Consider the following 115,343-nt stretch of genomic DNA (forward strand, 5'->3'; position numbering starts at 1 on the left):
TGGGAGAGGAGCCGGTGGCCAGGCCCAGCACGCACTCCGGCTTCAGGATCACCTGGGCCGCGATGATCCGCGCCGCCTTCTCGCTCATCTCTTCATAGTTTTCCGCTGCATAGATCCGAATCATGGCATATTTCTCCTTCTTCTGTTCTGTGGGCGGCTCACGGTCCGCCCAGAATATAGCGCTCGATGGCCAGGGCGGCGCCGTCCTCCCGGTTGGAGGCGGTCACCGCGTCCGCCGCGTCTTTGACCGCCTGGGCGGCGCTGCCCATGGCCACGCCCAGGCCGGCGGCTTTCAGCATGGTGATGTCGTTGCCGCTGTCGCCGATGGCCATGGTGCAGGCCGGATCAACGCCCAAAATCCGGCAGGCGGCCAGCATGCCGTTGGCCTTGGTGGCCTGGCTGTGGGTGATCTCCAGGCTGTGGGGGCCGGACCAGGCAAAGGAGACCGGAGCGGCCTCCAGCGCCCGCTCCACCTCCGCCCCCAGCTCCGTGGGGACGTAGGGCAGATTCACCTTGTCCAGGTCCAGCCCGGGCCGGTCCAGCACCTCCTCCAGGGTGGGCACAGTCCGCCCCCTGGCCGGCAGAATATTGTTCAGATGGAAATAGAGGCTGTCCTCATGGGCCCGCTGCATGTCCCAGCTCTCCTGGGTGAGATAGAGCAGGCCGCTGGCGGACAGCTCCACCGGCAGGCCCAGGCTCCGGGCCAGCGCCAGCACCTGCCGGGCGGCGTCCGGCTCCATGTAGCGGGCCTCCAGCAGCTCCCCGGTGGGGAGGCGGCGGACCTCGCTGCCGTTGCACAGGACACACAGGTCCTCCCACTCCGCGCCGGTGCGCACTGCCGGGGGCAGCATGGCGTACTGCCGCCCTGTGGCGGGCACGATGGCCACGCCCTTCCGGGCCGCCGCCGACAGCGCGGCGTACAGCCGGGGGGTAAAGGTCTTATGGTCGTCCAGAAGGGCGGTCCCGTCCAGATCCATGGCAAGCAGGGAAATCTCCATCTCGAGGGCACCTCTCTATAAATAATAGTATGCGGGCCGCTCCCGTCTGCCGGGACGGCCTCCCGGCACAGCATACCACCTCTCCCGTTCCGCCGCAACCGGCAGCAGGCGCAAAGCAGGCCGCGGGCCCCGGAGGGGGCCCGCGGCCTGCTGCTGTCTGGGGAAATGCTCCGTCCCGGGTCAGAATGGACGCGTGTCAAAGAGGGGTAGGGTCAGAGCGCGCACAGCCTTAGGCCGCGGCCACTTCCTGCTCCTTGATGCCGAACCAGGTGAAGATGAAGCCCATGATGTAGCTGATCACCAGGCCGATAAGGAAGTAGATGATGGACAGGATGGCGCCGTTGGGGCCGGCGGTCATGACGAAGATGCCCAGCAGGCCGGAGGGGCCCCAGGTGGTGGCGGCCACCTGCATCAGCATGACGAAGGCTCCGCCGAAGCCGGCGCCCAGGCCGGCGGTGAAGAAGGGCTTGCCCATGGGGAGGGTGACGCCGTAGATGAGGGGCTCACCCACGCCCAGGATACCGGCGGGCAGAGCGCCGCCGATGACCTGGCGCAGACGGTGGTTGCCGGTGCGCTTGGCCTTGATGGACAGGGCGATGGCGGCGCCCACCTGGCCGGCGCCGGCCATGGCCAGGGCGGGGTACAGGGTGACGTAGCCGAAGGCCTCAAGCTGGACGGTATACAGGGCCACCAGGCCGTGGTGCATACCCATGGCCACCATGGGCAGGAACAGGGCGGCGCCCAGATAGCCGGCCACCATGCGGACCACGGGGTTGGTGCTCATAGCCACCAGCTCAACCAGCTTGCACAGGCCGGTGGAGATCAGGCCGGTGACAGGCATGACGATGAAGATGTAGGGGATCAGGGTGATGATGAGGGTCAGGATGGGGGTGAAGCAGATGTCCACGGCGTCGGGCATCTTGCTGCGGATGGCCTTCTCGATCTTGCACATGAACCACACGCCGATGACAACGGCCAGCACGCCGCCGCGGCCGGCGCGGAGGATGGCGTCAAGGGGCTGGGCCTCGTTGTACAGGCCCACGATCTTGGAGATGGCGTCAATGTTGCCCAGGGTGGTGATCATACCCACCATGCCGCCCAGGATGGGGGTGCCGCCGAACTTCTCGGCAGCCCGGTAGCCGGCCCAGGCGGTGATGTAGGTCATGAAGGCGGTGTTGATAAGGCTGAGCAGGTTGTAGATGATGTTCCAGACCGCGTTCTCGGTATAGTTGGGGATGGCCTGGGCCAGCAGGGTGGCCAGACCGGAGCAGATACCGGCGGCGATGACGCCGGGGATCAGGGGCACGAAGATCTCGCCGAAGGTCTTGAGCATGGCCTTGACCTTGCTCTCCTTCTGAGCGCCCTTGATGGCGGCCTTGTTGGCCTTCCAGTCGCTGCTGGCGGACACGCCGGTGTCGGCGCCCTCAGCGGAGACGGGGATGCCCATGTCCTTGTAGATGTCGGCCACCTTGCGGCACTTGCCGGGGCCAACAACGACCTCCACATAGCCGGGGTTGTCGTGGACCAGACCCAGAACGCCCTCCACGTTCTTCAGCGCGGCGTCCTGAATGGCGCCGTCATCCTTGACATGGATGCGGACGCGGGTCATGCAGTTGGTGGCGCTGTTCACGTTGCCGCGACCGCCGACCAGCTCCAGGATCTTGCTGGAAAGTTCCTGATTTGTCATGTTACACCTCTCCTTTTTCTATTGGGGTACACACAATCGTTCCGCAGGGCGGAACGCAAAAACAGCCCCCAGGCTGTTCTCGCCATAAGTATCCGACCGGCTTGCGGCCTTACTGGATGGCCTCGCGGACATGGCCTCTGGCCTTGTCCAGACGGGCCTTGGCCTCTTCTGCGTCGCAGTTGGCCAGGATCATGGTGATGGCGGTCTTTACGCTGCCGCCTGCCGCCGCGATGGTGGCCTTGGCGGTGTCACGGTCCACACCGGTGGCCTCCATGACAATCTTCTCGGCCCGGACGTGGAGCTTCTCGTTGGTCTGCATCACGTCCACCATCAGGTTCTGATAGGCCTTGCCCACACCCACCATGGTGGCGGTGGAGATCATGTTGAGGATCAGCTTCTGAGCGGTGCCGGCCTTGAGGCGGGTGGAACCGGTGAGGACCTCGGGGCCAACCACCACCTCGATGGCCAGGTCGGCCGCCTGGCCCACGGCGGAGCCGGCGTTGCAGGAGATGGCCACGGTGCGGCAGCCCAGCTCACGGGCATAGTCCAGGCCGCCCAGCACGTAGGGGGTGCGGCCGCTGGCGGCGATACCCACCACCAGGTCGTCCTTGGTCAGATTGTTGTCCTTCAGGTCGTCGCGGCCCAGCTCCCGGCTGTCCTCGGCGCCCTCAACCGCCTTGATGAAGGCCTTCTCGCCGCCGGCGATGAGACCCACCACCAGGTCAGGAGACACGCCGAAGGTGGGGGGGCACTCGGCGGCATCCAGCACGCCCAGGCGGCCGCTGGTGCCGGCGCCCATATAAAACAGCCGTCCGCCCTTCTCCAGGGAGTCAATGGCCCACTCCACTGCCTTGGCAATGTTGGGCAGCAGCGGCTCGATGGCCTGGGGAACTCTGGCGTCCTCCCGGTTCATGGCCGTCACAACCTCCAGAGGGGTCATGGTGTCCAGATTCATGGTGGCCTGATTACGGGTCTCCGTGGTCATTGCGTCCAGATTCAAATTCAATGCCCATTCTCCTTCCGCGCCTGAGTGGAGCCGATGGTGCGTTCCGCTCCATCCTCCCCAGCCCGTCCGAAAGCCGGGAGGAAAAATCATAATCGCTGCAAGCAACAGCCTTCGCTGTACATTCATCCTAATAAATCCTGCATTTCATGTCAATTATTTGAGCAGTTTATGGCACATTGTTTCGTCAAGTGGCTCCTTTTTCTCCCATTCCAGCATTTTGATGAAACTTTCCAAGCTGGGAAGATTTGAATTGTCTGATATGCACATATGTTTCAAAGAAAGTTTTACTTTTTCCCTTGACAGGCGAAACTTTAGTTGCTATACTGTGCTCGCAAGCAAAAGTTGAATACACAGCCGCCTGAGTTTTGTGCGTTCTGACGTCCGATCTGGAAAGTCCTCTGTGCCGGGGCATTGTCCCTGGAACGAGTGCTCTCCGGAAGGACGTCTTTTATTTTTTTACGCAGCACAGTCATTGCAGAAGCTTGAAAGGAGCGAGCATTTTACCATGTCTGAGAAAAAAGGATTTGCCTCCTGGCTCTTTGGAAAGAAGAAGGGTGCCGAAGAGGCCCCCGCCGAGGAGCCCGGTGTGGAGCGCCTAGGCAGCCCCCTGGCCGGAAAGCTCATCGGGATTGAGCAGGTGTCCGACCAGGTCTTTGCCGATAAGATTCTGGGCGACGGCGTGGCCGTGATCCCCGCTGACGGCAAGGTGTACGCCCCTGCCGACGGCACGGTGGAGAACCTGCTGGAGAGCCATCACGCCGTGTGTCTCCTCACCCCCGGCGGCGCCGAGCTGCTGATCCACGTGGGCAAGGACACCGTGGCCCTGGGCGGCAAGCATTTTGCCGCCCACGTGAAGGAGGGCGACAAGGTCAAGCGGGGTCAGCTGCTGCTGTCCTTTGAGCGGGACGCCCTGCTGGCCCAGGGCTTCGACCTGGCCACCCCCGTGGTGGTGAGCAACGGCGACGAGTTCGTCATGGAGAAGGCGGAGGGCGGCGAGGTCCGTCCCGGCGACACCATCATCACCCTGACCAAGCGGGCCTGACCCACATCTATATAATATAAAAAGAGGTATTCTGATATGATTCAGTTCCAGTACACCATTACCGATCCCAATGGTCTCCACGCCCGTCCCGCCGGCCTGCTGGTGAAGGAGGCCCAGAAGTTCTCCAGCACCGTGAAGCTGACCCGCGGCGAGAAGAGCGCCGACCTGAAGCGGCTCTTCGCCATCATGGGCATGGGCGTCAAGTGCGGCGAGACCGTGGAGGTGGCCGTGGACGGCGCCGATGAGGCTGAGGCCGCCCAGACCCTGGAGAAGTTCTTCCAGGAGAACTTTTAAAGGAGGCGCTTGTCATGACGGTACTGCACGGTGAAGGTGTGTCCCGGGGCGTGGCCTCGGGCAATCTGCGCTTCCTCCGTCGGGACGCCCAGGCACAGCCCCGCCGGGAAGTGGCCGACCCGGAGGCAGAGGTGGCCCGGTTTGACAAGGCGCGGGGCGAGGCCGTGGTCCAGCTGGCCAAGCTCTACGTGGACACCAAGGCCAAACTGGGCGAGGAGAAGTCCCTGCTCTTCCAGATCCACCAGATGATGCTGGAGGACCTGGACTACCGGGACTCTGTCACCGGGATGATCCGGAGCGAGCACGTCAACGCGGAGTATGCGGTGGACCAGACCGCCGCCCAGTTCTCCCAGATGTTCGCCCAGATGGACGACGACTACATGAAGGAGCGGGCGGCAGACGTGCTGGACGTGTCCCGGCGGGTGATCCGCCTGCTCACCGGCCAGGAGGACGAGGCCCTGGGCGGGGACACCCCCTGCATCATCGCCGCCGACGACCTGGTGCCCAGCGAGACCGCCCGGCTGGACCGGAGCAAGGTGCTGGGCTTTATCACCGCCCGGGGGTCCTCCAACTCCCACACCGCCATCTTTGCCCGCACCATGGGCATCCCGGCGGTGGTGGGTCTGGGGGACAGCCTGCTGGAGGAATTTGACGGCAAGCAGGTGTTTGTGGACGGCGGCTCCGGCCAGGTGTACGTGGACCCGGACGCCCAGACCACCGCGGAGCTGGAGAACCGCCGGGACCAGGAGGCGGCCCACCGCCGCTATCTGGACACCTTCCGGGGCCGTGAGGCCGTGACCCCCGACGGACACAGGATTCTGGTGTGCGCCAACATCGGCGCGCCCAAGGATCTGGAGGCCGTCCTGGGCGCCGACGCCGACGGCATCGGTCTGTTCCGCAGCGAGTTCCTCTACCTCGGTCGGGACAACTATCCCCCCGAGGAGGACCAGTACCAGGCCTACCGCCAGGTGCTGGAGGCCATGGACGGCCGCATGGTGGTCATCCGTACCCTGGACATCGGCGCCGACAAGCAGGCCGACTACTTCCAGCTGCCCAAGGAGGAGAACCCGGCCATGGGCCTGCGGGCCATCCGCATCTGTCTGACCCGTCCCGAGGTGTTCCGCACCCAGCTGCGGGCCCTGTACCGGGCCTCCGCCCACGGAAAGCTGGGCATCATGTTCCCCATGATCACCTCGGTCAGCGAGGTGAAGCGGATCAAGGAGATGTGCGCCCAGGTGCGCGCCGAGCTGAAGGCCGAGGGCGTGCCCTTTGACGAGCACGCGGAGCTGGGTATCATGATCGAGACCCCCGCCGCCGCGGTCATCAGCGACCTGCTGGCCCGGGAGGTGGACTTCTTCAGCATCGGCACCAACGACCTGACCCAGTACACCCTGGCCGTGGACCGGCAGAACGCCCAGGTGGAGCCCTTCTGCGACCGCCACCACGAAGCCCTGCTGCGTCTCATCCGCACCACTGTGGAGAACGCCCACAAGGCGGGCATCTGGGCCGGTATCTGCGGCGAGCTGGCCGCCGACACCACCCTGACCGACTTCTTTATGGAGGTGGGCGTGGACGAGCTGTCCATGACGCCCGGCGCCATTCTGGAGACCAAGGCCAAAATTCTGGACAGATAACCGTCACCCGCAAGAACCATCACAGGGAGGCAAACCTTATGAAAAGCGCGCTGCTCAGACTCCGGGAGGCCAGAGATTCCCTCAGCGCCACCGAACGTTCCGTCGCCGATTATCTGCTCTCGCACCCTGAAGAGGCCATGGAGCTGAGCATTCACGAGATGGCGGAGCGGACTTTTTCCTCTCCGTCCACCATGATCCGCATGTGCCACCGCATCGGCTTTGAAGGCTACAAGGAGTTTCGCCGTGCGGTGACCTACGAGATGGCCGTGCGCAAGCAGAGTGAGGAGGAGGAGCGGAAGGAGATCGCCCGCTCCGACAGTGTTGAGGATATCATCGAGAAGGTCACCTATAAGAACATCATCTCTCTGGAGGACACCAAGAACCTGCTGGACGCGGACACCCTGCGCCAGTGCGTGGAGCTGATCCGCAAGTGCCGCACCGTGCTGCTGTTCGGCATGGGCGCGTCCCTCTGCGCCGCCCGGGACGCCTATCTCAAGTTCCTGCGGCTCAACAAGCCCTGCATCGTCAACGACGACTGGCACTCCCAGTTCCTCCAGGCCAGGAACTCCTCCAAAGACGACCTGGGCATCGTCATCTCCTACTCCGGAGAGACGGTGGAGATGGTGGAGTGCATGAAGGCCATGCGGGACAACCACACCCCCATCATCGCCATCACCCGCTGCGTCAGCTCGCCGGTGGCTGAGCTGGCCGACTACAAGCTCTACACCACCGCCAACGAGTCCACCTTCCGCAGCGGCGCCATGTCCTCCCGTATCTCCCAGCTCAACCTCATCGACATCCTGTACACCGCCTTCGCCAACAGCGAATACGAGTACAGCCTGGAGCAGCTCTCCCGGACCCATATCCGCAAGCCCAGCTCCATGCGCAAGCCTCTGCTGGATTCTCAGGGTGACCCGGATATTAACCGAAATTAATGAAACCCATCTGGTCATTTTTCATTTTTTCGGTTAAAATGACGTAAAACTGTCAACTTTAGAAATTTTGTACCATGATTCCTCCGATTCCTTGTTCACTTTTGTTCAGTGTGCTATGCTCTTATCAAATAAGCATACTGAACAAGTGTGCATGGATGAGGAGGAATTTTTTTATGAGAAGCGCGCTCAAAAAGGCAACCGGACTGATCCTTGCCGCGGCGCTGACCTTCTCGCTGGCTGCGCCCGCCGCAGCGGCAGGAGGCTCCGCCAGAGCCGGGATCTCTCCCAGCACCGTGACCGAGACCGCTCTGCCCCAGCAGGGCTGGCAGGCTCAGGTCACCTTCCCCGACTGGGCCGGGTATGTGGACGACACCCTGGCCATGAACAGCCTGTATAGCTTTGACGGCTACGCCGATCAGGGCGAGCTGTACGTCACCCTGGCCGCCGGCGTCACCAGCCTGCGTCTGTTCGTCAACAACGCCGAGGTGGACACCTCCGCCATGAAGGGCGGCTCCACCTACAAGGTGGACATCTCCGACCTGACCGTGGACGGCACCAACACCGTCCAGGTCTCCGCCATCACCCCCTCCACCCTGGCAGGGGCCGTCACCGTCAGCATCCCCTACCCCACCGTCATCCCTGGCCTGCCCTCCGACGTGGGCATGAGCGACGACATTCTGGGCGTCATCGACGAGTTCATCGACTCCGAGGTGAAGTACGGCTTCTCCGGCGCCCAGCTGGCCGTGGTGAAGGACGGCAAGATGGTCTACTCCAACGCCTGGGGCGCCGTCAACGGCTACAACCCCGACGGCACCCGGATCGAGGAGGGCGACGAGAACTATGTCCCCGTCACCACCGACACTCTGTACGACCTGGCGTCCAACACCAAGATGTACTCCGTCAACTACGCCCTGCAGTACATGCTCACCCAGGGCTCCGACGTGTACGACATCTCTCTGGACGACCCCATCACCAAGTTCTTCCCCGAGTTTGTTGATAGTACCATTGAAATTAACTATCAGTACGACTACACAGGCGATGGCAAGGCGGACTACTTTGGCGCCTCCGACTTGGAGACCGCCAAGGCCTGGAAGAAGGAACTGACCGTCCGCGATATTCTGATGCATCAGGCCGGCTTTGCCCCCGATCCTCAGTTCCACAACGACAAGTTCAATCAGGTTACCCAGCTGCCCGACCCCGAGACCGAGAACGTGCTCTACGCCATCGGCAAGGACAAGGTGGCCGAGGCCATCTGCAAAAGTCCGCTGATTTATGAGCCTGGTACTAACACAGTGTATTCCGATGTAGACTACATGCTCCTGGGTCTCATCATCGAGCAGGTCACCGGCATGGGCCTGGATCAGTTCCTGAAGGAGACCTTCTGGGACCCCATGGGCCTGACCCACATCACCTACAATCCCCTTCAGAACGGCTTTGACAAGAACGACTGCGCCGCCACCGAGCTCAACGGCAACACCCGCGACGGCGTTATCAGCTTCAAGAACGTCCGCACCGACACCGTCCAGGGCGAGGTCCACGACGAGAAGGCCTATTACGCCATGGGCGGCATCTCCGGCCACGCGGGCCTGTTCTCCAACGCCGAGGACCTGGCCAAGCTGGCCTCCGTCATGCTGACCGGCGGCTACGGCGGCAACCAGTTCTTCAGCAAGAACATCATGGACGAGTTCACCAAGCCCAAGAGCCTGAACTACCCCACCTGGGGCCTGGGCTGGTGGCGTCAGGCTGAGCTGGGCCGCAGCAGCTATTTCAGCATCCAGTCCTCCAACTCCACCATCGGCCACCAGGGCTGGACCGGCACCCTCACCGTCATTGACCCCGAGAACGACCTGGTGGTGGTGCTGCTGACCAACAAGAAGAACTCCCCCGTCATTGACCCCAATGTAGCTGCCAACGACTTCTACTCCGACAACATGGTCCTGGGCGCTCTGGGCTCCGTGGTGGGTCTGGTCTATGACTCCATGCGCTCCAGCGTGGACGCTGTGGACGCCGTGGCCCTCCAGATGACCAACGACCGCATCCGCCTGATGACGAGCCACAAGGACGCCTATGACGAGGCTCCCCACATGAATGACTCCTACGCTCTGGTGGACCTGGTGGTGACCATCGCCGAGCAGCGCAGGAGCGACGTCACCAAGGCCAACGCCCAGCTGGCCCTGAAGAACATCAACGACTTTGTGAAGCTCTACGTGGCCAAGGAGGAGAACCTGGCCAACGCCGCCGCCTGGTCCGCCCAGCTCCAGCAGCGCATCGACGCCATCGTCACCGACGGCTCCGCCCCCGCCGCTCCCGGCCTGACCGCCGAGTACCGCACCACCGTGGACAATGTGTCCTCCCTGGAGAACTGCCCCTTCAACGGCGGCGACCAGAACTATGTCTACTTCCCCCGCCCCTACTCCTCCGCCGGCTCCACCTCCACCGTGTACTACAACACCGGCACCTGGTTCGACGGCTATGAGGGCCAGGGCACCCTGTGGCTCTGGCTGGGCAAGGAGCTGACCGTGGACGGCGGCATCCGCATCTTCGTCAACGGCGTTGAGGTGGACAACTCCAACCTGGTGGGCCAGACCGGCATCTTCTCCATCGATATCTCCGGCGTGGCCCGCAACGGCCGCAACAGCATCCAGGTCACCATCCCCAACATCAACGAGACGGCCAGAACCAGCACCCGGGTGGCCATCGCCAACCCCACCGTGGTGGACAAGACCGACGACGCCAGCGCTCTGGCCTCCGTGGGCCTGGACGCCAAGGCCCTGGACCTGATCGACTCTGTGGTCCAGAACGACATCGACAACGGCTTCACCTCCGCCCAGCTGGCCATCATCAAGGACGGTCAGATGGTCTACTCCAACGCCTGGGGCACTGTGAACGCCTACAACCCCGACGGCACTCCCAAGACCGACAGCCCCGCCGTCACCACCGACACCCTGTACGACCTGGCGTCCAACACCAAGATGTACGCCACCAACTACGCCATCCAGTACCTGGTGTACAAGGATCTGCTGGACATCAACGCCCCCATCACCGACTTCTTCCCCAACTTTGTCAACGACACCATTGAGATCCACTACCAGACCTCCAACGGCACCGGCGCCCCCGACCTGGAGACCGCCAAGGCCTGGAAGGCCGAGCTGACTGTGGCGGATATCCTCCAGCACCAGGCCGGCTTCGCCCCCGACCCCCAGTTCTACAACGACAAGTTCGACCAGGTCACCCAGCAGCCCGACCCCGACACGGAGAACGTGCTCTACGCCACCAGCAAGGAGGCCGCAGCCGAGGCTATCTGCAAGTCCCCCCTGGTCTATGAGCCCGGCACCAAGACCGTGTACTCCGACGTGGACTACATGCTCCTGGGCCTCATCGTGGAGCAGGTCACCGGCAAGGACCTGAACACCTTCCTGAAGGAGATCTTCTGGCAGCCCCTGGGTCTGACCCACATTACCTTCAACCCTCTGGACAACGGCTTTGAGAAAAACGACTGCGCCGCCACCGAGCTCAACGGCAACAGCCGTGACGGCGCTATGGAGTTCACCGGCGACCGGGTGGGCACCATCCAGGGCGAGGTCCACGACGGAAAGGCCTGGTACACCATGGGCGGTATCTCCGGCCACGCCGGTCTGTTTGCCAACGCCGAGGATCTGGCCACCCTGGCCCAGATGATGCTCAATCCCAGCGGCTACGGCACCAACCGTCTCTTCAGCACCAATGTCAACGAGTACTTCACCTCCCGCAAGGACTCCTCCGCCACCTGGGGCCAGGGCTGGTGGCGTCAGGCCGACTGCGGCCGCCCCTGGTACTTCGGCGTCCAGGCCTCCCGGAACACCATCGGCCACCAGGGCTGGACCGGCACCCTCACCGCCATTGACCCCGAGCAGGACCTGGTGGTGGTCTACCTGACCAACAAGATCAACTCCCCCATCACCGACAAGGAGACCGATGTGAGCCAGTTCGACGGCAACTGGTACACCTCCTCCACCCTGGGCTTTGTGACCAACATCCTCTACCAGGGCATCACCGCCAACAGCGCCGCTGACGACATCCAGCCCGCGCTGGACGCCCTGCTTGGCGACATGGCCGTGGACAAGATGCGCCTGGTGGCCGCCGAGGACACCGACGATCCCACCCACCCCGTGGTGAAGTCCGGCTACTCCATGATCGACCTGGTGTTTGACGCGGCCGAGGCCCGCAGCACCTCCGACAACATTGCCGCCGCCCGCACCGCCCTCTCCCTGCTGGACACCGACCGGGACAAGGACATGATCTCCAGCCTGGCGATCCGCCTCAACAACCTGGAGTACCCCTCCATCACGCCTACCCCCGGCGGCGACAGCGACAAGCCCTCCACCGGCGGCGGCACCGAGCCCACCCAGCCCCAGTGGGACAACCCCTACTCCGACGTGTCCGACGGCTACTGGGCCTATGACGCCATCCGCTTTGTCACCGAGGAGAACCTGTTCCAGGGTGTCACCGGCGGCGGCTTCGCCCCCGAGCTGACCATGAGCCGCGCCATGCTGGCCACCGTGCTCTACCGGGCCGCCGGCTCCCCCGCCGTCTCCACCTCCGCCGGCTTCACCGATGTGCCCGCCGGCCTGTGGTACAGCGACGCCGTGAACTGGGCCGCCTCCAAGGGCATCGTCAAGGGCGTGGGCGGCAACCGCTTCGCCCCCGACGACAATGTCTCCCGTGAGCAGATCGCCGCCATCCTCTATCAGTACGCCCTTGCCTCCGGCAAGACCGCCCAGGCGGACGCCTCCGCTCTGGCCGGCTACGGCGACAGCACCGCTGTCAGCTCCTGGGCCGCCGACGGTATGGCCTGGGCCGTAGGCGCCGGCGTGATCACCGGCAAGCCCGGCAGTCTGCTGGCTCCCGCCGACAGCGCCACCCGCGCCGAGGTGGCCACCATGCTCATGCGTTTCCTCAGCAAGTAACCCTCTCTTCCTTTTCCCCCCTCTGCTTGCCGCCTGGGGAGGTCTGCATGGACCTCCCCAGGCGGCCTTTTTTCTCCCGGCCTGCAACAGAGGAGCCGCGGGACCGGCCTTTTGGGTCGGTTCCGCGGCTCCTCGTTGTTCAGCAGTATTTGTCCCGCCTGGCCCTGATCTGCCCGGCCAGAGGGACGATGGCGTGGTACTCCGCCTGATTCTTCTCAATGCACGCCCGGGCCGCGTCCACCGCCTCAGGCTCCAGCAGCAGGGACATGCCGCAGGACAGCTCCCCCTGGATAGACCGGGGGGCGGGGGCGATGCGGTTGGGGATGTTCTCCCCGTCCAGCAGGTCGTGGAGGCGGAGGCCCTGCTCATAGTTGGCAAAGAGAATGTAGTACCGGACGTGCCCCTCAGCCATTGAGCAGCTCGATAAAGGCGCCGATGCGGGTGCGCAGCTGCTCGGCGTCGGTGTCGGCGTAGTCGGTCTCCAGGCTGAGCACCGGCACACCCGCCTCGTTCAGAGCCCGGGTCACGGAGTACTTCTCCGTGTCGTACAGACAGCAGAACTTCAGGTTGCAGTCGATGACGCCGTCCACCTTGTACTCCTTCACCAGGCGCAGGATGTCGTCGATGCGGCCGGTGTTGGGGGTGAAGCAGGCGCAGTTGGTCTTCATGTACCGCTGGGACAGGGCCATGAACTGCTCGTCCAGGGTGGTCTTGGTCTCGTCCACCAGGTTCTCGAAGTACCGGGTGCCGGTGCACATCTCCTCGCACACCACCGCGCCGCCGCTGGTCTCCACGATGTTGTGCAGCTTCCAGTTGGGCACGGCCATGGGGGTGCCGGTGATGAGGATGCGCTTGGTCCCCGCGGGCACCACGCTCACCCCGTCCCTGATGCGCTGCTCCAGCTCGTCGGCCAGCCGGTTGCACATCTGGGCACAGCGGACCGGGTCGTCGAAGAAGGAAATCTGGGTCATCAGCAGGGCGTCACGGCCGGAGATGGGCAGGCACTCCGACTTGCGGCACTCGTACACCCGGGCCAGGGCCTTCCGCTTCTCGTTGATGATGTGGATGGCCTCACCCAGCTTCTCGGGGGTGATGGTGTTGCCGGTGAACTCCTCCACCATCTTGGCAAAGTCGGCGATCTCGTCCTTCCACTTGAGGATGTCCTTCTCCCGCTTCATCTGGGGCACGTCCATGATGTACATGGGCACGTCCTCCCCCAGGATCTCATAGGCCTTCTTCTTGCCGTCACAGGTGGTCTCGCCCACATACATGTCGGCGATGCGGAAGAAGGGGCAGGTCCTGCCCAGCCGGGCACCCACAGAGGCCTTCACCAGGGGGCAGGTGCTCTTGGGCAGCACCTTCTCGCCGTCGGGCACCCAGAACTGGGAGCCGCCGCACAGGCCGGTGAAGATGCCGTCGGCGGCGATGATCACCTCGTCGGGCACATAGACGCAGAAGGTGCCGAACACCTTGCGGCCCTGCTTCTGGGCCTCGATCAGCTCGGCAGGCCGGATGCCGTGGACCTCGGAGATGACCAGATCCCAGAAGTCCATGGCCTTGGGCCGGTTCTCCTGGGACAGGAACACGTCTCCCACCGCCGTGGGCAGCACCTGGCACAGCAGGTCGTGATTCTCCAGGTCCATCCCCAGGTCTTTCCACATCTGAACATAGTCGGACATTTGCAATTCCCTCCATTATTTGTTTGGGGCCGCAGCTGCGCCCGCCATTTTTCAGGGCCGTTTTGTTCAGTATACCGAATTTGACCCCCGGTGTGAAATTGCATTTTGATATAATCCACAGTCTGTTATCAAATTCTTCTATCAAATGGAAAGAGGAGGACCGTTCCGGTCCTCCTCTTTCTATATTATTACACATTATTATACTACCGTGCCAGCTTCTCCACCTGCCGGACGGTGAGCACGCCGTCCCGGACGGAAAAGCGGAGGTTGAGCCCGGCGAACTCCATGCCGTACACCCGCTCGGGGTCCTGCTGGTAGGCGGGCCGGGGGTCGTGGGCCAGCACGCCGGTGAGGGCGGCCAGCTTGTCCGGCGGCACCAGAGCCTGGAGCTGGGACGGAAAATCCACCTCCAGCACCTTGCCCCCGTCGCTGCCCGCAAAGCCGCCGGAGGCCTCCGGGTGGCTGTCGGCGTAGGGCAGGTAGGGCTTGATGTCGAAGATGGGGGTGCCGTCCATCAGGTCTGCCCCCGCCACCCGCAGGATGTGGCCGTACTCCGGGTGATGCTCCACCCCCAGCAGCTTCACCGACGACAAGCCGATGGGGTTGGGCCGGAAGGGGGACCGGGTGGCGAATACCCCCATGCGGGTGTTGCCCCCCAGCCGAGGCGGCCGCACCGTGGGGGACCAGCTCTCCCGCACCGCCTTGTGAAACCCCCAGATGAGCCACAGGTGGCTGAAGTCCTCAATGCCCCGCAGGGCGTCCTCCCGGCGGTACTCCGGCTCGAATACCACCGCCGACTCCAGCTCCTCCACCAGCCCGCTCTGGCGGGGAATGCCGAATTTGCCGGAAAAGTCGCTGTGGATGCGGGCGATGACCTTCAGTGCCGGCAGCTGCTGATTTTCCATGGGCGCCTCCTCTCCGGCCCCCTGGCCGGCGGAATTTTTCTTCGATTATAGCATATCCCCGCCCGTCCCGGAACCCCTCCTCCCCGGCCATTTTTGGTCATTTGGGCGTTTTGTACAAATTTTAACGATGTTTTTTCTCTGCCCATTTTTCACTTTTCCCTTGTGTCCGGCGCACAAATCGATTATGATTCTCTTGTGCTAAAAAATATTTTTTCCTAAAAATTTTTTGTGAGGCGATGTGTAATGGCACAGAACACGGAAAACCGCGCCGACCTGGTGTTCTCCTACCAGGGCATCCCCCCGGCCGGCCAGCTGATCCCTCTGGGACTCCAGCACGTTGTGGCTGCCGTGGTGGGTGTAATCACCCCCGCCATGATCGTATCCGGCACCTGCGGACTCTCCGCCGAGGAGAAGACCCTGCTGATCCAGGTCTCTCTGGTGGTCACCGCACTGGCCACTCTGCTGCAGCTCTTCCCCATCTTCGGCCGGATCGGCTCCCGCCTGCCGGTCATTATGGGCATCAGCTTCGCCTACGTCCCCACCCTCCAGGCCATTGGCGCTGACTTCGGCCTGCCCGCCATCCTGGGCGCGGAGCTGGTGGGCGGCTTCGTGGCCATCCTCTTCGGCATCTTTGTCCGGCCCATCCGCAAGCTCTTCCCGCCCCTGGTCACCGGCACGGTCATCTTCACCATCGGCCTCTCCCTCTACCCCACCGCCGTGCGGTACATGGCCGGCGGCAGCGCCGACAGCGAGTGGTTCGGCGGCGTGCGCAGCTGGGTGGTGGCCCTCGTCACCTTCGCGGTGGTCATCTTCCTGCAGAACTACACCAAGGGCATCTGGAAGCTGGGCGCCCTCCTGTTCGGCATGATCGTGGGCTACATCGTGGCCTTCTGCTTCGGTATCGTGGACCTGTCCTCTGTGGCCTCCGCCTCCTGGTTCGCCCTGCCCAAGTTCATGCCCTTTGAGATCTCCTTCGAGCCCGCCGCTATCGCCTCCCTGGCCATCGTGTACGTGGTCAACTCGGTGCAGACCATCGGCGACCTGTCCTCCACCACCATGGGCGGCATGGACCGGATGCCCACCGACAAGGAGCTCTCCGGCGGCATCATCGGCCAGGGCGTCATGAGTGTGCTGGGCTCCTTCTTCGGCGGCCTGCCCGTGGCCTCCTACAGCCAGAACGTGGGTATCGTCACCGTCAACAAGGTCATCAACCGGGCGGTGTTCGCCCTGGCCGCCCTCATCATGCTGGTGGCCGGCTTCATCCCCAAGTTCGCCTCTGTTCTCTCCACCATTCCCCAGTGCGTGGTGGGCGGCGCCACCATCTCCGTGTTCGCCACCATCACCATGACCGGCATCCGCATGATCACCGACGGCGGCTTCACCCCCCGCAAGAGCACCGTGGTGGGCCTGTCTGTGGCCCTGGGCGTGGGCATCACCCAGGTGTCCGGCTGCCTGTCCGGCAACGGCTTCCCCGACTGGGTCCACACCGTGTTCGGCTCCTCCTCCGTGGTGGTGGCCACTCTGATGGCCATCCTGCTCAACCTGATCCTCCCCAAGGAGAAGGCTCCCGCCGGAACCGCCGCGAAGTAACTCCATACGACAAGACCGCCCCGGAGCGCTGCTCCGGGGCGGTTGTTTTCTTATTCTCCAAAATCCCAGTCCGCCGGGTCGCTAGAGTAGTCCTCCGCGATGTCGGCAAAGTTTGCAAACTCCTCCTCCGGGTCATAGACCACTGGGGTGCCGTGCACCACCCACTGCCGCCCGTACTCGTCGGTGACCAGGGCGGCCAAACAGTAGGTGTACCCGGGCTCCAGGGTGATGGTCTCCGGGCCCTCAAAGAACCGGGCGTTCTCCCAGTCCCCACGATAGCTGTCCGGCTGCGCACAGGGGGTGTACCGGACCACCAGCTTCTGGTTCCGGAACAGGCCCACCTGGAGGTCCGCCACCCGGGCGCATTGACCGCCCTTGGCCTCCTCGTCCACTGTGAGGAAGGTGTACCGGCCGCGGCGGAGCACGCCGCCTTCCCCGGTGCTGCCCCAAAGGTCGGAGTTGTCACAGCTCACATAGGGGTAGGTGTCGGACAGGAGATAGGTGAACACGTCCAGCATCTGGGTCTCCCGCCGCTCTCCAGTCACAAAGACCACCGAGAGGGTGATGGAGTCGGTGAGGGGCACGGTCACCTGGGCGGAGAAGGACTGTCCCTCCCCCAGAACCCCGGAGAACTCCAGGGGACCGTCCCCGCAGTCGGCCTGAAAGACCGCCTCCATGCCCTCCACATAGGTCTTGGGCACTGCCTCCAGGGCAAAGGTGGCGGTGCCCTCCCCCGGGTCGGAGGAGAGGAATTCCGCGCTGTAGCTGGCGGTCAGGCTGTTCTGGGCCTTGAGGATCTCCTCCACCCGGCTGGTGATGGAGCCAATCTGGCTGTCCACATTGGAGGACACGTTGGCGATGGAGTTTTGCAGATTGCCGTAGTCCTGGCTCACCCGGTCCAGCTGGCTGAACAGGTTGAGAAAAAGCGCTGCCGCCACCACTGCCGCTCCGCAGCCCACCAACACCGGCCAGCGCCGTCGTTTGACAGGGGTCTGAGGCGTCTGGGCCGTCTGGGCGGCCAGGTACCGGTCCGCGATCTCCTGGACCATTTTGATCTGGGCCTCCGTCAGCTCCGTGGGCTGGGCGTCCGTCTGTCCGGCGGGGTGCTCCTCCTCTCCCAGCAGCCAGCCCACCGGCACGGAGAAGATCCGGCTCAGCGCCACCAGCTTCTCCACCTCGGGCAGGCTGGCGTCCGACTCCCACTTATAGATGGCCTGCCGGGACACCCCCAGCTTATCTCCCAGCCCCTCCTGGGAGAGGCCCAGCTCCTTTCGTTTCTGCGCGATGCGCTGTCCCACTGTCATGGCGAGCGCCTCCTTTCCGCCTCCACCTTAGCACAGGGACAGGCCCAAAAACCACCAACTGAGGGGTGGATTTTTGTCAACCAGCGGTTTACATCCCCTGATTTCAGGGCTGTCCCCGGCCCGGCGGGTCAGGATCTGGCCTCGTCGATGTAGCTGTACAGGGTGTACTTGGAGATGCCGAAGAACTTGCACACCTTGTCTCCCGACTTGGTGATGAGGAAGGCGCCGGTGTCGTTGAGGAACTGGACCGCCTTCACCTTGTCCTCCTTGGTCATCATGGCCACCGGCTTGCCCACCAGGGCCACGCTCTGGTCGATGAGCTCGTCCAGCAGGTCGGCCACGTTGCGGGAGATCCGCTCCGGCTCCTGTTGGGGGGCGTCGGTGTTGGTGAACTTGTGGAGCTGGTCCTCCATGGCCAGCATGAAGGTAATGTCGTAGTTGACGCCGAAGATACCGATGGCCTTGCCGTCGTCGTCCCGCAGGTAGATGGTGCTGGACTTGAGGATCTTCCCGTCCTTGGTGCGGGTCAGGTAGCTCAGGTGGTCCTCCAGGTCCTCCCGGCCGCTGTGGAGGGCCTCCAGCACCACGTGGGAGGGACCGTCCCCCACCTTCCGCCCGGTCACCTGGCCGTTCTCAATGGCCACGATGGAGCTGTCCGGGTCGTTGGAGTCCAGGTCGTGGACCACCACCTCGCAGTTGGGCCCGAATTGCCTGGCCAGGCCCTTGGCCAGCTGGAACATAAACTGGAGCACTGACGCCTCCATAGGACCACCTCTTTCCGAAATGTCCGTCCCCGGCGGCCTGTCCCGCTGTTTTCCACAATTCAGCCCCGGAAACACAGTTTAATAAATATCATTTTAACATATTCCGCCGCAATTTCAAGAAAAATTGTTTGACCTAAAAATTTTTTAGCTACTCTGAAAATTCACCTTGAAATACAAGCAATGTTATGGTAGAATAGACCCGTCAGAAGGTTATTTCTGTATATAGTACACAAAATTCTATGAAAAAGGCTGCAACGGAGTGCTGCGCGCACGGGCTGAATGGACACGAAATTTCCGCCCCGCCGCGCCGGGGCAGAGAAGGGACGCGTCCATTCCGGCGGAATGGGCGCTTTTTGCTGCACAAAAGCAAGTCCAAGCGCTGCCTCCGGAAGTTTTACGTCTTATGCTCAAAGGAGGAATTACCATGCTTCTGGTGGGAAACGGCAAACTGATCACCCGGGACAGCGCCCTGCCCTATCTGGCTGACGGCGCTGTGGTGCTGGACGGCGACACGGTCAAGGAGGTGGACGCCTGCGCCGATCTGAAGGCCAAATACCCGGACGCGGAATTTGTGGACGCCAGGGGCGGGGTCATCATGCCCGGCCTCATCAACGCCCACACCCACATCTACTCCGGCCTGGCCCGGGGCCTGTCCATCGCGGGCAACAACCCCACCAACTTCCTGGAGGTGCTGGAGGGCACCTGGTGGAACATCGACCGCCACCTGACCCTGGACGGCACCCGCGCCTCCGCCTACGCCACCGTGCTGGACTGCATCCGGGACGGCGTGACCACCATTTTTGACCACCACGCCTCCTTCTGCGAGATCCCCGGCTCCCTGTTCGCCATCAAGGACGTGTGCCAGGAGCTGGGCATGCGGGCCTGCCTGTGCTATGAGGTCTCCGACCGGGACGGCCAGGAGAAGTGCGACCAGGCCATCCGGGAGAACGCCGACTTCGCCAAGTGGGCCAAGGAGGCCGACGACGACATGATCAAGGCCATGTTCGGCGGCCACGCCCTGTTCACCCTGTCGGACAAGACCTTTGAGAAGATGGTGGAGGCCAACGACGGCATGACCGGCTTCCACATCCACGTGGCCGAGGGCATGAACGACGTGTACGACTCCCTGCGCAACTACGGCTGCCGCCCGGTGAACCGCCTTCTGAACCACGGCATCCTGGGCGACCGCACCATCCTGGGCCACTGCATCCACATCAACCCCGCCGAGATGGACATCATCAAGGAGACGGGCACCATGGTGGTCAACAACCCCGAGTCCAACATGGGCAACGCGGTGGGCTGCTCCCCGGTGCTCCAGATGATGGCCAAGGGCATCACCGTGGGCATGGGCACCGACGCCTACACCCACGACATGCTGGAGAGCCTGAAGGTGTTCCTCATCATCCAGCGGCACAACGCCTGCCTGCCCAACGTGGCCTGGTGCGAGGATATGGACATGCTCTTCAAGAACAACGCGGCCATCGGCGCCAAGTACTTCAAGAAGCCCCTGGGCGTCCTCAAGCCGGGCGCCGCCGCCGACGTCATCGTCATGGACTACAAGCCCTTCACCCCCTTCTCCGACGAGAACATCGACGGCCACATGCTCTTCGGCATGATGGGCAAGAACTGCCGCACCACCATCATCAACGGCAAGGTGCTCTACAAGGACCGGGAGTTCGTGGGGATCGATGAAGACAAGATCAACGCCTGGACCATGGAGCAGTCCAAGAAGCTGTGGGGCGAGCTGAACCACCGCACCTACTGAATTCCAGCCAAATCCGACAACAAACTGTAATATAAGCCTTTGTGAATCACTGGAGGTTTTCACTATGAGCGACATTATGCGCCCCATTCCCTTTGCCCAGCTGATGACCTGGGTGCTGGAGGAGTACCAGAAGCAGGGCAGCGTGTTCGGCGTGTCCAAGCTGGTGCGCCATGAGAACGGCCAGGCCCTGCCCATCTTTTACGAGAAGATCGAGTCCCCCTACGGCCCCGCCGCCGGCCCCCACACCCAGCTGGCCCAGAATATCATCGCCGCCTACGCCGCCGGCTGCCGGTTCTTTGAGCTGAAGACCGTCCAGGTCATGGATGGCGAGGAGCTGAGCAAGTGCGTGCCCAAGCCCTGCATCACCGCCGGGGACGAGTGCTACAACTGCGAGTGGTCCACCGAGCTGACCGTGCCCCAGGCCTACGCCGAGTACGTCAAGGCCTGGTTCGCCTGCAAGCTGATGGCCAGGGAGCTGGGTCTGGGCGACCCGGACGGCTTCGTGTTCAACATGTCCGTGGGCTACGACCTGGAGGGCATCAAGAGCCCCAAGGTGGACGCCTACATCGAGGGCATGAAGGACGCCTCCGGCTCCGCCGTGTGGGCCGAGTGCATGGACTGGGCCCTGGCCAATCTGGGCAAGTTCCAGAAGGTGGACGAGGCCTATGTGAAGGCCATCTCCCCGGTGGTGTCCCGCTCCATCACCGAGTCCACCCTCCACGGCTGCCCCCCCGACGAGATCGAGCGCATCGCCACCTACCTCATCACCGAGAAGGGGCTCAACACCTACATCAAGTGCAACCCCACCCTGCTGGGCTACGAGTACGCCCGCAAGCGGCTGGACAGCCTGGGCTTCGACTACATCGTCTTTGACGACCACCACTTTGTGGAGGACCTCCAGTGGGCCGACGCGGTGCCCATGCTGCGCCGCCTCATCGCCCTGTGCCAGGAGCGTGGCCTGGAGTTCGGCGTGAAGCTGACCAACACCTTCCCCGTGGACGTGGCCGCCGGCGAGCTGCCCAGCCAGGAGATGTACATGTCGGGCCGGTCCCTGTTCCCCCTGACCATTGCCCTGGCCGCCCGCATCTCCAACGAGTTTGACGGCAAGCTGCGCATCTCCTACTCCGGCGGCGCCGACTACACCAACATCAAGGACCTGTTCGACGCGGGCATCTGGCCCATCACCATGGCCACCACCATCCTCAAGCCCGGCGGCTATCAGCGCCTGAGCCAGATCGGCCAGCTGCTGATGGACTGCGGCAGCGCCCCCTTCACCGGCGTGGACGTGGCCAAGGTCAACGCCCTGAGCGACAACGTGCCCGTCAACCCCCACTACCGCAAGCCCATCAAGCCCCTGCCCAACCGGAAGAACGGCAGGCAGGTGCCCCTGGTGGACTGCTTCGACGCGGGCTGCCGCACCGGCTGCCCCATCCACCAGGACATCCCCGCCTACCTGATGCGGGCCGGTGAGGGCAAGTACGCCGAGGCCCTGGAGATTATCCTCCGCCGCAACGCCCTGCCCTTCATCACCGGCACCATCTGCCCCCACCACTGCGGGGACAAGTGCATGCGCAACTACTACGAGAGCGCCGTGGACATCCGGGGCGTGAAGCTCAAGTGCGCCACCGAGGCCATGGCCCAGGTGCTGCCCACCCTGAAGCCCGCCGCCCCCCAGAGCGGCAAGAAGGTGGCCGTTGTGGGCGGCGGCCCCGCCGGCATCGCCGCCGCCTTCTTCCTGGCCCGGGAGGGCGTGGCCGTCACCGTCTTCGAGCGCAAGGAGTCCCTGGGCGGCATTGTCCGCCACGTGATCCCCGCCTTCCGCATCGGGGACGACGCCATTGACGCCGACATCGCCCTGGCCAAGGCCATGGGCGCCCAGTTCCAGACCGGCGTGGAAATTTCCTCCGCCCAGAGCCTGTTCGACCAGGGCTTCACCCACGTCATCTTCGCCACCGGCGCCTGGAAGCCGGGCGACGCCCGCCTCCAGTACGGCCAGGCCATGAACGTTATCGCCTTCCTGGAGCAGGCCAAAAAGGCCCCCGACACCCTGAAGCTGGGCGCCAACGTGGTGGTGGTGGGCGGCGGCAACACCGCCATGGACGCCGCCCGTGCCGCCAAGCGCATCCCCGGCGTGGAGAACGTGCGCCTGGTGTACCGCCGCGACCAGCGGAACATGCCCGCCGACGAGGAAGAGCTCCACATGGCCATGGACGACGGCGTGGAGTTCCTGGAGCTGCTGGCCCCTGTGGGCGTGAAGGACGGCGTGCTCACCTGCTCCGTTATGGAGCTGGGGGACCGGGACGCCTCCGGCCGCCGCAGCCCGGTGGACACCGGCCGCACCGTTGAGGTGCCCGCCGATACCGTCATCACCGCCGTGGGCGAGCATGTGGACGACGCCCTGTTTGCCGCCAACGGCGTGGCTCTGGACAAGAAGGGCCGCCCCGTGGTCAATGAGACCATGGCCACCGGCGTGGCCAACGTGTACGCCGTGGGCGACGCCCGCCGGGGCCCCGCCACTGTGGTGGAGGCCATTGCCGACGCCACCGCCGCCGCCCAGGCCATCGCCGGCATGAACCCCGACCTGGATGTGGACAAGAACGTCCACCCCAACTACAACAAGCCCCTGTCCAAGCACGGGGACCTGCGCACTGAGACCACCTGCCCCGACACCCGCTGCCTGGGCTGCTCCACCGTGTGCGAGACCTGTACCGAGGTGTGCCCCAACCGGGCCAACATCGCCATCGCGGTGCCCGGCAAGCGGATGCGGCAGATCATCCACGTGGACGGCATGTGCAACGAGTGCGGCAACTGCGCCATCTTCTGCCCCTACGACAGCCGGCCCTATAAGGACAAGTTCACCCTGTTCTGGAGCCGGGAGGACTTTGACAACAGCACCAACGACGGCTGGCTGCCTCACGGCGACGGCTCCGGCGTGTGCACCGTCCGTCTGGGCGGCGCGGTGAAGGAGTACAACGTCACCGACCCCGCCTGCGGCCTGTATGAGGACCTGCGGCAGCTGATCCTGGCCGTGCGCAAGGACTACGGCTATCTTGTGAAGTAAGAACAAACGCGCAACCCAATTCAGGGGCTCTGGGCGTCTGCGGCCCAGAGCCCCTCTTCCAGGCGTCCTTTCCAATCCCGGGCAAAAATGACAAAAATGAGGCGAGACATCATGTCAAAAACCGAGACCTGCAAGCGTTACCTCATGTTCCTGGCGGGCGTGCTGGTGTGCGCCACCGGAATTTCCTTCATCACCCGGGCCGGACTGGGCACCTCCCCCATCTCCTCCACTCCCTTTGTCCTCAGCCTGATCACGCCCCCTGTCACCGTGGCGGGACACACGGTGACCATCACCATGGGGGTGTACACCTTTGCGTTCAATATGCTCTTTCTGGTGGGCGAGGCGCTGCTGGTGCGGCGCTTCACCTGGAAGCAGGCCCTCCAGATCCCCGCCACCATCTTCTTCAGCCTGTGCATGGATGAGGCTCTCTCCCTCATTCCATCCCAGTACGGCGGCCCCTATCCCATGAGCGTGCTCTACCTGGCCATCGGCTGCGCGGTCATGTCTCTGGGCATCACCCTGGAGGTGCTTGCCGACGTGATCATGCTCCCCGGCGAGGCCTTCGTCCGGGCCCTGAGCCGGAAGAGCAAGGGCCAGTTCGGCAACGTGAAGGTCATCTTTGACAGCACCCTCACGGTCATTGCCGCCATCATCGCCCTCTTTGCCTTCCACAAGCTCAACGGCGTCCGGGAGGGCACCGTCATCTCCGCCCTGCTGGTGGGCCAGCTGGTGAAGCTCTTCACCAAAAAGCTGTCCTTCCTGAAGAAGCTGTTTGGGGAAAAACAGAGCGCATAACGATGCAAAACGGCCGGGGCCGCTGCAAATGCAGCGCCCCCGGCGCTTTATTGGGTTCAGCCGGTAAAGCCTCCGGTGCACACCCAGTTGTCCCCCTGCTTCTCCATGCCCCGGAACATCCCCCATCTATACCAGCCGGTATAAGGGCCATCCTCAATTTCCACGAGACCGCTGCCCGCCTGATAGGGGGTATGATCCAAATCAGCCACCCGGATGGCCAGAAACTGGATAAAAACAAAGCTGTCCTCTACTCCCGGCTCACAGGCGTTGATGTCCGGTGGGCTGCCCAGTTCCGCACTATACACCTGGGCATCCAGCACCGCGTACTGGCTGTCCGGCTCCAGCTTCCGCAGGTTCTCCGCCAGCTGCTCGCTCCACACCCAGGCCACCAGGGCGAAGTCCTGATGGGCCGGGTCATCATCCACCGGCGGAATGTCGTACTTCTCTCTGGCCTCCTCCAGCATCTCAGGTGTGACAATAGTCGCGGCTACTGCCTCCTTATACTCGACACTGTCGTAGCACTGCCTGGCCTCTGTTCCCGCGTCGTACTCCTGGCCGTCGGACTGGCCGTAATACCAGGTATCCGTGCCGCCGGTGTGCAGGCGGACCAGGCCGCTGCCCACATAGAACCGGAACCAGTCTCCGTCACTGCTCAGTTCTCCGGTGCCGCTGATATAGATGGACGTATCACACTCCGGCTCCTCCGCCGGGGCATTCACATAGCTCCAATCCGCCCATGCCAACACACGAGCCGCATTAGATGGATCGGCCGTCACGGTCTTGCGCGTATTTTCGCCGCCGCTGCGGCGCTCCAGCGTCAGGACAATGGTGCTGCCATCTGGAAACAGCTTCTCCATCGCCTGCTCAATGTCTGTGGAAGCGGCGGGCCGGGCACCGGTCTCCCGGGTTCCGCCCCGGTCGGCCAGGTAGTCCTCGCCCATCCGGTAGGTGAAGCCGACGGACTGGGGCTCGCTGCCGTCCCCCTCCGGGGCGGCGTCCGCCAAAAAGGTCCGCTCCACAAAATCGCTCAGGGCCCAGTTGGGGTCCAGGTCCGCCCAGGGGCTGCCGGTGCTGCCTGTCTCGTCGGCCTGGGCCTGACACTGGGCGTAGAACTCCTCAGCGGGCAGGTCGGTGTCGGGCAGGACAAAATGCCGCTCTCCCTTTTCGTCGTACCACCGCTCCACGCACCAGATACCCCCCTCGCCCTGGGTCACGGGCTGGCAGAGGACAATGGTATAGGTGCGGGCGGTGCTCTCATCAAATTCCGAGCCGTCGGCAGGGGCGTCTGGGTAATAGGTCACGTCCCGGTGGATGCCGGTATAGCTGAAATCATCCACCAGCACGGCGGAGTTGTCCGGCTCTGTTCCCTCCGTGGGGGACGGGCCGGGGCTTTGAATCTCTCCGGTAGGGGAGGGCTCGGGGGTCTCCTGGGGCTGGGCCCCGGTGAAGGTGCACCCCACCGCCACCGCCACAACGACCAGGGCTGCCGCCAGCACCCCCGCCGCCCGCCTGGGCTTCCTTGCAATGAGGGCGATCCGCTCCCGCAGCCCTCTGGCTCCCGAGGACATGGTGGTGGCCGTCCGCAGCAGCTCGGTGGGGTTGGAGCCGGTGGTCACCAGGGACAGCAGGGTGCGGCCGTAGGCCGTCCGCTCCCCCTCACCCAGCAGCCTGATGGCCCCCTCGTCGCAGGACAGCTCACAGTCCCGCCGGGACAGGGCCGCCGCCAGCCACACCAGGGGATTAAACCAGTAGAGGGCCAGGCAGAGACACCGCACCAGGGCCCAGAACTGGTCGCCCTGTCGGCGGTGGGTCAGCTCGTGGGCCAGAATGTGCTTCAGTCCGGGGCCCTCGGTGGGGCAGTCGGGGGTCAGATAGATACCGGGTCGCACCAGTCCGGACAGACAGGGGGACGGCGCGCCGGCGGACACATACACCGGCAGGGGACAGTCCGCACCGGCCAGAGGCCGGGCAGAGCGCACCAGCCTGCGCCGGAACACCAGATTGCTCAACAGAAACCAGCCGCCCACCACGACCGCGCCCGCCAGCCACACCCAGCGGAGGACTGTTCCCAGTTCAACACCCGGCTCCGTGGGCTGAATCTGGGCCGTCTCCCCGGTCTGGGGCCGGGACGGCGTGGTTACCTTGCCGGTCTGGGGCGTGGCGTTCCCTCCGGTGACGTTCTGGATTTGCCCTGTCCCGGCGGGGAACTGCTGCTCTGTGCGGCTGATTTGGATAGTCTCCGTCACCGGCTCCACCGCGTTCATCACGCTCACCGGGCTGCTGACAAAGCTCACCGGCACCAGCAGCCGGACTGCCACCAGCAGCCACAGGGCGTACTGTACCCGCTGGCTGATTTTCCCCCGCAGCGCCAGCCGCAGCAGGGCGATGACCACGATGAGCACAGACGAGGTCACCAGGATTTCCGTCATGTCTGCTCCTCCTCTCCCTGGTCCAACAGGGCCTGAAGCTCCTTCAGCTCCTCCCTGGAGATACGGCGGTTTTGCAGCAGGGTGCTCACCATGAGGCCCACGCTGCCATGGTATACCCTTGAGAGCAGGGACTCGGTCTCCGCCACGGCGGCCTCCTCCCGGGCAACGGCCGGGCAGAACACCTTGGCCCGTCCCTCCTGCTCCGCCCGGATGAGCCCCTTATCCTCCATCCGGCGCACCACCGTGGACACGGTGCTCTTGGCCCATCCGGCGCTCTCACCCAGGGCCCGCACCAGCTCCATCAGGGTGGCCGGCGCTTTCCAGAGCTCCTCCATCACCCGCCACTCTCCGGCGGACAGATTGACCCGCTCCATACGATTTCCCCCTTTTGGTCTACTCTTGTAACCCTAATGTACCATATCGGTCTACACATGTCAACCACACAGGCAGCAAAAACCGCGCTCCGGCAGAAATTCTGCCGGAGCGCGGCCATGCTCAGCTCTTCTGCTTGCGCAGCAGGCGGATGTCCTCTCCGAAGAAGGGGAGCACCCGGTATTCCCCCTCCAGCCGTGAGGCGATCTGGGGGGCGTACCGCCGCCGCACGTCCTCCATGGACAGGTTGGAGGATATGACGGTCCGCCGGTCGGCGGTGAGGCGGCTGTTGATGAGGGTGTACAGTGCGGACTGGACAAAGGGTGTGGTCATCTCGCTGCCCAGGTCGTCCAGGATCAGCAGATCGCAGGACAGGTAGCGCCGGGTCTCGTCCCGGGCCTCCCGGGTGTCCTCGGCGTCCCGGGAGAACTTTCTGTCCTCAAACCGGGAGAAGATATTCACCGCCGTATCGTACACCACGGAGAACCCGTTCTCCGACACGGTGCGGGCGATGCAGGCGGACAGGAAGGTCTTGCCCAGCCCCGGCGCGCCGGAGAGGAACAGGTTGTTGAAGTAGAAGCGGCCAAACTTCTGGGCGTAGTTGAGGCAGATCTCGTAGACCATCTCCATGTTCTCCCGGGGGGAGATGCCGCTGCCCCGCCAGGGGGAGGGGGAGTACACGTCCAGGGAGAAGGTGTCGAAGGACTGCTCCCCCAGGTCCAGCAGTTTGGACAGCTCCTTGATCTGCTCCTGGGCGCACAGGTTTTTCAGGCACTGGCACATGACCGCCCCACGCCAGCCGGTGTCGTTGCACTTGGGGCAGGCGGGCTTGTCGTCCAGGGCGTCGGCGGGGTAGCCGTGGGCCACCAGCAGCTCGGCCCGCTCGGCCTGGAGGTCCAGGTTCTTGTCCCGCACCGCCCCGATGGCGGGCACCGGGTCGCTGCCCTGCCGGAGGGAGGCGGCGATGATGTCCACGATGGTGCGGCGCAGCTGCCGGTCGATCTCGGCCACCCGGGGGATGGCGGCGTAGATCTCCCGCCTGCGGGCGTTCTGCTGTTCCTCCCGGCGGCGGCGCCGGTCCTCCAGCCGCTCAGTGGCTCGGCGGAGCACGTTCTGTTCATAGGCCATGGCTCAGTTCCCTCCCTGTTCCGACTTCTGGCGGGCCAGAAAGTCCTTCATCCACTGGATGTCATCGGTCATATGGCCCGCGTCCCGGTCGGAACCCGGCCCGGAGGGCGCAGGGGCGTTGGGCCCGGGGGTGCGCATGGGGGCGGCGTCCCCGGTCTCGATCTCCGCGGGGGTGTGGAGCCCCTTCTGGTGCCAGGACCGGAGGATGGAGTTCATATAGGGCCAGCTCATGGTCTGCTTTTTCAGCACCGTCCGCTCGTAGGCCATGCGGATGGCCTCGTCCCCAAAGCCCATGTCGGTCCAGGCGGCGATATACTTCCGCTCCCCGTCCACCGCCGGGCGGCCGGTGATGCCCAGCAGGGAGAGCACCTGGCCCTCCCGGGTGCGCAGCTCTGCCTGGCGCTTGATGTAGGCGTCGGCGGCCTGGTCGGTGTCCACCCCCAGACGGCGCCACACAAAGGCCTCCTTGCGGATCTGGCTCATGCGGGGCTTGCGGCCGGGGCCGTATTTCCGCTCCATCTCCTCCACACACCAGCTCACCAGCAGGCAGATCACCTCCGCCGGCAGGGCCAGGAAGTCGTAGAGGGTGTAGAGGGTCTTCAGGTCGGCGGTGGACAGGATCTTGCCCAGCCGCCGCTGGACCTCCCCCACCAGAGCGGGGAAGGAGGAATTTTGGTCCTCCAGCTCCCGGGCGATGTCCTCGGCGGTGTACTCCGGCGGCTCCTCCTGCTGGGGCTGGGGCGCGGCCTGGGGCATGGCGGGGGCCAGGCCCTTGCCGGAGAGCACGTCCCAGGCGGTAGTCAGCCGCCCGCCGTCCCAGCGGAGGGCATTGCCCGCCTCCTCCAGAGAGGCGGCGCCGTTTTTCCGCAGCAGCCAGAGGTAGAGCAGGGCCGCATCTCCGCTGCCCGACGCGATGAGCCGGTCCGCCGCCTCGGCGGGCATGGCCACCACCCCGCCGGGAAGAAACAGATTCGCCGCCATGCAATCACCTCCAGAGAAAGCTTGTCCAATCAGGTATCCTTTATTGTACATGAAAAGGGCGGGAAGGTAAACAGGGAATCTGCGTCGCCCTCTTTTGCGTTCCGCCCAGAACAGACAGAGGCCGGACCACACGGCCCGGCCTCTGAAGCGTACGGTATCAGTGGGGCAGCTCCCCGTCTCCGCCGGAGCGGGGCTTGCCCTCGGGGGGAATCTGGCTGTTCCCGGCGGAGCTGTCCTCCGTCTCCCCGGGCATGGGGATCACGTCGGGGGTCTTGACCTCCTTGGCGGCCCGGCGGGCCTCCTCCCGCTCCAGCATGGCGGCATAATTGTCCGCCTGGGACGGGTCCCGGCCCTCCAGGATGGCGATCATCTCCGCGCCGGTGATGGTCTCCTTCTCCAGCAGGTAGGCCACCACCTTGTCCATGTCCTCCCGGTTATCCTTGATGACCTGGACGGCCTGGCGGTAGCACTCCTCCAGGATGTCGTGGACGGCGGCGTCCACGTCGGCGGCGGTGTTCTGGGCGCAGTCCATGCCGTATCCGCCGTCCAGATACTGGCTGCGGCGGGAGGCCAGGCCCATCATGCCGAAGCGGTCGCTCATGCCGTACAGGGTGACCATGCTGCGGGCCACGCTGGTGGCGTCCTGGATGTCCTGGGACGCGCCGTTGGTCATGGTGTTCAGCACCACCTGCTCGGCGGCACGGCCGCCCATGGACACGGTGATCTTGGCCAGCAGCTCATCCCGGGTGCGCAGCTCGGTCTTGTCCTCCTCGGGCATGAGGAGGGTGTAGCCCAGGGCGCCCTGGGTGTGGGGCACGATGGTGATCTTCTGCACCGGCTCGGAGTTCTTCTGCTTGTAGGCCACCATGGCGTGGCCCACCTCGTGGTAGGCCACCAGCTTCTTCTCGAACTCGGTGAGCACGCTGCCCTTTTTCTCGGTGCCGGCGATGACCAGCTCAAAGGCGGTGAGCAGGTCCTGCTGGTTGACGGCCTTGCGGCCCATACGCACGGCCCGGAGGGCGGCCTCGTTGACCAGGTTGGCAAGGTCCGCGCCCACGGTGCCCGCGGTGGCGATGGCGATCTTTTTCAGGTCCACGTCGTCGCTCAGGCGGATGTTGCGGGTGTGGACCTGGAGGGTGGCCAGACGGCCGGCCAGGTTGGGCCGGTCCACGATGATCCGGCGGTCAAACCGGCCGGGGCGGAGCAGAGCCTGGTCCAGCACCTCGGGCCGGTTGGTGGCGGCCAGCAGGATGACGCCCTTGGTGGGGTCAAAGCCGTCCATCTCGGCCAGCAGCTGGTTGAGGGTCTGCTCCCGCTCGTCGTTGCCGCCGGAGAAGCGGTCGTTGCGGCTCTTGCCGATGGTGTCGATCTCGTCGATGAACACGATGCAGGGGGCCATCTTGCTGGCCTCCTTGAACAGGTCGCGGACACGGCTGGCGCCCACGCCCACGTACATCTCCACAAAGTCGGAGCCGGAGATGGAGAAGAAGGGCACGTTGGCCTCGCCTGCCACGGCCTTGGCCAGCAGGGTCTTGCCGGTGCCCGGAGGGCCCACCAGCAATGCGCCCTTGGGCAGCTTGGCGCCGATCTCGGTGTACTTCTGGGGGTTGTGGAGGAAGTCGATGATCTCCACCAGGCTCTCCTTGGCCTCGTCCTGACCGGCCACATCCTTGAAGGTGACGCCGGTCTTTTTCTCCACGTACACCTTGGCGTTGGCCTTGCCCACGCCGCCCAGGCCGCCGCCGCCCATCTTGCTGGACATGAAGCGGAACAGGAACACCATGGCCACCACCATGATGATGAAGGGCAGGACCATCTGCACCAGGGCGCTGAGGATGACGGTGCTGCTGCTGACCACGGCGGTGCCGTACTCCACGCCGTGCTCATCCAGCAGGTCGATGATGGAGAAGTCGTTGAAGGGGGGCGCGGTGACCGCCGAGGTGTAGGCGCCCGTCTGCTGGGTCAGCAGGGCCAGGCCGCCCACCTGCTGGGTCAGCTGATTGCCGGTGCTCTGGCTGTCGCTGGTCTGGGGGGGCGTCCAGTCCTCCGCCGGGGCCTCCCCGGTGGTCAGGTCGATGATGGTCACGTCCCCGTCCTTGGTCTTCTGGACCGCGCCCAGGCCGTTCTTCAGGTCAATGACCAGCTGGTTGCTCTGGACGTCCACGCTCTCCACGTAGTCCTGCCGCACCCACTCCCGGAAGGTGGAGTAGGGGATCTCCACGTGGTCCGACCCCTCGAAGAGGGAGAAGGCGGACTGGAGCAGCAGCGTCAGAATCAGCGCCCAGAGGATGATGGAGATGAGCCCCACAAGATTTTTCTTGTTGTTGGGGCCGCCGCCGTTTTGGTTGTTGCGTTTCTGGTTATCGGGCTTCAACACTTTGCCCTCCTTGTTCTCAGAATCCCGAACCGGCAAAGGCCGGAAAATCAGGATATTTCTTAGTGGAAACTGTCTGTCATTTTACCACAGACAACTATGAATTACAAGGAAGCCCCCGGCGGAAAGCTGTAAACTTTCTATGAAGGGTAGGGTTCGCGGCGGGAATTTTCCCCCTGACGGACGGCGTTTTTTTCATCCGGCGGGGATTTTTGTCTTTTTCTCTACAGTGGAATGTGCTATACTGTTTCTATCTATGGACTGAACAGAAAGGCTGGACATGCCATGCGAGAGCAGAAGGACCGCAGAAGAGAGCCGGAGGCCGAGGCCGACGGCATGATCGAGGGCCGCAACGCGGTCATGGAGGCCCTCCGGGCGGGTACGCCCATCGACAAGATTTTCCTGGCCAGGGGTGAGACCGATGCCACCCTGGGCCATATCGCCTCCACGGCCCGGGACAAGGGCATCGTGGTGGTGGAGGCCGACCGGCGGAAGCTGGACGGCATGAGCCGTACCCACGCCCACCAGGGGGTGGTGGCCATAGCCGCCGTGCGGGAGTACGCCACCGTGGACGACATCCTCAACGCCGCCCGGGAGAAGGGGGAGCCCCCTCTCATCGTGGTGTGCGACGAGTTGAGCGACCCCCACAACCTGGGCGCGGTCATCCGCACCGCCGAGTGCGCCGGAGCCCACGGGGTCATCATCCCCAAGCGGCGCTCCGCCGGGCTCACCGCCGTGGTGGCCAAGACCTCGGCGGGCGCGGTGTCCTACGTGCCGGTGGCCCGGGTGCCCAACCTGACCGCCCTGCTCAAGGAGCTCAAGGACGAGGGCCTGTGGATCTTCGGCACCGCCGCCGACGGGGACACCAACCTCTACGACGCCGACCTGAAGGGCCCCGCCGCCATTGTCATCGGCAGCGAGGGGGACGGCATGGGCCGTCTGGTGTCCCAGCAGTGCGACTTCAAGGTCAGCATCCCCATGAAGGGCAGGCTCAACTCCCTCAACGCCAGCGCCGCGGCGGCCATTCTGCTGTACGAGGCGGTGCGCCAGCGGGGGCTGTAACCCCGCCCTGCCCCAACCACACCCCAGAAAAAGGACGAAGGCCCTATGCCGAAGGATCGGGACGACGAACTGAATAGACATGGCGGTCCCACGCCGGAATTCACCCTGGAGGAGATTTTGGCCGAGTACCGGGACCGCCGTGAGAGCGGCCTGGACGACGACACCATCCCCCTGCCCGTCATTCCCCAGCAGGACCTGCCCCCGGAGCACCGGGCAGGCCGGCGGAAGGAGGCGGGCAACAACGTGGTGCGCTTTCCCGGCCGGCGGCTCCGCCCCGCGCCCCAGCCGGAGGAGGACGGGGACGACGAGCCTGTGACCCCCTTCCCCGGCAAGAACCAGGCGCACGGCCGGACCGGCCAGCCGGAAGAACCGGAAGAGCCGGAGGAGGAGGCGCCGGAAGAGGACGACTCCGCCCCAGCGCCCGGCGACGGCGATGGGGACGGGGACAGCGCAGAGGAGAAGTCCTTTTTCTCCGCCAAGCTGGACGCCCTGCGCCGGAAGGCCGACGAGTACGCCGACCACATGTTCGAGGAGGAGGGCATCGAGAACGACGAGGAGGTCCGCCGGGCGGAGCAGTATCTCCCCGGCGTGGACCGGGAGGAGGAGCGCCCTCCCTTCCGCATCCGCCCGCCCCGGCGGGTCATCCCTCCCGCCCCCGACATCCCCCCGGCGGAGCTGTTCAAGCGGTACGGCCGGGGCCTCAAGTTCCTGCGGATGCGCACCACCATGGTGCTGCTGCTGTCCCTGCCCCTGCTCTACCTGACCCTGGCCCCCTTCTTCGGCCTGCCCCTGCCCGGCATGCTCTCCAGCTCCTATGAGCTCCAGGTGTACACCCTGGCGGGCATGCTGGGGGTGGCCATGCTGCTGGGCATCGACGTGCTGCTGCGGGGGCTGTTCCACCTGCTGCGGCTCCAGATGGGCATGGACACCCTGGTGTCCTTCTCCTGCATTGCCACCCTGGCCGACGCCCTCACCATGATCTCCCTGGGCGGCCGGGAGGGCCAGCTGCCCTACTGCGCCGTGTCCGCCCTGGCCCTGGGCCTGACCATGTGGGGCACGGTGCTCAAGCTCCAGGGCCAGCGCAGCGCCTGCCGCACCGCCGCCTCGGCCCACGAGCCCTATCTGGTCACCCTGGACCCGGGCAAGTGGAACGGCCGGGAGGCCTATACCAAGTGGTCGGGGGAGCCTGCGGGCTTCGGCAGCCAGATCCAGGGGGCCGACGGCGCCCAGCGGATCTTCCGTATCACTTCCCCCCTGCTCTTTATCGCCGCGTTTCTCTTCTCCATCCTGTCCTCCCTGGGCCGGCAGCGGCCTGAGCTCATCCTCTGGTGCCTGTCCGCCACCCTGACGGCGGCCGCCTCCTTTTCGGCGGCGCTGTGCTTCGGCATGCCCTGGAACAGCCTGTGCCGCCGCCTGTCCGGCGTGGGCGCGGCCATCGCGGGCTGGGACGGCGTGGCCGGCGGCAACGGCGCGGGCATCCTCCTCACCGACGCCGACCTCTTCCCCCCGGGAGCCGTGGCCCTCAACGGCATCAAGATCTTCGGCAATTTCTCCGTGGAGAAGGTGGTGGCCGTCACCGCCACCCTGATCCGGGACTCGGGCAGCGGCCTGGACAAGATCTTTCACGACCTGCTCCGCTCCCAGGGGGCCATCTACCGCCGCTGTTCCGCCTTCGAGCGGTGCGAGGGCGGCCTGGCCGCCGACATTCGGGGGGAGCAGATCCTGGTGGGCTCCGCGGCCTTCATGCACCTGATGGAGGTGGCCCTGCCCCAGGGCCTCAACGTGAAGAACGCGGTGTTCTGCGCCATTGACGGGGAGCTGGCCGGGCTGTTCGCCCTGAACTACAACCTCCACGGCGCGGTGCGGCCCGCCCTCACCGCCCTGATCCGCAACAAGATCGGCCCGGTGCTGTGCACCCGGGACTTCAACTTGATTCCCGCCATGCTCCGCCAGCGGTTCAAGCTGCCGGTGGAGAAGATGGAGTTCCCCGAGATGGCCCGGCGGACCGAGCTGTCCGACCCGGACCAGGAGCACAGCGACACCCTGTGCGCCGTCCTCTGCCGGGAGGGGCTGGGCCCCTTCTCCGAGGCGGTGGTGGGGGGCCGCAGGCTGCGGCAGGCGGTGCGGGGCAGCGCGGCCCTGGCCTCCGTGGGCTCGGCCATCGGCGTACTGCTGGCCTTCTATCTCACCTTCGGGGAGTCCTACGCCTCCCTCTCCCCCGCCAACCTGCTGATCTTCATGGTCATGTGGCTGGTGCCCACCCTGCTCATCTCGGGCTGGGTGAACCGGTATTGATAGGCAAAAAAGTCCCCTGCAATCCGCTCAGTGCGGCTTGCAGGGGACTTTGCTGTCAGGACAGGCCCAGGCAGGCCCGGATATCCGACCGGATGGACACCATCTCGGGGTAGTCGAAGAAGAAATTCAGCTTCTGCTCCCACACCGCGTCCCCCGGCCGTGGCTCGTCCTGGAGGACAAAATAGGTGAAGCTCTCGGCGATGTCCTCCGAGGGATTGGTGGCGGCGTAGCTGGTGACAAAGTCGTCCTCATGGCGGAGGAAAAAATTGTAGCTCTCCGGGTCGGACAGGCGGTCGTCCAGGTACCCGGTCCAGAACTGCTGGTAGAAGTCGTCCAGATAGGACCCCTCCCGGCACACCATGCCCGCCTCGTTGTAGGTGGAGGCGGTCTGCCGGGTGGTGTACTTCACCTGCTGGGCGTTGAGCGTCAGGTAGTGGCTGTACTCGTGGATCACCGTCTCGGTGAAGGTCTGGCCGTCTCCCCCGTCCACCGGGTCCACGGCGATCTCCCACTTGGTGCCCTCGTCGTCCGCCTGCTGGACATAGGCCAGGGTCTCGTCCGGCCCGTCGGTGAACACGATGAAGCGGGTGAAGTCCTCCCAGGCGTCCCGGGGCAGGATGGTCTTCATCTCCTCCCACAGGGCCTGATAGTCCGCCTCGGTGTACCCGCTCTGGCCGGCGGCGGCAGCGGCTGCGCCGTCCTCGGCCCGGAGGCCTCCGTCCGGCGTGATGGCAAAGGCGGCCAGGGTCCTGGACTCCAGGTCCTCCGGCGGGGCCCAGGAGCCCGCCTCCCCGATGTAGCGGCCGGTGTACTCCTCATAGAGGCCGTTGAGTTTGTCCACAAGCCGCTGCTCCTGGGTGGATTTCTCCCACTCGTCCTTGGCCAGCCGCTCCTGGCGCAGGGGCCAGAGCTGCTCCATCAGGTCCATGCAGGCGTTATACTCCTCCTCCGTCACCTTTCCGGACAGCAGGCCCAGCTGGGCCTCCAGCATCTCCCGGGCGGCGGCGGTCTCCTCTTCTGTCAGTTCCCGGGCCCGTCCGCCCAAGCCGGCAAAGCCGCCGGCGGCGACGGTCTCCTTTCCGCAGCCGGTCAGGAGCAGCAGGGTGAGTACCAGGGCCATCAGGCCGAAACGTCTGAATTTATGCACAAAAAATACCTCCGTGGTGGAAAAGTCAGGCTGTCTGTCCGCCCCTCTGGGCGTTCCACAGCCGGGCGTACTCCCCGCCGGCCGCCAGGAGCTCCTGGTGGGTCCCCTCCTCCTTGATGCCCGCGCCGTCGATGACGATGATGCGGGAGGCGGAGCGGATGGTGGACAGCCGGTGGGCGATGATCAGGGTGGTGCGTCCCTCCGCCAGGGCGTCAAAGGCGGACTGGATGTGGTCCTCGGTGACCGAGTCCAGGGCGGAGGTGGCCTCGTCCAGGATGAGAATGGGCGGGTTTTTCAGGAAGATGCGGGCGATGGACACCCGCTGTTTCTGGCCGCCGGACAGCATGACGCCCCGCTCGCCCACCTGAGTCTGGAAGCCGTCGGGCATGTCCATGATGTCGTCGTAGATCTCCGCTAGCTTGGCCGCCGCCACGATCTCGGCGTTGGTGGCGTCGGGGCGGCCGTAGCGGATGTTGTCGTAGATGGTGCCCGCGAAGAGGAACACGTCCTGCTGGACGATGCCGATGTGCTCCCGCAGGGAGTGCTGCTTCAGGGTGCGCACGTCGTGGCCGTCCACCAGGATGCGGCCCTCGGTCACGTCGTAGAACCGGGGGATGAGCTGGCACAGGGTGGACTTGCCGCCGCCGGAGGGGCCCACCACCGCCACCGTCTCGCCGGGACGGACGTGGAGGTTCACATGGGAGAGCACATCCTCGGCGGAGGACTCATACCGGAAGGTCACGTCGTCCACCAGAATGTCCCCCTTCACGTCGGTCAGGTCGGCGGCGTCGGGGGCGTCCTGGATCTCGGGCTCCACGTCCATCAGCTCCACGAACCGCTTGAAGCCCGCCATGCCCTGCATGAACTGCTCCACAAAGGCGGACAGCTTGCGGATGGGGGTGATGAAGGTGGTGACGTAGAGGGAGAAGGCGGTCAGGTCGGCCAGGTCCATCTTTCCCTGCATGATGAGCATGCCGCCGAAGGCGATCACCAGCACGCTCATCATGCCCATGGCCAGCTCCAGGCCGGACTGGTAGGTGGCCATGGCCTTGTAGTAGCCCCGCTTGGCGTTGCGGAACTGGTCGTTGGCGGCGGCGAACTTGGCGCTCTCGGCGTCCTCGTTGGCAAAGGCCTTGGCGGTGCGCATGCCGGAGATGGAGGACTCCACCTCCCCGTTGATGCCCGCCAGCTTGGCCTTCACCTCGGTGGAGCAGCGCATCATCCGCTTGCGCTGGAAGATGGTGAACAGGGCGAACAGGGGCACCACCGCGAACACAATCAGGGCCAGCTCCCACCGGATGGTGAGCATGATGATGAAGGCGCCCGCCAGGGTGACCACGGAGATGAACAGGTCCTCGGGGCCGTGGTGGGCCAGCTCGGTGATCTCAAAGAGGTCGCCGGTGACCCGGCTCATGAGCTGGCCGGTGCGGTTCTTGTCGTAGAAGGAGAAGGACAGGTCCTGCATGTGGCCGAACAGGTCCCGGCGGATGTCCGCCTCCATCCGCACGCCCAGCAGGTGGCCCCAGTAGGTGACGATGTAGTAGAACACGCCCTTGAGCACATAGGCCGCCGCCAGCACGGCCATGACGGTGAAGAAGGTGGCGAACAGCTTCTGGGGCAGCAGGTCCTTCATGGCCAGCCGGGAGAAGTAGGGGAAGGCCAGGTCCACGATACAGATGAGCAGGGCACACACCATGTCCAGGGCAAAGAGCTTCCAGTGCGGCCGGTAGTAAGAGGCAAAGATACGGAGATATCCCCGCCTGCCTTTACGCTTGGAGGTCAACGCAATTCTTCCTTTCTTTTCTTTCATTACAGGGGTAGTATAGCCACTCCCCGCGCCCCTTGTCAACGACATTGGGGGATAAACAGCGGTCAAAGGGGAGAAATCCGGCGGAAAAGCCCCCCTATCCTTCTGATTTTTGAAAGCCTGTCCGGTATTTGGCAGGGTGCGGCCCCCGGGCCGTCCGGCATTCCCCGGGCGGCGCGCCCGGCGGGCCCAACCGCCAGCCGCAAAATTGCATATAAATCCTCACCTGTCTATTGCGTGCTTTGTATAAAACATCTACAATGTAGTTGGGACAGATCTCAGGATCTGAAATTACACAACGGACAGAAGGAGCGATGAACATGAAACAGAGACGAAGCGGCATCCGTACCCTGCTGGCCGGGCTGCTGGCCGCGGCCCTGCTGGTCTCCCTGGTCCCCGCGGCCCTGGCCGCCGGCACCGGCGAGACCCACATCACTATCATCGGTACCTCGGACACCCACGGCAACATCTGGGGCTACTCCTATGAGGATATGAAGGAGAGCACCGGGGACGGTCTGGCCCGGGTGTCCACCTACGTCAGCCAGGTGCGGGCGGAGAACCCCAACACCATTCTGGTGGACGTGGGCGACACCATCCAGGGCACCATCATGACCGACGACCTCTACTCCAAGGACACCGCCAACCACCCTGTCCCGGCGGCCCTGAACTACATGAAGTACGACGCCTGGACCCTGGGCAACCATGAGTTCAACTTCGGTGTGGACAAGCTCAAGTCCATCATCGCCCAGGCGGACATGCCCGTGCTGGCCGCCAACATCAAGAACGCCGACGGCTCCTACCTCACCGGCGCGGGCTACACCATTGTGGACCGGGGCGGCGTGAAGGTGGCCATCATCGGCGTGGACACCCCCAACATCCCCCGCTGGGACGGCACCAAGCAGGGCGTGGACTCCCTGACCTTTGAGCCTCTGGCCGACGCCGTGGCCGCGTGCATCAAGGAGATCGGCAGCAAGGCCGACGTGATCATGGTCTGCGCCCACGCCGGTCTGGAGGCCGAGTACTCCACCGACGGCGCCGACGCCGCCAAGACCATTTTGGAAAAGTGCCCCGAGGTGGACGTGCTCCAGATGGGCCACACCCACACCAGCTACATCAACAACGACACCATCCCCGTGGGCGAGACCAAGAACAACGCCGGCGAGGTGGTCCGCTACGACCTGACCCTCAACGCCGACAAGGAGATCACCTCCGCCACCGTGGAGACCGTGTCCATGAAGGACGTGGCTCCCGACCAGGGCCTGCGCAGCGTGCCCGCCATCAAGACCGCCCAGGAGAAGACCGTGTCCTTCATCCAGGACAACGTGCTGGGCCACGCCGCCGCCGACTTCCAGCCCGTCAACGAGATCAAGGGCATCCCCGCCGGGCGCATCATGGACACCGCCGTCATCGACCTGATCGGCACCGTCCAGCTGGAGAACTCGGGCGCCGACGTGACCGCCGTGGCCCTGTTCAAGGACACCAGCGACCTGAAGAAGGGCGACCTGAACTACGGCAACATGTTCGACATCTACAAGTACCCCAACGTGCTCTACACCGTGAAGGTGACCGGCGCGGAGATGAAGGCCTACATGGAGTGGGCCGCCGAGTGCTGGAACCAGTGGCAACCCGGGGACATCAACATCTCCTTCAACCCCGACAAGGCCGGCTATCTCCACGACCACTTCTGCGGCCTGAACTACGAGGTCAACCTGTCCAAGCCCGCCGGGCAGCGGATCGAGAACGTGACCTTCAAGGGAGCGCCCCTCACCGACGACATGACCCTGACCCTGTGCGTCAACGACTACCGGTACACCGGCCTGAAGAACGAGGGCATCATCTCCGGCGAGAAGGAGTGGGAGTCCTCCTCCTCCGTGCGGGACATGCTGGTGGCCTATCTGGCCCAGCACGATCCCCTGGAGCCCGTGGTGGACAACAACTGGAAGATCACCGGCGTGGACCTGCAGCTGGACAACCCGGAGCGGGCCGCCTACATTGAGAAGATCAACTCCGGCGCGCTGGCCACCCCCTACAACAAGAGCATCAATCTGAACGAGGCCAACAACGTGGTGGTCAACGGCAAGCTGTACTCCGCCGCCGAGCTTCAGGGCTTCTACCGCCTGCGCGATATCGCCACCGCCTTTGCGGGCACCACCGCCGGCTTCAACGTGGAGTGGGTAAAGGGCCAGGTGGTCATCACCACCGGCGCCGCTTACACCACCGCCGCCCTGCCCGCCGTCACCGTCCCCGCCTTTGAGGCCTCCGGCACCATCACCGTCCTGGTGGACGGCAAGCCGGTGGATGTGGCCGCCGAGCTGTACCAGGGCAACTACTACGTCTCCCTGGGCGCCATCAACACCCTGCTGGGCATCCAGGCCACTCAAGCCGACGGCGTGATCACCCTCACCGCCGACAAGGCCGCCGACGCCGGAAACGGCAACGCCGGCTGACATCCGATCGTCTGCCCCATCCGGGCGGGCGGGGAAATCCCCGCCCGCCCGTTTTCTTTTCCGGTCCGCCCTTTGGGGCAGGTCTGGGCCTTGCGTCCGCCGTCGGAGCGGATTATAATAATATAATATCTGCCAAACGCGGAATCATATCATGATTTGGATGTGAGGTCCTTGGAATGTGGGATATTCTCAACAACCTGCTGGTGGTGGCGGGACAGGTGGTCACCCTCTTTCTGCTGATGGGGGTGGGCTTCGTGATGGCCAAGCTGGGCCGTCTCTCCCCCTCCACCCTGGGGCAGCTGTCCAACCTGCTGCTCTATGTGGCCATCCCCTGCGTCATCATCAGCTCCATGCAGATCGACCCTGACCCCGGCCTTCTCCGGAACATCGGCATCATGTTCCTCATCACCGTGGCCTACTACGTGGTGTTCTGCTCTCTGGTGCCCCTGCTCTTCCGCTCCAGCCCGGAGGACACCCGGGTAGTGCTCCGGTTCAGCACCGTATACGCCAACAACGGCTTTATGGGTATGCCCCTGCTCCAGGCGGTGCTGGGGGAGGGCGCGGTCATCTTCGCCGTGGTGGCCACCGTCACCTTCAACCTCTTCCAGTGGACCCACGGGGTGATCCTGGTGGGCGGGCAGAAGAAGATCTCGGTCCGCCAGGCCCTCATCAACCCGGGCACCATCGGCCTGGCCGTAGGGTTGGTGCTGTTCCTCAGCGGCCTGCGGTTGCCCTCCATGGTGGGCAACGCGGTGGACTTCCTGGGCGACCTGAACACCCCCCTGGCCATGGTGGTCATCGGCGGCCAGATGGCCTCCACCGACCTGGGCCGCACCTTCCGCCGGCCCGACCTGTACGCCTCCTCCATCCTCAAGCTGATCGTTATCCCCCTGATCACCGCCCTGGTGCTCCTGCCCTTCCACCTGCCCGCCCTGGTGTACTGCTCCATGGTCATCCTGGCCGGCACCCCCACCGCAGGCACCAGCGGCATCCTGGCCCAGCAGTACAACCGGGACGTGGGCTCCGCCGCCCAGATGGTCACACTGTCCACCCTGCTGTCGGTCGTCACCCTGCCGGTGGTGGCGGTCATGGCCAACCTGCTCTCCTGAAGACGAAAGGGGCGCTGCCGGACATCCGGCAGCGCCTCTTCTTATTATTACACGAATACCACCTGCACCAGCACCATATAGAGAATGGTGCCGCCGAAGATGGAGAGCAGGTTGTTGTGCTTCCACAGGTGGAGCAGGATCACCGCCGCCACGGCGATGACCTGGGGCAGCCATCCGGCGGGAGTGAACAGGCTGGCGCTGCGCAGGCCCCGCAGGCAGTAGACGATGAGCATGGCGATGATGGCGGGGGGCAGCACCCGGCCCAGGTAGAGCACCAGCTTGGGGGGATTGCCGCCCCGGTCAAAGAGCAGGAAGGGCAGCGCCCGGGTCAGGAAGGTGACCACGGCCATCACCGCGATGGCCAGTACGGCATGTATCACCGGCGTCATACGCCCGCCTCCTCTCCGGCGGCGTTCTGCCCCTTGTCCAGCCTGGGCCGGAGGAGGAGCAGTGCCACCACGATGGCCCCCAGAGCGGGGAGCAGCATCTGCTCCTCCCCCACCAGGATGAGGAAGAGCAGGGTGCAGCCCGCGCCCAGGAAGGCGGGCAGGTGCTCCCTGGCCGCCTTCCACTGGTCCACCGCGATGACCACAAAGAGGGCGGTCATGGCGAAGTCAATGCCGGTGATGTCAATGGACAGCAGGCCGCCGGCCACGCCGCCGATGACCGACCCGGCGATCCAGTACAGGTGGTCCAGAATGGCCACGGCGAAGTAGAAGTCCTTGGGCCGCACGCCCACAGGCACGGACGCCCCCGCCAGCAGGGCATAGGTTTCATCTGTGAGGGAAAAAATCATATAGAACTTCCGCCAGCCCATGCCCCGGAACTTCTCCAGCATGGACAGCCCGTATACCAGGTGCCGGAAGTTGATGAGCAGGGTCATCACCGCCACAGTGCCCAGCCCGGCGGCAGTGGCCAGCAGCTCCACCCCCAGGTACTGGCCCGACCCGGCGTAGATGGTCAGGCTCATGAAAAACGCCCAGATAAAATTGTAGCCCGCCCGCTCCAGCATCAGCCCGAAGGCGATGCCGATGGAGAGATAGCCCATCAGCACCGGCAGGGTAACGGGAAAGGCGGCGGAGAGCGCCTTGCGGTTCATGGGAACTCCTCCTCTGTTTACTTGCACACAATAGATTGCTAAAGCAATAGTTTAGTACTTTTTCAGGAAAAAGGCAAGCAGAGGTTTACAATTTTTCCGTCCTGGGCAAAGTCTGATTGCATTTCCCATAGGATACGGTATAATAGGACCATTCACTCTCCGGGCGGAGGCTCCGGCCTGAACAGGGGATCTCAGCCCCTGCCGGCAGTCGGAACGCCGCTCCATCCGCCCGGTATTTTTCTCACAGATGCAGATCCTTGCCATCATGCGGCGGCCCCCACGGACCGCCGCAGCTTTTACTATCTTTTCGCTCCCCCTCCCCACAGCCCGGAGGGTCCGCCCAGTCTTATCTGTTCGGAGGAATTATGAAGAAACTGCTCTTTATCTACAACCCCCACGCCGGAAAGGGCCAGATCCGCGCCAAGCTGGCCGACGTGCTGGACATCTTCACCAAGGCCGGATGGCTGGTGACCGTCCGCCCCACCCAGGGCAAGGCGGACGCCACCTACACCGCCGCATGGCTGGGGGGCGAGTTTGACCGGCTGGTCTGCTGCGGCGGCGACGGCACCCTCCACGAGGTGGTGACCGGCCTGATGGAGGTCAGCCACCGGCCTGAGCTGGGGTACATCCCTGCCGGCACCACCAACGACTACTCCCGCAACCTGAAGCTGCCCAAGGGCTACGAGGCCATGGCGGCAGCGGCGGCGGAGGGCGTGCCCCGCCCGGTGGACATCGGCCGGTTCAACGACCGGTATTTCGTCTATGTGGCCGCCTTCGGCGCCTTCACCGATGTGGCCTACGACACCCCCCAGCAGGTGAAGAACATGTTCGGCCACCTGGCCTACGTGCTGGAGGGCATTTCCCGGCTGGGCAATCTGAAGGGCTACCAGGCCCGGGTGGAGTACGACGGCGGCGTGCTGGAGGAGGAGTTCATCTTCGGCATGGTGAGCAACACCGTCTCCGTGGGGGGCATGCTGGGCCTGCCCGCCGACTCGGTGGCCCTGGACGACGGGCTGCTGGAGGTGGTGCTGGTGCGCACCCCCCGGAACCCCATGGAGCTCCAGGGGGCCATCACCGCCCTGATGAAGCAGACCACCGACGAGGCCGCCGGGGTGATGGGCTTCCACGCCTCCCGGCTGAAGATCACCTGCGCCGAGGAGACCCCCTGGACTCTGGACGGGGAGTACGGCGGCGCCCCCCAGGTGGCCGAGATCCAGGCCTGCCGCCACGCGGTGACCATTGTCTACGGCGCCTGAGGTTCCCCTCTCTCCGCAGGATCTCCGTCCCGTTTCGCCCTCCCGGGCGAGGCGGGGCGGTTTTGTCTTTTGACGCGCCCTATTTGTGAAAAAACCGTCAGATCAGGTCCTCTTTTCCTGTTTCCCACACTTCCTTCTCACTTTTATGTTAAAAATGCTGCAAATCAAAAAGTTTTTTCTCCGTTTTAAATTTATTTTATACAAAAATTTCTTGACATTCCCCTAAGAGGATGGTTTATAGTTTGAGTTGGACGGAGGGCTGCTCCGCTGGCCCGGCTGGAAAAATTCAGCCCGGTTCCCGGCCAGGTTGTGTGTCATGGCGGGTGGCGGAGGACGGCGGAACGCGCCTCGGTTCAGTCTATTTTATAATCAGAAAGGGATGTGTTTGTGTGAAAAAGGAAGACACCGCAGCGAAAACCCCCGAGACCACCGCGGCTGACAGCAGCGATGAGTACAGCAACGCGCGCGTTCCCAAATCGGCCCGGAGGTCGGCCCTGAGCCTGCTGACCGTCTCCCTGGGCTATGTGTTCGTGGTCACCAGCATGCAGGCCGGCGGCAGCATGGGCGTGGGCCTGACGTTTACCGACACCGTCACCGCCACGCTGCTGAGCAGCGTAATTCTTGCGGTGCTGGCCTGCGCCATGGGCGTTATCTCGGCCAAGACCGGCATGAGCACCGGCCTGCTGAGCAAGTATTCCTTCGGCAAGGCGGGCACCTACGTCCCTGTGGCCATTGTGGTGGTCACCACCATCGGCTGGTTCTCCATTGACGCCTACCTCATCGGCCAGACCACCAATACCCTCTTCCCCATAGTCCCCATCATTCCCGTGGCCATCCTGGGCGGCATCGGCATGACCTTTACCGCCATGCGGGGTATGAAGTGGATGACCTGGCTGAGCAACATTGCCGTGCCCCTCATCATTATCTTCGGCATCATCTCTATGGTCATTGCAGTCAACGACGCCGGCGGCATTGTCGGCATGAACAGCATTGTCCCTGCCAAGCCCATTGATTACAGCTACGCCGTGGGCCTGGGCGTGGGCTCCTACGCGGTGGGCGCCGTCATGTTCACTCCCGACATCATGCGCTTCTCCAAGAGCATCCGCTCCGCCATTATCGTCATGATTATTACCCTGATGCTGGGTAACACCTTTATGCTCCTCTCCGGCGCCATCGGCTCCGTGGTCACCGGCACCCCCGACGTGGCCATCATGCTGTCCATGCAGGGCCTGCTGGCCCCCGCCTTCCTGGTGCTGGTGCTCAACATCTGGTCCACTGCCCAGGGCTGCGTCTACTCCGGCTCCATGACCCTCAACAGCGTGGTGCCCAAGGCCAAGCGCACCTGGCTGGTCATCGGCTTCGGCGTCATCGGCATTATCTTCGCCATCATCGGCTTCTACAACTACTTCGGCTCCTATATCGATTTTCTGTCCGCCACCGTGCCCCCGCTGGGCGGCATCTTCTTTGCCGACTTCCTGGTGACCTATAAGCAGGACTACCCCGACCCCGACAAGGCGGAACTGCCCACTGTCAATATCGCCGGCTTTATCGCCTGGATTCTGGGCTTTATCGTCACCCGCATCCCCTTCGGCATGCCCGTGGTCAACGGTATCATCGTGGCCTTTGTGGTCAAGGCGGTGCTGGGCGCCATCATGGGCAGCGGGGTGAAGACTCGCGCTTAATTTCACCTCAACCACACGCGAAAGGAAGGATTTTAAATTTATGAAAGGCTTTGCAGAACATTTTGTGGACGACGGCTCCAACTACGAACTGACCGACCCCGCCCTGCTCATTGTGGACATGGTCAACGACTTCTGCAAGGAGGGCGGCGCCATGGTGCTGCCCGAGGGCATGGAGACCGTGGAGCCCACCCAGCGGCTCATCGCCGCCTTCCGGGCCAAGAAGCTGCCCATCATCTTCATCAACGACTGGCACCGGGCCGGCAAGTACGACAAGGAGTTTGACAAGCGGGCCCCCCACTGCATCGAGGGCACCTGGGGCGGCAAGGTCATCGACGAGCTGGCCCCCCAGCCCGAGGACTACCAGATCCCCAAGCGCCGCTTCAGCGGCTTCTACCAGACCGACCTGGATCTGGTGCTCCGGGAGCTGGGCCGCAAGACCGTGGTGGTCACCGGCGTGGTCACCAACATCTGCGTCCGCTCCACCTGCCACGACGCCTTCTTCCGGGGCTATCAGGTGGTGGTGCCCAGAGACTGCGTCCGGGCCACCGGACCCCGGGAGCAGGAGTCCTCCCTGTGGGACATTGAGACCCACTTCGGCGCCGTCACCGACAGCAACACCATTCTTGACCGGCTGTGACCCGCCCTGCCGCCGCCAGGCGGCCATTCCGGACGGCAGAGGAGGGGGACGCGAATGCTGACCGTCAAGGCAGCGGCCGACGAGACCGGCCTCACCGTCAAGGGAATTCGTTTCTATGAGAAAATCGGTCTGATCCGGCCGGCGGAGCGTTCGCCGGCCGGATACCGGCTTTATTCGGAGGAGGACGTGGCCCGCCTCCACCAGATCCACTTCTACCGGGAGCAGAAGTTCTCTCTGGAGGACATCGACGCCATGCTCAACGACCCGGATGTGGACCTGCGCAGCTATCTCAAGCGCCAGCTCTTTGACGTGGAGGACCAGATCCGGGAGCTGGAGCGGGTGCGGGACACCCTGGACCGGGTGCTGCGGGAGAACGACTGCCGGGGCGCCATCGGCGACAAGGTGCGGGACGCGGAGCACCGCAGCCGGTACGCCATCGTGAGCACGGACATGCAGAACGAATTTCTGGACGGCGGGTCCATGTCCTGCCGCCGCATCTGCAACATCATAGAGCCCCTGAAGGCCATGCTGGAGCGGGCCAGGGCCATGGGCATCCCGGTCATCTACGTCCGGGACTCCCACCACTGCAACGACCCCGAGCTGGAGATCTGGCCCGACCACTGCCTGGAGGGCACCTGGGGCGCCCAGATCATCGACCAGCTGGCCCCTGCCCAGGGGGATTATGTGCTGAAAAAGAACTACTTCAACGCCTTTATCGGCACCAAACTCCAGGCCACTCTGAAAAAGCTGGGCACCGAGGCCATCATCTTCACCGGCTGGCGGACCCACGTCTGCGTGGCCCAGACCGCCATCGAGGCCTTCCAGCGGGGCTACCGCATCCTGGTGGCGGAGGACTGCGTGGACTCCACCACCCAGGTGGAGCACGAGTTCGGCCTGAACCTGCTCCAGGTCAACTACTGCGCCGAGGTGCTGCCCTGGCAGACCATTCTGGATCTGATCGCCCAAAATACAGCGCCCGGAGAGATGTCCGGCCAACAGGAGAGGAGTGAGGCGACGTGAGCGGGACCATGATGGCCGTGGTGTACCACGGCAAGGGGGACCTCCGCTTTGAGGAGCGGCCCGTCCCCACCCTGCTGGACCCCCGGGACGCCATCGTCAGGGTGGGCATGTCCAGCATCTGTACCAGCGACTTCCACATCCGCAACGGCGCCGTCCCCCGGGCCAGGGAGGGCGTGATCCTGGGCCACGAGTTTGCCGGCGAGGTGGTGGCCGTGGGCGACGCAGTCAAAAAAATCAGGCCCGGCCAGCGGGTGGCCGCCAACGTGGAGACCTTCTGCGGTGAATGCTGGTTCTGCAAGCGGGGCTTTGTGAACAACTGCGTGGAGGGCGGCTGGGAGCTGGGCTGCCGCATCGACGGCTGCCAGACCGAGTACGTCCGGGTGCCCTTTGCCGACAACGGCCTGACCGTCATCCCCGACAGCCTGGCCTATGAGGACGTGATCATGCTCTCCTGCATCCTGCCCAGCGGCTATTTCGGCGCTGAGCTGGCCGAGATCAGGCCGGGCGACACGGTGGTGGTGCTGGGCGCCGGACCGGTGGGCTGCACCGCCATGATGAGCGCCCGGCTCTTCGGCCCCGCCTGTATCGTGGCGGTGGACCCCATTGGGGAGCGGCTGGACTTTGCCCGGAAAAACGGCTGGTGCGACGTGGCGGTCAATCCCAGCACAGAGGACCTGGCGGCCGTGGTAAAGGGCCTCACTGGCGGGCGGGGCGCCGACGCGGTCATCGAGGCGGCGGGCGGGAAGGATACCTTCCAGACCGCCTGGCAGGTGGCCCGGCCCAACGGCGTGGTGGCCCTGGTGGCCATGTACGAGGAGGCCCAGAGCCTGCCCCTCCACCTGATGTACGGCAAGAACCTGACCTTCAAGACCGGCGGTGTGGACGCCTGCCACAACGATGTGCTGATGAAGCTCATTGAGGGGGGAAAGCTCAACTGCCGCCCCCTCATCACCCATACCATGCCACTCAACGACATCATGCACGGGTATGACATCTTTGAGCACCACCTGGACGGCTGCGTCAAGGTGGCCATTACCCCATACCGGCGCTGACACGCAGAACGCCGCAGGGCCGGGACAGCCGCGGCAGAGGGGCATTTCGTCCCCTTCCGCCGCCGGCCCAGCTCCGGTCTGCCGGACTACCGGGCAGCGCTTGCGGCACTTTCTGAATATCAGACGCAAAAAGCCCGGAGGATCTCAGCGGTCCTCCGGGCTTTCTCCAATCCCCCCTTTCCGGATCTACTCCGTCTCCTCCAGCTCCAGCAGCACCTGCCCTGCCGCCCGGGCAAACAGCCGGGCGCCCCGGATGGCCTCCTGGAGGGTGTTGCCGTGGGCCCCCACCTCCACCAGCAGGGAGCCGTTGGTCAGCGCCTGGTTGTACACCGAGCTGCTGCGCATGGTGATGGGCCGGGCCAGGGTGGGGTAGAGGGTGTTCATACTCTTCTGAATTTTCATCGCCAGCGTCAGATTCTCCATCCAGCGGGGGTAGTCGCCCCCCTCCGGGCTGCCCATGACCAGCATGACCTGGGCGGTGTCCTGGCCGTCCACGGTGGTGAGGGGCTTGTAGACCGTGCCGTCCTCCCCGATGAGGGCGTCCCGGTGGACGTCCAGCACGATCTTGATGGACGGATACTGCTCCAGGTACGCCTCCACCCCCGCCCCGGAGCGGGAATAGGCCCCGCTATACTGGGGGTAGTCGTAGGGGGTCTCGTCGTGGACCACGGACAGCCCCATCTCCTCAAAGACCTCCTTCATCTCCTCCCCGATGCGCACCATGTTCTGGGTGTTGTCCAGGGTGCGGCTGTTGTCGGTCTGGACGTAGACGTCCGTGCCGTCGGGGGTGTACGCCTCAGTGGCGTGGGTGTGCATGATGAGGATCTGGGGCTCCGACGGGTCCCCCAGGGTGATGTTCACCGGCGCGGCCGCCAGGGCGGCGGCGTCGATGTCCAGGCCGGTGGGATTGTAGATGTACACCCCGTCGGCCTGGGTATACCCGCTGCCCGAGGAGGGCACCAGGGTGCGGGGGACGATGTCGTCCGGCGCGGTGGTGACCGCGGGCAGATTGGCCGGGTCCTCCGGGTCCTCGGCCTCCGGGGTGGGGGATGGCTCTGCCGGGTCCTCCTGCTCCGTCTGCTCCGCCCCCTCATAGGCGTCCCCAGCCAGCTGCCGGGCCACCGCCTCCCCGTTGCTCCGCAGCAGAACCGACTGACCCACCACCAGCCGGCCCCACTGGTCCAGGGTGTCAAAAGGGCCCCCGGCTCCCTCCACCTCTCCCAGCTCCGCCCGCAGCAGGGCGGACACCAGGCTGCCGTCCTCTCCCATGGCCTTGAAGGCCTCGGCCGCCGCTCCCGCCCCCGCCGCCGTCAGCAGCGCCCATACCGCCGCCGTCACCATCAGCAGCGCCGCGCTCCGCCGGAGCACCCGGCCCCACTGAATCCCGCTGTGCCTGTCCCTTTTCATCCGTATCCCATCCCTTCCTGGGGGAATTTTATGCGGCAGGCGGGCGGGGTATGACGGTTACTTAGTTTGATTTTCAAAACACGCTTGACTTTCATACATTCCGCTCTATATAATGGCTATTGAGCAGTAATAGCGGCCTGATTCTACACATTTTTAAAAAGGAGGCGACTGCCGTGGACCAGCACCGTGAGGAGCTCAACCGCTTTCTGGTTGAGGTGTTTCACGATATTCTCAAAACCGAGGAGCTGGCCCTCTCCAGTTCAAAGAAGGAGCTGTCCCTCCGGGAGCTCCATCTGATCGAAGAGGTCTGCCGCGCGGAGGACCAGGGGTTGGACAACCGGGCCACCGCCATTGCCGCGGCCCAGCGGGTGACCGCGGGCACACTGACCACGGCGGTGTCTCTGCTGGAGCGGAAGGGCTATCTGATCCGCTGCCGGGATGAGCACGACAAGCGGGTAGTGCGCATTCTCCCCACCGAGAAGGCCCGCCAGGCCAACCGCGCCCATGAGCGCTTCCACGAGGAGATGGTGGAAAATCTCCTCAGCTTCCTCACCCAGGAGGAGGCCCAGGTCTTTGTCCGGGCGCTGGGGCGGGTGTCCCTGTTTTTCCGGGAGAAGATGTTCTCCGCCTGCGCCGAGGCCGAGGCAGAGGCGTAAGGCCGTTTTTCTCAGATGTACATTGCAATGCTGCCAAAATGCAGCAGGAGGTATTTGAAATGATCCGTATTATCACCGACAGCACCAGCGATCTCTCCCCCCAGCGCCGGGAGGCCATAGGGGTGGATGTGATCCCTCTCTCGGTCCAGTTTGGCCAGGAGATCTTCCGGGACGGCGTGGACATCACCAACGCGGAGTTCTACGACCGGCTGTCCAAGGCGGAGGCCCTGCCCACCACCTCCCAGATCAACCCGGAGGTCTTTGCCGACCTATTCCGGAAGTACCTGGACCAGGGGGACGAGATCGTGGGCATTTTCATCTCCGGGGCCATGTCGGGCACCTGCCAGAGCGCCCTCATCGCCCGGGACATGGTGGACGGTGAGGACCGCATCCACATCGTGGACTCCCGCACCGTCACCTTTGCCCTGGGCCTGCTGGTGGAGGTGGCCGCCACCCTGCGGGATCAGGGGCTGTCCGCCGGGGAGATCGCCGCCCGGCTGGAAGCTCTGACGGGCCGGGTCCGCCTGCTGGCCGTGGTGAACACCCTGAAGTATCTGAAGATGGGCGGACGCATCTCCACGGCCACCGCTGTGGTGGGCGGCCTGCTGGGCATCTCGCCCATCATCACCATTGAGAACGGCCTGGTGGAGGGCATCGGCAAGGCCCGGGGCCGGAAGGCCGCCTTCCAGTGGATCGCCAAGCGGATGGAGAAGGAGACCCCCGACCTGTCCCTGCCTGTGGGCTTCGGCCACTCCAACGCCCCAGAGGCCATGGCCGAGTGCCAGGCCTTCTTCGCCGACGCCATCGCCGGCGCCACCGTCTTTACCAGCGACATCGGAAGCGTCGTGGGCACCCACGCCGGCCCCGGCGCCACCGGCATCGTCTATTTCCGCGCAGAGTAACAGCAAAGGGTCCCAGGCTTGCATCCTGGGACCCTTTGCATATAAAAGGCGGCGCACCGCTTCCGCAGTACGCCGCACTTTGATTTTTTTATTGCGAGAAGGCGCTTATACCTTCTGGGCCGCCAGTTTCGCTCTGCTCGCCAGCTCCAGGCGGCGAATCACATACACAGAGTCGGTGACGACCTTGACCGGCTTGGAGAAGTCCAGCACAAACAGACCGATAAAGGACCCCGCGTCAATGCGCACAGAGCCGTCCTCGGACTCAAAAAACACCGGCTCTTCCACTGCCTGGGCCAGCTTCTGCACCTCGGCAATCTCGTTGAAGGAATCGAACTTTGCTTCAAAAACCATTTAAGGTCACCTCCTTTAGGCATCCTCAGTATACCATTGGAGGCTTGTCTGAATCAATGGTCGCTTTCCACAATCTTCAGTGCAGGTTAAGCGCTGCGTTACGTCTTATTATCCGGTATTTTTTCAGTTAAGAAACATCTTGTTCTCTATTTCAGGCTTTGTCTTTCATTAATCTGGAAGTAAGCCTCAGGATTGCAGCATTTTAGCTCGTCCTTAAATCAGAAAGACGCGCACTTGGCCTCCTCGTCCAGATAGTCCAGCTGGGAGAGCAGCTCCTGGGATTCGGTCACGATGCAGACGGGGCGGGAGTAGTCCAGCGCAAAGAGGCCGATGAGGGACTTGGCGTCAGCCAGCACGTCTCCATCTGTTTCCCGGAGCATGACCTCCTCGGGGACGGAACAGGCCATGCGGCGCAGGCAGCGGAGCTCCTCTGCACTGCGGAACTTTCGGACAACTGTCATATACGCTCCCTCCTTTGCCCCATCATAGCACACTTTTCTCTCCCTGTGAAGCAGAGTTATTTTCTTCACATTCTTTTCTTTTTTGCCTCTGTATCGCGTGAAAAAGTTCACAATTCTTTTGCCCGCGCCAACGCCGCCTGTCGGAATCCGGCGGTAAAAAAATACGCTCCGGTACACAAATTCATTGTTTCCTACTAGGAAATGTGGTACAATAAAATGTAAGTGTCGGGAAAGCCGGCACATAATCTTTAGCATTGGAGCGCACATATTCTATGATAGACTTCCAAATACCCCAACTGGCCGACAAGGGCTGGATGGACCAGCTGCTCAGCCGTTCCGACTACCGGGGCTGCGAATATAATTTTACCAATCTCTACACCTGGAAGGATGCCTACCACCACCAGGTGGCCCGGCTGGATGACTTCCTCCTGGTGCATCTGTGCGGCGGCCTGGGGTGCAGCTACCTCTACCCCGCCGGCAGCGGAGACCGGGCCGCAGTGATCGACGCCCTGCGGGCCGACGCAGAGGAGCGTGGCCAGCCTCTGCGGCTGGTGTGCCTCACCAAGGAGCAGACCGAGGAACTGGAGACCCTGTTCCCCGGCCGGTTCCAGTTCGAGGCCGACCGGGACGGCTGGGATTACCTCTATGACATCGACCGCCTGGCCGACCTGAGCGGCAAAAAGCTCCACGGAAAGCGCAACCACATCAACCGCTTCCTGGAGAACAACCCCTCCTGGGTCTACGAGCCCATCACCCCGGACAGTCTGGCCGAGTGTCTGGAGATGGATAAGGAGTGGTACCGGCGGAGCATGATCCGGGAGGGCGCCGCCGAGGAGCGGGACCTGGGCGACGAGGGCCGGGCCCTCCGGCTGGCCATGGAACACTACCACGCGCTGGGTCTGGAGGGCGGACTCATCCGGGTGTACGGCGAGGTGGTGGCCTTCACCATGGGCGACATGCTCTCCTCCGACACCTATGACGTCCACTTCGAGAAGGCCTACGGAGAGCTTCAGGGCGCCTATACCATGATCAACCGGGAGTTCTCCCGCTGGGTGCGGGAGCACCACCCCAACGTCCGCTACCTGAACCGGGAGGACGACATGGGCGTGGAGGGTCTGCGGAAGGCCAAAGAGTCCTACTACCCCGACCTGATGGTGGAGAAGTACAGCGCGGTCTGGCAGGCATAACGGCACAAAGCACCCCCTGAAACGGGCGTGCATTCAATCAGAAAGATGGGTGATACTATGGTAGAGATCCGTCCCTCCAGAGCGGAGGAGCTGAAGGAGCAGAAGGCCCTGTGGAAGGTGGCCTTTGGCGATGACGAGGCGTATATCGACCTCTTTTACAAGACCTGCGCCAAGCCGGAAGACATCATGATCCTGACCGAGGACGGGGTCCTGTGCAGCATGCTGGCCCTGATGCCCCTGGAGCTGTCCCTGCCCAACGGGGAGACGCTGACCTCGGCCTATGTGTACGCCCTGGCCACCGACCCCAACGCCCGCAAGCAGGGGTATGGCCGTGCTCTGCTCCAGTACGTGGAGCTGTACCTGCGGGAGCGGAATGTGGACTGCATCACCGTGGTGCCCGCCGAGGCCAGCCTGTTCAAGTTCTTTGAGACCGTGGGCTTCGGCGAGTGCTTCTCCACCCGGAAGCTGGAGCTGCTGGAGAGCATGGTGCCCCCCTCTCCGGCGGGGAGCAGTCTGGAGGAGATGGACGCCGCCGCCTACGGGGCCCTGCGGGAGCGGCTGCTCTCCGGGGTCTTCCACGCCCGCTACGGCGAGAAGCTGCTGGCCTTCCAGGAGGGCGCCTCCCGGCTCAGCGGCGCCGGGCTCTACCGGGTGGTCATCGACGGCCGGGAGGGCTGCGCCGCCGCCGAGTACACCAGCGACAGCAGCCTTGCCATCAAGGAACTGCTCATCCCGCCCACCCTGATGGAGGGAGGCGTATCCTTAATAAAGGAGAAACTCCAGGCCGACCGGTACTTTATCCGCACCCCCGCCCTGTGGGACGGGTTGCCTGGAAGCTACATCCAGCCCTTTGCCATGGTCAAGTGGCTGCGGGAGGACCTGCGTCAGACCTGGGGCGAGGAGCGCTCGGGCTACTTCGGCCTGGGCTTTGACTGAGCCTTACAGGCGCGGCGCCGCAGATGCGGCGCCGCGCTTTTTTGTACTTGACCGCCTGCAAAGCCCCCCTTCTCTCTGTCAAAGCCCCATTTGGACGCATCTGGCGCCCAATTTTGGCTCTGGCCGGCGGTCTGAATGGTCAATATGTCTTATATTGAATATTCATTCAGTCTCATTTGAATGCAACCCACAAAAATTCAAAAAATACTTGCTTTATCCCTGCATGGGGTGTATAATCCAGTCAATCAAAAATCCCGAAGGATTTTAAGGAGAGAATGAATATGAAAACCTGGAAGAAGATTCTTGCGTTTGCCCTTGCCGCCGGCATGAGCCTTTCCCTGCTCTCCGGCTGCGGCACCACCACCACCGGCGGCGACACCGGTTCCCCCGCCCCCTCCGGCAGTACCGCTCCCTCCGAGAGCGCCCAGCCCTCCGGCGAGCAGACCGCTTCCTTCACCACCGTGGAGGAGGGCAAGCTCCACATGTCCACCAACGCCACCTTCCCCCCCTACGAGATGACCACCGATGACGGCAGCTTTGAGGGCATCGACGTGGAGGTGGCCCAGGCCATCGCCGAGAAGCTGGGCCTGGAGCTGGTTGTGGACGACATGGGCTTTGACGCCGCCCTCACCGCCGTACAGACCGGCCAGAGCGACATTGCCATGGCGGGCATCACCGTCACCGACGAGCGCGAGGAGGTCATGGACTTCTCCGAGAGCTATGCCACCGGCGTGCAGGTGGTCATCGTCAAGGAGGACTCCCCCATCCAGACCATCGATGATCTGGCCAACGCCGACATGATCGGCTGCCAAGCCGCCACCACCGGTTATATCTACGCCTCCGACACCCCCGAGAACGGCGGCTACGGCGAGGACCACGTCACCGCCTATGACAGCGGCGCCCTGGCCGTCATGGCCCTGGTCAACGACCAGATCGACGCGGTCATCATCGACAACGAGCCCGCCAAGGCTTTTGTGGAGCAGTACGAGGGCCTGAAGATCCTGGAGACTCCCTGGGTGGAGGAAGAGTACGCCATCGGCGTGGCCAAGGGCAACACCGCCCTGCTGGACGCCATCAACTCCGCCATGGACGAGCTGAAGGCTGATGGCACCTTCCAGGCCATCGTGGACAAGTACATCACCGCCGAGTAAAGAAATTCCGAAAAAGGGCGGCCTCTCCAGGCCGCCCTTTTTTCCCGTAGTAAGAACAAGGAGGGATTTTGTGTTTCAAGATCTGACCAATTGGGTCATTGAGCTGGGTCCCCGGCTCCACGCGGCTTTTGTGGAGGGCGACCGCTGGCAGCTCTACCTTCAGGGCCTGCTCACCACGCTGGAGCTGACCGTGGTGGCCCTGATCGTGGGCGTGGTGCTGGGCGTGGTGGTGGCCGTGATCCGCACTGCCCACGACCAGCAGCGCCCCGGACGGAGGAAGAACGTCTTCCTGGGCTTCCTCAACGTGATCTGCAAGATCTACACCACCGTCATCCGCGGCACCCCCATGCTGGTCCAGATCCTCATCTGGGGCTTTGTCATCTTTGCATCCAGCCGCAACAAGTTCATGGTGGGCGTGGTGGCCCTGGGCATCAACTCGGGCGCCTACGTGGCGGAGATCGTCCGCGGCGGCCTGATGGGCGTGGACGTGGGCCAGAGCGAGGCGGGCCGGTCCCTGGGCCTGGGCTACCTGGACACCATGCGTTTTATCGTCATCCCCCAGGCCTTCAAGAACATCCTGCCCGCTCTGGGCAACGAGTTCATCACCCTGTTCAAGGATACCTCCCTGGTCAACACCATCGGCCTGGCCGAGCTGACCTACCGGGCGTCCCGTATCGCAGGCCGGACCCTCGACTATATGCCCCCCTACATCGGCATCGCCATCATGTATCTGGTGGTGGTCATCATTCTCACCTGGCTCCAGGGCAAGCTGGAAAGGAGGCTGCGTCAAAGTGATCGACGTTAAAAATCTGTCCAAGTCCTTTGGCGACCACCTGGTCCTGGACAACATCACCGAGCACATCGAGCAGGGGGAGAAAGTGGTTATCATCGGGCCTTCCGGCTCGGGCAAGTCCACCTTCCTCCGCTGCCTGAACCTGCTGGAGACCCCCACCAGCGGCACCATCACCTTTGAGGGCACGGAGATCACCTCCCCCAAGACCAACATCGACCTGATGCGCCGTCAGATGGGCATGGTGTTCCAGCACTTCAACCTGTTCCCCAACATGACCATTCGGAAGAACATCACCCTGGCCCCGGTGCGCACCAAGCTGATGGGCCAGGCCGAGGCCGACGACATCGCCACTACGTTTCTCAAGCGGGTGGGCCTGTCGGAAAAGGCGGACGCCTATCCCGCCCAGCTCTCCGGCGGCCAGAAGCAGCGTATCGCCATTGTGCGGGCCCTGGCCATGAAGCCCAAGGTGATGCTCTTCGACGAGCCCACCTCCGCCCTGGACCCCGAGATGGTGGGCGAGGTGCTGGACGTGATGAAGGAGCTGGCCGACGAGGGCATGACCATGGTGGTGGTCACCCACGAGATGGGCTTTGCCCGTGAGGTGGGCAGCCGGGTGCTGTTCATGGACGGCGGCCACATCCTGGAGCAGAACGAGCCCCACGCCTTTTTCGCCCATCCCAAAGAGCAGCGCACCATCGACTTCCTGTCCAAGGTGCTGTAAAAGAGCAAAAAATCGTCCCGCAGGAGAGACAACCTCTTCTGCGGGACTTTTTTATGCTTATTTGTGGTTCAGGTTGCACTCGGCGCCGGCGGGGCAGGCGGGCCACAGGCCGGCCGCCTTCCGCATGGGCTCCAGGGCCAGGCGGTTGAACAGGGCCACGCACCGGCCGATGGCCACCATGGCCACCAGGGTGCCCACGCCGATGCCCACCACGTGGCCGGCAGCCAGCAGGCACAGAGACACCGACACAATGACACAGGCCACATCCACTGTGTTCTTGCCCAGGCCCAGGCCCTTGCCCATGGCCACACCGGCCGCGCGGGCCATGCCGTCGGGCGGGCTGGTCACCAGGTCCATGGCCACGATCATGGCCGCTCCCACGCCGGTGCACACCACGGAGCCGGCCAGCAGGACGATCTTCTGCCACAGGGCGGGGGTGTCCAGCCCCAGCGGCACCGCCAGGCGGTCAAAGGCGCCGGTGAAGAAGTTGAGCATAAAGCTGAACACCAGGGAGAAGGGGATCTCCAGCAGGTCCAGCTTGCGGGTGCGCCTGCCCTGAAGGATGAACTGCACGGTCATAAAGACCATGTACACCCCCATGGTGGCCACGCCGAAGTCGATGTTCCAGATCTCCGAGATGGCGTAGGCAGGGGAGATGATGGGGGACACGCCCAGCTGGGCCCGGGTACTCAGGGTATTGCCTACGGCCAGGATCAGAACGCCCAGCAGGTAGATCCCCATCCGCCGGGCCATAGCGCCGGTGAGGACGGCGCTTCTCCGCCTTACACCGGCGTCAGCACTGACCAGGACCTCCGCCTCCAGCTGGGGCGCGCTGCAAACTTCAGCGGATTCCGCCATCACGTAACTTCCCATGTTCAACGCCTCTCCTTCGTTAAAAATGATGGGGCAGATCCCGCACGGCGGGTGAATGTTGATACCGTTTTATTCTTATCTGTCCTCGCTTTAAGTATAACTGTCTCTCCGGAGAAGTCAATAGTTTTGAAATAAGTTTATTTTTTAACCGTATATTGCGAAAAATAAGACAATATAGGTCAAAAAAGTAACATACACGATAGATATTTCACAAACGAAAAAGCCCGGCCGGAGCACCGGCCGGAATGCAAAAAAAGGGCGGCCTGACGGCCGCCCCTTTGGCGCTGTATCTGGAATCTTATTCGGCGGAGATCATGTAGTAGTACACGGGCTGACCGCCGGCCAGGAGGGTGATTTCCGCCTTGGGGCAGGCCTCCTGGAAAATGGCCAGCGCCTTCTGGGCGTCGGCCTCCTGGACGTCCTCGCCGTAGAACACGGTGATGAACTCGGCGTCCTGCTGGGGCTGGGCCTCAGCCAGGCGGCGGAGCAGGGCATAGATGTCCTGATCGGTGCCGAAGAGCTGGTGCTCGGCCAGGGCCAGATAGTCGCCCTGCTTGATGGCAAAGCCGTCAAAGTCGGAGTCCCGGGCGGCATAGGTGATCTCAGAGGTGCTCACCCGCTTGAGGGCCTCGGACATGGCCTCGGTGTTCTCCTCCACGGAGCTGTCCGGGTCAAAGGCCAGCATGGCGGAGATGCCCTGGGGCACGGTCTTGCTGGGCAGGACCACCACCTGCTTGCCCTCCACCAGGCGGATGCACTGCTCCGCGGCCATGATGATGTTCTTGTTGTTGGGCAGGACAAAGACCACCTCGGCGGGGGTCTTGTCGATCTCACGCATGATGTCCTCGGTGGAGGGGTTCATGGTCTGGCCGCCGCTGATGATGCCGTCGGCGCCCAGGTCACGGAACACCGCCGACACGCCCTCGCCGGCGCACACGGCCACAAAGCCGTAGGGCTTCTCCGGCGCGGCCACCTTGTGCTCCTCCTGGGCAGGGGCAGCCTGGGCGGCCTCCTCCAGGATCTCGCTGTGCTGGTTGCGCATGTTCTCGATCTTCACGGTCTGGAGGGCGCCGTAGGTCAGGGCCTCCTCCAGCACCTTGCCGGGGTGGTTGGTGTGGACGTGGACCTTGATGATGTCGTCGTCCTCCACCAGCACCAGGGAGTCGCCCAGGGCGTTGAGGAAGCCCCGGAGGGCCTCCGGGTCCTTCTTCTTGTTGTCCCGGGCGCAGATGAACTCGGTGCAGTAGCCGAACTTGATCTCCTCGGTGGAGAAGCTCTCAAAGTCGGCCCGGTCCTTGGGGGCGGCGGGGGCGTTCTCATCGCCGCTCTCGGGCATGGGCTCGCCACGCAGCTCGTCCAGCATGCCCTGGAGGATCACCAGGAAGCCCTTGCCGCCGGCGTCCACCACGCCGGCCTTCTTGAGCACCGGGTTCTGGTTGATGGTGTTGTCCAGGGCGATGTGGCCCTCCTCGATGGCGGCCTGGAGGACGCCCTCCACGCTGTTGTTCTCCCGGGCGGTGGCGGCGGCCTGAGCGGCGGCCAGGCGGGAGACGGTGAGGATGGTGCCCTCGGCGGGCTTCATGACCGCCTTGTAGGCGGCGGCCACACCCCAGTCCAGGGCCACGGCCAGGTCCCGGCCGTCGATGGTCTCCTTGTCCTTCACGGCCTTGGAGAATCCCCGGAACAGCAGGGACAGAATCACGCCGGAGTTGCCCCGGGCGCCCCGCAGCAGGGCGGAGGCGTTCATGGCGGCGGCCTCGCCCACGGTGGTGGCGGCCTTCTTCTTCATCTCCGCCGCGGCGGTGGAGATGGTCAGGGACATATTGGTGCCGGTGTCGCCATCAGGCACAGGGAAAACGTTGAGCTCGTTGATCTCCTGTTTGCGTGAATTGATGGAGGCCGCGGCGTGAATCACCATCCGCTGAAACGACGCCCCGTCAATGGTATCTCTCATGTCGATGTTCCTTTCTGTCATACATGTCCGGCGGAGCGGGTGCTCAGCCGATCACCATGGAATCAATGTAGACGTCCACGTTGCGGACCTCCACGCCGGTGGTGCGGCTGACCACGTACTTGACCTCGCTCATGATGGAGCGGGACACAGCCGTCAGGTTGACGCCGTTGTCCACGATGATATGGAGCTCGATGGAGACAGTGGAGTCGTCGTGATAGCGGACCTTGACGCCCTTGGCCATAGATTCTCTGCGCAGCAGATGGACCAGCCCGTCGGTGGTGGAGCGCACGGCCATGCCCTTGACGCCGTAGCAATTGGTGGCGGCGGCGCCGGTGATGTTGCTGAACACATCGCTGCTGATGCGTATCTCGCCCTTCTCGGTCTGCAGCTTCATGGGGATCCTTCCTTTCTATGGGGAATGACTGCCGTGAGGCAGCTGGTTTCTTCTCATTCGTTCCTATATTTTATTCTATTTCTGTCCAAAATACAAGGGAAAAAGTTTGTACAGGTCATTGTAATTTGGCCAAAAAACGTGTACACTATTACCATCATTTCATAACAGGAGGCGACAGACATGAGAAAGGTCGTCCAATTCGTGCTGAAACTGGTGGCTGTGTGCATGGTAGTGGCCGCCGCTGCCTGCTGCGTCATCGCCTATTGGGACAAGATTTCCGCGTTTTTGGGCTGTGCCCGGGACAAAATCGCCGAAAAGAGGGCCTGCTGCTGCCACTCTGAGTACGACGACTACGCCGACTGGGACGAGGAGTAACATGTAAAAACCGGGGACCGGAGCGGGCTGCTCCGGTCCCCGGTTTTGTGTTATGGGCCGCCCGCTCCGCTGGGCAGGGCGGCTGACTCCTCCGGCGGGTCGGTCTGGAACTCCGTCATGCAGCCCCAGTACCGCTTGGGCATGTGGGTCATGCGGCAGCGGGGGTTGTACCGGCCCTCAATGGCCACCGTGTCGTAAAACCGCCGCCACAGGGCCCGCCAGTCCCGCTCGCTCCTGTCCGGACCGGCCACCCGGAAGTCCGCCAGGGGGACGATGGCCCACTGCCCCGGCCGGTAGAACAGGGCCTCCCGGTGGGTGCGGTCATAGATGACGAAGGCCGCCGACGGATACCGGGCGCAGAAGTGGGGCCGCAGCAGGGGCAGCACCCGGTTCTTGGGCTCGATCTCCGCCGTCAGCACCCCGCTCTGGTCGGAAAAGCGGACAAAGCCCTTGAAAAGATGGGCCTCCCCGGTCAGATAGCGCACCGCCCGGTCCAGGGTAAAGACCCGCTGGTCGGTCAGGTCGTGGAGCACCGACGGCCCCCGCTCAAACCCCAGAGCCAGGAAGTCGTACAGGCTCTGTTCCCGGTCGGGCAGGGCGGTGAGAAAGCCGTATGTCACCAGCCGGGCCCCCTGGGGGGACAGGCGGCGGGGCAGGGAGAGCCGCACCCGCCGGGCGTGGTCCGGGTGGGTGTCCACCGGCCGCTCGGGGTAGAGGGAGAGCTGGGCCTGGCCGGGGGCGGAGAAGGCCGCCGCCCACTCGTGGTGGACGTAGCTCTCGTAGACGCAGGTGAGGAAGCCGTCAAAGGTGCCGTCGTAGGTGTAGGCCACCTGGGGCCAGCCCGTCATGTCGTAGTTTCCCATTATCCCGTCTCCTCAAACAGGCTCAGCTGCTCGGGGGCCTCCCGGGAGAGCATAGGCCGCTCCAGGGCCACCAGGTGGCGGAGGATGCCGTCCTCCTTCATCCGCAGGCCCTCCGCCGTTTTCCCCGAGCAGGTGAGAAAGTACTGGGCCCGCTTGAGCACCACCCCCAGCTTCTTGAGCCCCTGGAAGGTGAGGGCCCCCCACCGCCGGGCGGAGAGGATCCGCCGGGCCGAGGTGACGCCGATGCCGGGCACCCGCAGCAGGGCCTCGTAGTCGGCGGTGTTCACCTCCACGGGGAAAAAGGCCGGGTGGGCCAGGGCCCAGGAGCACTTGGGGTCCACCAGGGGGTTGAAGTTGGGGTGGGCCTCGTCCAGCAGCTCGCCGGCCTCAAAGTGGTAAAACCGCAGCAGCCAGTCCGCCTGGTAGAGCCGGTGCTCCCGCAGCAGGGGCGGCTTGAAGCCCTGGGGCGCGGGGAGGAGCTTGCTGTCCGACACCGGCATATAGGCGGAGAAGAACACCCGCTTGAGCCGGTATTTCTTGTACAGCCCCTCGGTGAGTCTCAGAATTTGAAAATCTGTCTCCGGCGTGGCCCCCACGATCATCTGGGTGGACTGTCCCGCCGGGGCGAATCTGGGCGCATTCCGGTACACTGCCAGCTCCCCCTTGGAGACGGTGATGCCGTCCCGGATCTGGGCCATGGGGGTGAGGATGGAGGCCTTGGCCTTGTCGGGAGCCAGCAGGCCCAGGGACTGCTCCGAGGGCAGCTCGATGTTCACCGAGAGCCGGTCGGCCAGCAGACCCAGCCGGTGGGTAAGCAGGGGGTCCGCTCCCGGGATGGCCTTGGCGTGGATGTATCCGCCGAAGGCGTACTCCTGCCGGAGCAGCCGCAGGGTCTCGATCATCAGCTCGGTGGTTTTATCCGGGCTGGCCCACACGGCGGAGGACAAAAACAGGCCCTCAATATAGTTGCGCCGGTAAAAGCCCATGGTCAGCTCGCACAGCTCCCGGGGCGTGAAGGCCGCCCGGCGCACGTCGTTGGACCGGCGGTTGACGCAGTACTGGCAGTCGTAGATACAGCGGTTGGTGAGCAGCACCTTCAGCAGGGAGATGCACCGCCCGTCGGCGGAGAAGGAGTGGCAGCATCCGGCGGCCATGGTGGAGCCCATGGCGCCGGGCCGGCCCGCCCGGTCCAGCCCGCTGGAGGTGCAGGCGGCGTCATATTTGGCCGCATCGGTGAGTATGGTCAGCTTGTCCATCAGCTCCATGGCACAGCCCTCCAAAGTGTAAGAACGTTTGTACGAATATTATGACATTAGAACAGATGTTTGTCAAGCATGGAATCGGAATTACCCAGAAAAAGGAAACTGTTCCCGGCCTTCCTGTTGATTCTGCTATAAATTTCACAAAGCAGGCACGTTTTTTTCCGGAAACAAAGGCATTGTGGTGAAAATGGGAAAAGAGCGCAAGAAAAGTGAACAAATCTTGTCTAAACTGCTTGCGAATCCTGCCGAGTCGCGGTATACTATTACAGCTCGCTTTGGCGGGTACTTTATCATGCCCAAACAAACATATGCTTGGAGGACAGCACTTCCATGAAGAAACGCGACATCATCATTATTGTGGCGGTCCTGGTCGTGGCTTTTGCCGCGTTTATGGCAGTCAACCTGTTCCAGTCCCATGAGAATACTGTAGAGGATTTTGTCTACATCTACGTCAATGACGCGCTCTATGAGGCCGACCCCCTCAGCGAGGATAAGCTGATCGAGATCGACCAGGGCAACGGCATGGTCAACCACATCCAGATCAAGGACGGCAAGGTGTACATGGCCGACTCCACCTGTGAGAACCAGGACTGCGTGGACCAGGGCACCATGACCGAGGAGAACGTGGACACCCGGCCCATGCGCAACTGGATCGTGTGTCTGCCCAACGGCATCTCCATTGAGCTGCGTCTGGCCAGCGAGGAGACCACGTGAGCCGGCGGGGGAGCCATCAGGCGGTCCGCTGGCTGACCCGCATGGCCCTGCTGACGGCGGTGGCGGTGGTGCTGGGCTATATTGAGCACCTGATCCCCATGCCCGGCGGCATCCCCGGCATCAAGCTGGGTCTGGCCAACACGGTGCTGCTCTATGCCATCTACCTGCTGGACTCCAGAAGCGCCTGGCTGCTTATGATTTTGAAGGTGGGCCTGTCCGGCCTGATGTACGGCGGCGTGTCCGCCATGATGTTCAGCTTCGGCGGCGGACTGTGCAGCCTGGTGATGATGCTGCTGGTCAAGAAGCTGGGCGGCAGCGGCGTGTCCATCATCGGCGTGTCCGTGGTGGGCGCCGTGTTCCACAACGTGGGCCAGACCGCCGTGGCCGCGTTCATGGTCAATACCGCCGCGCTCATGGGCTATGTGCCCTTCCTGCTGGTGGCCGCCGTGGTCACCGGCGTCCTCACCGGCATTGCGGGCAAGTACGCCATCCAGGGGCTCAAGGCCTCGGGGATGGAGCACGTGTCCATGCCGGGCAAGGAACCCAAACAGGATCACCCCCAGGAGGAACATAAATGAAACACCGTACCATTGCCGCCGTTCTGGCCGGAGTGCTGGCCGCGGGCCTGCTGACCGGCTGCCAGCCCCAGAGCGCTGAGGGCTCGGCGGCGCCCACCACCTCCCCCGCTGTGGAGACCGGCCTTTCCAAGCAGAGCCGGGTGGGCTTTTTCTTTGATACTGTCATCACCATTGAGGCCTACACCAACGACGAGTCCATCCTGGACGACGCCATCGCCGAGTGCCAGCGGTACGACGACCTGCTGAGCAAGACCAAAGAGGGCTCCGACGTCTGGAAGATCAACCACGCGGGCGGGGAGCGGGTGGCCGTCAGCCAGGACACCCGGGACATCATCGAGAAGGCCCTGGAGTACTCCAGGCTGTCCGACGGCAAGTTCGACATCACCATCGAGCCCTGCGTGGCCCTGTGGGACTTCACCGGCGACAACATGGGCGTGCTGCCCGACGAGGCCGAACTGGCCGAGGCCGCGTCCCACGTGGACTACACCAAGGTGGACGTGAACGACGAGGGCGTCCAGCTCCCCGCGGGGGAGACCATCGACCTTGGCGCCATCGCCAAGGGGTACATCACCGACCGCATCAAGGATTTCCTGGAGGACCGGGGGATCACCTGCGGCATGCTCAACTTCGGGGGCAACGTGCTGGCCATCGGCTCCAAGCCCGACGGCTCCGACTGGAACATCGGCATCCAGGACCCCGACTCCACCACCGGCGAGAGCATCGCCGTGGTGCCGGTCAGCGACAGCGCTGTGGTCACCAGCGGCATCTATGAGCGGGGCTTTGACCTGGACGGCGTGCGCTACCACCACATTCTGGACACCTCCACCGGCTGGCCCGTGCAGAACGAGCTGGCGGGTATCACCATTTTCACCAGCGACGCCTTTGACGCCGACGCCCTCTCCACCACCGTGTTTGCCATGGGCCTGGAGGATGGGACGGCGTTTGTGGAGTCTCTGGACGGTGTGGAGGCTGTGTTCATCACCCGGGACGAACAGGTCAGCTGGACGTCCGGGCTCAATGATCGTCTGACCCTGCTGAACAACGGCTGAGCGCCCTTCGAGAGAGGGAGCGGCGCCCGCCTGCGTCCGGCAGTATAACCGCGGAACGCGGAACATATGCAAAGGTGTCAGAATTTGTCCCAAATCGCGGGGGAAGCCCCGCGCCTTTTAGAAAAGGAGTGGTCAAGAACTATGGGAATGGGAAAAGGAATCCGCCTGGCGGGTCATAAAAACACCGCCTCCTGCACCCCCGTGCAGATGACGGTGCCCGCGCGGGTCCGGATACCCCTGTCGCTTCTGGGCGCCAACACCAGTACCATTCTGGTGAAGAAGGGCGACACGGTGGCCGTGGGCCAGCCGATCGCCACCCAGGGACAGGGCATTGGCGTGCCCATGTACGCCAGTGTGTCCGGTACTGTGGAGGGCATCGACTCCCTCCGCATGCCCAACGGCAGCGTTGTGGACTGCATCGTCATCGCCTCTGACGGCCAGCAGACCGTCTGGGACGGCATCGAGGTCCCCACTGTCACCAACATGGAGGAGCTGCTGGCCGCCGTCCGCAAGAGCGGTCTGGTGGGCCTGGGCGGCGCCGGCTTCCCCACCTGGGTGAAGCTCAACGCCACCGTGGACCGGCTCATCATCAACGGCAGCGAGTGCGAGCCCTACTGCACGGTGGACTACATCACCATGCGGGACTACGCCGCCGACATGGCCGAGGGCGTGCGCATCGTCAAGAAGCTGCTGGGCATCGAGAAGGCCATCGTGGGCGTGAAGCATCCTCCCCAGGGCCTGGCCGAGGCCTTCAAGGGCATGGACGGCGTGGAGGTCAAGCAGCTGCGGGAGTTCTACCCCGTGGGCGCTGAGAAGATGCTCATCTACGAGACCACCGGCCGCACCGTGCCCGGCGGCAAGCTGCCCAAGGACGCCGGCTGCATCGTGCTCAACGTGAACACCGCCGCCTTCATCGCCCGGTACCTGCGCACCGGTATGCCTCTGGTGAGCAAGACCGTGTCTGTGGACGGCTCCGCCGTCAAGACCCCTGGCGTGGTGACCGCCCCCATCGGCACCCCTGTGGGCGACCTGTTCGCCGCTGTGGGCGGCTTCAAGGAGGACCCGGCCAAGATCTTCGCCGGCGGCCCCATGATGGGCATCGCCCTGCCCGACATGGACTTCCCCCTGCTGTGGAACAACAACGGCTTCGTGGCCCTCAACGCCAAGGAGGCCTCCAAGCCCGCCACCACCGCCTGCATCCGCTGCGGCCGGTGCGTGGACCACTGCCCCATGAACCTGATGGCCTTTGAGATCTCCAAGGCCTACGAGCAGCGGGATGTGGAGTGGCTGCGGAGCATCCGCGCCGACCTGTGCATCGAGTGCGGCTGCTGCGCCTATGTGTGCCCCGCCCGCCGTGACCTGGTCACCAACAACAAGCTGGCCAAGCGGTTCCTGGCCAGCCAGCCCAAGAAGGAGGTGAGCAAGTCGTGAAGCTGCTCTCCGTAACCCCCGCGCCCCATATCTGGGCCAAGGACGACACCCAGTCCATCATGCGGGACGTGCTCATCGCTCTTGCTCCTGCATTCATTGCGTCCATTGTGATTTTCGGCATTCAGGCCCTGCTGGTCACCGTCGTGTGTGTTGTGGCCGCGGTGCTGTCCGAGTTCATCTTTGAGAAGGCCGTCAAGCGGCCCGTCACCATCAGCGACCTGTCCGCCGCCGTCACCGGCGTGCTGCTCTCCTTCTGCCTGCCCTACGACATCCCCCTGTGGATCGCCGCCCTGGGCAGCGTCATCGCCATCGTGGTGGTCAAGCAGCTCTTCGGCGGCATCGGCCAGAACTTCGCCAACCCCGCCATCACCGCCCGCGTGGTGCTGCTCATCTGCGGCTTCAACGGCGCCATGACCACCTTCAGCATTGACGGCGTGTCCACCGCCACCCCCCTGGCCACCGGCGCCGCCAATCCCGGCCTGGCCACCATGTTCCTGGGCAACCACGCCGGCTCCCTGGGCGAGACCTGCGCCCTGGCCCTCATCATCGGCGGCATCTACCTGCTGGTGCGGAAGGTCATCACCTGGCACATCCCCGTGGCCTATATCGCCACCGTGGCCGTCCTCTCCCTGATCGCCCAGCAGGACCTGTCCATCCAGCTCCTGGGCGGCGGCCTGCTCCTGGGCGCCATCTTCATGGCCACCGACTACACCACCTCCCCCATGACCAATGTGGGCAAGCTGATCTACGGCGTGGGCTGCGGCCTGCTGACCATGATGATCCGCCTCTGGGGCGCTACCCCCGAGGGCGTCAGCTATGCCATCCTGCTGATGAACATTCTCACGCCCCACATTGACAAGCTGACCAAGCACAAGGCGTTTGGAGGTGAAAAGGCATGATCCAGAAGGCAAACAAGGAGGAGAACAAGGTCTGGAAGCTCCTGGCCCCCATTGTGGTGCTGACCTGCATCGGCCTTGTCATCACCGCGGCGCTGGCTGTCACCAACCAGCTCACCGCTCCCGTTATCGCCGCCCAGCAGGCCGCTGCTGCCGACGCCGCCCTGAAGGTGGTCCTGCCTGACGGCAGCGACTTCACCGACATCACCGGCGTGGAGCTGCCCGAGGGCGTCACCGCCGCCAAGGTCGCCGGCAACGGCGCCGGCTACGTGTTCACCACCACCGGCAAGGGCTTCGGCGGCGACATCTCCGTCATGGTCGGTCTGGACGCCAACGGCGCCATCACCGGCACTAAGGTCCTGAGCAACTCCGAGACCCAGGGCATCGGCTCCAAGGTCGTGGAGGACGGCTCCGCCTTCCAGCAGCAGCTGCCCGGCATGACCGATACCTCCGGCATCCAGGCCACCAGCGGCGCCACCGTGTCCTCCAACGGCATGATCTCCGCCATCCAGGCCGCGTTCGACGCCTATGTGGTGTCCACCGGCGGCACCGTGGAGGCCACTGTGTACGAGGCCCCCGCCAATCTGACCGACGACGTGCTGGCCGAGTATTACCCCGGCGCCACCTTCACCGACGTGGTCGGCGGCAAGGTGTCCGACGCGGGCACTGTTGTGTACGCCTCTGAGAACGGCATGGGCGGCCCCGTGGATGTGGCTGTGTTCTTCGACGCCAACGACAGCATCATCGGCGCCATCGCCGACACCTCCTCCGAGACGCCCGACTACGGCCAGCCTCTGGGCGAGGGCGATTTCATGGACAGCTTCATCGGCGTGACCAGCGGCGATGAGGTGGACGGCGTCTCCGGCGCCACCATCACCTCCGACGCCATCAAGGGCGCTGTGGACATTGCCATTGCCAACCTCCAGACCGTGAAGAGCGCCGAGCCTGTGACCGGCGGCACCACTTCCGGCGGCGCTGAGAACACCACCGGCGGCGATACCGCCTCTGAGACCTCTGCGGCTCCCGCCAACCTGACCGACGACGTGCTGGCTGAGTACTATCCCGGCGCCGCCTTCACCGATGTGGAGGGCGGCAAGGTGTCCGACGCGGGCACCGTTGTGTACGCCGCCAAGCAGGGCATGATGTCCGAGATCAAGGTCGCCGTGCTCTTTGGCGCCGACGACACCATCCTGGGTATTGTGGCTGACTGCTCCCAGGAGACCCCCGGCCTGGGCACTCTGGCCGGCGAGGAGGACTTCACCAGCCAGTTTGCAGGCGTGACCAGCGCTGACGAGGTGGACAGCATCTCCGGCGCCACCGTCTCCTCCACCGCCGTGAAGGACGCGGTCAATGAGGCCATCGCCAATCTCCAGACTGTAAAGGAGGCGGGCTGAGATGAAAGCGAATAACGCACCTTCCAAGCTCTCCATTCTGACCAACGGCATTATCAAGGAGAACCCCGTTCTGGTCCTGGTGCTGGGCACCTGCCCCACCCTGGCCACCACCACCTCGGTGTCCACCGCCATCGGCATGGGCCTCGCGGCCGCCATCGTTCTCATCTGCTCCAACATTCTGATCTCCCTGCTGCGGAAGATCATCCCCGATTCCGTCCGTATCCCCTGCTACATCGTGGTCATCGCCGGCTTCGTGTCCGTGGTGCAGATGCTGGTGCAGGCCTACTTCCAGGACCTGTACAACGCCCTGGGCGTGTACCTGCCCCTGATCGTGGTCAACTGCATCATCCTGGGCCGCGCTGAGATGTTCGCCAGCAAGCACTCCGTGGGCGAGTCCGCCCTGGACGGCATCGGCATGGGCATCGGCTTCACCCTGACCCTGCTGGTCATGTCCACCATCCGTGAGGTGCTGGGCGCCGGTACCTTCGCCGGCATCTCCGTGCCCTTCTTCTCCAGCTACAATATTCCTATCCTGACTCAGACGCCCGGCGGCTTCTTTGTGTTCGGCTGCCTCATCGCCCTGGTGGCCAGGATCACCCACGGGAAAGTAAAGCACGCCGCCACCGGCTGCGGTAACTGCCCCAACGCCGCCCTGTGCGGTAAGATCGGAAAGGAGGCCTAAGGAATGGAACTGGATTGGGGAAACCTCCTCTTTATCATCATGAGCGCTGTGTTCGTCAACAACTACGTGCTGCAGCGCTTCCTGGGCATCTGCCCCTTCCTGGGCGTGTCCAAAAAGCTGGACCAGGCCACCGGTATGTCCATTGCCGTTATCTTCGTCATGCTGCTGGCCACTGCCGTCACCTGGCCCATCCAGACCTATCTGCTCACCCCCAACAACATGGATTATCTCCAGACCATCGTGTTCATCCTGGTCATCGCCGCCCTGGTGCAGCTGGTGGAGATCATCCTGAAGCGGTACATTCCCGCCCTGTATAAGTCCCTGGGCATCTACCTGCCCCTGATCACCACCAACTGCGCCGTGCTGGGCGTCACCGTGCTGAACATCACCGAGGGCTACAACTTCGCCCAGTCCATGGCCAACTCCTTCGGTTCCGGCCTGGGCTTCTTCCTGGCCATGGTCATCTTCGCCGGCGTCCGCATGCGCACCGAGAGCTGCAACGCCCCCGACTCCTTCAAGGGCCTGCCCATCACCCTGGTCTCCGCCGCCATCGTGGCCGCCTCCTTCAACGGCTTCGCCGGCGTCGTGGAGACGCTGTTTGGAAATTAAGGGGGTGACGGCATGAATCCGATTCTGTTTGCAGTTATTCTGGTCGTGATCATCGCGATCATCTGCTCCGTCATGCTGGTCATCGCGTCCACCGTCATGGCGGTGAAGGAGGACCCCATGTTCCCCGCCATCCGTGAGTGCCTGCCCGGCGCCAACTGCGGTGCCTGCGGCTACGCCGGCTGCGACGGCTACGCCAAGGCCCTGGCCTCCGGCGAGGAGAAGCGCACCAACCTGTGCGTCCCCGGCGGCGCCGGCTGCGCCGTTCAGGTGGCCGGCGTGCTGGGCGTTGAGGCCGGCTCCGTGGAGGAGCGTGTGGCCGTGGTCTGCTGCGGCGGCACCTGCGAAAAGACCCAGGCCCGCATGAACTATGAGGGCGTCCACAGCTGCGCCGCCGCCAAGCTGCTCTTCGGCGGCGCCGGCGCCTGCGCCTTCGGCTGCCTGGGCAACGGCGACTGCGTCTCCGTCTGCCCCCAGCAGGCCATCCGCATCGAGAAGGGTGTGGCCGTGGTGGACCGTGACGCCTGCATCGGCTGCGGCCTGTGCGAGAAGGCCTGCCCCAACCACGTCATCGGCATCTTCCCCAAGAAGCAGAAGGTCTTCGACCGCTGCTCCAACTACAACCGGGGCAAGGCTGTCATGGACGTGTGCAAGGCCGGCTGCATCGGCTGCACCAAGTGCAGCAAGGTGTGCCCCGAGGGCGCCATCACCATGGACCACTGCCTGGCCCAGGTCAACCCCATGAAGTGCACCGGCTGCGGCACCTGTGTGGAAAACTGCCCCACCGGCTGCATGAGCTTCACCGAGAAGCTGTAAGCGGCTGTATCCGCCTGTCAGAGGAGGCGCGTCCGTCCGGACGCGCCTCCTCTTTTTTACGGCCTGCAAAAAGCGCCCCCGCTGTCCGCGGACAGCGGGGGCGTTTATGTACCGGAAGGACCTGCTCAGGCCTGGATGCGGGTGCCGGTGCGGCCGGCGATGCCGTCCTTGGCCTTCTCCAGCAGGGTGATGAGGGCGGTGCGGCCCTCCTTGGACTCGGCGAACTGGACCGCCGCCTGGACCTTGGGCAGCATGGAGCCGGGGGCGAAGTGGCCCTCCTCCATGTACTTGCGGGCCTCGTCGGGGGTGAGGGAGTCCAGCCACTTCTGGTCGGGCTTGCCGAAGTTGATGGCCACCTTCTCCACGGCGGTGAGGATGATGAGACAGTCGGCGTCCAGCTGCTGGGCCAGGACGCAGGAGGCGAAGTCCTTGTCGATGACCGCGGCGGCGCCCTTCAGGTGGTGCCCCTCGGTGGTGAACACGGGGATGCCGCCGCCGCCGCAGGCCACCACCACGTGGTCGGACTCCACCAGGGCCTGGATGGTGTCGATCTCCACAATGCCCTGGGGCTTGGGGGAGGCCACCACACGGCGGTATCCCCGGCCCGCGTCCTCAATTACGTCGTAGCCCCGCTCGGCCACCATCTTGTCGGCCTCCTCCTTGGTCATGAAGGAGCCGATGGGCTTGGTGGGGTGGGCGAAGGCGGGGTCGGCGGGGTCCACCTCCACCTGGGTGAGCACGGTGGCCACGCCCTTACGGATGCCCCGGTCCAGCAGCTCCTCCCGGAGGGCGTTCTGGAGGTCATAGCCGATGTAGCCCTGGCTCATGGCCACGCACACGGACAGGGGGCAGGGGATGTACTTCTCGGGATTGGAGCGGGTCAGCTCGGTCATGGCGGCCTGGATCATGCCCACCTGGGGGCCGTTGCCGTGGGCGATGACCACCTCGTGTCCCTCCTCGATGAGGTCGGCGATGGCCTTGGAGGTCTGCTTGACGGCGATCATCTGCTCGGGCAGATTGTTGCCCAGGGCGTTGCCGCCCAGTGCGATAACGATACGTTTTTTATCCATAAAATATTACCTCCTGTGAAAGAAAACCCCGGCCCGGCCGCACATACCGAGTGCCGTATCTGCGGACGGGCCGGGGGCTGGGCCGGGGCGGGGGAGAGGGTGACTCCCCGCCCCGAATTACATGGCCGGAATTACAGGCTGAACTGACGCTTGGCGCCGCGCTCCTCCAGGGCCTTCAGCACGGCCTGGGGGTCCTTGCACTTGGCCAGGAAGATCATGGCGGCGATGATGTAGGGCTTGAAGGAGGCCTCCTTGTACAGGGGATCGCGGTAGCGGTCGAACACGGTGGCCTCCACCTCGCCGTCCACGCAGGAGACGCCGTTGATGTCGGCGGGCAGGCAGTGCAGGTACAGGGCCTTGCCGTCCTTGGTGGTCTTCATCAGCTCCTCGGTGCAGCACCAGTCCTTGTGCTCGGCGTTCTGGGCCAGCAGGCGCTTCTCCAGGGCCTTGATGCCGTCGGTGTCTCCCTTGGCATACAGGTCGGTGCGCTCCTCCATGGCGGCGAAGGGAGCCCAGCTCTTGGGATAGACGATGTCGGCATCCTTGAAGGCCTCAGCCATGGAGTTGGTCTTGGTGAAGGTGCCGCCGGACTTCTCGGCGTTCTTCTTGGCGACCTCCTCCACCTCGGGCATGACCTCGTAGCCCTCGGGATGGGCCAGGACCACGTCCATGCCGAAGCGGGTCATCAGGCCGATGACGCCCTGGGGCACGGAGAGGGGCTTGCCGTAGCTGGGGGAGTAGGCCCAGGTCATGGCCACCTTCTTGCCCTTCAGGTTCTCCACGCCGCCGAAGGTGTGGATGATGTGGAGCATATCGGCCATGCACTGGGTGGGGTGGTCGATGTCGCACTGCAGGTTGACCAGGGTGGGCTTCTGCTCCAGCACGCCGTCCTTGTGGCCGGCGGTGACCGCGTCCACCACCTCGTGCATGTACTTGTTGCCCTTGCCGATGTACATGTCGTCCCGGATGCCGATGACGTCGGCCATGAAGGAGATCATGTTGGCGGTCTCACGGACGGTCTCGCCGTGGGCGATCTGGCTCTTGCCCTCGTCCAGGTCCTGGACCTCCAGGCCCAGCAGGTTGCAGGCGCTGGCGAAGGAGAAGCGGGTACGGGTGGAGTTGTCCCGGAACAGGGAGATGCCCAGGCCGGACTCGAAGATCTTGGTGGAGATGTTGTTCTCACGCATGTAGCGCAGGGCGTCGGCCACGGTGAACACGGCTTCCAGCTCGTCGTCGGTCTTCTCCCAGGTCAGGAAGAAGTCGTTCTCGTACATCTCCTTGAAGTTGAGCTTGTTCAGCTTGTCGATATAGGCCTGCAGTTTGGCGTCCATATGATATTTCTCCTTCTTATTTCAATTTTATTGTTGTTGTCTTCCTGAGCCTTCCCCCTGGGGGGAAGGTGCCCCTGGAGGGGGCAGATGAGGGGCTCAGCGCTTCTTGTCACGCCTCACACCCTCCGCGACGGCGGATAAGCCGTACGACTGCGGCAAAACCCATCCGGGGCTATGCCCCTCCTTGGGCTTTTGCCTCCGCTCCCGTCTTATCCGCCTGCTCCCGGGTGTTCAGCGCTTCTTATCTGTCACGCTTCGCCTATGCGCTGCGCCCGGCTTCCCTTCGTCTCGGGCTGGTCTGCGGGCCGCCCTGCGGCCCTCCGCTCGCCCTCGCTCCGGTCCATCCGTGCGGCGCATAACGGCTCAGCGCTTCTTACTTAATATCGTTATTGGTCTTGCCGGCGCGGAACTGGGACACGTCGCCGGTCTTGTTCTCCTCCTTGTACAGGCCGGGCACGGCGGCGTACAGGGCGGCGCAGCGGACCAGGTCGTCCTTCCAGGTGATCTCGTTGGGGGCGTGGGCCTGGCTCTCGGCGCCGGGACCGAAGCCCACGCAGGGGATGCCGTACCGGCCCTGGATGGCCACGCCGTTGGTGGAGAAGGTCCACTTGTCGGTCAGGGGACGGCCGTCACGCAGGTGCATGGCGTCGCGGGCGGGGTCGGCGTCGGCATGGCCCAGGCGCTTGTCGCCGAACAGGGCGTGGTGGGCATCCACCAGGGCCTGGACGTGGGCGGCGCTCTCCTTGTTGATCCAGGTGGGGAAGTAGGCCTCGGTCTCGTACACCTCGCCGGTCCAGGAGGGACGGTCGTACATGTACATGGACACCTTCACGTCGTCGCCGTACTTCTTCACGCTGGGCAGGTCCCGGATCTCCTGGAGGCAGGAGTCCCAGGTCTCGCCGGCGGTCATGCGGCGGTCGATGGAGATGGAGCAGGAGTCAGCCACAGCGCAGCGGCTGGGGGAGGTGTAGAAGATCTGGCTGGTGGTGCAGGTGCCGCGGCCCAGGAAACGGGCGTCCTCGTAGTGCTCGGGGTTGTACTTGGGGTTGAGCATCTTCACCAGGCCCTTGACGGCCTTGTCGTCGGCGTCGTCGTTCTCGTTGAGGGCGCGGACGTCCTGGAGGATGTCGGCCATCTTGTAGATGGCGTTGTCGCCCCGCTCGGGGGCGGAGCCGTGGCAGGAGACGCCCTTCACGTCCACACGGATCTCCATGCGGCCGCGGTGGCCGCGGTAGATGCCGCCGTCGGTGGGCTCGGTGGAGATGACGAACTCCACCTGCTCCTTCTTGATGCCCTTGGCGGGGAAGAACTTGTTGACGATGTACTGCCAGCACATGCCGTCGCAGTCCTCTTCCTGGACGGAGCCCACCACCATGATCTTGTAGCCGGCGGGGATCAGGCCCAGCTCCTTCATGATCTTGGCGCCGTACACGGCGGAGGCCATGCCGCCCTCCTGGTCGGAGCCGCCGCGGCCGAAGATGATGGCGTCGTCCTCCCAGCCCTTGTAGGGGTCGGCGGTCCAGTTGTTGATGTTGCCGATGCCCACGGTGTCGATGTGGGAGTCAATGGCGATGATCTTGTCGCCCTCGCCCATCCAGCCGATGACGTTGCCCAGGCCGTCCACTTCCACCGCGTCGTAGCCCAGCTTCTCCATCTCCCGCTTGATGCAGGCCACGACCTCCTTCTCCTCGCAGCTCTCGCTGGGGTAGGAGATCATCTCCCGCAGGAAACGGCTCATGTCGGCACGGTAGCCCTCGGAAACCTTCTTGATCTGCTCAAAATCCATGGTATTCGTCCTCCATTTCAGTATGTTCCATCACAAACGGTTTCTCTTCTCAGTATGCGCGCTGGGGAGAGTCGGTGGTGGGGTACTCGCCGTCCCAAATGACGCGGCGGAACTTCAGCGGGTCGGTGTTGCCCTCGGTGGAGAACATGAGCACCTGGCTGAAGCGGTCCAGCTCCAGGGCCTCCCGCAGGTCCTTGTAGGTGTCGTCGGACATGATGGCGTCCAGCACGCCCATGCCCACGGCGCCCGACTCGCCGGAGATGACCACCGGGTCGCCCTTCACGGGCACGCCCAGCATCCGCATGCCCTTGGCGCTCACCCAGTCGGGGCAGGAGACAAAGGCGGTGACGTGGTTGCGCAGGATGTCCCAGGACAGGGTGTTGGGCTCGCCGCAGGCCAGACCGGCCATAATGGTCTGGAGGTCGCCGGTGACGATGCGGGGCTTGCCGTCCCCGGCCACAGCGCCCTTATACAGGCAGGCAGCGGCAGCGGCCTCCATGACCACGAATTTGGGCGGGTTGTTGGGGAACAGGTTGGTGAAGTAGCCCACCACGGCGCCGGCCAGAGAGCCCACGCCGGCCTGGACGAACACGTGGGTGGGGCGGTTCACCTCGCACTGGCGCAGCTGCTCGGCGGCCTCGCTGGCCATGGTGCCGTAGCCCTGCATGATCCAGGAGGGGATCTCCTCGTAGCCCTCCCAGGCGGTATCCTGGACGATGACGCCGTGCTCGGTCTGCTCGGCCTCGGCGGCGGCCATGCGGACGCAGTCGTCGTAGTTGACGTCCTCGATGGTGACCTTGGCGCCCTCCTTGGCGATGTTGTCATACCGGGACTGGCTGGAGCCCTTGGGCATATGGACCACGGCCTTCTGGCCCAGCTTGTTGGCCGCCCAGGCCACGCCCCGGCCGTGGTTGCCGTCGGTGGCGGTGAAGAAGGTGGCCTGTCCGAACTCCTTGCGGAAGGCCTCGCTGGTGAGATAGTCGTAGGTCATGTCGGACACGTCCCGGCCCATCTCCTTGGCGATGTACCGCGCCATGGCGAAGGAGCCGCCCAGCACCTTGAAGGCGTTGAGCCCGAAGCGGTAGCTCTCGTCCTTGACGTACACGCCGCCAAGACCCAGGTATTTGGCCATGCCGTCCAGCTTGGCCAGGGGGGTGATGGAGTACTGGGGGAAGCTGCTGTGGAAAGAACGGGCCTTGGCCACGTTGTCCAGAGCCATGATGGACAGCTCCTTGTCATCGCTCTTGGGCATGTGGTTGAGTGTCCAGCGGATGGGGTCTTTCATATGCCTCGCCTCCGAATAAAATCTGTTGAATGCAGACAGATTAAAACCTTTATGGCCCTATCATATCATGCCCGGGCCACAAGTCAAGGGGTTTGCTAAAAAATTTTTGTAATGCCAAAAATATTTTTAGATATTTGGCGATTTTGCCATATGCATTTCGGTTGATACCTTTTTGATTTGGTGTTAAGCTATATAAAAAGAGGCAAAGGGACCTGGGGAAAGACCCAATTAGAGTAAGGAGGCTTTTTGCCATGTATACCTTCATCGTCAACGGGAAAACCGTTTCCACAGAGCGGGACGAGCGCCTGCTCACCTTCCTGCGGGAGGAGCTTGGGCTCACCTCAGTCAAGAACGGATGCTCCGAAGGCGCGTGCGGCACCTGCATGATTCTCATTGACGGCAAGGCCACCAAGGCCTGTGTCCAGAAGACCTCCAAAATGGAGGGCAAGCGGGTCATCACCTGCGAGGGCCTCACCGACCGGGAGAAAGATGTGTACGCCTACGCCTTCACCCACTGCGGCGCGGTGCAGTGCGGCTTCTGCACTCCGGGTATGGTCATCAGCGCCAAGGGTCTGATCGACGCCAACCCCAACCCCACCCGGGACGAGGTCAAGTTCGCCCTGCGCAACAACATCTGCCGCTGCACCGGCTACAAGAAGATCGAGGACGCGGTGCTGCTGGCGGCCAAGATGTTCCGGGAGGGCAGCGAGGCCCCCCACGAGACCTTTACCGGCAAAATCGGCGAGAACCTGCCCCGGGTGGACGCCCCCGCCAAGGCCATCGGCACCGCCGAGTACGCCGACGACATCCGCATGGAGGGCATGCTCTTCGGCGGCGCGGTCCGGTCCGACTACCCCCGGGCCATCATCAAGGGGATCGACATCAGCGAGGCCCTGGAGGTGCCCGGGGTGGTGAAGATCGTCACCGCCGCCGACCTGCCCGGCCAGCTGAAAGTGGGCCACCTGAAGCGGGATCAGTGGGTGCTGGTGCCCATCGGCGGCGAGGTCCACTTCTGCGGCGACCCCATCGTGCTCATCGCCGCCGAGACCACCGAGGCCCTGAACCAGGCCAAGGCCCTGGTGAAGATCGACTACGAGGTGCTCAGGCCCGTCCTCACCCTGGAGGAGGCCATGGCCCCCGACGCTCCCCAGCTTCAGGAGGGGGGCAACTGCTTCGCCCACGAGCATCTGGTCCGGGGCGACGCCGAGGCCAAGCTGAAGGCCAGCAAGTATGTGGTCACTACCAAGTACCACACGCCCCCCACCGAGCACGCCTTCCTGGAGACCGAGACCGCCGTGGCCGCCCCCCAGGGCCAGGGCGTGGTGGTCTACTCCGGCGACCAGGGCATCTACCAGACCCGCCGGGAGTGCGCCGACGCCACCGGCCTGCCCCAGGAGCTGGTCCGGGTGGTGGCCAAGTGCGTGGGCGGCGGCTTTGGCGGCAAGGAGGACATGTCCGTCCAGCACCACGCCGCCGTGCTGGCCTACCTGACCCAGCGGCCCGTAAAGGTGGCCATGACCCGCAAGGAGTCCATGCTCTGCCACCCCAAGCGCCACGGCTTTGAGATGGAGGTCACCACCGGCTGCGACGAGAAGGGCCGCCTCACCGCCATGATTGCCATCCTGCGCACCGATTCGGGCGCCTTCGCCTCTCTGGGCGGCCCGGTGCTCCAGCGGGCCTGCACCCACGCCGCCGGCCCCTACAACTACCAGGACATCATCATCGACGGCAAGGCCTACTATACCAACAACCCGCCCTGCGGCGCCTTCCGGGGCTTCGGCGTGACCCAGAGCTGCTTTGCCGCCGAGTGCAACCTGAACAAGCTGGCCGAAATGGTGGGCATCACCCCCTTTGAGATCCGCTACCGCAACGCCATCCGGCCCGGCCAGGTGCTGCCCAACGGCCAGATCGCCGACGAGGGCACCGCTCTGGTGGAGACACTCAACGCCGTGCGGCCCTACTACGAGGCCAACCCCAAGGCGGGCATCGCCTGCGCCATGAAGAACGCGGGCCTGGGCGTGGGCATCCCGGACACCGGCCGGGTGACCCTCCATGTGGAGAAGGGCGTGGTCCACGTCCGCACCTCCGCCGCCTGCATCGGCCAGGGCATCGGCACCATCACCTGCCAGATCGTCTGCGAGGTCACCGGCCTGCGGCCCGACCAGGTCACCTGGGATACGCCCGACACCTCCATTGCCCCCAACTCGGGCAACACCACCGCCTCCCGCCAGACCCTGTTCACCGGCGAGGCCACCCGCCGGGCGGCCACCGAGCTGAAGTGGGCCCTGGAGGGCCGGGACCTGTCCGCCGTGGAGGGCGTGGACTTCCACCAGGAGTACACCGGCATCACCGACAAGCTGGGCTCCCCCCGTCCCAACCCCATCAGCCACATCGCCTACGGCTATGCCACCCATCTGGTGGAGCTGGACGACGACGGCAAGATCAAGCGGGTCATTGCCGCCCACGACGTGGGCCGGGCGGTGAACCCGGTGAGCGTGGAGGGCCAGATCGAGGGCGGCGTGGTCATGAGCCTGGGCTACGCCCTCACCGAGGACTTCCCCCTGAAGGACGGACGCCCCACGGCGGTGTACGCCTCCCTGGGCCTGTTCCGGGCCAACCAGACCCCCGACGTGAAGGCCATTATTGTGGAGAAGAACCACTCCGAGCTGGCCTGCGGCGCCAAGGGCATCGGCGAGATCTGCTCCATCCCCACCGCGCCCGCCGTGCAGCTGGCCTACTACAACTACGACGGCAAGTTCCGCACCAGCCTGCCTCTGGCCGACACGCCGTACAGCAAGAAAAAGAAGTAAATCTGTTTCATAGACGACGGCAAGGCCGGCGGATTTCTCCGCCGGCCTTGTTTTTTTCAAGCCTTCCCCCGTGGGGGAAGGTGGCTGGCCGCAGGCCAGACGGATGAGGGGAAATCTTTCGGACTGTTCCGATCCTTTAGAGGTCTCCCTTCGGGGAGGTACTTTTCTCCGGCGAAAAGTACCCAAAAGCCGCCGGGGACACAGGGGCGGAGGGCCCTTTCAGGGCCAAACGCCCCCGTTTCCCCGGCCCCCTTTCGGAGTACGTCCGGCGGCGGTGGTATCCAATGACCCGCCGAATTTGAGAGCAGTTACCATGCCGGTTCGGTCGTCCCGTGTCGTTACTGCATGGCCCGAGCAGAGTCACCCGCCCAGACTTGAAAGCTGCTGCAATTCAAGGAGCGTTCTCAATGCCGCACGGAGTCTCTGCGCCGTGTTTCAGTCTCTGCCCGAGGCAAGTGAGATGGCTGCTTTTCGGGGGCCCCACACGAGCCCAGCGGAGGGAAAACGGGGGCCCCGCGGAAGGCGGAATGCCTTTCGTGGGGAGAGCCGGAGCAGTGGAGCGAGTGAGGCCTGCCGCTTGCGGCAGGCCGAGGGATGCGGAACTTGCGACGGCGAGGGGAGAGGACGAGCAGCGGAGTGAGCGAGGCCTGCCGCTTGCGGCGGGACGAGGGATATAAATCTTGCGAGGACGAGGGGGGAAGGTGGCATTTGCGAAGCAAATGACGGATGAGGGGAGCGCCTCCGGAGCGTGCCGCAGTCCCCCTCATCCGTCTCGCTGACGCTCGACAGCTTCCCCCTAGGGGGAAGCCAAAAAAGAACGGCTGACCTTGGTCAGCCGTTCTTTTTCTCGTACTTCTTCAACAAATCCTCAATGGCCTCGTCCAAAAGCCGGGATTTTGGCACTCTTGTCTCTTCAGAGAGTTTATTTAATTGAGGCACAAGCTCATTTTTCAGCGAAGATACAAACCGTGTCCGGTTTACAAGCACACTTTCCGCCACTTGATATCCTCCTACACACTATATAGACACTATTTTGCTTTATATAGTGACTATATCATGTCCATTTTCTTTTCTCAAGTGGGTTGCATATAGTGCATTAATGGTATATATTAAGTGCAGAGGTGATACATATGTCTCAAAAAAACGAAGCCAAGACCTGCGCCCAGTGCCGTCATTTTCGGCGGCACTATGTGTGCCAGGGCGGACGGCGGTTCGTGCCGCTGGACCGAGGCCACTGCGCCGCGCCCCGCCTGCGGGACAAGGACGCGGACACCCCGGCCTGCGGGCGGTTTTCCGCCGCCTCCGGCCGGTCCGAGGTGAAAAAAGGAGAAAATGGGGACGGCTGAACGCCGTCCCCGTTTGTACTGTGTTCAGTTTAGCAGCGCCCGGTACTCCTCTTCGGTGCGCACCCGGCCCACCGCGGACAGGGATACCCTGGAGAAGTCGAACATCTCCTCCGCCAGGGCCCGCACGTCGGCGGCAGTGACGGCGTCGTAGGCGGCGATGATCTGGTCGGGGGTGAGCACCTCCCCCATCATCAGCTCGCTGCGGCCCAGGTGGGCCATGCGGGCCTGGGTGGACTCCAGGCCCATGAGCACGTTGGCCTTGGACTGCTCCCTGGCCCGGTCCAGCTCCTCCTGGGTGACGCCCCCGTCCCGGAAGTCCTTCACCGCGCCCACAATGGTGCGGATGGCCGCCTCCTCGGTCTCCCGGCCCAGGGCGGTGTAGACGGCGTAGAGGCCGGTGTCGGCGTGGCCCGCGCCGTAGGAGTAGATGGAGTAGCACAGCCCCCGCTGCTCCCGCACCTGCTGCCACAGCCGGGAGGACATGCCGCTGCCCAGGATGGAGGACAGGAGCTGGAGGGCAAACCGGCGGCTGTCCCCGTAGGACAGGCCGGGGAAGGCCAGGGTCAGATGGTTCTGCTCGATGGCCTTTTTCTTCACGGTGACGCAGGGGGTGTATACCGCCGCTTTGGGCTGGGGCAGCCCGCCGGCAGGCATGGCGGAGAAGCGGGCCGTCAGGTCGTCCACATCCCGCTGGGTAAAGCTGCCCGCCAGGGCCACCACGATGTCCCCGGCCAGGTAGTGGGAGGTCATGTACGCCTTCAGCCAGGGGCCGGTCATCTTCTCCAGGGTGGCCTTCCGGCCCAGGATGGGCCGGGCCAGGGCGGAGCCGTGGTACACCCCGGCGGCCAGCCGCTCGGCGCACAGGTCCTCCGGGTTGTCCTCATACATGCCGATCTCCTCCAGCACCACGCCCCGCTCGGTCTCCACATCCTCCTGGGCGAACTTGGAGGAGAAAAACATGTCGCACAGGATGTCTGCCGCCTGGGGCAGGTGGGTGTCCAGCACCCGGGCGTAGAAGCAGGTGGACTCCTTGGTGGTGTAGGCGTTGATCTGGCCCCCCACCGCGTCCATCTCTCCGGCCAGGTCGGCGGCGGTGCGGCGGGCGGTGCCCTTGAAGAGCATGTGCTCGATAAAGTGGGCTGCGCCGTTCTCCGCCGCCTTCTCCTGGCGGCTGCCGGTGCCCACATAGATGCCCAGGGCCGCCGAGCGGACGGCGGGGACGTGCTCGGTGAGGATGCGCACGCCGTTGGGCAGGGTTATTTTTTCATATGTCAAAGCTGGAAGGCCTCCTGATCTTCGGATTCTCTCTCTAGTATAGCCGGGGCAGGGGACCGTTAGCCCCTCGGTCGGCGTTCTTTTTATTCTACCACATCCCGCTCCGCTTGTCAGGAAAATTTAAGCTTTCCCGGGCTTTCCGCCGTTTGGTTACAAAATAAGCCTTTCGTATATGTAAAAAGTGTTTAAATGTATACGGTATTTTGTGGGATTTATCATTGTAATTTCACTAATACTTCTATATAATTCCAAATGGCGCTCAAATTATCTGATTTCCAGATTTTGTGTGGGTTTGAACAAGAGAGGAAGGATTGTTGTGAGGAATTCCCATCCCCTGCGCAGGGGTCTGGCCGCTGTGCTCGCCGCCCTGACCCTGACCCAGTGCGCACCCCTGACCGCCTCCGCCGCCTGGTGGTCCTGGTCCAAGGAGACCACCGCCGTGGAGGAGACTGTCGCTCCCCTTTCCGCAGAGGTCCAGCTCCAGGACGGCACTGCCATTATTCCCGCTGATTCTGACAATGCCGCTGTGAAGCAGGCCCTGTTTGATGCCCTTGTGGTGAACAAGGAGGGCGTGGACCCCCAGAGTCTTGACTGGGAGTACTACTGCACCGGCAAGAACGGTCTGCTGACCAACGACGCCTGGGGCTCTGTCAACGGCTTTACCAGCGAAAAAAAGGTGGTATTCGTCACCACCACCTACACCCATCCCGCCCTGGTGAACAATGATGACGGCAGCTATCAGGTCCGCATTAAGGGCACTACTGAGGAAGTCACCCTGACCAAGGCCGCCAAGCTGTCCTCCTCCATTGTCCTGAACGAGGGCTGCTCCGTGGCTCTGCCCTACAAGGATGACGGCACTGTCAACTATGACGCCCTGCGGGAGTCCATCTTTGACGCCGTAGTGAACACTGAAAACTCCACTCCCGCCGGTCTCACTGCCAGCGATGTGACCATTGAGTACTACGCCACCGCCGATTCCGGCTCCCTGGGCAGCATGGGTAAGGCCTGGATGCCCCTGGAGGGCGGCAGCGACGGCCTGCTGACCTACCCTGCCATCTCTGCCGGTGACCAGCAGATCCGCGTCTCCTACGCCGATACTGACACCGTCTACGGCACCTCCGCCGAGACTGCCGTCACCTTTACCGAGCGTACCGCCGGTTCCATCGTGCTGAAGGCCGGTCAGTCTGCGGGCCTGACCTACAAGGCGGACGGCACTGTGGATTACGATGCCCTCCGCTCCGCCATCTTCAACGCCGTGGTGGACTCCACCACCCCTGAGCTGACCCTGAGCGATGTGACCATCGAGTATTATGCCCAGGCCGAATCCGGCTCCCTGGGCAGCATGGGCAAGGCCTGGATGCCCCTGGAGGGCGGCAAGGACGGCCTGCTGACTTACCCTGCCATGACCCTGGGCAACGACCAGCAGGTCCGCATCTCCTGGGGCGGCAACGGCAGCTACACCGCCGCCTCCGCCCAGACCACCGTTAACATCGTGGAGGGCCGGGAGCAGGTGCCCTACACCCTGAAGACCACCCCCGACGACGTGACCCTGGCGGTGGACGAGAGCCTGGCTGTGGACTATGCCGCCCTGAAGACCGCCATCTTTGCCGCTGTGGTGGAGCAGTCCGACGTCCTCAGCGTCAGCAACGTGACCATTACCTACTACACAAAGGCGCTCACCGATGTCGACGCCAAGTATGTGGCTCTGGAGGGTGAAAAGGGCACCATTCTTAACTGGCCCGCTATCTCCGCCGGTGATCAGAAGATCCGCATCTCCTACGCCGGCGACCAGACCTATGCCCCTGTCACCATTGAGGCCACCGTCACCGTCAAGGACCGTGAGCAGGTCCAGTTCGTCCTGAACGAGGGCCCCTACGAGGTGGGCATGAAGTTCACCGCCGACCAGGGCTATGACTACGCCGCCACCGCCGCGGCCATCTACGACGCCGTGGTGGCCTCCACCGTCAACCCCCAGAACCTCACCGCCGCCGACGTGACCGTGGAGTACAACGCCGGTCTGACCGGCTTCAAGCCCCTGAACGAGACCGACGTCACCGGCCTGGTGAAGTTCGGCGAGGGCAAGTGGGAGATCCGCATCTCCTGGGCCGGCAACCAGACCTACCGCGGCGGCTCCACCACCGTGGAGGTGACCACCACCGACAGCCGTCTGGCCAGCGTGGTGACCCTCAAGAGCGGCGTGTCCTTCACCTACAACATGGACCCCGCCGTCATGGAGCAGGCCATCTTCGACAACCTCATCGACTGGGACAACTCCACCCTCCCCGCCCGCGAGACCCTGACCATCGACAACTTCACCATCGAGTACAAGGCCAAGCTGACCGACGCCGAGACCGGCGTGGACGTGGACCTGAGCGACCTGGAGGGCATTCTGGGCAAGCTTCCCGGCCTGGGCGACCTGGTCACCAGCGACGCTCTGACCCAGTGGGTGCCCATCGAGGGCAAGGAGTACAAGGTCCTGGGCCAGCTCATCGGCGCCTTCCCCCAGATGGGCGCGGGTGAGAACCAGGCCGTCCGGATCACCTACAACGGCGGCGCTGAGTACAAGCCCAGCTCCTCCGAGGGCACCGTCACCGTCAACAAGGCCAAGGTCACCGTGTCCGTCCACTCCGACAATATCTACGCCGGCGACCCCATCCCCGAGGGCTTCATCACCACCACCCCCGCCGACAAGTTCGACATGTACACCATCTACGCCGGCATCACCAGCAATGTGACCACCGGCATCTACCTGGACCTGCCCGACCGCTACACCGCCGAGGGCTCCCTGATTCTCAAGCTCATCGACGAGGCCCTGAAGGCCGCCGGTCAAAAGACCCTGACGGAGATGCTCAACGAGGGCGTCACCGTGGGCGAGCTGCGGGAGCTGTTCAACACCCAGGGCCTGCTGGACCTGCTGGGCAAGCTGAACATCGACACCGGCACCTTCGGCCAGATCATGACCGTCATCAACAAGCTGCCCGGCATCCTGGACAGCGTGCGCATCTCCTTCGGTACCCCCAGCCGGGCCGGCCTGTACACCGTGGCCGTGGTCACTGACAGCAAGAACTACAACACCGGCGTGGGCATGGGCTTCCTGCTGGTGCGGATGCGCCTGAGCGGCTCCAACCTGACCTGGAATGCGGACATTCCCGGCGGCAAGCTCACCGCCGAGGAGGCCAAGAGCTTCGACTTCGGCGCTACCCTCAGCTATAACGGCGATGTGAGCATCGACCAGAGCAGCGTCCACTACCTGTACTCCGGCTTTACCAGCAGCTGGCGGATCTACTCCTCCACCACCACCCCGCCCACCGAGCCCGGCCGCTATGTGGTCACCGTGTGCATCCTGGGCGGCAACTACCTGGCCGCGCCTCTGACCCGGAGCTTCCAGATCACCAAGTAAACACAACTTCATAAGAAAATGACCGCCTCCGGGCGGTCATTTTCTTATGCCTCTCTGCTGCTGAAATACAAAAAACCGGGCGGACACATGGTGTCCGCCCGGTCTGTGTTTTATCCGGTTTTCTTACTTGGCGCTCTGACCGGCGGCCTGCTTGGCCTTGATCTCCTTCAGGGCGTCCTTGTAGGACAGGTTCACGCGGCCCTTCTCGTCGATGTCGGTGACCTTGACCCAGATCATGTCGCCGATGTTGACCACGTCCTCCACCTTATTGACCCGGTGGTCGGCCAGCTTGGAGATGTGGACCATGCCGTCCTTGCCGGGGGCCAGCTCCACGAAGGCGCCGAAGGTCAGGATGCGCACCACCTTGCCGTAGTACAGCTGACCCACCTCGGGGACGAACACGATAGTGTCGATCATCTTCTTGGCGGCGTCGCAGGCCTCGGCGTTGGGGGAGGCGATGTGGATGGTGCCGTCGTCGTCGATGTCCACGGTGGCGCCGGACTCGGCGCAGATCTTCTGGATCACGCTGCCGCCCTTGCCGATGACCTCGCGGATCTTGTCCACGTCGATCTTCATGGTGATCATCTTGGGGGCGTACTTGCTCACCTCGGCCCGGGGCTCAGAGATGCAGGGGAGCATGATCTCGTCCAGGATGGCGTAGCGGGCGTCCTTGGTGATCTCCAGGGCCTGCTTGATGATCTCGTGGGTGAGGCCGTCGTTCTTCAGGTCCATCTGGATGGCGGTGATACCGGCCTTGGTGCCGGCCACCTTGAAGTCCATCTCGCCGTGGAAGTCCTCCACGCCCTGGATGTCGATGAAGGTCTGGAAGGAGCCGTCGTCGTCCTGGATAAGGCCGCAGGAGATGCCGGCCACAGGGGCCTTGATGGGCACGCCGGCGTCCATGAGGGCCAGGGTGGAGCCGCAAATGGAGCCCTGGGAGGTGGAACCGTTGGAGGACAGGACCTCGCTCACCACCCGGATGGCGTAGGGGAACTCGTCCACGCTGGGCAGCACGGGCACCAGAGCCCGCTCAGCCAGGGCGCCGTGGCCGTACTCGCGGCGGTTGGTGGAGCGGGGCGCCTTGGCCTCGCCCACGGAGTAGGGGGGGAAGTTGTAGTGGTGCATGTAGCGCTTCTCGTCTTCCTCCCAGATGGTGTCCAGCTTCTGGGACGCGGCCAGGGTGTTCAGGGTCGCCACGGACAGGACCTGGGTCTGGCCGCGGGTGAACAGGCCGGAGCCGTGGACCCGGGGCAGCACGCCCACCTCGGCGCTGAGGGGACGGATCTCGTTCTTGGCGCGGCCGTCCACCCGGTGGCCCTGGAGCAGCCAGGCCTTGACGATCTTCTTCTGGAACTTGTAGGTGAACTCCTCCAGGTACTTGTCCATCTCGGGGTACTCCTCCAGGTAGTCCTCGTGCCACTTGTCGATCATGGCGTTCCAGCGCTGCTCGCGGATGTTCTTGTCGTCGGTGTCCATGGCGGCCTTGGCCTCGTCCATGTACTTGTCCACGATCTTGTCGAACAGCTCCTGGTTGAAGTCGGCGTGGTCGTACTCCATCTTGGGCTTGCCGATCTGGGCCACGATGTCGTTGATGAAGGCCACCTGCTTCTTGATCTCCTCGTGGGCCTTCACGATGCCCTCGTACATGATCTCGTCGGGGATCTGGTCGGCGCCGGCCTCGATCATGACCACCTTCTTCTCAGTGGCGGCCACGGTCACGTCCATGCGGGAGGTCTTGCGCTGCTCCTGGTTGGGGTTGAAGACGATCTGGCCGTCGCAGTAGCCCACCTCCAGGCAGCCGATGGGGCCGGCGAAGGGGATCTCGGAGTAGCTCAGGCAGGCGGACACGCCGATCATGGCGGTGACCTCGGGGGAGCAGTCGTAGTCCACGCTCATGACGGTACAGGTGATGCACACGTCGTTGCGGAAGTCGTAGGGGAACAGGGGGCGGATGGGCCGGTCGATGAGGCGGGAAGCCAGCACGGCGGGCAGGGAGGGACGGCCCTCGCGGCGCATGAAGGAGCCGGGGATACGGCCCACGGCGTACAGCTTCTCCTCAAAGTCCACGCTCAGGGGGAAGAAGTCCACGCCGTCCCGGGGACGGGGGGAGACGCAGATGGCCACGTGGACGGTGGTGTCGCCGTAGCGCACCAGGGCGGCGGCGTTGGCCAGCTCGGCGGTCTTGCCCACCTCGATGGAGAAGGGGCGGCCGGCGATCTCAGTCTTAAAGATCTTGTGGTTGGGGAACTGCTTGTGGGTGATGACGGTAGACATGGTGGTCCTCCTTTTCGTTGGTATTGGCCAGCGTCCGGGCCGTCTCACCTTTTAGCATTTGAACCCGGGTCTGTGTTCTTCAGGCCCATGTTCAACTGCTAAAAAAGCGCTCCGGCCCAGCGGGGCCTGTGGATAGGTTCGCGCCGTCCTCCCGGAGGAGAATGGCAAGATAGGGTGGCGTGGCTTGACCACACCACCCTATCATAATGGTTGTTACTTACGGATGCCCAGCTTGGCGATGATGGCGCGGTACCGCTCGATGTCCTTGGCCATCAGGTAGTCCAGCATCTTGCGGCGCTTACCGACCATCTTCAGCAGGCCACGACGGCTGTGGTTGTCGTGGGTGTGGATCTTCAGGTGCTCGGTCAGCTCCTGGATGCGGGCGGTCAGAATGGCGATCTGGACCTCGGGGGAGCCGGTGTCAGTGGGGTGAGTGCGGTTGGCCTCGATCACGGCCGTCTTTTCGTCCTTACGGATCATGGGAAAAGTTCCACCTTTCAAATAAATTGCCCGGCGGCTGAGTAACGGGTGGGCGGACCCCCGCGGATACGCGGCAATTGTCCCGAAACTAAGCGGCAGGCGTCTTGCGCACATTTGCGTGCCATGGTAGTCTATCATATTTTGCCCACGATGTAAAGGGAAAAATCACAATTTTCAGGGTTTTCTCCCTTGTTTCCGTCCGGTGAGGCCTACTGTCCCGGCAGGTCGTTGGGCCTGGGCACCCCGGCGGCCTCCCGGGCCTCGTCGGTGCCGATGTAGGTGAGATTGGTGAAGACGGCCTCCAGCCTGCGGTCGGGGTAATGGGCGTCCAGGAACTGCGCCACCGGCCCGGCAGGAGGGATGTCATGCTGCCGCTGGTTCATCCGGCCCAGGGCGGCGGAGGTGAGGCCGATATCAAAGGCCATCAGCGCCGCCAGCACCATGGTGAGGGGGCGGCCCGCCCCGTTTGGGATCTTCCCGATCCAGCGGCACGCCGCCGGGTAGGCACACTTGACCCACAGCACCGCCGCCACCCCCCAGAACAGGGAGAAGACCAGGTTCACCCGGCCGTTGATGTTGAAGGGCAGGTGGCTGTAATCCCAGAAGCAGGCGCCGAAGAGCACCTCCTGGAGCCAGGAGCAGGCGTACTCGTACGCCGCGCCCAGGGCGGTACCCGCCAGCAGGATGAGGAGGGAGCTGCGGCGGGCCAGGCGGTGGAAGCACACCGTGAACAGCACCGCCCCCAGGCCCCACACCAGGGAGAAGGAGCCGTAAATGACCCCGCTGCGGTTTTGCAGCTCCCCGCGGGTGAGGAGCATGAAGGCCGTCTCCACCAGGCAGCCCAGGAAGGAGACGCCGAGGAAAATCCAGAAGAGCTTATAAAAATTCACGCCCCGGGCAAAAAAGCCGGGGGTATTCTCCGGGGAGACGGCCTCCGCCTGCCGGGGGCCGGAAAGGGCCGCGGTCTGCTGTTGTGTCATGGGAGAAACTCCTTTCTCTGTCCAGCGCCCTGGAACTGTGGATATCATACCACCCGGCCATTGGGTTCAACATAAAGGAAGTATTAAATTTTCATTTAACTTTTCCCCTGAAAACTCAAAATTTCGACCTTGGAAAGGGTTTTTGTCCTCTGTCCGGCCGCGAAAAATGTCCCCGCCGCCCGAAACGGGCGGCGGGGACGGATCATCTGACGGCAGGCTCATTTGATGCGGAAGGTCTTCTCCGCCCGGTTCCACACCACGGCCAGGGCCACGGCGCTGTACGCGACGGTGCACGCCACCACCGCCAGGGTGAATACCCCGGTGGGCTGCTTGACCTGGAGGCACATCCAGCATACAAAATAGACCACCCAGTTAAGAATACCGAAGAAGGGGTTCTTCACCGCCAGCTGGGCGGTGTAGGGCTGGAAGATGTAGTAGAGGAACAGGGGGTGGACCGAGAAGAACACGGCCAGGCTGAGCACCGCCAGGCAGAACAGGGCCAGAGCGCCGCTCAGAGGCGCCCCCGCGGCCAGGGTGACGGCGGCGGCGCCTACGCAGATGGCGGCGGCCACCAGCAGGTTGCGCCTGGCCACCTGGCCCAGCCGGATGGTGAAGTTGCGCAGAAGCACCTTCCGCTCCCGGTACCAGCCGTACCGGAGAAGGGAGATGTCGCAGTTGTAGAACATGGCCTTGCAGATGCGCTGGCCCAGGGTGTTGCAGATGAGATACATGATGAACACGAAGATGGGCAGGAACCGGGTGGGGAACTCGGCCATGAGCCCGGTCATGGTGTCCGGGGCGAAGAGCACGCCGCCCAGCCCCACCAGCACTGCCGCGGCCACAATGCCCAGGGCGTACTTCACCGGCCGGTTCAGCAGCCGCCGGTGGCGCAGGAAGAACAGGCCGTTGAGGTAGGCGTACCCCTTCAGGGCGGCGATGCGGCCCCCGGCGTCCTCCGCCCGCAGGTCGGATTCCTTCATCTGCACATCCCGGAAGGCAGCCTGGGCGGCGTTCTGCTTGGCGGCGGCGGTGGACACGTTCTCCGCCCGGCAGGTTTTCCACACCAGGGCCTGATAGTGGGGATAACGGAGGAGCCAGATGCCCGCCCAGGCCCCGCAACCCACCGACGCGATGTACACCGCCGGGTTGAAGAGGAACCGCTCCATGGGCAGGGGGGTGGGCAGCAGCAGGGTGGCGTAGGCCCCGCCCAGGGCCGTCACGGTGACGGCCGCGATGTACCAGAAGCTCTTGCCCGGCTGCTTCTCCCAGCGGTCCCACACCCACACGTGGAACAGCTCGCCGATGCACCGGAAGGCGGCCAGCTGCACGGTGAGCAGCAGCCCCGCCCACCAGCCGGGGCCAAGCAGGGCGGCGAACACAATCAGGGCCGGGGTGAAGGTCACAAAGGACTGGAGGTGCTCCCGCCCGGCGGTGGCCGCCAGGCTGGCCCGGGCGCTCATGCCCATCTGCCGCACGCAGGTGTACTTCACCAGGCTGGCGGTGAGGATGTTGGACTGGAGGAAGGCCCCACCCAAAAAGCTGAGAAAGAACAGGGCTGTGAGGAAGCTGAGCCACAGCGTCTCGGGCTGGACCTCCTCCCCCAGGAACAGCGTGGCGGGCAGCAGGCAGCAGAGGAACAGGTAGATGAACTTTCCGGCAAAGGCGGCGATGAGCTTCAGCACCTCCACCACGGCCATGAGCCGCTGCTTGCCCGCCGAGGCGGCGTACACCCGGTCGGGGAACAGGCGGCGGATGAGGGGGATCTTCTTGAGCCAGAAGAGGAAGCGGTTGCAGCTCATGGCCGACTGCACCCGGAACACATTCCGCATGTCCTTAATCATGGCGGTCCTCTTCTTTCAGCAGCTCCACCACCCGGTTCTCGAACTCAGGCGTGTGAATGATGGCCGGGTCCACCTCCTCCAGCACGCCGTGGTGGAGGAGGACGATCTCGTCGCACAGATCGGCGGCCAGCTGGAGGATGTGGGTGGAGAAGAGGATGATGTGGTCCTCCTTCATCTCGATGAGCAGGTCCTTCATCTCCTTGGCGGCCACCACGTCGAAGGAGGTGAGGGGCTCGTCCAGCAGGATGACCGGCGGCCGGGCGATGAGGAAGCAGAGCATCTGCATCTTGTTCTTCATGCCGTGGGAGTAGTCCTTCATCAGGCGGCAGCGGTCCTCGGCGTCAATGCCCACCAGGTCCAGCCAGTCGTCGGGAGTGCGGCCGGTGGGGTCCTTGCCGGCGTTGATCTCCTGGAAGAACTTCACGAACTCCCAGCCCGTCAGGAACTCGGGCACCACCGGCGTGGACAGCACATAGCCCACGTCCCCCTCGGCCAGGGGGCGGCGCGCTCCGTCCCCGTCCTCCACGCAGAAGGCGCCGCCGTCGGGCGGGAACTCCCCGGCCAGACAGTTCATCAGTGTGGTCTTGCCCGCGCCGTTGCGGCCCAGCAGGCCGTAGATCCGGCCCTGCTGGAAGGAGAAGGACGCGCCCTTGAGCACCTGCTTCTCCCCAAAATGCTTTTCGATCCCTTCCAAGATGAGCTTCATACGTCTCTCTCTTTCCGCCGCCTTCCCGGGCGGCTGTCTCTTGTTACAGCTCCTTCTGGAGCCTGACCAGCTGGTACATGTAGATCACGAAATGGGCCAGGTAGGCCAGCATCACCACAACCATCACCGCCATGGGCACGTCCATCACCAGCAGAATGACCCACTGGATGATAAAGATGGGGGTGGTGGCCAGCATGACACGGTGAGCGGCAATGCCCCGGATCAGCTGGTTACGCTCGTCCTTCTCCTCCCGCTCCGCCGTCCTGCGGGCCTTTTCGTTGCGGCGGTAGTGCCGGGCAAAGAGGGCCTTGACCGTCAGCAGAGCGCCCAGGGCGCCGCCCGCGCCGGACAGCAGGCCGCCTGCCAGCGGGGGCAGCTTCACACCCAGATTGTCCCCCACCAGCACCAGCAGCACCGCCAGCCAGCTCACCGCCGCGCCGATCCAGTACAGAATTTCCTTATTTCTCTCCCTGTTCTTCATAGAGAAAGACCTCCTCAATGGTGGTGTGAAACAGCCGGGCGATCTTGAAGGCCAGCAGGATGGACGGGTTGTACCGCCCGTTCTCCAGGGACCCCACTGTCTGCCTGGATACCTCCAGCGCCTCGGCCAGCTCCTCCTGGGTCATGCCCCTGGCCTTCCGCAGCTCCTCCAGCCGGTTTTTCACGTTTTCGCCCCCTCCAAAATGGAAAGTTCACTTTCCGTCCTGTGGCCCCAGTATAGTCCCGCCGCCCTATTTTGTCAAGTTAACTTTCCATTAAAATCATCTTTACAAAAATACAGGACAGCGGATGCCGCAGCACCCGCTGTCCTGAGACAGAGACATGATTCATACAGGCAGCGCGCCAGCCACCCGCTCCCGCCGTAAGTCATACAGCACACCGTCCTGCGCCACATAGTAGGCGATAGGCCCGGCATAGTACTTCCGCGCATCCGGGTAGTCCCGGTAGGGGTTGGACTCGCCGCCCTCCAGACAGATCAGGGTGGCCCGGTCCATAATCAGGTACCCCTGGGCAGAGAGCACCAGGATATGGGACGCCTCACCCCGCAGGTTATACAGCAGCTCCATGGAGGCGGCCTCTCCCATGTCCCGCATCTCCAGCGCAGCGGCCGCCTTGTCCCGCTCAACTCCGGTTATGGCCGGGCCGCCTTCTGGCTCTCTCACGGTGGCTGTGGCGCACAACAGCAGTCCGGCCAGGATGCACAGGGCCGCCAGCCTGTGGCCGGTTCTTCGTCTCATATCCACACCCCCTTTTTCAATTCCATTATAGCAAAATAGGGGACGAATTTCACCTCTTACTGCTGCTTTTCGTCCAAAAAACAGGCGCCCGCAGAAACGGGCGCCTGTTTGGCGGTGTTATGAGAATTTCTTACTGCTCCGCTTTCACAACAGCGGCGCAGCGGGGGCAGAGCTCGGGGTGGTCGTGGTCCTCGCCCACGTGCTCGTTGTACATCCAGCAGCGGGCGCACTTGGCGCCGGAGGCCTGCTCCACCTGGACGGTCAGGCCGGGGACGGCCTCGCCCTTGTAGCCCTCGCCGGAGCCGATGACGGCGTCCACGTGGGAGACGATGCAGATGGTCTCCAGGTCGTGGGTGTCGAAGCCGCCCAGGGGGCCCTTCCACAGATCCTGGGCCTCGTCGCCGTCAAAGTACAATGTGACGGAGGCCTCCAGGCTCTTGCCGATGCGCTTCTCGCCGCGGGCGATCTCCAGGGCCTTGTTCACGTCGGTGCGCAGGGCCATGGCGGCCTCCCAGCGCTCCGCGTCGGCCTGGGGCAGGGCCAGGGCCTCGTCAAAGTCGGGCATCTCGTTGAAGAGGACGCACTCGGCGTCGGCGGTCTTGTCGTGGGGCATGGCCTGCCAGATCTCCTCGCTGGTGAAGGCCAGGATGGGGGCCACCAGACGGGTCATGCCGTCCAGAATCCGGTACAGGGCGGTCTGGGCGGAGCGGCGGCCGGCCTCGTCGCCGCAGTAGAGGCGGTCCTTGATGATGTCGAAGTAGAAGTTGGACAGGTCCACCACGCAGAAGTTGTACAGGCTGCGGTAGACGCCGTGGAACTCGTACTTGTTGTAGAAGCTGCGCACGGTGCGGGCGAGCTCATTGAGCCGGGACAGGGCCCACTTGTCCAGATCCATCAGGTCGGCGTAGGCCACGGCGTCGGTGTCCGGGTCAAAGCCGTTCAGGCTGCCCAGCATGTAGCGGGCGGTGTTGCGGATCTTCAGGTAGGCGTCGGACAGCTGCTTCATGATCTCCTTGGAGATGCGCATGTCCTGGGTGTAGTCGGCGGAGGCCACCCACAGGCGGAGCAGGTCGGCGCCGTAGTCCTTGATGACCTCGTCGGGGGACACGGCGTTGCCCAGGGACTTGTGCATGGCCTTGCCCTCGCCGTCCACGGTCCAGCCGTGGGTGGTGATCTGCTTGTAGGGGGCGATGCCGTTGACGGCGATGGAGGTGAGCATGGAGGACTGGAACCAGCCGCGGTACTGGTCGCCGCCCTCCAGGTACAGGTCGGCGGGGTACTTCAGGTAGGGACGCTCGGCGGCCACGGCGGCCCAGGTGGAGCCGGAGTCGAACCACACGTCCATGATGTCGGTCTCCTTGGAGAAGTGGGCCTTGCCGCACTTGGGGCACACGAAGCCCTCGGGCAGCAGGTCCTTGGCCTCCCGCTCGAACCACACGTTGGAGCCGTGCTCCCGGAAGAGCTCAGCCACGTGGGCGATGGTCTCGGGGGTGACGATGTCGGCGCCGCAGTCGTCGCAGTAGAAGATGGGGATGGGCACGCCCCACACGCGCTGACGGCTGATGCACCAGTCGTTGCGCTCGGAGATCATGGAGATCATGCGCTCCTTGCCCCACTCAGGCTTCCACTGGATGGAGTCGCAGGCCTTGACGGCGGCGTCCTTGATGGCGTCCACGGAGCAGAACCACTGCTCGGTGGCCCGGTAGATGATGGGGTTCTTGCAGCGCCAGCAGTGGGGGTAGGAGTGGGTGATCTTCTCCTTGGCCACCAGGAAGCCCTCTTTCTCCAGGTCCTCCACCACCATGTCGTTGCCCTTGGCGTAGAACTGGCCGTTGTAGCGGTCATCGGTCATGACGCCCTTGGCGTTGACAGGCACGGGGACGCCGATGTGGGTCAGGCCGGCCTTGTCGTACTGCTGGCAGATCTGGAAGTCCTCGGCGCCGAAGCCGGGGGCGGTGTGGACACAGCCGGAGCCGGCGTCCAGGGTGACGTGGTCGCCGTTGAGGATGACGGACTCCCGGTCGAACAGGGGGTGGGTGGCGGTCATCAGCTCGAACTCGCTACCCTTCAGGGTGGCCAGCACCTTGCAGGCGTCGTAGTCGATATGGGCGGCCTTGCACACGCTCTCGGCCAGGTCCTTGGCCAGGATATATACCTCGCCGGCGGGCACCTGGAGGAGCACGTAGTCGAAGTCGGCGTTGAGGCAGATGGCGAAGTTGCCGGGGATGGTCCAGGGGGTGGTGGTCCAGATCACGAAGTAGGTCTTGGACAGGTCGGTGTACTGACCCAGCTTGCCCTTGTCGTCCCGCACGGGGAACTTGACGAAGATGGTGGTACAGGGGTCGTCGGCGTACTCGATCTCGGCCTCGGCCAGGGCGGTCTGGTCGTGGGGGCACCAGTACACGGGCTTCATGCCCTTGTAGATGAGGCCCTTCTCGGCCATCTTGCCAAAGACCTCGATCTGCTTGGCCTCAAACTCGGGCAGCAGGGTGATATAGGGGTTCTCCCACTCGCCCAGCACGCCCAGGCGCTGGAACTGGCTGGTCATCTTGGCGATATAGCTCTCGGCGTACTCCTTGCACTTGGTGCGGAACTGGGCGGTGGTCATCTCGTCCCGCTTCACCTTCTTGTCCTTGAGGACGGCGGACTCGATGGGCAGGCCGTGGGTGTCCCAGCCGGGCACGTAGGGGGCGCACCAGCCGGTCATGTTCCGGTGCTTGACGATCATATCCTTGAGGATCTTGTTCAGGGCGGTGCCGATGTGGATGTTGCCGTTGGCGTAGGGAGGGCCGTCGTGGAGGACGAAGGTGGGCTTGCCGTCGTTCTTCTTGATCAGCTTGTGGTAGATGTCCTTCTCCTCCATGGCCTTGAGCATATCGGGCTCACGCCGGGGCAGGCCCGCCCGCATGGGGAAGTCTGTCTTGGGGAGATGGATGGTCTTGTTGTAATCCATGGTTCTCTGCGCTCCTTATTGTGATGATGAAAGATTCAAAGGGAACAAAAAAGCGCCCCTGTCTCCCAAAAGAGACAAAGGCGCAAACCTCTGCGGTACCACTCTTCTTGCCGCAGGCATGCTGCGGCCGCTCAAGCCGGCGGATAACGGCGCCGCCCGTACCGGCTTAGTGGGGTCAGGCCCGTTCAGCCGGAGGCTCCGAGGTGATTTTCGTCCGTCCGCCTCTCCGCCTTTCACCAAAACGGCGGCTCTCTGGGCAGGTTGGGCCGGACTACTCCTCCTCTTCCTTGCGTTTGCTGTATGAAAAGAAAACACGGAGAAACACCCATAAGGGTGTTTCTCCGTGTATCTTACCTGTTTTCCCCGGTTATGTCAAGGGGAATCACTTGATTTCGTAATCTTTTCCGAATTTCAGGTTGCTGAAGTCGATGCGGCGGGTGGGGGAGTCGTCCTCGTCCTCCTCGTCCTCGTCCCGGCGGCGGGCACGGCGGTCGCCACGGTGATCCCTGTGCTCCCGGCGCTCCGGCTGTTCCGGCTGCTCCTCCTTGTCCTTCCGGTCCATGCCCAGCAGTTCGGCGTACAGGCCGCCGTCCTCCTGGCTGTCGTCCTCGCCGCTGTCCTGCTCCGGCTCGTCCTGAGGCTCCTCGTCCTCCACCTTGGGCAGCTCGCCGGTCTCCTCCTCCACGATCTTCTCCATGGAGGACTGGATGTCCCGGGCGGTCTGGTCGGTCTGGCTGGGGGCGGGCGCGGTCATCTGGGACAGGCTGTTGAGATAGTCCATCTCATGCTGATAGAGCTCCTTCAGCTTGGCCACGTAGGCGGCGGTGGACTCCTTGGCGGCGTTGAGGCGCATCTGCTCGTTCTCCAGCTCCTGGCGCAGGCCGTCGATCTTGGCCCGGGCCTCGCCCTCGGCGGTGCCGATGAGCCGGTCCCGCTTCTCCTCCGCCTCACGGACGATCTCGTCCGCCGTCCGCTGGGCGGCCAGCAGGGCCTTGCGCATGCCCTCTTCGGTGGAACGGTACTCCTCCACCTTCTCCACCAGCACCTTCATCTTGCTCTTGAGGAGGGCATTCTCCTTGTACAGGGCGGTGTAGTCCTCGGTAAGCTGGTCCAGGAACTCGTCCACCATGGCCATATTGTAGCCGCCGAAGCTGGCCTTGGCAAACGCGTGCTGAGAGACCTCCTGCGGTGTCATCATATCCAATTCCCCCGTTTCTCTTTAAAAAAGGGTACAAAATCTTTGCCCCAGCCGGTGCTTCACACCGTCCGGGGACGGCTTTTTCTTCGCGCTGTCAGCTGTTAAAAGTACAGCCCGTTGTTCTCCAGTTCGTCGATTAAATCGCCTAAAATGTCCACGTTGTAGGGCGTGATGATGTAGGTGGAGATGGCCACCTTCTTGATCTTGCCCTCGTTGGCGTAGGCCACGCCGGACAGGAAGTCCAGCAGGCGGCGGGCGATGTCCTTGTTGGTCTGCTCCAGATTGAGGACCACGGTGCGCTTCTCCCGCAGGTGGTCGGCAATCTCGGCGGCGTTCTCGAAGCGGTCGGGCTTCACCAGCACCACCTGGAGCTGGGTGGTGGTGTGGATGTTGACCACCTTGTTGCTCCGGCGGGGCTCCTCCTGCTGGAAGATGCTGCCGGAATTGTCCATCTTGGCGGAGGCGCTCTTCTCCCGGCGCTGCTCCCGGTCGCCCCGGGTGACCGGCTCATAGTCCTCCTCGTAATCCTCTTCATCCTCGTCCTCATAGGGACGGGCGAGGCGCTTCAGTTCATCAATAAAACCCATGGTCGGTTACCCCCATCAATCAGCCTTGGCTCTGCTTTGTCATGGGCGGCCGGGGGCCGAAGAGTGCGGTGCCCACCCGGACGTGGGTGGCGCCTTCCCGCACGGCGTCCTCATAGTCGCCGCTCATTCCCATGGACAGGCAGTCCATATCAGTTACATTATGGTCCAAAGCCGTTCTTATGTCAACATAAAGGCGATACATTTCGGCAAAAAAATGTCGGTTTTCTCCGGCAACATGGGCCGCAGGCGGAATTGCCATGAGCCCCCGCAGGCGGACGTGGGGCATCTCCGCCGCCAGCCTGGCCAGCTCCAGGGCGTTTTCCGGGGCCACGCCGCTCTTGGACGCCTCGCCGCCCACGTTGATCTCCAGCAGGATGTCCTGCACCAGGTCCAGCTTGGCCGCCTGGGCCTCCACCGCCTCCAGCAGGCGGGGGGAGTCCACCGACTCGATCATATCCACCCGGCCCACCACATACTTGACCTTGTTGGTCTGGAGGTGGCCGATGAAGTGGAGGGCGGCGCCGGCGTAGGCGTCGTCGTCCAGATGGGCGGTCATCTCCTGGACCCGGTTCTCACCGCACACCGTGATGCCGGCGGCTATGGCCTGCCGGATGGTATCCGAGGTCTGGACCTTGGTGGCGGCCACCAGGGTGACCTCCGCCGGGTCCCGGCCCACCTCCAAAGCGGCGGCGGCAATCTTTCTCTTTACAGCTTCCACACGTTCGGGCAGCGTCATCGCTCCGCACCTCCATATTCAGGCGAGAGGCCCTCAGCCTCTTACCACTTTTCCGTCGTACAGGTCCTCGCCGGAGAGGATCAGCTCGTCTCCGGCCCGGAGGGACCGTTTGGCCTCATTGTTGTCCCCGGGCGCCACTTCCACCGGGTTGACCAGGTAGTAGTCCTCCTCGTCGTCCACGATGTCCACCGGCTTGAACTCCGCCCGGGCGCCCACCACCACGTACACGCCCCACGCTCCGCTCTCGTCCTGATAGAGGGCGTTCTTGGGCACGCGGATCCCGGTGGTGCTGCTGTATACCAGGCTCACCGTCTGCTGCCGGAGCAGGGTGGTATCCGAGAGGAACTCCTTGCTGGAGAGCACCACCACCACTTTCCCGTTCTCCGGGTCGCTGATGCGCTCCACCGTCATGTCCACCTGGCCGGACCAGTCCCGGGAGAAGCGGACCGTGACCTTCTTCTTGTCGTCCCGCAGGTTGGCCAGCTCGCCCGCGTCGGCCTCGTCCAGCACGCAGGCAAAGTACCACTTGGCGCTGGTGATGAGCTTGCCCACCGTGCCGCTCTCCGGGGTGACCGTGTTCTGCTCCAGCTCCGCCAGCTGGGAGGGGGTGATGGTCTCCAGCATGGCAGGGGTGATCAGGCTCTCCCAGCCGTCCACCATGCCGGAGAAGATGCCCGACCGGTCGGTGATCACGGAGGTGGTGTCCTGTCCGGCGGCGGAGGTGAGGGCCTGGATCTGGCTCTCCAGTTCGGTCTTGGCCGTCTGAAGGTCGGTGACATCCCCGGTGGAGGAGTAATCCCGCTTGTACACCAGGGTACGCAGCTCCATGGTGTTCTCCTCCAGGCTGGTGAAGTCCCGGGTGGCCACCGAGGACCGCAGGGATGCGATGCGGGTGAGAATATCCTCAGACAGTTTGGCGTTGTCCGATATGTCGTCGGCGTGGCCCAGGGAGTAGTTGATCTGCTCCAGCTCCTGGCTGAGGGCGTCCAGCTGCTGCCGCCGCTCCAGAGCGGAGGCGTCCTGATAGAGGTAGGCCACCGTCTGGCCCACGCCCACCCGCTCCCCTTCGGCGGGCAGCACGTCCGCCAGCCCCGACCGGGCGGGCAGCACATACTCATCCCGCACCAGGAGACCGGTGGCCTCTGTGGCCTGGTCCAGGGTGTAGGTATAGCAGGTCATGGTGACCATCCGGTCTGTGAAGCTCTGCCAGGCGTACACAAACAGGTACACCAGCACCGCGCCCAGCAGCACCAGCATGACCACTCGGTTGACGATCTTGCCCTCTTTCATGGGATGCTCCTCCAGGGAATCGAAATCTGTCTGTCAATAATGGCGTTCTATGGAATAATATACGGCGGCAGAGCCCGGCCTGCAAGTCCCTCCGAAGAGATCCCCCGAACTTCTTTCCCCGGGCCTTCCCCCTGGGGGGAAGGTGGCTGGCCGAAGGCCAGACGGATGAGGGGAACGGCCTCCGGCGGGGTACTTTTCTCCGGCGAAAAGTACCCAAAAGCCGCCGGGGACACAGGGGCGGAGGGCCCTGTTAGGGCCAAACGCCCCCGTTTCCCCGGACCCCTTTCGGAGTACGTCCGGCGGCGGCAGTGTCCAAGAAGCCGCCGTATTTGAGAGCAGTTACTATGCCGGTTCGGCTGGTCAGTGTCGTGACTGCATCGCCCGAGCAGGGTCAACCCCCAGACTTGTAAACCGCTGCAATTCAATCACCGTTCTCAATGCCGCACGCAGTCTCTGCGCCGTGCTTCAGCCTCCGGTCGAGGCAACCAAGCCTTCCCCCTGGGGGGAAGGTGCCCCAGTGCGCACACTGGGGCGGATGAGGGGGCGCCCTGTTGACTTGCCGCAGTCCCCCTCATCAGTCACGCTTTGCGTGACAGCTTCCCCCGAGAGGGAAGCCAAAGGAGAACATCACGTCAAAGCCTTCGCCCTGGGGAAAGGCCTCCTGCCCGAGCGCCCTGCTCAGACCCCTTCGCTCTGGCTCATATCCACGGGCCGCTCAGGGGTAATGGTGGAGATTGCATGTTTATAGATCATCTGCTGTTTGCCGTCGGTGATGAGAAACACCACAAAGGCGTCAAAGCCGGCCACCTGGCCCCGGAGCTGGTAGCCGTTCATCAAAAAGAACGTGACATTGGCCCGGGTGCGGTTGAGGCGGGTGAGGAAGAGGTCCTGGAGGTTGTTTGTCTTCTGCATACTAAGTACATTCCTTTCTCTCTGGTGGGACAGGCCCACGGAATGCCCTTATAGTAATCCAGTTTCTTCCAAATATGCCGTCGAATTTTGGAGGGCCATTGAAAAATCTGGTATTTTCTCCCAGACGATCCACCTCACCGACGGCTCCCGGCGGAACCAGGTCAGCTGCCGCTTGGCGTACTGCCGGGAGCGGAGCTTGATCTCCTCTGCGGCCTCGCCCACCGGGCGGCCCTCCCGCAGGGCGGCGGCCATCTCCTTGTAGCCGATGGCCTGCATGGCGGTGCAGCGCTCCGGCACGCCGGAGGAGAGCAGTCCCTCCACCTCCTCCACCAGCCCGGCGGCCATCATCTGGTCCACCCGGCGGTCGATGCGCTCCCACATGTCCGCCCGGTCGGCAAAGGTCAGGCCGATACGCACCGCCTCATACCGGGGCGGCAGGGCGGCAGTGCGGCGGTCGTGGTCCGTGATGGTCTCGCCCGTCTCGTGCCATACCTCCAGGGCCCGGATAATCCGCTTCTCGTCTGCCAGGTGGAGCCTGGCGGCCCGCTGGGGGTCCACCTGCTCCAGCTCCCGGTAGAGGGCCTCGATGCCCTCCCGCTCCGCCCGGTCCTGGAGTTTCTGCCGCCACACTCCGGTGAAGGCGGCAAATTCCCGCCCGGCCAACAGGTTGTCGATATACATGCCGGTGCCCCCCGCCACAATGGGCAGCTTTCCCCGGGCGAGGATGTCCTCCACGCAGGCGGTGGCCTCCTCCACGTAGCGGGCCACCGAGTAGTCCTCGCCGGGGTCGGCCACGTCCAGCATGTGGTGGGGCACCCCGTCCATCTCCTCCGCCGTGGGCTTGGCGGTGCCGATGTCCATGCGGCGGTAGATCTGCATGGAGTCGGCGCTCACCACCTCGCCCCCTGTGGCCTTGGCCAGAGCCACCGCCAGGGCGGTCTTGCCCGAGGCGGTGGGGCCGCAGATGACCAGCAGCTTGGCCACGGTCCCAGCTCCTTTCTTTCCCGGGTCAGCCCATTCTCTCCGCCCGCTCCAGGGCGGAGAGAATGGCGGCGTTGGTCAGCTTTTCCGCCATCAGCTCCCGGAATGTCACAGTTTTTTCCTTTCCTGCCGCCCGCAGGGCCTGCAGCTCCCCGGGGATGGCCGCCTGTCGGGCCTCCAGACCGGCCCACATGCGCTCCAGCGCGCCCAGGCGCTTCACCCCCGCGTCGTAGTGTTCGGGAGGCAGGACGTAGCCCGTCCCCTCCCGGGTGGTCAGCGTTTCCATTCACATGCTCCTCTCACGCCCGCTTGAACTGCTTCTCCAGCTGCCCGCGGGTCAGCTCAATGGCCACCGGGCGGCCGTGGGGGCAGTATTTGACCTCTCCCCGCATCACCGCCCCGGCCACCTTCTCCAGCTCCTGGGGGCCGTTCTTCTGTCCCCCCTTGATGGCCGCCTTGCAGGCCATGGTGTGCATCAGCTCGTCCCGGGCGGCGTCCGGGTTGGCCCGGCCGGTGGTCAGCAGCTTGGCGGCGATCTCCTCCAGGGTGGCGGGCACGTCCTCCGCATCCACGTCGCTGGGCGCGGCCCGGACGATAATGGCCCCGCCGCCGAAGTCCTCGGCGTCAAAGCCGAACTGGGCGAGCAGCGGCAGGTTCTGGAGCAGCACCGCCCCCTCCTCGGCGGGCGGGGTGAACACCGCCGGGGTCAGCAGGCTCTGCACCATAGGCTTGTAGCCCTGGGCCTTGAGGCGGTCAAAGTTCATCCGCTCGTGGGCGGCGTGCTTGTCGATGAGCAGGATCTTGTCCCCCTGCTCCACAATGATATAGGTGTTGAGCACCTCTCCCGCCACCCGCCAGGGGATCTCCTCCTCCCGGGGCTGCGGTGGGACGGGCTCCGGCTCAGCGACGGGTGCAGCGGCCTCCTGTGCCGGAGGAACCGGCTTCGCCTCGGGCTCCTGCACCGGCGCCTGGGGGGCGGGCTCTTCCTCCGGCGCCTTCGCCGGAGCCTGGGAGACAGCCTTTGCCTCCGGGACGGGCCCCCGCTCCGGCACGGCGGCCGCCTCCGGCCGCTCCCGCGGTTCGGCCGCCGGGGCCTGCGCCATGGGCTGGAGGATCTCCCGGACTGTGGGCACCTGGAAATTGGGCCTGTGCTCCGTGGGCCGCTCCTCCGGCTTCCGCCGGGCGGAGGGGGGCGCCGTCCTGGGTGCGGCAAAGTCATGAAGCGGCAGCCCGCCCCGCTCACCGGCGGCGCTCCGGCGGTACTCCTGGGCCGTCATGGTGCGGAAGGTGGTCTGGTTGGGGGTGACGGTGTCGTGTCCGGCGGAGGGGGCCAGCCGCCCGGCGGGGCGGCCCACTTCGGCCTGGACATGGCTCTTGTCCCCCTCCAGGGCGGAGAGAACGGCGTAGTACACGGCGGAAAACACCTGCCGCTCGCTGCCGAACTTGACCTCCTGCTTGGTGGGGTGGACGTTCACGTCCACGCCGCTCAGGCGGCAGGTGAGATGGAGCACGCAGGCGGGGAATTTGCCCACCATCTTCTGGTTCTGGTAGGCCTCCTCCAGGGCGGCCATCATGGTGCGGCTCTTCACGTACCGGCCGTTGACAAAGAAGTGCTGGTAGCCCCGGGTGGCCCGGCAGCAGGCGGGCAGGGAGGTGAAGCCGGTGACCGTCATGTCCTCCCCGGAGCCCTTCACCTCGATGAGGCCCAGGGCCAGGTCCCGGCCCAGGACGGAGTAGACGGCGCTCTTGAGCTGGCCGTCGCCGGGGGTGAGCAGCTCCTGCTTGCCGTCCCGCAGGAATTTGATGGACACCTCCGGGTGGGCCAGGGCCAGCCGCTGGACCATGGCGAACACGGCGGCCCCCTCGGCGGCGTCCTTTTTCATGAACTTGAGCCGGGCCGGGGTATTGAAGAACAGGTCCCGCACCACCATGGTGGTGCCCACGGGGCAGCCCGCCTCCTCCCGACTGACGGTCACGCCCCCCTCCAGGCTGAGGGCGGCCCCCAGGTCCTCCGCCGCCGTGCGGGTGAGCAGGTCCACCCGGGACACGGCGGAGATGGCCGCCAGAGCCTCGCCCCGGAAGCCCAGGGTGCCGATGGCCTCCAGGTCGTGCTCGGTGCGGATTTTGCTGGTGGCGTGGCGGAGAAAGGCGGTCTCCGCCTCGCCGGCGGCGATGCCGCAGCCGTTGTCGGTGACCCGGATGAGGGACATGCCCCCCCGCTGGATCTCCACGGTGACGGTCTCCGCCCCGGCGTCAATGGCGTTCTCCACCAGCTCCTTCACCACGCTGGCGGGCCGCTCCACCACCTCGCCGGCGGCGATCAGGTCGGCAACATGGGGGTCTAACTGTTGAATATGTGGCATATGGGACTCCTTTTCCATCAAGACGATACCCCCCGGACCACAGTGATGAGCTCTGCGGCGTTGAGGACCATGTGCAGCCCCACGGCACTCCAGATGGAGCCGCCGTTGTCGTAGCACCAGCACAGGGCCAGGGACATGGGCAGGTACTCCACCGCCAGCAGCAGGTACCGCGGGTCCGCGCCGGTGGGCTGGAACACGTACCGCCACACGCAGGCCAGGGCGTACACCAGGGCGGTGACCGCATAGGCCAGCACCCGGTTCTCCCGCCGCAGGGCGCCGAACAGGAGCCCCCGGAACAGGGTCTCCTCGATCAGGGGCATGAGCACCACCAGCAGCACAGTGGTGGCGGCGGGGGAGAGGAGGTACTCCTGCATGTACTGCATGGGGATGGGGTTTTCCACCGGCAGGGGCAGCAGCCCGGCCAGAAAGCCCAGGGCCAGCGCCCCCACCAGGCCGGTGACAAAGGCGAAGGCGTTCTCCGGCAGCCAGTCCACCAGCAGGGAGAAGCCGTGGCGCAGAAAGGACCAGAACACCAGCAGGGCCAGGGCAAAGAGGAGGGCGTAGTACACCACGTTGGCCTCCGCCGCCGGGACCTCCGCGTCCCCCAGCAGCGCCCGCTGGGCCCAGGCGTTCAGGTAGGGGAACACAAGGAGGTACAGGGCAAAGAACACCCAGCCCCGTTTCCGCTCGGAGCCGGTCATCTGGGGCCGCCAGGCGCGCTGTGTCACAGTATGTCCCTCCTCTCTGTGGTTTGATAAACGAGTGGTACCAAAGCCTTTCCCCTGCGGCGGCTCCATCTTCTCAAAGGCGCCTCGCAGAGTTCGCGCCCGCAGGCGCGAATAAAGTGAAATCTGTTTTCTCCGGCGACATGCGCGTCGGAGAAAACACTTCTCAGCCCGCAAGTGTGGAATCTGCCTGCCAATGGCGGGCAGATTATGCGCGCGGCGGGCTGCATCCTGCTCGAAAAAGCGGCTTTACCGTTTTTTCGACTGTTTTTACAGCTTCTGCTTGAGCTCGTAGATCAGGTTCATGGCCTCGATGGGGGTGAGGGTGTTGATGTCCACCATGCGCAGGCGGTCCAGCACCTGGCCGCCCCCCATGTCGGCCAGAGAGATCTGGCCGTCGTCCGCCTTGGGCGCGGCGGCGGGGACGGCGCAGGGGCCCTGGCCGTTCTCCAGCTCCTCCAGGATCTCCCGGGCCCGGGTGATGACCCGCTCGGGCACGCCCGCCAGCTTGGCCACTTCCACGCCGTAGCTCTGGTCGGCGCCCCCCCGGACGATCTTCCGCAGGAAGATCACGTCGCCCTTGCGCTTCTTGGCGGCGATATTGTAGTTCTTCACGCCGGGGATCTGTCCCTCCAGGCAGGTGATCTCGTGGTAGTGGGTGGCAAAGAGGGTCTTGGCCCCCAGCCGCTTCCTGTCGGCGCAGTACTCCAGCACCGCCCGGGCGATGGACATACCGTCGTAGGTGGAGGTGCCCCGGCCGATCTCGTCCAGGATCAGCAGAGACTTGGAGGTGGCGTTCTTGAGCAGCTCAGCCACCTCGGTCATCTCCACCATGAAGGTGGACTGTCCGGCGGACAGGTCGTCGCTGGCGCCGATGCGGGTGAACACCCGGTCCACAATGCCGATGTGGGCCGACTTGGCGGGCACAAAGGAGCCCATCTGGGCCATGAGGGCGATGAGGGCCACCTGGCGCATATAGGTGGACTTGCCCGCCATGTTGGGGCCAGTGATGATGGCCACCAGGTTCTCCCCGCCGTCCATGTGGGTGTCGTTGGGGACAAAGAGGGCGTTTTTCAGCATCTTCTCCACCACCGGGTGGCGGCCCTCCTCAATGTCCAGCTTGTCGGACAGGTCCACCACCGGCATACAGTAGTGGTTGTCCGCCGCCACGCAGGCGAAGGAGGCGAGGACGTCCAGGGCGGCCACCGCCCGGGCGGAGCGCTGGACCTCCTGGACACGCTGGGCCGTCTTCTCCCGCACGTCGCAGAAGAGCTGGTACTCCAGGGCCACCACCCGGTCCTGGGCGGAGAGGATGGTGTGCTCCATGTCCTTGAGCTCCTGGGTGATGTACCGCTCGCAGTTGGCCAGGGTCTGCTTGCGGATGTAGGTGTCGGGCACCTGGTCGTAGTAGGACTTGGACACCTCGATGTAGTAGCCGAACACCTTGTTGTAGCCCACCTTCAGGCTCTTGATGCCGGTCTTCTCCTTCTCCCGGGCCTCCACCTCGGCCACCATGCCCTTGCCGTTGGTCATGATATTGCGCAGGTAGTCCACGTCGGCGTTGTAGCCCGCCCGGATGAAGCCCCCCTCCCGGACGGAGAAGGGCGGATCGTCGTCAATGGCGGAGGTGATGAGCCCCCGCAGGTCGGCCAGGTCGTCCAGCTCCTGGCGCAGGGTGGGCAGCAGCCCGGCGGAGAAGGGCTCCAGCAGGGCCCGCAGGTCGGGCAGGCGCCCCAGGCCCGCCGCCAGGGCGGCCAGGTCCCGGCCGCCGGCGGTGCCGTACACGATGCGGCCGATGAGCCGCTCCAGGTCGGTGATCTCCCGCAGGCACAGGACGATCTCGTCCCGGGCGATGGGGTCGTCCACCAGGGCCTTCACCGCCTCCAGCCGCCGGTTGATGGCCACGGGGGACAGGAGGGGCTGCTCCAGCCAGGTGCGGATGAGCCGGTGGCCCATGGCGGTCTTGGTCTTGTCCAGCACCCACAGCAGGCTGCCCTTCTTCTCCTTGCCCCGCATGGTCTCGGTCAGCTCCAGGGTGCGCCGGGCGGTCAGGTCCAGCTCCATGGAGGGCCGGGAAGCGGAGGAGTGGATGGTGAGGGCGGCGATGTGGGACAGGTCGGTCTTCTGGGTCTCGTAGAGGTAGGACAGCAGCCCTCCGGCGGCCTGGACGGCCAGGTCCCGGACGGCGTCCCCCTCTCCCGGCAGGTCGGCAATGGTGCGGGACAGGGTCTCCCGGGCCATGTCGGGCCGGAACCGGGCCTCTCCGCCGTTTTCACAGCGGCACTCCAGCTTTTTGGTCAGGAAGTCGGTGAGGGCGGCGTCGGCAAAGGCCCCGTCGGACAGCACCGCCTCCCGGGGCTTGTAGGCGCCCAGGTCGTTGAACAGGTGCTCGTCCCGGGCGGAATCGGTGTAGGGGGTGGCGGAGAACTCGCCGGTGGACAGGTCGCACACCGCCAGGGCCGCGCCGGTAGAGTCGGCGTACACGGCGCAGATGTAGTTGTTGCGGCCCTCCTCCAGCATGGAGGCGTCCATCAGGGTGCCCGGGGTGACGATGCGGATGATGTCCCGGTCCACCAGGCCCTTGGCGGTGGCCGGGTCCTCCATCTGCTCGCAGATGGCCACCTTGTACCCCTTGGCGATGAGCCGGGCAATATAGGCGTCGGCGCTGTGGTAGGGCACGCCGCACATGGGGGTGCGCTCGTCGGCGGGCTTGCTCCGGTCCCGGGAGGTGAGGGTCAGCTCCAGCTCCTTGGATGCCACCTTGGCGTCCTCGTTGAACATCTCGTAGAAATCGCCCAGCCGGAAGAAGAGCAGGCAGTCCGGGTGGCGCTCCTTCATCTCAATGTACTGGCGCATCATGGGGGTGATCTCAGCGGGCATTTGGTACGCGCTCCTTTTCTCTCTGCGAGTTTCGACACAGCGGCGCAGCCGCTGTGTCGAGTGGGAAATTATAACGGTGTTCCCCGGCTTTTTACTCCGCCAGCTCCCCGAACAGGGCCCAGGTGGAGCAGCCGGTGATGGTCAGATTCTGATAGGTGCCGATGAGCTTCTCGTCCCCGGTGAAGTGGACCAGCCGGCCGCCGGCGGTGCGGGCGGTCAGGTTGTTGCGGGGGTCGTCGCTGCGGCCGTCCACCAGGCAGCGGACCGTCCTGCCCACGTAGGCCTGGTGCTTTTTCAGGGAGATCTCGTTCTGCAGGTCCACCAGCCGCTGGAAGTTGGCCGACTTCTCCTCCTTGCTCATGGGGTCGGGCATCTTGGCGGCGGGGGTGCCCTCCCGGGGGGAGTAGATGAAGGTGAACAGGGCGTCGTACTCCACCTCCCGCAGCAGGGACATGGTGTCCTCAAACTCCTCGGTGGTCTCGCCGGGGAAGCCCACGATGATGTCGCTGGTGAGGACGATGTCGGGGATGCGCGCGCGGAGCTGGCGCACCTTCTCCAGGTAGATTTCACGGGTGTAGACCCGGTTCATGGCCTTGAGGACCCGGTTGTTGCCCGCCTGGACGGGCAGGTGGATGACAGGGGCCACCTTCTCGCACTGAGCCATGGCGTCGAAGAGCTTCTCGGTGGCGTCCTTGGGGTGGCTGGTCATAAAGCGGATGAGGAAGTCGCCGGGGACGGCGTTCACCTTCCGCAGCAGGTCGGCAAAGTCCATGGGCTCGGGCAGGTCCTTGCCGTAGGAGTTGACGTTCTGGCCCAGCAGGGTGATGTCCTTGTAACCGGCCTTTGCCAGCTCCTCTACCTCGGCGAGGATGACCTCCGGGTCACGGCTGCGCTCCCGGCCCCGGACGTAGGGCACGATGCAGTAGGAGCAGAAGTTGTTGCAGCCGTACATGATGGACACCCAGGCCTTCACGCCGTTCTGCCGCACCACCGGGATGCCCTCGGCGATGCTTCCGGGGTCGTCGGCGGTCTCAAAGATGCGGCCCCGGCGGGTGAGGATGCGGTAGAGGAATTCGGGGAACCGCCACAGGGCCTGGGGGCCGAAGACCATGTCCACATGCCGGTAGGAGGTGCGGATCTTGGACACGTTGTGGGGCTCCTGAGCCATGCAGCCGCACAGGCAGATGATCTGGTTGGGGTTCTTCCGCTTGGTGTGCACCAGGGCGCCCACGTTGCCCAGCACCCGCTGCTCGGCGTGCTCCCGGATGGCGCAGGTGTTGATGACGATGACGGCGGCCTCTTTCTCGTCCTGGGTGAAGCCGTAGCCCATCTCCTTCAGGTAGCCCCGGATGCGCTCCGAGTCGGCCTCGTTCTGCTGGCAGCCGTAGGTGTCCACAAAGGCCAGGGGGGCCTTGGAAAAGCGGGAATTGATCTCTTTGATCTCCCCGCAGTAGGCCCGCTGGCGGGCGATGTCCTCGGGGGGGATATGGGTGGTCTTTCGCTCCACAGTACTTCCTCCAAATCATAACGTCTGAATATAGAATTATAGCATTTTTCCGCTTTAAAAACAAGGATGCGCCCTGTTTTTTTACACAGGGCGCGAAACAGGGGACCGCCTGCTCCACGGGCAGACGGTCCCCTGTATTTTCATTCCCGCCGTCACCACTCCGGCGGCTGGATACCGTACCGGACGGCCAGGTCCCGGATGTACGCCACCAGAGGCTCCGCGCCATAGACCCGGCTGTACGCGTCCTCAATGCAGTGGATGCCGCCGTAGTAGGCGAAGCCCTTCTCCCCCAGGGCGCAGGTGACGACCAAATCCGGCCCGTTGGAGCGGGAGATTCTCAGGTCGATAAACTCATTTTCTGGCGCGCTGTACACGCCCTCTCTCTCCGGCGGGAAGTTCAGGTCGCTGTCCCCGGAAATATGGAACATGCTCCGGCGGAACAGCAGGCCGTTGCTCAGCTCCACAATCTCCCGGGCCTCCTCCTCCGTAATCTCCAGCCAGCCGCCGTCCTGTGGCTTCAGCATCACGCAGACGTAGGCCGGGTCATAGCTGATGCCGTGCTCGCTGGTAACCTCAAACTGCTGAACGTTGTCCGGGTCGGCGGGAAAGCGGTAGGGGAAGTAGAACCAGACCAGATAGGCCGCGCACAGGACCATGCACCCGGCGGAGATCAGCCGCTTTTTCTTCTCCCCCTTGTGGAGCAGAAAGTAGAGCAGGGCGATGCAGATGGCCACCACCGCGGCCATGGCGATGTAGACAATCCCAGGGACGGAAGCATTGAGTGTCATTTTTCGTCACCTCACTGTGTTTCCGGGGCCGGGCCGGTCTGCCGCAGCAGTCGTTCTCTCCTTTCTTACCATTTTTATTTTATCATACTTTGTTTTTTTTGTCTATTATTTTTCCTTTCCCGGCAATTCAGGGCCCCTGTCCTGCCCCTCCGGCGTTGACGGGCAACTGTTTCAGGGGGTATAATAAGCTGAATATCGTTGCGGAAAGGCGGCGCAGCCATGAAAGCCCTGATTATAGAGAGACAGGCAGTCAAGCAGAACATCGCCGTGGTCAAGGCCCGGGCGGGCCGCGCCGCCATCTACGCCGCCCTCACCGGGGACGCGGGGGGCGCCGGGCTGGTGGACATGGCCAGGCTCCTGCGGGACGAGGGCATCGGCCGCTTTGCCGTGTCCGAGCCGGCGGACGCCGCCGCCCTGCGCAAGGCGGGCTTTGTGGACGAGGAGATTCTTATGCTCCGCTCCACTGCCGACCGGGAGGAGCTGGAGCAGCTGGTGGACGTGAACGCGGTGTGCACCGTGGGCTCCATCGACGCGGGCCTGGCCCTCAACGGCCTGGCCGAGAGCCGCTCCACCGTGGCCGAGGCCCACATCCAGGTGGACACCGGCCTGGGCTTCGGCGGCTTTCTGTGCACCGAGCCGGAAAAGGTGCTCTCCGCCTACCGCAACCTGCCCAACGTGGCCATTTCGGGCATCTACACCCAGCTCCACTCGGTGAAGGCCGACGGAAAGGATGCTGCCGCACAGATCCAGTCCTTCCAGAGCCTGCTGGAGGCCATCCGCTCCGCCGGATTTGAGACGGGCACGGTCCATGCCGCAGGTTCCTTCGCCCTGCTCCACTACGATGACGCCCTGCTGGACGCGGTGCGGGCGGGCTCGGTGCTGCTGGGCCGGTGCCGCCGCACCAAGGGGGACGGTCTCCAGCGGGTGGGGTACGGCGAGGCCTCCCTGGAGGAGGTCCGCTGGCTCCCGGCGGGCCACACCGTGGGCAGCGAGCAGCCCGTCACCCTCAAGCGGCCCACCCGGGTGGGTGTGCTGCCGGTGGGGTACCAGAACGGCTTCGGCGTGGCCCGGGTGCGGGACCCCGGCTTCTGGGCTGCCATCCGCCGGTGGCTGCGGGGCAGGCGGATCACCGTCCGCATCGACGGGCAGAAGGTGAAGGTCATCGGCCGCATCGGGGCCATGGAGACCCTGCTGGACGTGACCGACATGAAGTGCTCCGCCGGGGACCTGGTCCACTTTGACATCGACCCCATGTACGCCCGGGGCTTTGTCCGGGAGTACCGCTGATTTTCAGATAAAGAGAGGATTTTAACGGCATGCGCGCAGTCGTGACCAGAGTGAAGAACGCCTCGGTGGAGATCGAGGGCAAGGTAAACGGAAAGATCGGCCAGGGCTTTCTGGTGCTGCTGGGGGTGGCCCCCGAGGACACCATGGCCCAGGCCGAGAAGATGGCCGACAAGGTGTGCGGCCTGCGGGTCTTTGAGGACGAGAACGGCAAGATGAACCTGAATCTGGCCACCGTGGGCGGCAGCCTGCTGGTGGTGAGCCAGTTCACCCTGTACGCCGACACCAAGAGCCGCCGTCCCGGCTTCACCGGCGCGGCCAGGCCCGACGTGGCCATCCCCCTCTACGAGGGCTTTATGGACGCCTGTCGCGCTCGTGGCTTCCAGGTGGAGCACGGCGAATTTGGGGCTGACATGCAGGTTTTTTCGCAGAACGACGGCCCCGTTACCATCCTCTTTGACACCGACCATATGTAACACCCCATTAACGCAAGCGAGGTGCTGAACATGATTTTCAAGCAGCTGACCGTGCCGCCCATCGGCACAAACTGTTATATCTTCGGCGACGACGCCACCAAAATGGGCGCCATCGTGGACCCGGGCGGGGACGCCGCTAGCATTCTCTCCGCCGTGCAGGCCCTGGGTCTGACGGTTTCCGCCATTTTCCTGACCCACGGCCACTACGACCACGTGGGCGCTCTCCCCGAGCTGCGCAAGGCCCTGCCCGACGTGCCGGTGTATCTCCACCCGGCGGACAAGGCCGCCCGGGACGGCTCCCTTTTCCCCGACCCCGGCCCCACCGCGGACTATACTGACGGCAGCACGGTGGCGGTGGGAGACCTGACGGTGGAGGTCGTCCACACCCCCGGCCACACCCCCGGCGGCGTGTGCCTGAAGGCGGGGGACGTCCTCTTCACCGGGGACACCCTGTTCCGCGGCTCCATGGGCCGCACCGACCTGCCCGGCGGCAGCTACGACGCCATCATGGACTCCCTGAAGCGGCTTGCCGCCCTGCCGGGGAACTACAAGGTCTGCCCCGGCCACGACGCCCCCTCCACCCTGGAGGCCGAGCGCAAGGGCAACTACTACATGCGGGAGGCTCTGGGCCAGTGACCCTCTCCCGCCGGAAAGGGACTCATCCATGAAACTCTATCTCACCGGCCACGACTACAAATACGCCTGCGAGCAGATCATGCTCACCCTCTTTCCCGGCCAGCGGCCCCTCTACCCGGAGGAGCCGGCGGAGGAGGGGGAGGACCAGGCCCACATCACCCTCTTCCGGGGCGCGCAGTGGGCCACCGGCCGCACCGCCCTCACCTGGGAGGGCAAGTCCGCCGTGGGCTCCTGCCGGGTGAAGACCGCGGGGCTCACCGGCCAGGTGGAGCTGGACCGGGCATTGCAGAAGGCGTTGAAGCTGTCCTTCTACCGGGCGGCGGTGGCGGTGCTGGGCAAGGAGCCCCCCTGGGGCGCCCTCACCGGCGTGCGGCCGGTGAAGATCCCCACCAAGGCCCTGCTGCGGGGTGAGACCCCGGCCCAGGCCGAGGCGGTGCTGCGAGACACCTACCACGTGACCCCGGTGCGCCGCCGTCTGGCCATGGACTGCGCCAGGGCCAGTCTGGCCGCCCTGGACAGTCTGAAGGAGGACGAGATCTCCCTCTATGTAGGCATCCCCTTCTGTCCCACCCGCTGCGCCTACTGCTCCTTTGTGTCCGCCGACGTGGGCAAGGCCCTCAAGCTGCTGCCCCCCTATCTGGAGGCCCTGTTCCGGGAGGTGGAGGCCGCCGGGGACCTGCTGAAACGCCAGGGGCTGTATGTCCGCACGGTGTACATCGGCGGCGGCACCCCCACCACCCTGTCGGCGGAGCAGCTCGCCGCCCTGATGGGCCACATCCGGGCCCACATCGACCTGTCCCGCTGCACCGAGTACACCGTGGAGGCCGGACGGCCGGACACCATCACGGCGGAAAAGCTCTCGGCGCTCAAGGGAAACGGGGCCGACCGGGTGTCGGTGAACCCCCAGTCCATGAGCGACAAGGTGCTCAGGGCCATGGGCCGCTCCCACACGGCGGCGGACATTCTCCGGGCCTATGACCTGGTGCAGAATTCCGGCATCCCCTGCGTGAACATGGACCTGATCGCCGGCCTGCCCGAGGACAGCCGGGAGGGCTTCCGCGCCTCCCTGGACCAGGTGCTGGCCATGGACCCGGCCAACATCACCGTCCACACCCTGGCCCTGAAAAAGGGCTCCCGGCTCATGACCGAGGGGGGCAGCCTGCCCACGGCGGAGGATGTGGCCGCCATGCTGGACTACGCCTGGACCACCCTGCGGGGGGCCGGGTACATGCCCTACTACCTGTACCGGCAGAAGTATATGTCCGGGTCCTTTGAGAACGTGGGCTGGACCAAGCCCGGGTTTGAGAACCTCTACAACATCTGCATGATGGAGGAGCTGCACACCGTGCTGGCCCTGGGGGGCGGGGGCGTCACCAAGCTGGTGGACCGCACCGCCGGGCGCATCGAGCGCATCTCCGACCCCAAGTACCCATATGAATATATCAACGCCATTGACCATATTATCGCCGACAAGGAGAAGCTGGCGGACTTTTACGCCGCCGCAAGGAGGTAACCATGGCATATTCCCTGCGTGAAATCAACGAACGCATCCGCGCCGACGCCGCCGAGTTCCTGGCCGAGTGCGACCGGAACTTCCAGCGCCGGGTGGTCTCCGCCGCCGACACCATCGCCAAGCGGGCCAAGGTGAGCCCCATCGTGCTGCTGTCCGGGCCCTCCGGCTCGGGCAAGACCACCACCGCCCTCAAGCTGGAGGAGGAGCTGGAAAAGCGGGGCATCTCCACCCACACCGTGTCCATGGACAACTACTTCAAGACCATGAACCCCCGCACCGCCCCCAGGACGCCGGAGGGGGACATCGACTACGAGTCCCCCAAGTGCCTGGACATGGAGCTGCTGGGTGACACCTTCGCCAAGCTGGCCAGGGGGGAGGAGGTCATCATCCCCAAGTTCGAGTTTGCCCGCCAGATGCGCAACGACGCCCGGGGCACCCCCCTGCGGCTGAAGGAGAACGAGATCGCCATCTTCGAGGGCATCCACGCCCTCAACGACGACATCGCCGGCCGCCACCCCCAGGCCACCAAGCTGTACATCTCCGCCCGCAGCAACGTGTGCGACGGGGACAAGGTGGTGTTCAAGGGCACCTGGATGCGGCTGACCCGCCGGGCCGTCCGGGACTACAACTTCCGGGGCACCGACATCGCCGCCACCCTGGACATGTGGGCCAACGTCCGCCGGGGGGAGAAGCTGTACATCTCCCCCTTCAAGAGCAAGGCCGACGTGATCATCGACTCCTCCCTGCGCTACGAGGTGCCCGTCATGAAGCACTACGCCCTGCCCATGCTCCAGGCCGTGCCGGCGGAGAACCAGCGCCGGGCCGAGCTGCTGGACCTGATCCACGCCTTCGACGCCTTTGAGGCGGTGGGCCCGTCCATGGTGGCCAAGGACTCCCTGCTGCGGGAGTTCATCGGCGGCGGCAGCTACAAGTACCGCTGAGCGGCAGCGTTTTCCCGCTGTTTTCTCATAGACCAACCAAAACCATGAAATCTTTAAGATGAAGGAAGGATTTTCCAATGTCTGAGTGTACGCACGACTGCTCCTCCTGCGGTGAGAACTGCGGGGAGCGCACCGCACCCCAGAGCCTGCTGGCACCCGCCAACGCCCTGTCCAAGATCGGCAAGGTCATCGCCGTGGTCAGCGGCAAGGGCGGCGTGGGCAAGAGCCTGGTGACCTCCTCCCTGGCCGTGGCCATGCGCCGCCGGGGCAAGAAGGTGGCCATTCTGGACGCCGACATCACCGGCCCCTCCATCCCCACCGCCTTCAACCTCCACGAGCGGGCCACCGGCACCGACCTGGGCATCAACCCCGCCGTGTCCGAGACCGGCATCGAGGTCATGAGCCTGAACCTGCTGGTGGAGCACGAGACCGACCCCGTCGTGTGGCGGGGCCCCGTCATCGCGGGCACGGTCAAGCAGTTCTGGACCGACGTGGTCTGGGGCGACGTGGACTACATGTTCGTGGATATGCCGCCCGGAACCGGCGACGTGCCCCTGACCGTGTTCCAGTCCCTGCCCGTGGACGGCATCATCGTGGTCACCTCCCCCCAGGACCTGGTGAGCATGATCGTCACCAAGGCGGTGAAGATGGCCGGCCTGATGGACATCCCCGTGCTGGGCCTGGTGGAGAACTACAGCTACTACAAGTGTCCCGACTGCGGCAAGGAGCACGCCGTCTTCGGCGAGAGCCACATCAACCAGGTGGCCCAGGACCTGGGCCTGAAGGTGCTGGCCCGCCTGCCCATCGACCCCGCCGTGGCCGCCGCCTGCGACAAGGGCGAGATCGAGAAGTTCGAGCCCAACTACCTGACCGGCGTGGCCGAGGCCCTGGACCAGTAAGTTTTCCACACCGGCGGGGCGTATTGTGGAATATTCCCCGCTCCAACAAAAAACGAACGCGCGGCTGTGTGCACAGCCGCGCGTTTTCTTTTTGTGTC

At 64.2% G+C, this 115,343-nt stretch carries 97 protein-coding genes, 1 pseudogene and 1 other annotated feature (1 of these 99 running past the window's edge); of the genes and pseudogenes, 44 read left to right on the plus strand and 54 right to left on the minus strand.

What is annotated here, in order from left to right; translation table 11 throughout:
* The 4 genes and pseudogenes from WMO64_RS07325 to murQ all read right to left on the minus strand — a co-directional run.
* Positions 1-124, minus strand: a pseudogene (locus tag WMO64_RS07325) (glucosamine-6-phosphate deaminase); the annotation flags it as partial.
* A gap of 34 nt (positions 125-158) precedes the next feature.
* Positions 159-998: an HAD family hydrolase gene (locus tag WMO64_RS07330; RefSeq protein WP_294521998.1), complete on the minus strand. Its 840-nt coding sequence runs from the start codon at positions 996-998 to the stop codon at positions 159-161.
* Positions 999-1,227: 229 nt separating this feature from the next.
* On the minus strand, positions 1,228-2,685 hold the full coding sequence (locus WMO64_RS07335) for a PTS transporter subunit EIIC (protein WP_294522001.1): 1,458 nt from the start codon (positions 2,683-2,685) through the stop codon (positions 1,228-1,230).
* Between the two features lie 109 nt (positions 2,686-2,794).
* Positions 2,795-3,691, minus strand: coding sequence for an N-acetylmuramic acid 6-phosphate etherase (gene murQ, locus WMO64_RS07340; RefSeq protein ID WP_294522004.1), 897 nt, complete (start codon positions 3,689-3,691; stop codon positions 2,795-2,797).
* Between the two features lie 505 nt (positions 3,692-4,196).
* Here murQ and WMO64_RS07345 point away from each other — a divergent pair.
* The 5 genes from WMO64_RS07345 (at position 4,197) to pbp4b (ending at position 12,542) form a co-directional block, all read left to right on the plus strand.
* Positions 4,197-4,733: a PTS sugar transporter subunit IIA gene (locus WMO64_RS07345; protein WP_294522006.1), complete on the plus strand. Its 537-nt coding sequence runs from the start codon at positions 4,197-4,199 to the stop codon at positions 4,731-4,733.
* Between the two features lie 36 nt (positions 4,734-4,769).
* The gene (locus tag WMO64_RS07350) at positions 4,770-5,027 is read left to right on the plus strand and encodes an HPr family phosphocarrier protein (protein ID WP_148316148.1); all 258 of its coding nucleotides are present in this window, start codon (positions 4,770-4,772) and stop codon (positions 5,025-5,027) included.
* A 14-nt stretch (positions 5,028-5,041) separates the two neighbouring features.
* Positions 5,042-6,661: a phosphoenolpyruvate--protein phosphotransferase gene (gene ptsP / locus WMO64_RS07355; protein WP_349231561.1), complete on the plus strand. Its 1,620-nt coding sequence runs from the start codon at positions 5,042-5,044 to the stop codon at positions 6,659-6,661.
* A gap of 38 nt (positions 6,662-6,699) precedes the next feature.
* Positions 6,700-7,596, plus strand: coding sequence for a MurR/RpiR family transcriptional regulator (locus tag WMO64_RS07360; protein ID WP_349231562.1), 897 nt, complete (start codon positions 6,700-6,702; stop codon positions 7,594-7,596).
* A gap of 173 nt (positions 7,597-7,769) precedes the next feature.
* Positions 7,770-12,542, plus strand: coding sequence for a penicillin binding protein PBP4B (gene pbp4b / locus WMO64_RS07365; protein WP_349231563.1), 4,773 nt, complete (start codon positions 7,770-7,772; stop codon positions 12,540-12,542).
* 139 nt (positions 12,543-12,681) lie between these two features.
* Here pbp4b and WMO64_RS07370 read toward each other — a convergent pair whose 3' ends face one another.
* The 3 genes from WMO64_RS07370 to tsaA all read right to left on the minus strand — a co-directional run bounded on the left by WMO64_RS07370 (position 12,682) and on the right by tsaA (position 15,126).
* Positions 12,682-12,954, minus strand: a complete 273-nt coding sequence (locus tag WMO64_RS07370) for a putative Se/S carrier protein (RefSeq protein WP_294522020.1) — start codon at positions 12,952-12,954, stop codon at positions 12,682-12,684.
* Complete coding sequence (locus WMO64_RS07375; RefSeq protein WP_294522023.1) at positions 12,947-14,221, minus strand: double-cubane-cluster-containing anaerobic reductase; 1,275 nt, start codon at positions 14,219-14,221, stop codon at positions 12,947-12,949. The genes WMO64_RS07370 and WMO64_RS07375 overlap by 8 nt, the downstream gene beginning before the upstream one ends.
* A gap of 203 nt (positions 14,222-14,424) precedes the next feature.
* The gene (gene tsaA, locus WMO64_RS07380; protein WP_349231564.1) at positions 14,425-15,126 is read right to left on the minus strand and encodes a tRNA (N6-threonylcarbamoyladenosine(37)-N6)-methyltransferase TrmO; all 702 of its coding nucleotides are present in this window, start codon (positions 15,124-15,126) and stop codon (positions 14,425-14,427) included.
* A 243-nt stretch (positions 15,127-15,369) separates the two neighbouring features.
* Here tsaA and WMO64_RS07385 point away from each other — a divergent pair, with 243 nt between their 5' ends.
* A complete protein-coding gene (locus WMO64_RS07385) occupies positions 15,370-16,716 on the plus strand; it encodes a uracil-xanthine permease family protein (RefSeq protein WP_349231565.1) in 1,347 nt (448 codons plus the stop codon).
* A gap of 50 nt (positions 16,717-16,766) precedes the next feature.
* On the opposite strand, the gene WMO64_RS07390 is transcribed toward WMO64_RS07385, so the two are convergent.
* Positions 16,767-18,020 carry a helix-turn-helix domain-containing protein gene (locus WMO64_RS07390; RefSeq protein WP_349231566.1) on the minus strand — a complete coding sequence of 418 codons (1,254 nt, stop codon included), beginning with the start codon at positions 18,018-18,020 and terminating at the stop codon, positions 16,767-16,769.
* Positions 18,021-18,148: 128 nt separating this feature from the next.
* A complete protein-coding gene (locus tag WMO64_RS07395; protein ID WP_294522038.1) occupies positions 18,149-18,784 on the minus strand; it encodes a helix-turn-helix transcriptional regulator in 636 nt (211 codons plus the stop codon).
* Positions 18,785-19,208: 424 nt separating this feature from the next.
* On the opposite strand from WMO64_RS07395, the gene ssnA reads away from it, so the two are divergent.
* From ssnA to WMO64_RS07410, 3 genes are all read left to right on the plus strand, one after another.
* Entirely contained in the window at positions 19,209-20,549 is a 1,341-nt protein-coding gene (gene ssnA, locus WMO64_RS07400) for a putative aminohydrolase SsnA (protein ID WP_349231567.1), read from the plus strand.
* 64 nt (positions 20,550-20,613) lie between these two features.
* The gene (gene ygfK / locus WMO64_RS07405; RefSeq protein ID WP_349231568.1) at positions 20,614-23,610 is read left to right on the plus strand and encodes a putative selenate reductase subunit YgfK; all 2,997 of its coding nucleotides are present in this window, start codon (positions 20,614-20,616) and stop codon (positions 23,608-23,610) included.
* 111 nt (positions 23,611-23,721) lie between these two features.
* Positions 23,722-24,405 (plus strand): YczE/YyaS/YitT family protein, encoded by a 684-nt coding sequence (locus WMO64_RS07410; protein ID WP_349231569.1) that lies wholly within the window; start codon positions 23,722-23,724, stop codon positions 24,403-24,405.
* A 56-nt stretch (positions 24,406-24,461) separates the two neighbouring features.
* Here WMO64_RS07410 and WMO64_RS07415 read toward each other — a convergent pair whose 3' ends face one another.
* The 5 genes from WMO64_RS07415 to ftsH all read right to left on the minus strand — a co-directional run bounded on the left by WMO64_RS07415 (position 24,462) and on the right by ftsH (position 31,692).
* Complete coding sequence (locus tag WMO64_RS07415; protein ID WP_349231570.1) at positions 24,462-26,834, minus strand: M56 family metallopeptidase; 2,373 nt, start codon at positions 26,832-26,834, stop codon at positions 24,462-24,464.
* On the minus strand, positions 26,831-27,208 hold the full coding sequence (locus WMO64_RS07420) for a BlaI/MecI/CopY family transcriptional regulator (RefSeq protein ID WP_349231571.1): 378 nt from the start codon (positions 27,206-27,208) through the stop codon (positions 26,831-26,833). Before WMO64_RS07420 ends, WMO64_RS07415 begins: the two co-directional genes overlap by 4 nt.
* A gap of 121 nt (positions 27,209-27,329) precedes the next feature.
* Positions 27,330-28,334 carry an ATP-binding protein gene (locus WMO64_RS07425; RefSeq protein WP_349231572.1) on the minus strand — a complete coding sequence of 335 codons (1,005 nt, stop codon included), beginning with the start codon at positions 28,332-28,334 and terminating at the stop codon, positions 27,330-27,332.
* Between the two features lie 3 nt (positions 28,335-28,337).
* On the minus strand, positions 28,338-29,315 hold the full coding sequence (locus tag WMO64_RS07430) for a DnaD domain protein (protein ID WP_349231573.1): 978 nt from the start codon (positions 29,313-29,315) through the stop codon (positions 28,338-28,340).
* A 157-nt stretch (positions 29,316-29,472) separates the two neighbouring features.
* Positions 29,473-31,692 carry an ATP-dependent zinc metalloprotease FtsH gene (ftsH, locus tag WMO64_RS07435; protein WP_435412058.1) on the minus strand — a complete coding sequence of 740 codons (2,220 nt, stop codon included), beginning with the start codon at positions 31,690-31,692 and terminating at the stop codon, positions 29,473-29,475.
* Between the two features lie 282 nt (positions 31,693-31,974).
* Here ftsH and rlmB point away from each other — a divergent pair, with 282 nt between their 5' ends.
* The gene (gene rlmB, locus WMO64_RS07440) at positions 31,975-32,751 is read left to right on the plus strand and encodes a 23S rRNA (guanosine(2251)-2'-O)-methyltransferase RlmB (protein WP_349231575.1); all 777 of its coding nucleotides are present in this window, start codon (positions 31,975-31,977) and stop codon (positions 32,749-32,751) included.
* Positions 32,752-32,796: 45 nt separating this feature from the next.
* On the plus strand, positions 32,797-35,046 hold the full coding sequence (locus WMO64_RS07445; protein ID WP_349231576.1) for an HAD family hydrolase: 2,250 nt from the start codon (positions 32,797-32,799) through the stop codon (positions 35,044-35,046).
* A 55-nt stretch (positions 35,047-35,101) separates the two neighbouring features.
* On the opposite strand, the gene WMO64_RS07450 is transcribed toward WMO64_RS07445, so the two are convergent.
* Complete coding sequence (locus WMO64_RS07450) at positions 35,102-36,193, minus strand: zinc-binding metallopeptidase (protein WP_349231577.1); 1,092 nt, start codon at positions 36,191-36,193, stop codon at positions 35,102-35,104.
* A gap of 25 nt (positions 36,194-36,218) precedes the next feature.
* Positions 36,219-38,003 (minus strand): ABC transporter ATP-binding protein, encoded by a 1,785-nt coding sequence (locus WMO64_RS07455; protein WP_349231578.1) that lies wholly within the window; start codon positions 38,001-38,003, stop codon positions 36,219-36,221.
* Between the two features lie 317 nt (positions 38,004-38,320).
* Between WMO64_RS07455 and WMO64_RS07460 the strand changes: the two genes are divergently transcribed.
* Together WMO64_RS07460 and WMO64_RS07465 are read left to right on the plus strand one after the other, a co-directional pair.
* Positions 38,321-40,447: a bifunctional metallophosphatase/5'-nucleotidase gene (locus WMO64_RS07460; RefSeq protein ID WP_349231579.1), complete on the plus strand. Its 2,127-nt coding sequence runs from the start codon at positions 38,321-38,323 to the stop codon at positions 40,445-40,447.
* Positions 40,448-40,623: 176 nt separating this feature from the next.
* Positions 40,624-41,556 (plus strand): AEC family transporter, encoded by a 933-nt coding sequence (locus tag WMO64_RS07465; protein WP_294517873.1) that lies wholly within the window; start codon positions 40,624-40,626, stop codon positions 41,554-41,556.
* A gap of 47 nt (positions 41,557-41,603) precedes the next feature.
* Here WMO64_RS07465 and WMO64_RS07470 read toward each other — a convergent pair whose 3' ends face one another.
* Positions 41,604-41,945, minus strand: coding sequence for a branched-chain amino acid transporter permease (locus WMO64_RS07470; protein ID WP_294517875.1), 342 nt, complete (start codon positions 41,943-41,945; stop codon positions 41,604-41,606).
* Positions 41,942-42,655, minus strand: a complete 714-nt coding sequence (locus WMO64_RS07475; RefSeq protein WP_294517877.1) for an AzlC family ABC transporter permease — start codon at positions 42,653-42,655, stop codon at positions 41,942-41,944. The genes WMO64_RS07470 and WMO64_RS07475 overlap by 4 nt, the downstream gene beginning before the upstream one ends.
* Positions 42,656-43,020: 365 nt before the next feature.
* Here WMO64_RS07475 and WMO64_RS07480 point away from each other — a divergent pair, with 365 nt between their 5' ends.
* The 5 genes from WMO64_RS07480 to WMO64_RS07500 all read left to right on the plus strand — a co-directional run bounded on the left by WMO64_RS07480 (position 43,021) and on the right by WMO64_RS07500 (position 48,302).
* Positions 43,021-43,911: a diacylglycerol/lipid kinase family protein gene (locus WMO64_RS07480; RefSeq protein WP_349231580.1), complete on the plus strand. Its 891-nt coding sequence runs from the start codon at positions 43,021-43,023 to the stop codon at positions 43,909-43,911.
* 389 nt (positions 43,912-44,300) lie between these two features.
* On the plus strand, positions 44,301-45,593 hold the full coding sequence (locus tag WMO64_RS07485) for a cytosine permease (protein ID WP_294517882.1): 1,293 nt from the start codon (positions 44,301-44,303) through the stop codon (positions 45,591-45,593).
* Between the two features lie 40 nt (positions 45,594-45,633).
* The gene (locus tag WMO64_RS07490) at positions 45,634-46,230 is read left to right on the plus strand and encodes a cysteine hydrolase family protein (protein WP_294517884.1); all 597 of its coding nucleotides are present in this window, start codon (positions 45,634-45,636) and stop codon (positions 46,228-46,230) included.
* 54 nt (positions 46,231-46,284) lie between these two features.
* Positions 46,285-47,250 carry an isochorismatase family protein gene (locus tag WMO64_RS07495; protein ID WP_349231581.1) on the plus strand — a complete coding sequence of 322 codons (966 nt, stop codon included), beginning with the start codon at positions 46,285-46,287 and terminating at the stop codon, positions 47,248-47,250.
* Positions 47,247-48,302 carry an alcohol dehydrogenase gene (locus WMO64_RS07500; protein ID WP_349231582.1) on the plus strand — a complete coding sequence of 352 codons (1,056 nt, stop codon included), beginning with the start codon at positions 47,247-47,249 and terminating at the stop codon, positions 48,300-48,302. Before WMO64_RS07495 ends, WMO64_RS07500 begins: the two co-directional genes overlap by 4 nt.
* A 186-nt stretch (positions 48,303-48,488) precedes the next feature.
* On the opposite strand, the gene spoIIP is transcribed toward WMO64_RS07500, so the two are convergent.
* A complete protein-coding gene (gene spoIIP, locus WMO64_RS07505) occupies positions 48,489-49,709 on the minus strand; it encodes a stage II sporulation protein P (protein ID WP_294517892.1) in 1,221 nt (406 codons plus the stop codon).
* Between the two features lie 173 nt (positions 49,710-49,882).
* Here spoIIP and WMO64_RS07510 point away from each other — a divergent pair, with 173 nt between their 5' ends.
* Both WMO64_RS07510 and WMO64_RS07515 read left to right on the plus strand, forming a co-directional pair.
* Entirely contained in the window at positions 49,883-50,365 is a 483-nt protein-coding gene (locus tag WMO64_RS07510) for a MarR family winged helix-turn-helix transcriptional regulator (protein ID WP_294517894.1), read from the plus strand.
* 59 nt (positions 50,366-50,424) lie between these two features.
* Complete coding sequence (locus tag WMO64_RS07515; RefSeq protein ID WP_349231583.1) at positions 50,425-51,267, plus strand: DegV family protein; 843 nt, start codon at positions 50,425-50,427, stop codon at positions 51,265-51,267.
* Between the two features lie 105 nt (positions 51,268-51,372).
* Here WMO64_RS07515 and WMO64_RS07520 read toward each other — a convergent pair whose 3' ends face one another.
* On the minus strand, positions 51,373-51,618 hold the full coding sequence (locus WMO64_RS07520) for a hypothetical protein (RefSeq protein ID WP_294517898.1): 246 nt from the start codon (positions 51,616-51,618) through the stop codon (positions 51,373-51,375).
* Between the two features lie 218 nt (positions 51,619-51,836).
* Positions 51,837-52,079 carry a hypothetical protein gene (locus WMO64_RS07525; protein ID WP_294517900.1) on the minus strand — a complete coding sequence of 81 codons (243 nt, stop codon included), beginning with the start codon at positions 52,077-52,079 and terminating at the stop codon, positions 51,837-51,839.
* A gap of 272 nt (positions 52,080-52,351) precedes the next feature.
* Here WMO64_RS07525 and WMO64_RS07530 point away from each other — a divergent pair, with 272 nt between their 5' ends.
* From WMO64_RS07530 to WMO64_RS07550, 5 genes are all read left to right on the plus strand, one after another.
* A complete protein-coding gene (locus tag WMO64_RS07530; RefSeq protein ID WP_294517903.1) occupies positions 52,352-53,266 on the plus strand; it encodes a DUF2156 domain-containing protein in 915 nt (304 codons plus the stop codon).
* Between the two features lie 57 nt (positions 53,267-53,323).
* Entirely contained in the window at positions 53,324-54,202 is an 879-nt protein-coding gene (locus tag WMO64_RS07535; protein WP_349231584.1) for a GNAT family N-acetyltransferase, read from the plus strand.
* Between the two features lie 281 nt (positions 54,203-54,483).
* Entirely contained in the window at positions 54,484-55,353 is an 870-nt protein-coding gene (locus WMO64_RS07540) for a transporter substrate-binding domain-containing protein (protein ID WP_349231585.1), read from the plus strand.
* Between the two features lie 70 nt (positions 55,354-55,423).
* Positions 55,424-56,158: an amino acid ABC transporter permease gene (locus tag WMO64_RS07545; RefSeq protein WP_294517911.1), complete on the plus strand. Its 735-nt coding sequence runs from the start codon at positions 55,424-55,426 to the stop codon at positions 56,156-56,158.
* Positions 56,145-56,867: an amino acid ABC transporter ATP-binding protein gene (locus WMO64_RS07550; protein WP_349231586.1), complete on the plus strand. Its 723-nt coding sequence runs from the start codon at positions 56,145-56,147 to the stop codon at positions 56,865-56,867. The genes WMO64_RS07545 and WMO64_RS07550 overlap by 14 nt, the downstream gene beginning before the upstream one ends.
* Positions 56,868-56,924: 57 nt before the next feature.
* Here the strand turns inward: WMO64_RS07550 and WMO64_RS07555 are convergent, their stop codons facing one another.
* The 3 genes from WMO64_RS07555 to WMO64_RS07565 all read right to left on the minus strand — a co-directional run bounded on the left by WMO64_RS07555 (position 56,925) and on the right by WMO64_RS07565 (position 60,088).
* Positions 56,925-57,740 carry a YczE/YyaS/YitT family protein gene (locus tag WMO64_RS07555; protein WP_294517916.1) on the minus strand — a complete coding sequence of 272 codons (816 nt, stop codon included), beginning with the start codon at positions 57,738-57,740 and terminating at the stop codon, positions 56,925-56,927.
* A 298-nt stretch (positions 57,741-58,038) separates the two neighbouring features.
* Complete coding sequence (locus WMO64_RS07560) at positions 58,039-59,694, minus strand: DAK2 domain-containing protein (protein ID WP_349231587.1); 1,656 nt, start codon at positions 59,692-59,694, stop codon at positions 58,039-58,041.
* A gap of 43 nt (positions 59,695-59,737) precedes the next feature.
* Positions 59,738-60,088: an Asp23/Gls24 family envelope stress response protein gene (locus tag WMO64_RS07565; RefSeq protein ID WP_294517919.1), complete on the minus strand. Its 351-nt coding sequence runs from the start codon at positions 60,086-60,088 to the stop codon at positions 59,738-59,740.
* 180 nt (positions 60,089-60,268) lie between these two features.
* Between WMO64_RS07565 and WMO64_RS07570 the strand changes: the two genes are divergently transcribed.
* Entirely contained in the window at positions 60,269-60,463 is a 195-nt protein-coding gene (locus WMO64_RS07570) for a hypothetical protein (protein ID WP_294517920.1), read from the plus strand.
* Between the two features lie 50 nt (positions 60,464-60,513).
* Here the strand turns inward: WMO64_RS07570 and WMO64_RS07575 are convergent, their stop codons facing one another.
* The gene (locus WMO64_RS07575) at positions 60,514-61,326 is read right to left on the minus strand and encodes a TIGR03915 family putative DNA repair protein (protein ID WP_349231588.1); all 813 of its coding nucleotides are present in this window, start codon (positions 61,324-61,326) and stop codon (positions 60,514-60,516) included.
* The gene (locus tag WMO64_RS07580) at positions 61,326-62,591 is read right to left on the minus strand and encodes a putative DNA modification/repair radical SAM protein (protein ID WP_349231589.1); all 1,266 of its coding nucleotides are present in this window, start codon (positions 62,589-62,591) and stop codon (positions 61,326-61,328) included. Before WMO64_RS07580 ends, WMO64_RS07575 begins: the two co-directional genes overlap by 1 nt.
* A gap of 327 nt (positions 62,592-62,918) precedes the next feature.
* Between WMO64_RS07580 and WMO64_RS07585 the strand changes: the two genes are divergently transcribed.
* The 9 genes from WMO64_RS07585 (at position 62,919) to WMO64_RS07625 (ending at position 70,754) form a co-directional block, all read left to right on the plus strand.
* Positions 62,919-63,302 carry a NusG domain II-containing protein gene (locus tag WMO64_RS07585; RefSeq protein ID WP_349231590.1) on the plus strand — a complete coding sequence of 128 codons (384 nt, stop codon included), beginning with the start codon at positions 62,919-62,921 and terminating at the stop codon, positions 63,300-63,302.
* On the plus strand, positions 63,299-63,880 hold the full coding sequence (locus WMO64_RS07590) for a Gx transporter family protein (RefSeq protein ID WP_349231591.1): 582 nt from the start codon (positions 63,299-63,301) through the stop codon (positions 63,878-63,880). The genes WMO64_RS07585 and WMO64_RS07590 overlap by 4 nt, the downstream gene beginning before the upstream one ends.
* Positions 63,877-64,929, plus strand: coding sequence for an FAD:protein FMN transferase (locus WMO64_RS07595; RefSeq protein WP_349231592.1), 1,053 nt, complete (start codon positions 63,877-63,879; stop codon positions 64,927-64,929). The genes WMO64_RS07590 and WMO64_RS07595 overlap by 4 nt, the downstream gene beginning before the upstream one ends.
* Positions 64,930-65,070: 141 nt before the next feature.
* Complete coding sequence (locus tag WMO64_RS07600) at positions 65,071-66,360, plus strand: RnfC family protein (protein ID WP_294517927.1); 1,290 nt, start codon at positions 65,071-65,073, stop codon at positions 66,358-66,360.
* Positions 66,357-67,259: an RnfABCDGE type electron transport complex subunit D gene (locus tag WMO64_RS07605; RefSeq protein ID WP_349231593.1), complete on the plus strand. Its 903-nt coding sequence runs from the start codon at positions 66,357-66,359 to the stop codon at positions 67,257-67,259. Before WMO64_RS07600 ends, WMO64_RS07605 begins: the two co-directional genes overlap by 4 nt.
* Positions 67,256-68,650 (plus strand): FMN-binding protein, encoded by a 1,395-nt coding sequence (locus WMO64_RS07610; protein WP_294517932.1) that lies wholly within the window; start codon positions 67,256-67,258, stop codon positions 68,648-68,650. The genes WMO64_RS07605 and WMO64_RS07610 overlap by 4 nt, the downstream gene beginning before the upstream one ends.
* 1 nt (position 68,651) lies before the next feature.
* A complete protein-coding gene (gene rsxE, locus WMO64_RS07615) occupies positions 68,652-69,332 on the plus strand; it encodes an electron transport complex subunit RsxE (RefSeq protein ID WP_349231594.1) in 681 nt (226 codons plus the stop codon).
* 3 nt (positions 69,333-69,335) lie between these two features.
* Positions 69,336-69,941 (plus strand): electron transport complex protein RnfA, encoded by a 606-nt coding sequence (locus WMO64_RS07620; RefSeq protein ID WP_294517938.1) that lies wholly within the window; start codon positions 69,336-69,338, stop codon positions 69,939-69,941.
* A gap of 12 nt (positions 69,942-69,953) precedes the next feature.
* On the plus strand, positions 69,954-70,754 hold the full coding sequence (locus tag WMO64_RS07625) for an RnfABCDGE type electron transport complex subunit B (RefSeq protein ID WP_349231595.1): 801 nt from the start codon (positions 69,954-69,956) through the stop codon (positions 70,752-70,754).
* Positions 70,755-70,879: 125 nt separating this feature from the next.
* Here the strand turns inward: WMO64_RS07625 and arcC are convergent, their stop codons facing one another.
* The 4 genes from arcC to dpaL all read right to left on the minus strand — a co-directional run bounded on the left by arcC (position 70,880) and on the right by dpaL (position 76,226).
* Positions 70,880-71,824 (minus strand): carbamate kinase, encoded by a 945-nt coding sequence (arcC, locus tag WMO64_RS07630; protein ID WP_349231596.1) that lies wholly within the window; start codon positions 71,822-71,824, stop codon positions 70,880-70,882.
* 131 nt (positions 71,825-71,955) lie between these two features.
* Complete coding sequence (ygeW, locus tag WMO64_RS07635) at positions 71,956-73,155, minus strand: knotted carbamoyltransferase YgeW (protein ID WP_294517944.1); 1,200 nt, start codon at positions 73,153-73,155, stop codon at positions 71,956-71,958.
* Positions 73,156-73,528: 373 nt separating this feature from the next.
* Positions 73,529-74,941: a YgeY family selenium metabolism-linked hydrolase gene (locus WMO64_RS07640; RefSeq protein WP_294517946.1), complete on the minus strand. Its 1,413-nt coding sequence runs from the start codon at positions 74,939-74,941 to the stop codon at positions 73,529-73,531.
* A gap of 49 nt (positions 74,942-74,990) precedes the next feature.
* Complete coding sequence (gene dpaL / locus WMO64_RS07645; protein ID WP_294517948.1) at positions 74,991-76,226, minus strand: diaminopropionate ammonia-lyase; 1,236 nt, start codon at positions 76,224-76,226, stop codon at positions 74,991-74,993.
* Positions 76,227-76,477: 251 nt separating this feature from the next.
* On the opposite strand from dpaL, the gene xdh reads away from it, so the two are divergent.
* A complete protein-coding gene (gene xdh / locus WMO64_RS07650) occupies positions 76,478-79,036 on the plus strand; it encodes a selenium-dependent xanthine dehydrogenase (RefSeq protein WP_294517950.1) in 2,559 nt (852 codons plus the stop codon).
* Between the two features lie 831 nt (positions 79,037-79,867).
* On the opposite strand, the gene WMO64_RS07655 is transcribed toward xdh, so the two are convergent.
* On the minus strand, positions 79,868-80,035 hold the full coding sequence (locus WMO64_RS07655) for a ribbon-helix-helix domain-containing protein (protein WP_294517952.1): 168 nt from the start codon (positions 80,033-80,035) through the stop codon (positions 79,868-79,870).
* A 131-nt stretch (positions 80,036-80,166) separates the two neighbouring features.
* Here WMO64_RS07655 and WMO64_RS07660 point away from each other — a divergent pair, with 131 nt between their 5' ends.
* Positions 80,167-80,382 (plus strand): hypothetical protein, encoded by a 216-nt coding sequence (locus WMO64_RS07660; RefSeq protein WP_294517955.1) that lies wholly within the window; start codon positions 80,167-80,169, stop codon positions 80,380-80,382.
* A gap of 24 nt (positions 80,383-80,406) precedes the next feature.
* On the opposite strand, the gene WMO64_RS07665 is transcribed toward WMO64_RS07660, so the two are convergent.
* Positions 80,407-81,657 (minus strand): M16 family metallopeptidase, encoded by a 1,251-nt coding sequence (locus WMO64_RS07665; RefSeq protein ID WP_349231597.1) that lies wholly within the window; start codon positions 81,655-81,657, stop codon positions 80,407-80,409.
* A gap of 316 nt (positions 81,658-81,973) precedes the next feature.
* Here WMO64_RS07665 and WMO64_RS07670 point away from each other — a divergent pair, with 316 nt between their 5' ends.
* Positions 81,974-85,057, plus strand: coding sequence for a hypothetical protein (locus WMO64_RS07670; RefSeq protein ID WP_349231598.1), 3,084 nt, complete (start codon positions 81,974-81,976; stop codon positions 85,055-85,057).
* A 123-nt stretch (positions 85,058-85,180) separates the two neighbouring features.
* On the opposite strand, the gene WMO64_RS07675 is transcribed toward WMO64_RS07670, so the two are convergent.
* The 21 genes from WMO64_RS07675 to WMO64_RS07775 all read right to left on the minus strand — a co-directional run bounded on the left by WMO64_RS07675 (position 85,181) and on the right by WMO64_RS07775 (position 109,496).
* A complete protein-coding gene (locus WMO64_RS07675; RefSeq protein WP_349231599.1) occupies positions 85,181-87,331 on the minus strand; it encodes a polyribonucleotide nucleotidyltransferase in 2,151 nt (716 codons plus the stop codon).
* 213 nt (positions 87,332-87,544) lie between these two features.
* Entirely contained in the window at positions 87,545-87,811 is a 267-nt protein-coding gene (gene rpsO / locus WMO64_RS07680; protein ID WP_294517964.1) for a 30S ribosomal protein S15, read from the minus strand.
* A gap of 209 nt (positions 87,812-88,020) precedes the next feature.
* Positions 88,021-88,791 (minus strand): putative ABC transporter permease, encoded by a 771-nt coding sequence (locus tag WMO64_RS07685; protein ID WP_349231600.1) that lies wholly within the window; start codon positions 88,789-88,791, stop codon positions 88,021-88,023.
* A gap of 218 nt (positions 88,792-89,009) precedes the next feature.
* Positions 89,010-90,632: a hypothetical protein gene (locus tag WMO64_RS07690; protein ID WP_349231601.1), complete on the minus strand. Its 1,623-nt coding sequence runs from the start codon at positions 90,630-90,632 to the stop codon at positions 89,010-89,012.
* Positions 90,625-91,338 carry an ABC transporter ATP-binding protein gene (locus WMO64_RS07695; protein ID WP_349231602.1) on the minus strand — a complete coding sequence of 238 codons (714 nt, stop codon included), beginning with the start codon at positions 91,336-91,338 and terminating at the stop codon, positions 90,625-90,627. The genes WMO64_RS07690 and WMO64_RS07695 overlap by 8 nt, the downstream gene beginning before the upstream one ends.
* A gap of 43 nt (positions 91,339-91,381) precedes the next feature.
* The gene (locus WMO64_RS07700; RefSeq protein WP_349231603.1) at positions 91,382-91,819 is read right to left on the minus strand and encodes a hypothetical protein; all 438 of its coding nucleotides are present in this window, start codon (positions 91,817-91,819) and stop codon (positions 91,382-91,384) included.
* Positions 91,797-92,003 (minus strand): helix-turn-helix transcriptional regulator, encoded by a 207-nt coding sequence (locus WMO64_RS07705; RefSeq protein WP_349231604.1) that lies wholly within the window; start codon positions 92,001-92,003, stop codon positions 91,797-91,799. The genes WMO64_RS07700 and WMO64_RS07705 overlap by 23 nt, the downstream gene beginning before the upstream one ends.
* A gap of 162 nt (positions 92,004-92,165) precedes the next feature.
* Complete coding sequence (locus WMO64_RS07710; RefSeq protein WP_349231605.1) at positions 92,166-92,576, minus strand: hypothetical protein; 411 nt, start codon at positions 92,574-92,576, stop codon at positions 92,166-92,168.
* Positions 92,577-92,706: 130 nt separating this feature from the next.
* Positions 92,707-95,529 (minus strand): isoleucine--tRNA ligase, encoded by a 2,823-nt coding sequence (ileS, locus tag WMO64_RS07715; protein ID WP_349231606.1) that lies wholly within the window; start codon positions 95,527-95,529, stop codon positions 92,707-92,709.
* Positions 95,530-95,596: 67 nt separating this feature from the next.
* Positions 95,597-95,826 (minus strand) — a binding site (T-box leader).
* Positions 95,827-95,911: 85 nt separating this feature from the next.
* Positions 95,912-96,727: a DivIVA domain-containing protein gene (locus tag WMO64_RS07720; protein WP_349231607.1), complete on the minus strand. Its 816-nt coding sequence runs from the start codon at positions 96,725-96,727 to the stop codon at positions 95,912-95,914.
* Positions 96,728-96,828: 101 nt separating this feature from the next.
* Positions 96,829-97,314, minus strand: a complete 486-nt coding sequence (locus WMO64_RS07725; protein ID WP_294522941.1) for a cell division protein SepF — start codon at positions 97,312-97,314, stop codon at positions 96,829-96,831.
* A 19-nt stretch (positions 97,315-97,333) separates the two neighbouring features.
* On the minus strand, positions 97,334-98,050 hold the full coding sequence (locus tag WMO64_RS07730; RefSeq protein WP_349231608.1) for a YggS family pyridoxal phosphate-dependent enzyme: 717 nt from the start codon (positions 98,048-98,050) through the stop codon (positions 97,334-97,336).
* 33 nt (positions 98,051-98,083) lie between these two features.
* Entirely contained in the window at positions 98,084-99,340 is a 1,257-nt protein-coding gene (locus WMO64_RS07735) for a biotin/lipoyl attachment domain-containing protein (protein WP_294522947.1), read from the minus strand.
* Between the two features lie 678 nt (positions 99,341-100,018).
* The gene (gene hfq / locus WMO64_RS07740; protein WP_006571875.1) at positions 100,019-100,252 is read right to left on the minus strand and encodes an RNA chaperone Hfq; all 234 of its coding nucleotides are present in this window, start codon (positions 100,250-100,252) and stop codon (positions 100,019-100,021) included.
* Positions 100,253-100,300: 48 nt separating this feature from the next.
* On the minus strand, positions 100,301-101,236 hold the full coding sequence (miaA, locus tag WMO64_RS07745) for a tRNA (adenosine(37)-N6)-dimethylallyltransferase MiaA (RefSeq protein WP_349231609.1): 936 nt from the start codon (positions 101,234-101,236) through the stop codon (positions 100,301-100,303).
* 25 nt (positions 101,237-101,261) lie between these two features.
* The gene (locus WMO64_RS07750) at positions 101,262-101,519 is read right to left on the minus strand and encodes a hypothetical protein (RefSeq protein ID WP_294522834.1); all 258 of its coding nucleotides are present in this window, start codon (positions 101,517-101,519) and stop codon (positions 101,262-101,264) included.
* A gap of 13 nt (positions 101,520-101,532) precedes the next feature.
* On the minus strand, positions 101,533-103,596 hold the full coding sequence (mutL, locus tag WMO64_RS07755; protein ID WP_349231610.1) for a DNA mismatch repair endonuclease MutL: 2,064 nt from the start codon (positions 103,594-103,596) through the stop codon (positions 101,533-101,535).
* A 17-nt stretch (positions 103,597-103,613) separates the two neighbouring features.
* The gene (locus WMO64_RS07760; protein WP_349231611.1) at positions 103,614-104,324 is read right to left on the minus strand and encodes a CPBP family intramembrane glutamic endopeptidase; all 711 of its coding nucleotides are present in this window, start codon (positions 104,322-104,324) and stop codon (positions 103,614-103,616) included.
* 267 nt (positions 104,325-104,591) lie between these two features.
* Complete coding sequence (mutS, locus tag WMO64_RS07765; RefSeq protein WP_349231612.1) at positions 104,592-107,201, minus strand: DNA mismatch repair protein MutS; 2,610 nt, start codon at positions 107,199-107,201, stop codon at positions 104,592-104,594.
* A gap of 91 nt (positions 107,202-107,292) precedes the next feature.
* A complete protein-coding gene (miaB, locus tag WMO64_RS07770) occupies positions 107,293-108,708 on the minus strand; it encodes a tRNA (N6-isopentenyl adenosine(37)-C2)-methylthiotransferase MiaB (RefSeq protein ID WP_349231613.1) in 1,416 nt (471 codons plus the stop codon).
* A gap of 152 nt (positions 108,709-108,860) precedes the next feature.
* The gene (locus WMO64_RS07775) at positions 108,861-109,496 is read right to left on the minus strand and encodes a hypothetical protein (protein ID WP_349231614.1); all 636 of its coding nucleotides are present in this window, start codon (positions 109,494-109,496) and stop codon (positions 108,861-108,863) included.
* Positions 109,497-109,715: 219 nt separating this feature from the next.
* Here WMO64_RS07775 and WMO64_RS07780 point away from each other — a divergent pair, with 219 nt between their 5' ends.
* The 6 genes from WMO64_RS07780 (at position 109,716) to WMO64_RS07805 (ending at position 115,245) form a co-directional block, all read left to right on the plus strand.
* Positions 109,716-110,783 (plus strand): alanine racemase, encoded by a 1,068-nt coding sequence (locus WMO64_RS07780; protein ID WP_294521369.1) that lies wholly within the window; start codon positions 109,716-109,718, stop codon positions 110,781-110,783.
* A 29-nt stretch (positions 110,784-110,812) separates the two neighbouring features.
* Positions 110,813-111,256, plus strand: a complete 444-nt coding sequence (dtd, locus tag WMO64_RS07785) for a D-aminoacyl-tRNA deacylase (RefSeq protein WP_349231615.1) — start codon at positions 110,813-110,815, stop codon at positions 111,254-111,256.
* 30 nt (positions 111,257-111,286) lie between these two features.
* On the plus strand, positions 111,287-111,892 hold the full coding sequence (locus WMO64_RS07790; protein WP_349231616.1) for an MBL fold metallo-hydrolase: 606 nt from the start codon (positions 111,287-111,289) through the stop codon (positions 111,890-111,892).
* A gap of 28 nt (positions 111,893-111,920) precedes the next feature.
* Positions 111,921-113,405, plus strand: coding sequence for a coproporphyrinogen dehydrogenase HemZ (gene hemZ, locus WMO64_RS07795; protein ID WP_349231617.1), 1,485 nt, complete (start codon positions 111,921-111,923; stop codon positions 113,403-113,405).
* 2 nt (positions 113,406-113,407) lie between these two features.
* The gene (locus tag WMO64_RS07800; protein ID WP_349231618.1) at positions 113,408-114,346 is read left to right on the plus strand and encodes a uridine kinase family protein; all 939 of its coding nucleotides are present in this window, start codon (positions 113,408-113,410) and stop codon (positions 114,344-114,346) included.
* Between the two features lie 77 nt (positions 114,347-114,423).
* Positions 114,424-115,245: an Mrp/NBP35 family ATP-binding protein gene (locus WMO64_RS07805; RefSeq protein WP_294521383.1), complete on the plus strand. Its 822-nt coding sequence runs from the start codon at positions 114,424-114,426 to the stop codon at positions 115,243-115,245.
* Positions 115,246-115,341: 96 nt separating this feature from the next.
* On the opposite strand, the gene WMO64_RS07810 is transcribed toward WMO64_RS07805, so the two are convergent.
* Positions 115,342-115,343: a 2-nt sliver of an MBL fold metallo-hydrolase gene (locus tag WMO64_RS07810; protein ID WP_349231619.1), read on the minus strand. The gene runs 670 nt beyond the window's last position; just 2 of its 672 coding nucleotides fall inside the window; its start codon lies beyond the right edge, outside the window; the stop codon is cut by the window's right edge — 2 of its three bases fall inside, at positions 115,342-115,343.

This window comes from Pseudoflavonifractor intestinihominis (genome assembly GCF_040096055.1).
Lineage (GTDB): Bacteria > Bacillota > Clostridia > Oscillospirales > Oscillospiraceae > Pseudoflavonifractor > Pseudoflavonifractor intestinihominis.

Coding starts and splice junctions, on each gene's coding strand:
- WMO64_RS07330 (WP_294521998.1), bottom strand. CDS start 998: ATGGAGATTTCCCTGCTTGCCATGGATCTGGACGGGACCGCCCTTCTG.
- WMO64_RS07335 (WP_294522001.1), bottom strand. CDS start 2,685: ATGACAAATCAGGAACTTTCCAGCAAGATCCTGGAGCTGGTCGGCGGT.
- WMO64_RS07345 (WP_294522006.1), top strand. CDS start 4,197: ATGTCTGAGAAAAAAGGATTTGCCTCCTGGCTCTTTGGAAAGAAGAAG.
- WMO64_RS07350 (WP_148316148.1), top strand. CDS start 4,770: ATGATTCAGTTCCAGTACACCATTACCGATCCCAATGGTCTCCACGCC.
- ptsP (WP_349231561.1), top strand. CDS start 5,042: ATGACGGTACTGCACGGTGAAGGTGTGTCCCGGGGCGTGGCCTCGGGC.
- WMO64_RS07360 (WP_349231562.1), top strand. CDS start 6,700: ATGAAAAGCGCGCTGCTCAGACTCCGGGAGGCCAGAGATTCCCTCAGC.
- pbp4b (WP_349231563.1), top strand. CDS start 7,770: ATGAGAAGCGCGCTCAAAAAGGCAACCGGACTGATCCTTGCCGCGGCG.
- WMO64_RS07370 (WP_294522020.1), bottom strand. CDS start 12,954: ATGGCTGAGGGGCACGTCCGGTACTACATTCTCTTTGCCAACTATGAG.
- WMO64_RS07375 (WP_294522023.1), bottom strand. CDS start 14,221: ATGTCCGACTATGTTCAGATGTGGAAAGACCTGGGGATGGACCTGGAG.
- tsaA (WP_349231564.1), bottom strand. CDS start 15,126: ATGGAAAATCAGCAGCTGCCGGCACTGAAGGTCATCGCCCGCATCCAC.
- WMO64_RS07385 (WP_349231565.1), top strand. CDS start 15,370: ATGGCACAGAACACGGAAAACCGCGCCGACCTGGTGTTCTCCTACCAG.
- WMO64_RS07390 (WP_349231566.1), bottom strand. CDS start 18,020: ATGACAGTGGGACAGCGCATCGCGCAGAAACGAAAGGAGCTGGGCCTC.
- WMO64_RS07395 (WP_294522038.1), bottom strand. CDS start 18,784: ATGGAGGCGTCAGTGCTCCAGTTTATGTTCCAGCTGGCCAAGGGCCTG.
- ssnA (WP_349231567.1), top strand. CDS start 19,209: ATGCTTCTGGTGGGAAACGGCAAACTGATCACCCGGGACAGCGCCCTG.
- ygfK (WP_349231568.1), top strand. CDS start 20,614: ATGAGCGACATTATGCGCCCCATTCCCTTTGCCCAGCTGATGACCTGG.
- WMO64_RS07410 (WP_349231569.1), top strand. CDS start 23,722: ATGTCAAAAACCGAGACCTGCAAGCGTTACCTCATGTTCCTGGCGGGC.
- WMO64_RS07415 (WP_349231570.1), bottom strand. CDS start 26,834: ATGACGGAAATCCTGGTGACCTCGTCTGTGCTCATCGTGGTCATCGCC.
- WMO64_RS07420 (WP_349231571.1), bottom strand. CDS start 27,208: ATGGAGCGGGTCAATCTGTCCGCCGGAGAGTGGCGGGTGATGGAGGAG.
- WMO64_RS07425 (WP_349231572.1), bottom strand. CDS start 28,334: ATGGCCTATGAACAGAACGTGCTCCGCCGAGCCACTGAGCGGCTGGAG.
- WMO64_RS07430 (WP_349231573.1), bottom strand. CDS start 29,315: ATGGCGGCGAATCTGTTTCTTCCCGGCGGGGTGGTGGCCATGCCCGCC.
- rlmB (WP_349231575.1), top strand. CDS start 31,975: ATGCGAGAGCAGAAGGACCGCAGAAGAGAGCCGGAGGCCGAGGCCGAC.
- WMO64_RS07445 (WP_349231576.1), top strand. CDS start 32,797: ATGCCGAAGGATCGGGACGACGAACTGAATAGACATGGCGGTCCCACG.
- WMO64_RS07455 (WP_349231578.1), bottom strand. CDS start 38,003: ATGAAAGAAAAGAAAGGAAGAATTGCGTTGACCTCCAAGCGTAAAGGC.
- WMO64_RS07460 (WP_349231579.1), top strand. CDS start 38,321: ATGAAACAGAGACGAAGCGGCATCCGTACCCTGCTGGCCGGGCTGCTG.
- WMO64_RS07465 (WP_294517873.1), top strand. CDS start 40,624: ATGTGGGATATTCTCAACAACCTGCTGGTGGTGGCGGGACAGGTGGTC.
- WMO64_RS07470 (WP_294517875.1), bottom strand. CDS start 41,945: ATGACGCCGGTGATACATGCCGTACTGGCCATCGCGGTGATGGCCGTG.
- WMO64_RS07475 (WP_294517877.1), bottom strand. CDS start 42,655: ATGAACCGCAAGGCGCTCTCCGCCGCCTTTCCCGTTACCCTGCCGGTG.
- WMO64_RS07480 (WP_349231580.1), top strand. CDS start 43,021: ATGAAGAAACTGCTCTTTATCTACAACCCCCACGCCGGAAAGGGCCAG.
- WMO64_RS07490 (WP_294517884.1), top strand. CDS start 45,634: ATGAAAGGCTTTGCAGAACATTTTGTGGACGACGGCTCCAACTACGAA.
- WMO64_RS07495 (WP_349231581.1), top strand. CDS start 46,285: ATGCTGACCGTCAAGGCAGCGGCCGACGAGACCGGCCTCACCGTCAAG.
- spoIIP (WP_294517892.1), bottom strand. CDS start 49,709: ATGAAAAGGGACAGGCACAGCGGGATTCAGTGGGGCCGGGTGCTCCGG.
- WMO64_RS07515 (WP_349231583.1), top strand. CDS start 50,425: ATGATCCGTATTATCACCGACAGCACCAGCGATCTCTCCCCCCAGCGC.
- WMO64_RS07520 (WP_294517898.1), bottom strand. CDS start 51,618: ATGGTTTTTGAAGCAAAGTTCGATTCCTTCAACGAGATTGCCGAGGTG.
- WMO64_RS07525 (WP_294517900.1), bottom strand. CDS start 52,079: ATGACAGTTGTCCGAAAGTTCCGCAGTGCAGAGGAGCTCCGCTGCCTG.
- WMO64_RS07530 (WP_294517903.1), top strand. CDS start 52,352: ATGATAGACTTCCAAATACCCCAACTGGCCGACAAGGGCTGGATGGAC.
- WMO64_RS07535 (WP_349231584.1), top strand. CDS start 53,324: ATGGTAGAGATCCGTCCCTCCAGAGCGGAGGAGCTGAAGGAGCAGAAG.
- WMO64_RS07540 (WP_349231585.1), top strand. CDS start 54,484: ATGAAAACCTGGAAGAAGATTCTTGCGTTTGCCCTTGCCGCCGGCATG.
- WMO64_RS07555 (WP_294517916.1), bottom strand. CDS start 57,740: ATGGGAAGTTACGTGATGGCGGAATCCGCTGAAGTTTGCAGCGCGCCC.
- WMO64_RS07560 (WP_349231587.1), bottom strand. CDS start 59,694: ATGAGAGATACCATTGACGGGGCGTCGTTTCAGCGGATGGTGATTCAC.
- WMO64_RS07565 (WP_294517919.1), bottom strand. CDS start 60,088: ATGAAGCTGCAGACCGAGAAGGGCGAGATACGCATCAGCAGCGATGTG.
- WMO64_RS07570 (WP_294517920.1), top strand. CDS start 60,269: ATGAGAAAGGTCGTCCAATTCGTGCTGAAACTGGTGGCTGTGTGCATG.
- WMO64_RS07575 (WP_349231588.1), bottom strand. CDS start 61,326: ATGGGAAACTACGACATGACGGGCTGGCCCCAGGTGGCCTACACCTAC.
- WMO64_RS07580 (WP_349231589.1), bottom strand. CDS start 62,591: ATGGAGCTGATGGACAAGCTGACCATACTCACCGATGCGGCCAAATAT.
- WMO64_RS07585 (WP_349231590.1), top strand. CDS start 62,919: ATGAAGAAACGCGACATCATCATTATTGTGGCGGTCCTGGTCGTGGCT.
- WMO64_RS07595 (WP_349231592.1), top strand. CDS start 63,877: ATGAAACACCGTACCATTGCCGCCGTTCTGGCCGGAGTGCTGGCCGCG.
- WMO64_RS07600 (WP_294517927.1), top strand. CDS start 65,071: ATGGGAATGGGAAAAGGAATCCGCCTGGCGGGTCATAAAAACACCGCC.
- WMO64_RS07610 (WP_294517932.1), top strand. CDS start 67,256: ATGATCCAGAAGGCAAACAAGGAGGAGAACAAGGTCTGGAAGCTCCTG.
- rsxE (WP_349231594.1), top strand. CDS start 68,652: ATGAAAGCGAATAACGCACCTTCCAAGCTCTCCATTCTGACCAACGGC.
- WMO64_RS07620 (WP_294517938.1), top strand. CDS start 69,336: ATGGAACTGGATTGGGGAAACCTCCTCTTTATCATCATGAGCGCTGTG.
- WMO64_RS07625 (WP_349231595.1), top strand. CDS start 69,954: ATGAATCCGATTCTGTTTGCAGTTATTCTGGTCGTGATCATCGCGATC.
- arcC (WP_349231596.1), bottom strand. CDS start 71,824: ATGGATAAAAAACGTATCGTTATCGCACTGGGCGGCAACGCCCTGGGC.
- ygeW (WP_294517944.1), bottom strand. CDS start 73,155: ATGGACGCCAAACTGCAGGCCTATATCGACAAGCTGAACAAGCTCAAC.
- WMO64_RS07640 (WP_294517946.1), bottom strand. CDS start 74,941: ATGGATTTTGAGCAGATCAAGAAGGTTTCCGAGGGCTACCGTGCCGAC.
- dpaL (WP_294517948.1), bottom strand. CDS start 76,226: ATGAAAGACCCCATCCGCTGGACACTCAACCACATGCCCAAGAGCGAT.
- xdh (WP_294517950.1), top strand. CDS start 76,478: ATGTATACCTTCATCGTCAACGGGAAAACCGTTTCCACAGAGCGGGAC.
- WMO64_RS07660 (WP_294517955.1), top strand. CDS start 80,167: ATGTCTCAAAAAAACGAAGCCAAGACCTGCGCCCAGTGCCGTCATTTT.
- WMO64_RS07675 (WP_349231599.1), bottom strand. CDS start 87,331: ATGTCTACCGTCATCACCCACAAGCAGTTCCCCAACCACAAGATCTTT.
- rpsO (WP_294517964.1), bottom strand. CDS start 87,811: ATGATCCGTAAGGACGAAAAGACGGCCGTGATCGAGGCCAACCGCACT.
- WMO64_RS07685 (WP_349231600.1), bottom strand. CDS start 88,791: ATGACACAACAGCAGACCGCGGCCCTTTCCGGCCCCCGGCAGGCGGAG.
- WMO64_RS07690 (WP_349231601.1), bottom strand. CDS start 90,632: ATGATTAAGGACATGCGGAATGTGTTCCGGGTGCAGTCGGCCATGAGC.
- WMO64_RS07695 (WP_349231602.1), bottom strand. CDS start 91,338: ATGAAGCTCATCTTGGAAGGGATCGAAAAGCATTTTGGGGAGAAGCAG.
- WMO64_RS07700 (WP_349231603.1), bottom strand. CDS start 91,819: ATGAAGAACAGGGAGAGAAATAAGGAAATTCTGTACTGGATCGGCGCG.
- WMO64_RS07710 (WP_349231605.1), bottom strand. CDS start 92,576: ATGAGACGAAGAACCGGCCACAGGCTGGCGGCCCTGTGCATCCTGGCC.
- ileS (WP_349231606.1), bottom strand. CDS start 95,529: ATGGATTACAACAAGACCATCCATCTCCCCAAGACAGACTTCCCCATG.
- WMO64_RS07720 (WP_349231607.1), bottom strand. CDS start 96,727: ATGATGACACCGCAGGAGGTCTCTCAGCACGCGTTTGCCAAGGCCAGC.
- WMO64_RS07725 (WP_294522941.1), bottom strand. CDS start 97,314: ATGGGTTTTATTGATGAACTGAAGCGCCTCGCCCGTCCCTATGAGGAC.
- WMO64_RS07730 (WP_349231608.1), bottom strand. CDS start 98,050: ATGACGCTGCCCGAACGTGTGGAAGCTGTAAAGAGAAAGATTGCCGCC.
- WMO64_RS07735 (WP_294522947.1), bottom strand. CDS start 99,340: ATGAAAGAGGGCAAGATCGTCAACCGAGTGGTCATGCTGGTGCTGCTG.
- hfq (WP_006571875.1), bottom strand. CDS start 100,252: ATGCAGAAGACAAACAACCTCCAGGACCTCTTCCTCACCCGCCTCAAC.
- WMO64_RS07750 (WP_294522834.1), bottom strand. CDS start 101,519: ATGGAAACGCTGACCACCCGGGAGGGGACGGGCTACGTCCTGCCTCCC.
- mutL (WP_349231610.1), bottom strand. CDS start 103,596: ATGCCACATATTCAACAGTTAGACCCCCATGTTGCCGACCTGATCGCC.
- mutS (WP_349231612.1), bottom strand. CDS start 107,201: ATGCCCGCTGAGATCACCCCCATGATGCGCCAGTACATTGAGATGAAG.
- WMO64_RS07775 (WP_349231614.1), bottom strand. CDS start 109,496: ATGACACTCAATGCTTCCGTCCCTGGGATTGTCTACATCGCCATGGCC.
- WMO64_RS07780 (WP_294521369.1), top strand. CDS start 109,716: ATGAAAGCCCTGATTATAGAGAGACAGGCAGTCAAGCAGAACATCGCC.
- dtd (WP_349231615.1), top strand. CDS start 110,813: ATGCGCGCAGTCGTGACCAGAGTGAAGAACGCCTCGGTGGAGATCGAG.
- WMO64_RS07790 (WP_349231616.1), top strand. CDS start 111,287: ATGATTTTCAAGCAGCTGACCGTGCCGCCCATCGGCACAAACTGTTAT.
- hemZ (WP_349231617.1), top strand. CDS start 111,921: ATGAAACTCTATCTCACCGGCCACGACTACAAATACGCCTGCGAGCAG.
- WMO64_RS07800 (WP_349231618.1), top strand. CDS start 113,408: ATGGCATATTCCCTGCGTGAAATCAACGAACGCATCCGCGCCGACGCC.
- WMO64_RS07805 (WP_294521383.1), top strand. CDS start 114,424: ATGTCTGAGTGTACGCACGACTGCTCCTCCTGCGGTGAGAACTGCGGG.